The organism is Mucilaginibacter sediminis (assembly GCF_051903035.1).
Taxonomy (GTDB): domain Bacteria; phylum Bacteroidota; class Bacteroidia; order Sphingobacteriales; family Sphingobacteriaceae; genus Mucilaginibacter.
In genome coordinates, this window is the sequence record NZ_CP170602.1 from 3227437 (window position 1) to 3342779 (window position 115343).

Below are 115343 nucleotides of genomic sequence, written 5' to 3' on the forward strand. Positions count from 1 at the left end.
AGCAGCAATATACTTACCTGGTAGCCCGTGTTATCAATAATTCAACTAATCAATCCAATAATTACATCACCATAAACAAGGGCAGCAGGGATGGCATAGCCAAAGATATGGGTGTAATTTGTGGTGCCGGTGTGGTGGGTATGATAGCCGACGTAACAGACCATTACGCTATTGTAAAATCATTACTGCATTCAAAAAGCCAGTTTAGCGCAATGCTGGTAAAAGATAAATCTGTTGGCTCATTTATATGGGGAAACGATCTTAATCCGCGTAAGGGTTTACTAAGCCTGCAAAATGATGCCAAGCCCACCCTGGGCGAAATGGTAGTAACATCAGGTTATTCGCTTTTCCCAACCGGGATCCCTTTTGGCAAGGTAACCAACCTGCATGCCAAAGAAGGCGGCTTGCTGCTTAATGTAGAGGTTGGCCTTTCGGTTGATTTTAGCAAACTGCAATACATATACGTAGTAGTTAACAAATACGCACAGGAACAAGCCGGATTGGAGGCCGCAGAAGTCAAATAATGGGCCGCACTATCATCATCAATGTAATCCGCTTTTTGTTATTGGTGTTTATGCAGGCATTCCTGCTCAAAAACATCACTTTTTACAACCTGTCTACTCCTTACTTTTATATCCTGTTTATATTGCTGCTTCCGTTCGAGACACCGAATGTGTTGCTGTTTGTATTATCATTCCTGTTAGGCCTTACAGTAGATGCATTTTACGATACTCCCGGTCTGCACGCCGCCGCTTGTGTGGTGCTTGCCCTGGTGCGCATCCTTTTCATCAATATAACCGTGCAAAAAGAAGGGTTTGACAACGAGCCTGAACCAACCCTGAGCATTATGGGCTTCAGGTGGTTTTTCACTTATACGGTGATACTTACGTTTGCCCATCATTTTTTCCTGCTAACCCTGGAAGTATTCCGGTTTTCTGAAATACAATACACACTAAGCCGTGTTGTTTTAAGTTCAATATTTACGGTATTTTTGATACTTGTTTCGGGCCTGCTATTTTTCAAAAGGAAAGAACGTAAATGAATAATTTTTTCGAGCGTCGCTACGTTATAACCGGCATTTTTGTTACTATAATTTTTACGCTGCTGGCCAGGCTTTACTATATCCAGATAGTTGACGACCGCTACGCTATTTACGCTACCAAAAACGTTATCCGTAGTTTTATCCAATACCCGGCCCGCGGGCCCATTTTAGATAGAAATGGTAAAATACTGGTACAAAACGTGCCTATTTACGATATCATGGTAACGCCCAAAGATGTAAAGCCCTTTGATACCGTTGCATTTTGTAACCTGTTGGGTATTGATAAAGCCGGCTTTGACAAGCGCTGGATAAAAGCCATCAAATATTCGCCAAATAAAGACTCCCCTTTTGAAAAACAAATATCGGCCGAGCGCTTTGCTTCGATACAAGAAAAAATAAATGATTTTGTTGGCTTTTATGCCTTGCCCCGCACAGTACGTACTTATCCCGATTCGGTTGCGGCGCAGTTTTTAGGTTATATTGGTGAGGCACAGGACCGCGATATCAAGCGCTCAAATGGCTATTACCGGCTGGGCGATTATATTGGTATAACAGGTGTAGAGAAAGCTTACGAAAATGTTTTACGCGGGCAGCGCGGTGTTAAAAACATGATGGTTGATTCGCGCGGGGTACAAAAAGGCTCGTTCGCCAATGGCGCATTTGATACGGTAGCCCGTACCGGCGAGCGGCTTACGTCCTCGTTAGATATAGAATTACAAAAGCTGGGCGAACATCTGATGCAAAATAAGCTGGGTAGTATTGTAGCCATTGAACCATCAAGCGGCGAGATCCTGGCTTATGTAAGCAGCCCCAGTTACGACCCTAACCTGATGGTGGGCCGCGAACGCGGTAACAACGCTGCTAAAATGTATAACAATCCGTATAAGCCATTTTTCATCAGGCCTATACAGGCTCAGTATCCGCCAGGCTCATCATTTAAGCCATTAAGCGCTTTAATAGCTTTGCAGGAAAATATCATCTCCCCTTCAGAAACATACTATTGCACCGGGCATTACAGGGCTGGCAACCGGTTGGTGCCATGTAACAATGGCGAAGCTCACGGTAGCGTTAACATGGGCAGGGCTGTAGCCGAATCCTGTAATGGTTATTTTTCGATGGTGTTTCAGCGGATATTGGAACGCAGCGGAGCAAAATATACTGAAGCCGAATTTACAAAGTGGAGGGCCAACGTGATGAAATTTGGTTTAGGTGCCCGGCTGGACCTGGATATGCCTGCCGAAAGCCGCGGAAACGTACCAACGCCCTTACATTACGACAACGTTTATAAAAAAGGGGGATGGCGCGCCAGCACCATCATTTCTTTAGCGATAGGCCAGGGCGAGCTATTGGCGACACCCCTGCAAATGGCCAACCTGGAATGTACCATTGCCAATCATGGCTTCTTTTACAAGCCACATTTAATTAAAGCCATTGGTACCGAAAACGTTATTAAGGCCGAGTATACCAAAAGAAACTATGTGGGTATAGATTCGCAATACTTTGAACCTGTTATAAATGGGATGCAGGCTGTGGTAGAGGATGGAACCGCCCGCAGATCAAAAATTCCGGGCATTATCATGTGCGGTAAAACAGGTACAGCGCAAAATCCGCGTGGCGAGGCTAACTCGGTATTTGTGGCCTTTGCACCTCGCGAGAACCCTAAAATAGCCATTGCCGTTGTTGTAGAAAACTCGGGCGAGGGTGCGCACTGGGCGGCCCCTATTGCCAGTTTTATCGTCGAAAAATATTTAAGAGGTAAGATAACACCGCGCGAATCGGGCATTACGGTTGATTATTTTGCCAATGCTAACCGCATGCCCGATTTGACCCTTTACGCCATGGATTTGAAGAAAGAACGCATGCGCGATAGTATCCGAGCGGTGAAGGCCGACTCGATAAAAAAATTCAAGGCCGATTCCATAAAAAAGGCAGCGCGTTTAAAAACGGCAAACAATAACAAACCGAATAGCTGGGGCAATTTATTAGCAGGCAGGGGGGCTGGCAAATAGCATGAACAACAACAATAATAATCAGCGCAGCTTCTTTTTTAATGTTGATTGGGTTACGGTGTTCCTATACCTTATCCTGTGTACTATTGGCTGGTTCAACATTCATGCCGCGGTTTTTGATGAAAGGCATCCAAGTATAATAGATGGCGCCACCAATTATGGTAAGCAATTTATATACATCATTGTGGCTGTAGTAATTGGCATGATCATCCTGCTGTTGGAAAGTCGCTTTTTTAGTGCCCTGTCGCCGGCTTTTTATGTTGTAACAGTGCTTTTGTTAATAGTTGTACTGGTTGTTGGCCGCAATGTTGGCGGTAACCAGGCCTGGATAAACCTTGGCGGCGGTTTCAGGCTACAGCCGTCGGAGTTTGCCAAGTTTGCTACATGCCTGCTATTGGCCCGGTACCTGAGCGGGCCGAATATCCGCGTTACCGATCCAAAATCTTTTATGGCGGCGGGGGCTATCATTGGCTTGCCGATGATATTGATTATGCTGCAGCCGGATACTGGCTCAACACTGGTATTTTGTTCGCTTATCTTTGTACTCTACCGGGAAGGTTTATCACCGTACTTCCTCATCGTAACCGGTTTGCTGATCACACTTTTTGTGGTGGCCCTCCTGTTTAATCCCTTGCATATCATCATTGCATTGGTGGCATTTACTGCCCTGGTTATCTTTTTATTCAGGCGTAACCGCAAACTTATCAGTACCATGCTGATAGGGCTTGCTATCTCCATCACCTTTGTATTTAGTGTAAAATTCATCTACACCAATGTTTTAAAACCCCACCAAACAGACCGCATTAACATCATTTTGGGCATCACTACCGATTTAAGGGGCAAAGGGTATAATGTAAACCAATCAAAAATTGCCATAGGCTCGGGCAAAATGTGGGGTAAAGGTTATTTACATGGTACCCAAACCAAATACTCATTTGTGCCCGAGCAAAGTACCGATTTTATTTTTTGCACCATAGGCGAGGAATGGGGCTTTGCGGGCTCGCTTGTGTTATTAGGCCTCTATATTTTCCTCATTCTCCGGGTTATCTTTATCGCCGAGCGACAGCGATCCCCCTTTTCACGCATCTATGGTTATGGGGTAGCCTCTGTGCTCTTCTTCCACGTCGTAATCAATATCGGCATGACGATAGGGATAGTACCTGTTATCGGTATCCCGCTGCCGTTTATAAGTTACGGGGGGTCGTCGTTATTAAGTTTCACCATCCTGCTTTTCGTGCTCATTAAGTTCGATTCTAACAGAATGGGGATTATTTAAACTGCAAAAAATAAGCGTTTGGATAACGAAAGCGTACTAATAACACACATTTTCGGCATTCTTAATTTCCTATACAAAAAAACATCTGCACACCTGAAATTTGCATATCTGCACATCAAAAAAATTATTCTTCATAATTTTTTCCCCTGTTTTCCTTTTTTGCCGATTGTCTCTTTTTGTTGTCAAGGCGGGCGGCTTTGGCGGCCTTGCTTACTTTGATGGGTTTACGCACTTTTTGTACCTGCAGGGCGCGACCTAAAAGGGCAATCAGCCTTTCAACCGCTTTTTCTTTATTAAGGTATTGGCTGCGTTCTTCATCGCAAATTACTTGTACCAGGCCATCTTTATTTAACCTGTTTTGCAATTTGCCCGTGAGCAATAATTTCTCATCATCAGTAAATAAGCCGGAACCGGCAACATCAAACAAAAGTTCAACCTTGCTTGATACTTTATTTACGTTTTGGCCTCCCTTACCCCCGCTGCGTGACGTTTTGTAGTTTATTTCTTTTTGTAAATCGGCTTTATTCAGGTTCATTTTTCAAATGTAGCTTTTTTAGGTTGATTAGGTAAATTGATGTGCAGGTGTGCAGATTACAGATGTGCAGATGTTTTTAACTTAACCCACTAACCAAGTTGATCAACTACTCACTTAATCAACCATTCAATAACCAACAATCAACAAAAATCGTTATTTTAGCAGCTCTTATGAACAACAATATCGTAGTAGCAATTGATGGTTATTCATCATGTGGTAAAAGCACTTTAGCAAAGGCTTTAGCAAAAAAACTTCATTTTATTTATGTAGATAGTGGTGCAATGTACCGTGCCGTGGCTTTGTATTTTCTGCGTAATAACATCGACCTGACCAATCATGAACAGATTGCCGAAGCGCTGAACAACATCCATCTTAACTTTCATTCAAGGGATTACAAAACACATATCACCCTTAACGATGAAGAAGTATCTGACGAGATACGCCAGATGCATGTGGCCGAAAAGGTAAGCACCATAGCGGCAATACATGAAGTGCGCGTTGCTATGGTAAAACAACAGCAGCGCATGGGCAAATCAAAAAACATCATTATGGATGGCCGCGATATTGGCACCGTTGTGTTCCCGAATGCGCAGGTAAAGCTGTTTATGACTGCCGACCCAAAGATTCGCGCCGAGCGCCGGTATAAAGAACTGTTGCCTACCAACCCCGAAATAACCTTAGAAGAAATTTTTGATAACCTGGCCCACCGCGATTACCAGGACACCACCCGCAAAGAAAGCCCGCTGACACGTGCCGAAGATGCTATTATTTTGGATAATACAGACCTGAGCCCAGACGAACAACTACTGTTTGCCCTGAGCCATATTGAGCCTTTCCTGGCCGATTAAATATTGACATTAGCATTGTCCGGAACAAAAATTGGCCGGGCAATGCTAATCTTCTGTAAACCTCACCGTTGGTACCCCAAAACGGTTTAAAAAATCAACGCCTTCGTCGCTGCCAATGCCTTTATATTCGGCATACGATTTATCAAAATAAACTTTAGTTATACCTGCCGAATAAATAAGTCGCGCACAAGCAATACATGGCGATAGTGTGGTATACAACGTTGCCCCTTCCAGCTTTGCGCCGCTTTTAACGGCATATAAAATCGCATTTTCTTCGGCATGCAACGCTAAGGAGCAACTTCCTTTTGAATCGCGTGCGCAGCCTTGTTCCGGCCATTCCTCGTCGCAGTTATGCGTGCCCGCAGGCGGCCCATTGTAGCCTATGGATATAATACGCGTGTCTCGGGTTAAAACAGCGCCCACGTGGGCTTTAACGCAGTGTGAACGCTTAGCCAGATCGGTTGCCAGGTTCATGAATATCGAATCGAAACTTGGTTTCATAGTTAAGTCATTAGGTCATTAATGCCATTGGGTCATTAAATCATCTGAAAATGACTTAATGACCCAATGGTTTATGACGGTTTTAAAAATTAGTGGCCTGCTGCAACCTCAACATGGTCAAGGTCGATACCCTGGCTACGCAGTTCGCGGCTCACTTTCCAGGCAAAATAAGCAAGGTAAGCAAAGCCCAACACAGGAACAATATAGGAGAAGTGAATACCGCTCATGCCCGGTATAACGTTACCTGCGCCATCAGCTACTTTGCCTTGTAGCGGAGGGATAATAGAGCCACCTAAAATCATCATGATCAGGAATGCAGATCCCTGACTGGTGTATTTTCCTAAGCCGGTAATAGCTAAAGAGAATATGGAAGGCCACATGATAGAGCAGCACAACCCACCGCTGATGAAAGAGAATGTTGCAACTTTACCCGTTGTAAATAACCCAACCAGCATAAATGCAACGCCTAATAAACCTAATACAGACAGAGTACGTGTAGGTTTTTGCTGACCGATAAAGAAGGCAACAATCAAGATGGCTACACAAGCCGCATAACCATACAGGTTGCTCACATTTACACCAGTGGCGGCATTTACTAATAGTACTATACCAAATGCTATAAAAGGAATAAGAACTGTTAACACATATTTAACCGTTTTAGAAAGGTTAAACGCGCCTATCGCGCCGGCGAAACGGCCGATCATTAAGCTACCCCAGTACAATGAAATATAAGGCGCAATGTCCGATTCTTTGAACGATCCAAACTCAGGCGTTTTTAATAACGATCCCATATTGCTTTGAATAGTAACCTCGGTACCTACATAAGTAAATATAGCCAGCATACCCAAAATCAATTGCGGATACTGCATAGCGCCCCAGCCCTCTTTACTTTGTTTAGCGGCAAAAATAGTCCCCACCAACGTCAATACAATAATAGCCAATGAAGCATACACAAAATACTGGCTTTTTATATAATCTGAAGATAGCAGCTTATTAAGATAGGCACTCAACGGATCGGCGGCTAAAATTAAACAGAATGCCAAAAACATAATTAAAAGCGGTGTATTTGCCTTGGGGCTTGCCTCAATTTTTTCATCGCTGGTAACCTTTGGCAAATTTGAAAACCAAAAGAAGATAGCTACAGCAATAAATAAACCGGCAAGCATGTAGTAAAGGTTGTTCACAGAAGAAATTTGTACATTCTTTGCCTCTATTTTGGCCGCTGCCGAGCCAAATAAAATAATACCCACTACTACGGGGCCTAATAAACCACCAATGTTATTAATACTACCTGCAAAATTTAACCGGTTTGAACCTGTTTCGGGCGGCCCCAAAGCAACTACAAAAGGATTGGCAGCAGTTTGCTGTAACGAAAAACCAACCGCTATAATAAAAAACACCGTTAATATTAAACCAAATGATCCCGATGCAATAGCCGGAATCATGCCGATTGCGCCAATCGCAGAAATTACCAGGCCTAATATGATACCATTTTTATACCCCATTTTATTCATGATATCAACTTTGCTGAAAGATGAAGCAAAGTACAGGATCAACGAACCTATGAAGTAACCACCATAAAATGTAAAATCAATCAACTGCGATTCAAATTGGGTTAAATGAAAGTGTTCTTTACAAAAAGGTATGAATACACCGTTGGAGGCAGCTAAAAAGCCCCAAAAGAAAAATACAGTTATAAGCGTATAAAGAGCCGAACTGTAACTTTTAGCATTGTTTTGTTCCATTTTTAAATTAGGTTATACAGAATAGATTTTGAATCGTTAAACATAATTGATTTTTTGTAAAACTGGTCATACTATTTTAAATTAAAATAAATCACAATTTTAAGTTTCGTTGTTTATGAGATAAAATTGCATATTCGCATTGTTCAAAAATGAACAAAGCCTAACTTAATGATAAAAGCCATTATTTCGGGAATTGGGTTTGGATTGGTGTTGACGGTTATTACTGGCCCGGTCTTTTTTGCTCTTATTAAAACCAGCATCGAAAAAGGTTTTCATGCGGGTGTAGCCCTTGCCCTCGGTGTTGTTACCAGCGATGTAGTATTTGTTGGCGCCTTACTTTTCGGTTCGCAATATATAGATGTATCTGATCATACTAAACTGATTGCAGGCGTTGTTGGCGCCGTAATATTGTTTACCCTTGGTTTATACTATTTGTTTAAAAAGGCCGAAGTAAACTACGACAATAAAGTACCAACCGGCATCAACCGCGCAGGCTACTTTTTAAAGGGCTTTTTGATGTGCATCTTTAACCCCACCCTATTATTCCACTGGACAGTTGTTATCGGCGCTGCCAGTACTACTTTCCTGGTTGGCACCCCCCACCGCTCATTCCACATAGCCGTTATGTTTTTAACTATCCTTATTGTGCAGTTTGGCATGGATACCACTAAAGCCTTTTACGCCGATAAGCTGCGCGATAAAATATCGGTTAAACTCATCCACCGCCTTAACGAAGTGGCCGGCATAGCGCTTATAATAGCCTCGCTGGTATTGATTGATAAGTTGGTTACCCACTTTGTTTTCGCGGCACCGCCAGGGTCGTGAAGCCCCCCAGCCCCCTGAAGGGGGAGTTTTTGAATTGCGAAGCGTTCCGTTGGAACGCCTGGTACACCCGGAACGCCCCGGAACAATTTATCGCTGATAATCAATGACTTACGGCTTTAGCAAAAGCGGGAGCGGAACACTATAAACTCTCATTTTCAGCACTTTAGCCAATATCCAAATTTTCCGGGTTCTGAAAAAAATGTCACAGTAAAACCCCAGACTTGCCAAGTTTTAAAAACTTCGCAAGTCTTTCGCCGGTTTCTCATTCCCCCTACCATAATTCCGCGAAATTCTACAATTCAGGATAACCGCGTTTCACTTTTGATACAAAAAAGCACAAAAACCTTCAAAAAAACACAAAAAAAGGCGACAAGTATAAACTTATCGCCTCTATTATATTTTTCCTCCCCCTTCAGGGGGTCGGGGGGCTGCTCTTACATATAAGCCCTTTGGTTTTTACCTTCCATCCAGTTAACAAAGGCGCGGTTAACAACTTTATTGCCGCCTGGGGTTGGATAATCGCCGCTGAAGTACCAGTCGCCGGTATGGTCGGGGCAGGCAATATGCAGGTTATCTAAAGTTTGATAGATAACTTTCACTTCGCATTTTATTTCTTTAGGAGTAATGATCTGCGCTATACGGTCAGATACCTGCTGATCGGTAAATAGCTCGTATATCGCCTTTACGTGGTTCTGTACTTTTTCTTTCGGCAACTTAATGCTGTCTTTACATTTCTGGTAAACGTCAAGGATAACATCTTCCCTGTCCATTTCCTTTAACAAGCTGATGGCTGCTTCAAAAGCAACAAACTCACCCATGCGCGACATATCTATACCATAACAATCCGGGTAACGGATTTGCGGCGCCGATGATACCACTACAACCTTGGTTGGGCCAAGCCTGTCCAATATCTTCAGGATACTTTGTTTAAGTGTAGTACCGCGAACAATCGAGTCGTCCAGAACAACAAGGGTATCGGTGTTACGTTTTATTAAACCATAAGTGGTGTCATAAACGTGGGCAACCATTTCGCTGCGGTCGGCATCTTGGGTAATAAAGGTGCGCAGCTTAACATCTTTAATAGCAATTTTTTCAACCCTTGGGGCCATTGCCAGTATTTCGGTAAGCTCTTCGTCGCTAATTTTATCCTCGCGGCTCAGTAGCTTGTCGCGCTGGTATTTTTTTACGTATTTGTGCACGCCCTCAACCATGCCATAAAAGGCAACTTCGGCAGTATTGGGGATGTAGGAGAACACGGTATTTTTGATATCATTGTTAACAGCGTCCAATATTTGCGGGCAAAGCAGCCTGCCTAATTGTTTACGCTCACGGTAGATAGATGCATCGCTGCCACGCGAAAAGTAAATACGCTCAAACGAGCAGGATTTCTTCTCTTTAGGCTCACTAAACATAGTCTCGGTTATCTTCCCGTTCTTTTTAACAATAAGCGCGTGGCCAGGTTTAATCTCCCTGATCTCCTCCATAGGCACGTTAAATGCGGTTTGGATAGCAGGGCGTTCTGATGCTGCTACAACAATTTCATCGTTGTAGTAATAAAATGCCGGGCGAATGCCAACCGGGTCGCGCATTACAAAGGCATCGCCATGGCCCAGTATACCGGCTATGGTATAACCACCATCCCAGTTTTTGGCCGATTTTGTTAAAATTTTGGCAACGTCCATGTCATTAGCAATCAGTTTGCTAATCTCCACGTTATCGTCTAATCCTTCGCGTTTGTACTGGTCAAACAAGCCCTGGTTTTCGGTATCAATAAAGTGGCCCATTTTTTCGAGCACTGTAATGGTATCGGCTTGCTCTTTCGGGTGCTGGCCCAGGTCGTAAAGTTGCTGCAAAAGCTCATCAACATTGGTCATGTTAAAGTTGCCTGCAATAACCAGGTTCCTGGTTTGCCAGTTGTTTTGGCGCAGGAACGGATGGCAGCTTTCGATAGAGTTTTTACCATGGGTACCATAACGCAGGTGCCCTAATAAAACCTCGCCGGTAAAGCTTACATGTTCTTTGAGCCATTCGGCATCCAACATTTTTTCGGGGGTTTCTTTCTGAATCTCCGCGAATTTCTTCTGGATGTATTCAAAAATATCAGCAACGGCGTTTGAAGCCATTGACCGGTGACGACTGATGTACCGCTTGCCCGGGGCAATATCTAATTTAATGGTAGCAACACCTGCGCCATCCTGGCCGCGGTTATGTTGTTTCTCCATTAAAAGGTAAAGCTTGTTCAGTCCGTACAGCGCAGTTCCGTACTTTTTCTGATAAAAAGATAGTGGCTTTAATAAGCGGATAAATGCCACACCGCATTCATGTTTAATCTGATCGCTCATGATTCGGAATGAGGCTGCAAAGGTATCATTTATAATGGACTCTTTATAAAATCATTTGTCATTAAATAGTAGTTTAAACATCTTTTTAGATGTGCAGATTTTAGATTACAGATGTGCAGGTGTTTTTGGCTGATTATTCGTCAGAATCACTCTTTTTCAGCAGGGTAAAATGATTGCGTAACCTCAATCAACCCTACAATATGATCGTTAAATTCTTCCAGCTCTTCGGCCGGCACCCATAATTCGTTATGGATTGGGCCTCCAACATTTTCAACATTATATTTTGCCAGGAATACGGCAGGTAAACTAAACTTAGTTACAAAACCCGAACCGGATGCGGGTACATTCCAATCCCTTGCTATCTGAATAGCATAAGCTTCATTCATCACCGGGTAAAAAATAGGCTGCTGGGCCAATCGCTTCGGAAACCTCTTAAATCCTGATTCTTCTATCAGCTTTAATTCCCTTGGCCCCACCGGACGCCATAATGTTGCGAGTTCTTCTTTTTGCACAAGGTAAATTTAGGGAATTTTGTCTGAATCAGAATTTACAGAATTTTAGAATTTTCAAAATAACGCGGCATTCTGTTAATTTTTTAATTCTGTAAACGGCGTAGCCCTCTTGAACTCCTTAAAAAAAAATTAAATGTGAAAAATTCTGATTCAGACAACATCCGCACATCTAAAATCTGTAATCTGCACATCTATCATCTACCTCGAAAAACCTACCATCCTATGTAAAGCCACCGGGTCATAAACCCTGCCAGCTTTAATCACAACCGATACTTTGCGGATATCGCTGATATTTTTTAAAGGATCGCCATCTACCAGTATAATATCCGCCTGCTTACCCGCTTCAATTGAGCCGGCTTGTTTATCAATGCCCATGGCCTGGGCAGGTGTAATGGTAGCTGTTTTAATGGCCTGGGCGGGCGTTAAACCCGCCAATACGTATAGTTCCAGTTCCCTGTCCAGGCTAAAACCAGGGAAACCCATATCGGTACCAGCTACGATAATAATGCCTGCATCATACAGTTTTTTTACAGATGTAACCATGCCTTGCATCACAGGCCGAAATTTTGTCGCATTGGCCGGCTCCATCCCCATGTTTTTAAACAGCGTTTGCAATGGCGGCGGTAATGTGTTGTATGCCGGCTCCAGGTTTGTGATGCTATCTTTTACATTTCGAAAGGCAAGTTCAAAGACACCCAAAGTGGGGTCTATCACCACATGATGGTCTTTAATAAATTTGATTGCCGCCACGCTTACCGAATCATCAAAATCTACAGATCTGTCTTTATTTCTCTTTAAAATGGCGTAAACATATTGCTCGTGGTTTACCATGTTCATGCCCGAGTCTACCCCCTGCTGCAAGGTCATTCCGTTAGGGATGTGGCCGGTTACTGTTAAGCCCACTTTATGGGCTTCATCGCAAATAGCCTTTACTATTGAAGGTTTTACCGAGCTGTAAATTTTTATCTGCGCAAATCCATTTTCTTTATAACGGTCAACCGCTTTTATGGCTTCTTCCTTTGTATCTGCCTGTATAATACCCAGCGACATTGGCCCTTTGCCGTCAATAATACCTGCTTTCAGGATATTTGGCCCAACACCTTTGCCGCCATCTATGGCACTTTTTATAGCATTAATATATTCAAATTCGTTGCCGCAGTCCCTAACTGTTGTTACCCCGGCTGCCAGGTAGGCCGGTCCCCACTCTGCCTGTTCAAAATGCGAGTGCATATCCCATAAGCCGGGTAAAATACTTTTACCGTTGGCGTTTATTACTTTGGCACCGGCAGGTATTTTAACACTGCCCGCTTTACCTGTCATTTTTATCAGGCCATCTTCTATCAATACTACTGCGTTGGGCATACTGGTGCCGGTATTTACATCAACCAGGTTCCCCCCGGTAATGGCAATCACCTTATTAACCACCCCCGTAGGCGCTGCTGCCTTAGCGAAGATCTGCATACCGTAAACCGCCGCTTTGCTAATCAGTTCGGGCAACAGGCTCTCATATTCTTTACGCACCGACTCCAGTTTGTCGCCTTCGGCATCATTGGTGATGAGGCAAATGAGTTTACCGCCGGCATCCGCCCAAATCAGTTCGTTGCCCCAAACCAGGCCGCTTACGGTATATCTCTCAAGCAGCAATTGTTTACCGTTAAAAGTCAATTGATCTGTACCGTCTTTCTTTATTTGTACCGAGCCAAAGGGCAGGGTTTTCATAGTTTCTGGCTGCTTATTCTTTTTCCAGTATTGCAGCATTGCTTGTTGTACCAATGTAGGTGAGTAACCTGCCACAGGAAAGCTAAGGCGCTGATGCGTTTTATAGCTGGTAAGTTTTTCATCAACCTTAAATACAACACCGTCATTTAAAACCCTTACCGAATCGTTAATTGTCGAAAACCTGGATGTTTTTCCTTTTACAACCAGTTCGAGCGGGTTACCTTTAGCAGTTAACTTTAAACTGGCTTTCAACGGCACAGGGGAACCCCGGTCGACAAACTTAAAATCGACGGCATACTTAATGGAGTCCTTATATTTAGTTACCCAATAAGTTTCTTTACCAATATGCTGCGCAAATTTATGCAGGAAGAAAGTCCCGCTATCAGTTGGTAAAACAGTTTGAGCCTTTACATTAAAAGCCAGCGCTAAAAGCGGGACAAACACAATATTTTTTTTCATATGGCAGGTGGATTCAGATAAACTAAGTTATTACTTAATCCCTGATGTTGCAATGATTGAAAAGCAATACAGATGTGCAGATGCCCCGTCTGTCATTTATTTCTGAATCAGAATTTACCGAATTTTAGAATTTTCAAAATAACGCTGCATCGTGCTAATTTTAAAATTCTGTAAATTCTGATTCAGACAACATCAGTAATCTGCACATCTAATACTTAATATCCCTGAAAGTTATGTTAATCCTTGGCCCTGGCTGTTTGGCAGTTTTGGGTACCTGGTGCAGCCAGTTATGCTGCGTAGCTCCCTGCATTATAAGCAAGCAGCCATTATTAAGGGCGATAGAAACTTTAGCGTTCTTTTCTTGCTTGTGTTTAAATTGAAAAGTACGGGTAGCACCAAACGATGCCGAAGCTATAACAGGGTTGCCGCTCAATTCTTTCTCGTCATCGCTATGCCAGCCCATGCTGTCGTCGCCATGGCGGTAGTAGTTAAGCAGGGCCGAGTTAAATTGTTTACCGCATTGTTGCTCAGCAGCCTCCTTTATCTGCCTTAACAATGGCGTAAATGGAATGGGTGTATTTACTACGCCGGAGTAGGTGTATTCCTGGTCGCCATCGGCATACCAGGAAGTAAGCCGCGGGAAGTTGACCATTTTACCATAGATCTTCATCCTGTCCTGCTTCCAAAGGATGCTGTGTTTTAGCTGTTCAAAGATATCGAGACTACCCTCCTCTTCATAAAAATTGGGATACAGATAAACCTCACCATCAAAAGGTAGCATATTTTGATGAGCCGCTGTAAACATTCCTAATTGATTATCTGAAAACATATTTTTAAAATTGAGTCAAGTGCTAAGAATCAAGAGTTAAGACAAAAACACGTATTAACACCACTTTATAGACAAGTGTATTGTCAATACGTTTAATAACATAATATTTTTATGACTACGCGGCAATCATCGCCCCCTGTGTCTTGACTCTTGACTCCCTCGCCGCCACTAAATAAAAAAAATCCGGCTTCTCAGCCGGACTTTCGGGTTTATAGATTTGGTTTGAAAGTCGTAATTAAAGTTTTTCGCCGTGCTGGCTGATATCCAGCCCCACCACTTCATCTTCGGCAGATACCCGGAGAGGCGAGATCATATCTGTTATTTTAAGTAATAACAACGATCCGAAAAACGCGAAGACAGATACGCCCACCAGTGCTAAAAGCTGCACCAAAAACAAGTGCGTTTCGCCAAAGAAAAGGCCGTTGCCGGTAGTATTTGCAGCATTTACGTGCTGATTGGCAAAAACACCGGTTAGCAGCATACCCACCATACCACCTACCCCATGGCAAGGGAATACATCAAGTGTATCATCAATGGTAGTGCGTGTACGCCACTCCACAACCAGGTTGCTTACCACTGCCGATATAATACCGATAGCCAGCGAATGCGGAACTGTTACATAACCTGCAGCCGGTGTAATGGCAACAAGGCCTACTACCGCGCCGATACAGGTGCCCATAGCCGATGGCTTGCGGCCAAGCAGCATATCAAAAAATATCCAGGTAATACCACCGGCAGCCGAAGCTGTTGTGCTGGTAGCCAAAGCCGTAACTGCCAAAGCATTTGCCCCAAAGGCCGAACCGGCATTAAAACCAAACCAGCCAAACCATAAAAGCCCGGTGCCTATCATTACATAAGTAATACGGGCAGGCGAATGGTTAGCCTCGTTACGGCGTTTTAAATATAACGCAGAGGCCAGCGCAGCCCACCCGGCCGACATGTGGACTACCGTACCGCCAGCAAAGTCAAGCACGCCCAGTTTGGCCAGTATTCCATCGGGATGCCAGGTGCAATGCGCCAGCGGCGAGAATATTAAGATGGAGAACAATACCAAAAAAATAATGTACGAGTTAAAACGGATCCGCTCGGCAAAGGCACCGGTAATTAGCGCCGGGGTAATAATGGCGAATTTTAACTGGTACATAGCAAACAATAACAAAGGTATGGTTGGCGCGGCTTTCCAGGTGGCGTTGCCCAGCATCCCCTTCATCATAAAATAAGTAGCAGGGTTGCCAATCAGCCCATGAAAACTCTCGCCAAAGGCCAGGCTAAAACCAAAAATGCCCCAAAGTACCGTGATGATAACCATACAAACAATGCTTTGCAGCATGGTCGAGATCACGTTTTTTTTGTTGACCATACCGCCGTAAAAGAAAGCAAGCCCCGGTGTCATGATCAAAACAAGCGCTGTCGACATCAACATCCAGGCTATATCCCCGGTATTAAAATTGGGGTTTCCGGAGTTTTTAAACTCGACTGATGGAAATAGAAAAGTAAGCGTAAGAATTATAAGTATAATTAGAAAAGGAATATACCGCTTCATTTAATTTAAGACTTGTTAAAAAACAGCCTAAATTAATATTTTTCCGCCTATAAAAAGAAGATTATGTTAATTTTATATTAAATAGATAATAAAAAATTAAGTTTACAGGTATTTTAAAACGAAATCCGGAAAAACTCCCAGCAAAATCAATATAAAGCCTATAATTACAACCAAAATGAGCAGGTTATAGGATTTTTTATATTCAATATCCTGATTTTCTGACCTTTTCAGGAATAAATTAAGCGGAATTTTAATATAGTAAAACAAGCTTACCACGGTTGTTAAAGCCCCGGTAGCCATCAGCAGCATCAGCCAGATGCTGTGATTTTGCTGGTAAAGCCCATACACTGCCGAAAACACAAACACCTTACCCGTAAAGCCCGCGCTCACCGGCAAGCCCGTAAGCGATATCAGTATTATGGTAAAACATACCGCTGCAACAGGGTACTTTAAACCAAGGCCTTTATAGTCGTCAAGGTTTTCGGCACCAATTACATTAGTAAAATAAGTTGCCAGCACCAAGGCGCCAATATTGGCCAATGCATAAACTAACAGGTAATAAGTTAAAGCCGATATTCCTTGCTGGTTAAGCACCACCACTGCCATCAGCGCGAAACCGGTATGGCCAATGCTGGAGTAAGCCAGCATCCGTTTAATATTACTTTGCAATACCGCGGCAAAGTTGCCCGCTATCATGCTGATAATACCGGCTACCGATAGTACGATAACCAAATCGAAACCAGTATTTGCGCCCAATAGCACAAAAGGCGGTAAAAGGTTAACCAATAAAGCAAACGCGGCAATTTTGGGTAAAGTTGACAGGTATGCCGTAACCGGCGTTGGCGCGCCCTGGTATACATCGGGCACCCAAAAATGAACAGGAACAAATGACAGTTTAAACCCTATGCCAACCAGCACCAGCACTATGGCGAAGGCCGAGCTGAGGTGATTAACCTTTAAAAGCTCCATAACGGTATTATGCTGCAAAATATCCAGCGAACCACTAAACGCATATAACAACGACATACCATAAAGCATAATGGCCGATGATGCTGCCCCAAACAGTACATACTTTAAGCCCGCCTCGGTACTAAAGGCGTTCTCGCTCCGGTAGGCGACCATCAGGTATGATGCAATGGAAACCATCTCGATAGCCAGGTAAATAGACAGCAGGTTTACAGCCATCACCATTAAATGCAGGCCGAATATGGAAGCTATGGTGATGGTATATAAATCTGATAAGCCTTTTTGGTGGCTTTTCAGTTTCTCGTCCCACGTAAAATACAACAGCAGGATAAAGGCAAGCAAATCGATGATTACTTTAAACCACAGGCCGCTCCGGCTTAGGAGCAGCATTTGGCTAAACAGCAGGTGCGGGCCATCCAATATCAGCCCAAATTGCTTTAAATCGGCAAATACAACCAACAGTACGCCTGTGACGGCTACCATGCGGCAATAACCGGCAGATGTTTTACCAAACAGCAAATCGGTTATCATCACAAACACAAATAGCAAGCCCAGGTATGCTTCGGGCATAAAATAGTACAGGCTGGCAATTACCTGGGTTAGCTGTTCGGATATGTTGGTGAGCAATTGATGCATTTATATTATTGAACTATTACTGATTGATCCTTGGGATATTTAACCTGATACTTTAACAGCACCTTTTTATCATCCTGCGAATTTAACACGAAATTCCATGAAAGTTTGCCCGTGTGGGCATCCAATTTTGCACCCGATGTTTCCTGCACATCTACCTGTATATCGGTATTCTGCGAAACGGGCACCTGGTCTTCTACCAATAAACTAACCGGCTGGATTTTGCGGTTTTTAGCTTCAATGAGCCAGTTGCGGGTCTCTTTTTTGTTAGATCCAAATACCTGCCTGCCGGCCAGTTCCTTTTGCAGGGTGCGGGTAACTACAATATTCTTATCGTTCCCTAAGGAAAGGTTTAATGCATCTGTAGTGGCCTGGGTATTGATTAGTGATTTACCGATGAAAGTTCCTTCAAAAAACAAACTGGCTTCGCCGGATAGGAAATTGTATTTGTTCCAGTTGGTAAGCTGGGCGGTTAAAAACACATCTGTGCTTATTTTGGGCGCAACGTAGTACTGGTAACTGGCGTCCAGGTCAAACTGACCAATCTCTACCATATACTGCTTGCCATCAGTTGGCACGGTGTAGGGGTTGGCAATGGCAAACTCTACGTTAGTTTGGTTTTCGATTTTTTTAACTTCTATCGGTGTGGTGGAGTAGCCTAAACTTGAGATTCCCCTAATCTTTATTTTATCACTTGATCCGGGTGTAACACTCGCTCCGGAAACCCGACCCTCAAGAGCGTCTGATGTACTGCTGTAACCCACCACAACAACCTCATTTAAAGCCCGAGCTGATGGCTTAAGCGCTACACTTATTACTACAGCATTAGCCTGCCGCTCCATCGTTTCATAACCAATGTAGCTATAAGTTATGGTTGGGTTACCTCCGGGCACCTGGATATCGTAATTACCATCCTTATCGCTTACAGTGCCTATGGAAGAACCTTTTATCCTGATAGATACGCCGGGCAAGGGCTGCCCGTCCTCCTGTGCAACAACCTTACCCGTAACTTTGGTGATGCTGCTGGCAGCTCCTGAATAATACATGCCAAAATTTAAATAATCCGGGGTAAGCTCGGGCTTACTGCCGCTTACGGTTGGGTTGCCTGTTGACAGGGTGATTTTTATGTTCTTCCATTCCTCGCCGCTTTGCTGCGATACATTGGCTTTATAAGTTATGCTGATAGGGCTGTTTACATTTTTGGCCCTGATATCATAAACCGGGTACCAGCTGGCGGTATGCACCACATAGTTGATGGTAAATGCAGACTGCAGATCGGTTTTAGACGATACCGTAACCAACACATTACTGGTAGTGCTGCGGCGGCCTTTAACAATATCGACAATTTGCTTATCATATTTTTGAAGCTCGAGGTTTAGCAGTGCAACCTGGTCGGCCACAGCTTGTTGTTTTTGTTTGATCTCGGTTAGGCGGGCTGTTTGAAAATCAAGCGCCTGTTTGAGTTTTATAATGTCGAGCCCATTTTTTTTTCCGCTGCCAACCTGGTTTTTTGATAGCATATCGGCCTCTTCCTGGTAAATAGGGAGCAGGCTGTTTTGTAGGGATATTTTATCCCTGATGAGTTTTTGCTGGGCTTGCAGGTCGGTAATTTGTTTTTGCTTTAGTTCTTCGTTTAAAAAATCAAGTTCGTGCTTAACCGATAGGATAGTAAAATTGCCCCCTGCGCTTACCTGCAGGCTTTGCACATCCATATCTGCCGATAGGTTGTTGAACACAAGGGTAGATGTGCCCGCGCTTATGTTTACCTGCGCGGTGCGGCTTACTTGTGCCCCGCTTAAAAACACGGTAACTTTTTGAACTTTCGAGGCAATTTTTTGCCCTTCGTCGGCTTTGGAGGCAATAGCTATAAATAAAAAAATAGCGGTTGATAGTTTTTTGAACATAACGTCTTCGGTTAAATGGATACTTGCTGTTAGTTTTCCCCCCTTAGCCTCAAAGGGCGTTGGGTAAACTAAAGATGCAGCGGTATGCATTTTTCCATAAAAGAATTTATGCTGGTACACTATCAATTATTTGGTGTGTAAAAATTGTATAAAAGCTAATACCGAATCGTTGATCTTATCAAAAACCAATGATGGCATTATACCTAATGCCAGGGCGATGATGGCCAATGGGGCAAGCGTAAGTTTCTCGCGCAGGTTTAAATCTGTCAGCGCTATTTTCCAAACGGCGCCACCTTTTAACGATTCCTTACCGAAGAACATGCGCTGCAGTGTCCATAAAAAGTAGGCCGCGCCAAACAGTATGCCCAGGGTACCGCAAACAGCCATCCAATAGGGCAACAAACCATTTTCCGTATGCGATTTAAATACACCGGCTAACGTAAACGCCTCGGCCACAAATGCCGAAAAGCCCGGCAAGCCCAACGAAGCGAAAAAGGCGATCATGACAAAGGCCGTATATTTTGGCATCAGGGTAGCGAGGCCACGGAAATGGTAAATATCCCTGTCATGCACCCTATTATAGATAACCCCTACCAGGAAGAATAACATAGTTGATAAAAAGCCGTGGCTCACCATTTGCATTACGGCTCCGCTTACGCCCTCGGCAGTCTGCGATGCAATGCCCAGCAGTACAAAACCCATATGCGATACTGAGGAATAAGCGATCATCCGTTTCAGATCGCGTTGTGCAAGCGCGTTGAACGCGCCGTATAAAATGGAGATAACACCCAGCAGGCCCAGCCAAAAGGCATGCGCGGTAGCTACTTCGGGGAAGATGCCTATACAGATGCGGATAATACCGTAGCCGCCAATTTTTAACAGGATACCGGCAAGGATAATAGATACCGGCGTAGGTGCCTCTACGTGGGCATCGGGCAGCCACGTGTGCAAGGGCACTACAGGCACTTTAATAGCAAAGGCGATAAATAATACCACAAAACCCACGGTACGTGCAGGCATGCCTAATATGGTTTGGTGGCTTGCCAGGGAAAACACCGACCCGGCATTGAAGTTGGCCGGGTTCATCATTTGCACCATGTTAAAAGTATGGTTCCCGGTGGCCGGATCAGTAACCGACAGGTATAAACCCACCATCACCAATAACATAAATACCGAACCAAAAAGGGTGTACAAAAAGAACTTGATGGAAGCATACTCGCGCCTTGCACCGCCCCACATGCCTATCAGGAAGTATAGCGGCAGCAACATCAGCTCATAAAACATGTAAAACAGGAAGAAATCCAACGCGCAAAACACACCGATAACTGCCATATCCAGCAGTAAAAACAATAGAAAAAAACCCTTAAGGTTGCTCTTGATTTCCCAGCAGGCCAGGGTAGCTATCACCAATACCAGCGATGTCATCACCAGTAAGGTGATGGAAATGCCGTCTATCCCCACAAAATAATCAATCTGCATTTTGCCCAGGCTTCCCAGGTTAAGGCTTATCCATGGCAGTTTTTGCACAAACTGAAATTGCTCTTCGTGGTTAATACCGCCAAAGCCGGCACCTGTTTTAAAGTTCAGGTACATCCAGATGCTGATACCCAGTTGGATTAACGTAGCACCAAGGGTAATATATTTAAAGCTGTTGCGCATGCTTGACGGCAGCAGCATAATAATAATGCCGAACAGTACAGGTATAAATATGAGTAGCGTTATTATATTCATCAGGTTTATATCAGTATTTTTAAAATAAACAGCAGCAGTACAATGGCCAGCATACTAAACAAATAATATTGCACTTTACCCCCCTGGAATTTACGTGCAAAATTGCCAATACCTTGGACAATGGCCGCCATCAGGTGCAAAAATCCGTCGACAATATATTTATCCGCCCAGGCGGCAAAGCTTGCAACACATCTGCTCATAGTGGCAAGCAGGTGGATAAATCCATCAATAATATTTTTATCAAACCAGTACAGGAATTTACCCAAACCCAACACCGGTTTTACGAATACACGCTTATATATTTTATCGAAATACCATTGGTTGTAGGATAAGCGGTACAAGAGCCCGGTTTGCGGGAATGCAAAACTGCTTTGCTTTATATAGATGGCATAAGCAGCGTAAATGACCAGTAGGCTGAAAATATTTACCAGCGCCGGGATGGTAAGGTGATAAATGCTCTCGAACTTGCTGATCGGCGAAATATTGGTTCCTTGAAATAACCAGCTTTTTTGGTAAGAAAACGGGGTAAACGAGAACAGCGGAAAAAAGCAACAAACTGCCAAAAGTACCAAAGGCAGTTTGTATTGCCAGCCACCATCTGCCATATGAAACTTTAAGTTCGGGTAGGTTTTGCTCAGCCTGAATTCGCCAAAGAAAACTTTGAAGATCAGCCGGGCCACATAGAAAGCCGTAAGCCAGCTGGTTAATAGCGCCATGATCGGGATTATCTTAAACCAGGCAGCTTTGCCGTCGCTCCATTCAAAAGCCTGGATCAGGATACCATCTTTAGATAGATAGCCCGATGTAAGCGGCAAGCCTATCAACGCCAAACCGCCAATAAGGGCGACGACGAAAGTTAGCGGCAATTTTTTTCGCAGGCCACCCATTAACGAAATATCCTGCGGATCGATATCAAGGTTGTTTTCTTCTTTAACATGCTGCATTTCGTGGATCACGATACCGGCCACCAGGAAAAGCAAACATTTAAAAAAAGCATGCGTAGCCAAATGGAACAGCGACGATGAGTAAGCACCTACCCCCATACCCAAAACCATAAAGCCTAATTGTGATATGGTAGAATATGCCAGCACCCGTTTTAAATCATTTTGCGTAAGCGCGATGGTAGCCGCCATAAAAGCAGTAAAGCAACCAATGCAGGCGAGTATGGTAAGCTCTGTTTGAGTAAACATTGGATATACCCTGCCTAACAGGAACACACCTGCCGCAACCATAGTAGCAGCGTGTATTAACGCCGATACCGATGTTGGCCCTTCCATAGCATCGGGCAGCCAGGTGTGCAATGGAAACTGTGCCGATTTAGCAGCGACTGCTAAAACGATACCTGCGACGGCGATGTATTGCCAGATGGCTGGCAGTGACCCCGAGGCCCCACCGGATAGCCATATCGACCCGTAAGACGTTGGCAGCAAATCGGGCTGTATAGCCCATTGCCCATCCCTTATGGCAGAAATACTGAGCATGCCCTGATGCCCAAACAACGCATTAATATCAAAAGTGCCATAAACGGTAAACAGGATAATAATAGCGCTTAGCAAGCCAATATCACCTATCCTATTCATGATAAAGGCTTTTTTATTGGCCTGTACCGCTTTATCTTTTGTAAACCAAAAACCGATTAAAAGGTACGATGAAAAGCCCACCAGTTCCCAGAAAGCGTAAAACAGCACCAGGTTATCCACCACTACCAAAGCCAGCATGCTGAAACAGAAGAAGCTGAGGTAGGTAAAGTAGCGGCTATACCTGTCATCATGCTTCATATACGCCGTAGAGTAAATATGCACCGGCAACGCGATAACCGACACCAGCAACAGCATCAATGCCGATAGGTTATTGAGTAGAAGGCCCGCATAAACTTTGGTATCGCCAATAGTAAACCAAACCTGGTTTACGTGAATCTGCGGATTATTCCATACCCCGGCAAATACTTTGGCTGCCAAAACACAACTTAACAAAATAGCCACGGCAGATACCCAACCCGCAACCTTGCTTTTTACCGGCAGGCAAAAGTTTACCAAAGCAGCAAGCAGCGGCGATGCTACAGCTGCGAGGGTGCAGGCGATGAGGGTGAGATCGGTATGGGATATGGTGTTGTTCAAACTGTCGTTGCCTTAGGCTTATATTGTAATAGTTTTTTAAGCGTCATTGCGAGGTACGAAGCAATCCCCAACTTGCAGTTCCGCCTGCAAAGTGGCGACTTGTCCTAAAGAGATTGCTTCGTACCTCGCAATGACGATCTCTTTATTGTTTATGTTAAAATCCAGACTTACGAAGTTTTAAAAACTTCGTAAGTCTCTACGTTGACAGCCGCTAAATACTTTCTCATCATTAATCCCTCAAATTATTAATCTTACCCGGATCAATGGTTTTATATTTCCTATACACGTTCAAAATAATAGCCAGCGCTACCGCGGTGGTTGCCGCCGCCAATATAATAGCAAATAGGGCGAATATTTGTCCGCTATTGTTCGCGCTGTCGTGTTTACCAAAGGCTACCAGGTTTAGTATGGCGGCATTCAGGATCAGTTCGATACCAATCAAAATCTGTATGGCGTTGCGTTTAGATACGATCATGTACAGGCCGATGCAAAACAGCATTACACTCACAATCAAAAAATCGGTTAAGGTAATCATGCTTCGGCCTCCTTACGTGAAAGGTGTGCTGCGCCAACCAGTGCCATCAATAGTAAAATGGAAATAGCCTCAAAAGGCAGCAGGTAGCGGGTCATTAAGTTAACACCAATATTATCAATCATCACCGCGTTTGGGGTAATGGTATTATTATTTGCGATGGAATCCTTTACCCAACCCAGGTTATTTACATCAGCCTTTAAGGCTACGTTAATCATCACGATAAAAAACAAGGCAGCAAGTAGTATTGCGGGCAATTTGCCTATGCTGAAGAATTTACCTTTTTGTTGCTGCAAAACATCCAACGTTTCTTTACCGGATAGCATAAAGGCAAATAGTATAAGTACCAATATTCCGCCTACATAGATCACCACCTGCGTAACAGCCACAAAATCGGCCAGGGCCAAAACATACAGGCCCGCCAGGGCAAACAGGGTGACAAAAAATACAAATATGCTGCGCACCAAATTGGTGGTTGATGCCGCATAAAGCGCCGAACCCACCGCTATAAAACTCATCAAATAAAACAGCACACGGACTAAGCTCATGCCCCGCCCTCCTTTTTTTGCATGGCGGCGAGTTTGGCAGCTTGCTTTTCGGCCTGTTGCTTATCAAACAAGGCACGTTTTTCGGCAGCAACTTCGGGTGGCATATCCGAGAATTCGTAAACCAGGTCGCTTAATTCAAAAACGGTTTTATCATATTGGTTGGTCATCACAATGCACTCGGTTGGGCACACGATGGTGCACAGGCCGCAGTACATGCATTTGGCCATATCAATATCAAACTTAGCTGCGTAAAGCCGTTTGGTGGTGCCATCAGATGTTTGGCCAATGGCTTCCGTAGCTTTTATGGCTTCAATATCAATACAATCTACGGGGCATACTTTGGCGCATAAATCGCACACAATGCAATCGTCCATCTCCACATCCAGCTGGTACCGGCCAATTTCGGGCACCGGCAATTGCTGCGTGGGGTACTGGATGGTGTTGGTGCCTTTTTCCAGTTGTTTAAAGTAGTTACTATCACTTACGGTTGTTATCTTCCGCGCAGAATTATTGGCAAACAAGTGCTTCACGGTAAGGCTTAAACCTTTCCATGCCGTTGTAAAACCGTTGATTAACTTAGTTAACAAATCTAATACTGTTGAAATTCTAAACTCTAAATTCTAAACTCTAAATTCTAAAAAAATCGTCTGAACCGGGATTTATCAGATTAAGGGATTTACCCGATTTTGACTTTTCGATGTCCGAAATTGCTTTGTTCCTTTTACCTTTCGCCTTTAACCTTTCATCCCAAATTACATCAGCCACACTCTCCATACACCCGATATCAGCACACATAAAAATGCCAGCGGGGTGAGTACTTTCCAGCAAAGGTTCATCAGTTGATCTACCCGGAAACGGGGCAGTGTCCACCTGATCCACATTTGGATGGCTACCAACCCTAACGTTTTTAGGCTTACCCATAAAATGCCCCACCACATGCCGGTTGTCCATGTTGCCAAATGCACCGGGCCCATATTTGGTAACGGTGTATTCCAGGCGCCTAAAAAAAGGATCACCCCTATCATGCTCACCAAAAACATCATCGAATATTCGGCCAAAAAAACCAGCGCGAACCGGATGCCTGTAAACTCGGTATGGAAACCTGCCACCAGCTCTGATTCCGCTTCGGGAATATCAAAGGGCGCGCGGTTACTTTCGGCCAATGAGGCTATAAAATAAATTACAAAAGCGATGATGAGATGTGGAGCACGGAATATATTCCAGCTCAACAAACCGCCTGTCGTAGTTACATCCCAAAAGCCGGCAAATTTTATTTTCTCTGGCGATAACACACCTTGCTGCATGGCCACAGCCTGCAGATCCAATGTTTGAGCGATCATCACTACGGATATAATGGCAAATCCGGCAGGAATTTCGTAAGATATGATTTGCGCGGCGGAGCGCATGGCGCCTAATATTGAATACTTGTTATTTGATCCCCAACCAGCCATCAGGATCCCCAATGTTTCGATAGAGATAATGGCGAAGACATAGTAAATGCCTAAATTTATTTTCGAGGGGATAAGCCCGGGGCCCCAGGGCAGGGCGGCAAAGCCCATGTATACCGCAATAAATATTACAGCGGGCGCCAGCATAAACAGCCATTTATCTGCGGCTGCCGGGATGATGAGTTCTTTTTGGATCATCTTCATAATATCGGCCAGGGTTTGCAACGAGCCGTATTTACCCGTTTCGGTAGGGCCAAGCCTGTCTTGTATAAATGCAGAGATCTTCCGCTCGGCATAAACGCCAAACAACGCAAAAAAGGCCGAAAAACTGAACAACCCTATAGCAACAATAAAATATGTGATATAATAATTCAAGCGCTTTTTTGATGAAGCTGCAAACTTACTAAATGTTGAGTTATTTTAGACGACAAGTTTGGTATATTAAATTGGTTAGCGGTTGATTGGGTGGGATTAGGTTGAATAAGTTGGATTGGGTTGATTAGGTGAGGGGTTGGTTATACACTTAACCGTCATTGCGAGTATCCATCAGGATGATCCTGAAAAAAATGGGGATGACATGCAACGAAATATAGTTAAACCAATGTCCAAAACTACCGTCATTGCGAGTGAACACCAGCTTACGCTGAAAAAAATAGCAATGACATGGCAGCGAATGGGGCTATTGTAGAGACGCATAATTGCGTCTCCCGCAGGACATTCAGAATTTGCAAGCTCAATTGCAAGGTCGATTTGCATGTGTGATTTGCATGCGGGAGACGCAATTATGCGTCTCTACGTCAAAAAAACAGCCTTGGTAATCAATATCTTACAAACACGTCATTATAAGGCACGAAGCAATCTTTGACATGCTAAGTCCCACATAGTTCGGGATTGCTTCGTACATCGCAATGACGATCGTATTTTACGATTTTGGCTCACCAACCACTCACCTAATCAACCCAATCCAACCACTCACTTACACGTAACCAAATCATTGGCCGAAATAAAAGTCGACTTTACCGGCTGCGAGAAAAACAGCGAGGCGTGATGATCAAAATCGGCGGTATCATCTGTGGTAGTAAAAAACTGGTTGGTGCCGTTTTTACTGAGCCTGGCCTCCATTTCGGGGTGGCGTTGCAGGTAATCGACCAGGCTTCTGGCTACAATATCGCCCTGGGCTATCACTTTAACATGGGCAGGCAACAAGGCCTCAATTTTATCCTGAATAATGGGATAGTGCGTACAGGCTAATAAAATGGTATCAATTGCCGGCGACTGTCCCATCACTTCATCAAGATATAGCTTTACAAAATAATCGGCACCAGGCTGATCATACTCGCCATTCTCTATCAGCGGTACCCAAAGCGGGCAGGCCTGCTGGTAAACTTTTACATCCGGAAAAAAATTTTGGATCTCGATAAGGTATGAGCCCGACTGTACCGTCCCTTTGGTGCCCAGTACCCCTATTTGTTTGCTTTTGGTATAATTACCAATAATTTCGGCAGTAGGCCTTATAACGCCTAATACGCGTTTTGTAGGGTCGGCGTTTTTTAAATCCTGCTGCTGAATTGTACGCAGCGCTTTAGCTGATGCTGTATTGCAGGCCAGCACTACCAGCGGGCAACCCTGTGCAAACATCCATTGCACACACTCCCAGGTATACTCATGAATGGTTTTAAAAGAGCGGTTGCCATAAGGCGCGCGCGCGTTATCGCCCAGGTAAAGATAATCGTAACCCGGCAGCTGGCCGATGATTGATTTAAAAACCGTAAGGCCCCCAAAGCCCGAATCAAAAATACCTATAGGTTGATTGTGCATATACAAACATAAAAAAAGCGCCCCGTAGTACGGAGCGCTTTTTTATAAATGACTAAAGGTTGATATTATTTTAAACCTAATTTTAATTTTACGGCTGCCATCAAATCGTCAGCATCTGGCGATACCAACAGGCTAACTTGTGATGAATCCAATACATAAGCGTAACCTTTTTCTTTGGCAACAGCTTGTACTGCGGCAGTAGCTTTGTCAAAAAGCGGTTTGCCCAATTCATTCTTTTTAGCTTCAACTTTTTGCTGAGCGTCTGTTTGATAATCAGACATACGTTTTTGCATATCCTGTAACTCTGCACCTTTTTGGCTACGTATAGCATCGGTCATAGTGGCCTGGTTTTTTTGAAAATCAGTGCCTTTTGTAGTGTACTCATTGTTCATGTTGGTAAGTACATCAATAAAGGTTTTCTGGTAAGCCTGGATTTGGGCCGAAACGGTTTTGGTTTCGGGCATAGCATCAATAACCGCATTAAAATTAATATGGCCAATTTTGGTCTGCGCATTGGCAAAGCTGCCGGCAAATATCATTCCTACTGCAACTAAAGCAACTTTAAATAGTTTTTTCATTTTTCTTGTCCTGTGTTTAATAATAGTTTTGTTCTGTTCTTATTTTTATTCAAAAAATTTATTTGGCTAATACACCGGGTTTAAGCCCTAATTTGGTTATCACCTCTGCACTTTTATCAAACCTTGGGTTTGCGTACAGCATAATTACCTCACTGTTTTTATCAAAAATGATATCTAAATCATTGCTTTCGGCTACAGCCTGTACAGCTTTAGATACTCTATCCTGAATTGGTTTAACCAACGAGGTACTTTTTTGTGAAAGCTCGCCATCAGGTCCGAATTTTTGACGCTGAAAATCCTTGGCTGCTTTTTCCTTATCTACAATTTCGGCCTCGCGGCGTTTCTTCATATCAGCTGTCATCAGCACCTGGTCGGCCTGGTAGGCTTTATATAAACGGTCAATTTCCTGGAAACGGCCATCAACCTCTTTTTGCCATTGATCAGACAAAGCGGCCAGTTGTTTTTGCGATGACGCGTATTCGGGCATATGTTTCAATATATAATCCGAATCTACATATGCAACACGTTGCGCATATGCCCCTGCAAATGCAGTTAACGTTAAAAAGGCTACTAAAATTATCTTTTTCATATATCGCGGTGCAAATTAATTAAATCCGCCGGATAAACTCTGAGAAATTGTAAAATGGAACTGCCCCCTGTTTGCATCAGGCGCACCCGGTATTTTATCAAATCCATAGCCATAATCTAATCCAAGCAAGCCAAATATAGGTAAAAATATCCTTGCACCCACACCTACAGAGCGACGTACGTTAAACGGATTGAACTGGCTAAAATTGTTCCAAACGTTTCCACCCTCGGCAAATGCTAACAAAAATATGGTTGCCGACTGGCTGGCGATAACCGGATGGCGCAGCTCCATGGTGTACTTATTATAGATGGTACTACCTGTATTAGTGTTTTGATTTTCATTTGATCCTTCTGGCACAATTGAGAAGTTTTGATAACCCCTTAAGCCGATGATCTCGCTACCCTGTAAAAACTGGTAGCTCTGCATACCATCGCCGCCTAATTTAAAGCGCTCAAACGGTGAAGGGCCCACTTCTTTATTATACATACCCAGGAAACCAAACCTTACCTGGCTCATCAGCACAAATTTACCCACAATTTTGTTGAACCATTGCGCGTCGTATTTGAATTTATAGTACTCTACAAAGTGGTAACGCTCCTGCGGGGTAGCTACTTTATAGTTCACGTTGTTAAACATGGAATACGGAGGCGTAGCCTGTACCGTAAATTTAATGTTTGAACCCTGTGTAGGGAATATAGGCGCGTCAATAGAGTTACGTGTTAATTCCTGTGTTAATTTGATGTTGAACGATGTACCATTGCTAAACAGGTAACCGGTATAGTTATCCAGGTTATAGTGGTCAAAGTTTAATGAGTAGTTAAGCTGGAAATAGTTATCAGGCCATTTTAAACGTTTACCCAAAGTAATACCAACACCGTTAATACGCAGGTTATTGTAGTAAGGGCTTGTTTTTGCATAATACTGGCCTGTTGAACTACCTTGCGTATAGGCCGATAAAGCAAAGTAAATTGGTTTTTTACCGCCCAACCATGGCTCACTGAATGTGAACGAGAAGTTTTGATAGGTACGGCCGCTTGACTGGCCTCTTAAGCTTAGCTTTTGTCCATCGCCTTTTGGTAGCGGCTTGTAGGCTTTAAGATTAAAGATATTACGTAACGAGAAGTTGTTGAAAGTAAGCCCCAGTGTACCCACCAGTTGCCCGCCGCCAAAACCGCCCGAAAGTTCGATTTGGTCTGAAGGTTTTTCAACTACGTTGTAAACAATATCTACAGTACCATCCTGCGGATTGATGTTGGTTGGCTTAGGCTCTGTCTTCTGCTCGTCAAAATTACCCAGCTGGCCAATTTCACGCGCACTACGGATCAATAACTCTTTGTTGAATTTTTGGCCTGGCTTGGTTTGGATTTCGCGCAACACAACCTTATCGTTGGTTACATCATTACCTTTAAGGCTTACACGGTTAATGGTGTACTGCGGGCCTTCGTAGATACGAATATCCAGGTCGACAGTATCATTATAAACCCTTGTTTGTACCGGGTCGGCGTTGAAAGTTAAATAACCATCATTCAGGTAAAGCGATGAAACGTCGTCATTACTTGGTGTTGGGCCGCTTAAGCGTTTGTTTAACTCATCTTCGCTAAACACATCGCCTTTTTTAATGTGCAGGATCCTTTCCAGTATATCAGCCGGATACTTGGCATTACCGCTCCACTGTACTTTACCAAAATAGTATTTAGGGCCTTCGTAAACTTTTATCTTTACATTAACTGTTTGGTCGTCGTGTTTCCAAACAGAATCGCTTACCAATTCAGCGTCCCGATAACCCTTGGCCTGCATTTTTTCGATAAGATTTAACTTATCCTCTTCGTATTTATCCTGTTTAAATTTCTTCGATCCAAAAACATTATACCAACGCCGTTTGCGGGTTTTGCTTAAATAACCGCGCAAATCACCTTGCGAAAAGGCTTTGTTCCCCTCAAAAGTAACGTCGTTTATTTTAACTTTCGTTTTCTTATCAATTTTAACATCCAATATCACACTATTAGCATCTCCCGGATCTTTACGCTGGGTCATGGTTACGGTGGTATTTAAAAATCCTTTTTCGTTAAAATGTTTTTTGATAATGGCCGATGTTGTGCTCAGTAAATTTTCGTTTACTATTTTACCGGTTTTATCGGTCAGCTTTTTCTGAACGTCTTCTATTTCGCCTTTACGGATACCAGTAATATGCAGGCGCGACAAACGTGGCCGCTCTACAACAACAATCTCCAGGTAAACGGTATCCATGTTAATTTTGGTGATATTTAACTGTACATCGTCAAATAAACCCTGCTCGTATAATTTCTTTATTACCTCGGCATTACGCTCGCCCGGCAGGTTAATACGATCACCTTTGGTTAGTTTAGATAACAATATCAGGTTGTCTTTATCAAGGTATTTTACGCCACTTACACTAATACCACCAATAATATAATCGCGCGGATTGAGGTAACTTAAACTATCGGCCGGTATCTGTTTGGTGAGCTGTGGCCTTGGCGCATTTGAAACCTGGGCCAGTGCAGCAGTACCAAAAACAGTGAAAAGAATAGCAAAAAGAAATTTATACATTCGAATATTTTAGTGGGCTAAAATTAATTTATACAGTTGTTAAAATTTGTTAAAAGAAAAAATTTAGTTAACCTGCTCACTGGTCTTACCAAAACGGCGTTCGCGTTTTTGATAATCAAGTATAGCTTCGTACAAATCTTCCTTCCTGAAATCGGGCCACAGCTTGGTTGTAAAATACAATTCGGCATAGGCAATTTGCCATAATAAATAGTTGCTTATCCTATACTCGCCGCCGGTACGTATCAATAGTTCGGGGTCGGGCATATCATTGGTAAATAAGTTGCGTTCAAAAACAGCTTCGTCAATATCTTCAATCTCCAGTTCGCCGCTTTTTACCTGCGCTGCTATATTTTTGGCAGCATGTAAAATTTCGCGCCTCGAGCCGTAGCTTAAAGCCAGTGTAAGAATCACTCCGGTGTTATCCTTTGTGGTTTCCATGGCGTTGTTAAGTTCTTTTAAACATTTGGAGGGCAGCAGATCCAGATCGCCAATGGCATTAAGCTTAATGTTGTTTTTCATAAAGCCGGCTATCTCTTTATGGATGGTGCTTACCATCAACTCCATAATGGCCATTACCTCAAACTTAGGGCGGTTCCAGTTTTCAGATGAGAAGGTATATAGTGTGATATATTTTACACCCAGTTTATCGCATCCTTCAACAACATCCCTTACAGATATTACACCATTGTGATGACCAAATACGCGTAATTTGCCTTTTTCTTTGGCCCAGCGCCCATTGCCATCCATAATGATAGCTACGTGCTTAGGTAGTTTCAACAAATCAATCTGATCCAAATATTCCATATTGCTCATTATCAAAAGCCGGTGTTATGGCTATAAAAAAGACATGCTTGTTTTAAATGTCGTCAATGCTATGTCTAATAAATATTTGTTTTTTAGACTAATCCGCTTTTACTAAATCAGCCGTCAACAGCCATAGTTAAATGCCACGTTGCCGGTTTTTTCAGGGTACAAAGGTAAAACTTACTTTGTATTTTTTTAGTATGCCGCAATAAAAGAAAATGTTATTGTAAATAATGTTAATAAATGTCATAAAAAACACATAAATGGCATTTTATGCCGCTGTTTATTTTCATTTATAAATCAACAAAACGCAAAAAAGGGCATCAACGATCAGTTAAATGGTCGTGATGCCCGTCAAAAGTATATGTGTAAGGTTAGGTGGAATTACTTGAATATCATTTTAATAAATACCTTTTTGCTTTAAGGCATCTATATCGGGTGTGGCAATATCAACAATAGAATATCTGTCTGTTTTGGTGATGGTAAGTTCGTCCAACGTACTCACCAAACTGCTGTAAACAGAATGGTTACTGGGTTTAACTAAAACAATCATGTCTTTACCATATTTATCATGGATCATTTTATTGGTTTCGATAAGCGCTCTTCGCAAGCCGTTGTGTCCAAAGCCTGCCACCGTGGGCGCTATTACAGGATTCTTAAGTTCGCCCAGGTAATACACAACCTTATCATTTTTTCCAAGGCAAATGGTAAGGCTTCGGCTGGCGGGTACAGGCACGTCTATCTCGCCTACCGGCATGGCTAAATCCATTGCCTTTGGCTTGGCCAGTGTTGTGGTCATAATAAAAAAGGTAATGAGCAGGAAAGCCAGGTCGACCATTGCGGTAAGATCAACCCTGAGGTTTTGTTTTTTGCGCCCGCGGGCTGCGCCTGATTTTTGGGGAGAAGCAGTTAATTCGGCCATGACATTATAGATTAAGGTTAAAAATAAAAGCAGTATTAAATACTGATTTTAATATCAAAACGAACTATAAGATCATTTATTGCAACAATAACAGAATTTAATTTGTTAAATTCTGTTAAATTAAAATTTAATTCTGAAAATAACAGCGCCTGGTAACAAAGGTATACGAGATGGTAAGCCCAACTATAAAATAACTGTCGCGTGGCTTAAGGTCGCCGCGCTGGGTACCGGCCGAGCCAATGTAGATGCCGGCTTTCTCGCCCGACCGATCAGATAATGCCCGGGCGACACCTGTTAATTTACTTTTATCGGCATACATACCGCTTACATCATCAAGGTAGTCGGTAAAGGTGTAGCGGTAGCCCATATCTGCCGCCAGGCTAAACTTGCCGCCGATATTGTATTTTATGCCTATCCCGTACGGAATTACTATCGTATTATCGCCATACTGGGTTTTCTGGCCTTCGGTTTTCAATTGCCTGAGCGATCCGGCACTGCCGTTATAAACCGTACGCGGGTCATAAGCAGTGATGCCTACACCTGCGTATATAAAAGGCGTAAATTTATTAGGCCCGGCATCTGGTATATATTTCAGGAAATTAAACTCGCCGATAACGGCAAGCTCCATCACCCCATCGGTAAAACTCAGGTTACGATCTCGAAATTGCTGACTGGAGGATGTACTGTCGGCCGCGCCAAATTTTGCATAGCTAAAGTTTAGTTTTGCCGAAAAGTAACCATCAAAATTGCGTTTAACATATAAGCCTGCAGATGCCCCGCTTACTTTAACCGGATTATCGGGGTTTAAATCGCCAATATAACCTGCCCCGCCAACAGAGCCGCCTACCTCCCAGGTTTGGGCCTGTACATGATAAGAAAATATGAAGAGGAATGCAAAAAGTACAAATTTGGGCATCAAGCAAAATTAATAATTACGGGCATCCAATCCCCATAATAGTTTGTTTCTTAACGTGGTTAAGTAACTTTCATTATTTAACCTGATTAAATTTAGCTGGAAGTTTGCTTTTTGCACCAGGAATTTCATGGTTTCGTCCATAACAGCCATCCGCGAATCGCACGATACCAGGTATTTGGAGCTGCGGGTTTCCACCTCGAAACACAGCTTACTGTTATCGGGCAATATAATTGGCCGCACATTCAGGTTATGCGGCGATACCGGGGTAACCACAATACTGTTTGATTGCGGGAATATGATAGGCCCGCCGCAGCTTAACGAATAAGCGGTTGAACCGGTCGATGTTGATATAATCAATCCATCGCCCCAATAGGAGTTTAAAAACTCGTCGTTTAAAAACACATGGGTGATAATCATTGCCGCATCATCGCGTTTATGGATGGTTACATCATTAAGCGCGAAGTTATCATTGCCAAACACATTGGTTTTTGAATCGATGCTGAGCAGTTCGCGGCAATCCAGCGTAAACTCCCTGTTTACCACGGCGTGTATAGCCGCGTTAATGTCGCTTTTATTTACACTTGCCAAAAAGCCCAGCCTGCCAAAATTGATACCGATGACTGGGATGCCGGAGTCGCGGATAACGGTTACCATATCCAGCAAGGTGCCGTCGCCCCCAAGGGTTATAAAAATATCTATGAAACCCTTTAATGAGTCGGTGGCTTGCAGTATGTTATATTTTACCCCGTTTATTTTATCCTGCAAATACTCATGAAGCTGGTAGTGCACATAAATATCTACATTGTGCAGCGCCAGGTTATCAAATACCTGCTGTATATAAGGTATAACCGAAGGTTCATTAAATGGCCTGCCGTAAACTGCTATCTTCATGCTTTACATTTTGGGTGGTGAATTTGTTCATGGTTCATAGATCATGGTTCATGGTCGGTTTTCAAATGATATCATGTTATACCAATAACTTTCTGCTATGAACCATGAACTATGAACTTTTTACTATGATCCATGAACCAGTTAACCAATGAACGATCAAAGATTGAGATAATTCATGAGCGAATCATACCGGTCGCGGGCGTTATCGTTGTTGTCGGTATGGTTAAAGGTTGCTTTAATATCATACTCATAACGGAGGAATGTGGCTACAATGGTTGATATATCCTGCTTGTTTATTTTTAACGTTACCTCCATCCGGGTTGAATCGGGGAAGGTTTGTACATATGAACTTAGCACCTGGGCATTATCCGATTCGACAATTTGCGACATGTGTGCCAGGGAATTATTTTTATTATTGATTTCGAGTACGATAATACCACCTGGCTGCGATACCGCTGTGATTTTAGCAAAATATTCGGTAATGGCATTTATAGATATCATGCCCAGGTAATTATGCTTGGCATCAAGCACGGGCACTATGGTAAGCTGGCGTTCATAAAACAGGCGGATAACATCATAAATATGCTGATCTTCCAGCACATAAGGATTAACCAACGATAATGCCAATGCGCCAACAGGCACCTGGTTATCACTTTCGTTAACCATATCGTCCTCGGATATAAGGCCCAGAAACTGCTCTTCGTTTACAATTGGCAAATGGCGCACACGAAACTCCACCATACGGTCATAAACCTTCTGTATCGGGTCAGAAGTGTGTACCGGTGGTATCGCGTTAGCTATCAACTCAATTGCAACCATGTTTACTTATCCTTTATTTTCTCTAAAAAAGCGCCCAGCAACACGTTAAACTCTTCCGGCCGCTCCATCATAGGGGCATGGCCACATTTATCAAGCCAGTGCAACTCGGCATTGGGTAATAATTCGTTAAATTCCACCGCTACCTCGGGCGGGGTTATTTTATCGTCCTTGCCCCATATTAAACAAACCGGCATTTGCATTTTATGAAGGTCTTTTTTCATATTATGCCTGATAGCCGATTTTGCCATAGCCAGTAACCTTATAACGCTATGCCTGTCGTTTACTAACTTGTATACGTCATTAACCAGCTCATCTGTTGCAATAGCAGGGTCATAAAATGTATATTGTACCTTTTCTCTTACAAAATCAATACTCTCGCGTCTCGGGAACGACCCCCCAAAGGCGTTTTCATATAAACCCGAGCTGCCGGTTAGCACCATGGCCTTTATATTTTCGGGATGAGCCAAAACATATACCAAAGCCACGTGCCCGCCAAGCGAGTTACCAAGCACCGTAATATTACTTAGTTTTTTAAACTTGATAAACTTATGCACAAATTTCGACAGGCTTTTAACACCTGTAGTAATAAGCGGCATATCATAAATAGGCAATATAGGTATTAATACGCGGTATTTTGATTTAAATTGATTAACCACGCCATCCCAATTGCTCAACGAACCCATTAAACCGTGCAGTAGTAACAGCACCTCGCCTTCGCCCTCATCGATGTAACTAAAACCGTGTTCCTCTTTAAGCACGAAATCCATATAAATAATTAGTATTAATTTTCAATTAACTATACCAAAACCCGTTTTAGTATATAAAATGTGTTAATCCGCTGTAAAATTAGTTTACTGCGAACGAGTTGCAACAATTATAGCAATAATTTATTAATGTAGATGTTAACGTTATATTGATTAACCGTTACTATCCTAATAATTGGCGTACAACTTCTGATATAGTTTTGCCATCGGCCTGGCCCGCAAGCTCCTTATTGGCCATACCCATAACGCGGCCTAAATCTTTTGTTGATGTGGCACCTATACGGCCTATCAATTCTTCTAAGTAGCCTTCAATTTCAAAACGGGTCATTTGCTGCGGTAAATAAGGTTCAATTACGCGCATTTCTTCCATCTCAATCTCGTACAAATCTTCGCGGTTTTGCGTACGGTAAATATCTGCCGACTCTTTACGCTGTTTAATCAGTTTTTGCAGCACTTTAATTTCAGCCTCTTCGGTAAGTTCCTCGGCGGCGCCTTTTTCAGTTTTGGCTAATAACAAGGCCGATTTTATAGCCCGCAGCCCCCTTAAACGATCTGGCTGTTTGGCCAGCATAGCCAGCTTTATATCCTGGTCTATTTGTGTGATTAGTGACATTATTTAATTAATGAATTATTGAGTTAGTGAATTATTGAATTTTGATGTGCAGCCTGGTTAGATGTGCAGATTTCAGCTTTCAAATGTGTTTCCAGATGTGCAGATTTCAGATGTGCAAATGTGCAGATTAATATTTATATGATTGGATGATTAAGTCGCTGAGCGTAATCTGAACATTTTCAAATCTTCAAATCCTCAAATTTTCAAATCAATTAATCATCTGCACATCTGAAATCTGCATATCTGCACATTATTTCCGGAATATATTCCCGGCCGTGGCTTGTGCTGTTGGCATAATTACCAGGTCGTTGATGTTTACATGGGGCGGGCGCGATGCTACAAACCAAATGGTTTCGGCAATATCCTGTGCTACCAGGGGTTCAAAGCCATCATACACTTTTTTGGCCCTTTCCTTATCCCCTTTAAAGCGCACTTCCGAAAACTCGGTTTCTACGGCGCCGGGATGCACTGCTGTAACCCTGATGCCGTGAGGCAGCAAATCAATACGCATCCCTTTGTTTAAAGCATCAACGGCATGTTTGGTAGCGCAATATACGTTTCCGTTAAGATAAACCTCTTTGCCCGCTATCGAGCCTAAATTAATGATATGGCCTTTACCGTTTTCAATCATCCAGTTTGATACGATGCGGCTTACATATAATAAACCTTTAACATTGGTATCAATCATGGTTTCCCAGTCATCAATATTACCGTTTTGTATCGGATCGAGTCCCTGGCTTAGCCCGGCATTATTAATCAATACATCAACATTTTTCCATTGGGCGGGTATGCCATCAAGGTTTTCCTGCACCTGGGCACGGTCGCTCACATCAAATGACGATATGGCTATCTCCGTATCATATTTTTTATTTAAATGACCGGCCAGTTTCTCCAGTCTTTCCAGTCTGCGGCCGGTAAGTACCAGACTATATCCTTCGCGGGCAAATACGTGTGCGCATGCCTCGCCTATGCCCGATGTTGCGCCTGTGATTAATGCAATTTTACTCATAATAGAAGTATAACTATGAGTGCGAAATTATGTTTTTTACTTTGGATTATTGTCGTGTGTGGGTAAGGATAGTTTTGGGAGGGAAAGCTGCAAAACGCACCCGACGAGGCTACGGACTCTTCGCTTCGCAGAAAAATAAAACAATAAAAGGCGTGGTCAATTCCCGCTGATCAGCAATGATTATAAAACAGAAATCCGCTTGATAACCGATTCGGTACCGGCTACTACACGTACAAAGTAAAAGCCGCGGGTAAGCTTGTTGTTAATCTGATAGTTAATATTATGGTCGCCGCCCTCAACACGCTGGTTAAATACGGTGGTAATATCGTTGCCCAAAACATCCATTATTTTAACGGTAACATTGGTGTTACGGCTAATTGTGTATTTGAGGTTAAGCTGATCAGTTACCGGGTTGGGATATAATTGCACATCATTTAACAATTTATCATCGGGCCGGGATACATTTACTTTTATGGTTGATGTTACCGCAGGCTTTAACGGCGGCAGCGCCAGGTGAAGCCCGTTTTTTAAATAGGAAGGTTTACCGCCCTTAGTTTTGGTTACGTGGTATACGGTGTCACTTTTAAATTTGTTAGCATCGGCTTTTTGAGGAGACCTGATCCCTTTGGCAAATGCAAAATTCATAAAAATTGCTATCGCAATTAATACGGACCACGCATAAGTGTAAGTAAAAGGGTAAGTAATTTTTCGCCTCATTTTTAAGTTTCCGTACAAAAGTATAAATAATGCCCTCACGGCCTAAGTAATTGACGTTTTTGTTAATATTTTTAACAAAATTTAACAATGAGGACTGTTTTTATAGTATAGACTGATTAATTGGTTATACGTTTAATGCTAATTTATGTTTGTATGGATTATTGTTTTTTTTACATTTATTAAAACTAACCAAAAGACGGCTCTTTTACAGCTTGTTTAACTTTATTTTTTATTATTTATATCAATACATGTCATTGGTTTTCAATTAATTCATTTATATTAACTAATTGCTTGTAAAATTTACGTTATTTATAAAAAACCTTCTAATTCTTCATGAACTCTTAATAATTTGACTTTGAAATGTAAAAAATTAATATTTTTGCCGTCTCAAACTAACACATAGTGTCAAATCATAAAGATCTGCAAAAACTGTCGGCAGCCGGCCTGCTCATCAGTTTAGGAATAATTTACGGTGATATTGGTACCTCGCCATTATACGTATTTAAGGCCATTGTTGGTACCAACCACATTTCAGAAACATTAATACTGGGAGGTGTTTCCCTTATTTTTTGGACTTTAACGCTTCAAACCACCCTGAAATATGTGGTAATAACGTTACGGGCAGATAACAAGGGCGAAGGTGGCATTTTCTCGCTGTTTTCATTAGTACGCCGTAAAGCCAAATGGCTGATAGTGCCTGCGGTGATAGGCGGCTGCGCACTGCTTGCCGATGGTATTATTACCCCACCCATTACTATTTCGTCGGCTATTGAGGGTTTACAAACGTATTACCCCAATTTGCCAACCGTAAAAATTGTTATAGCCATTATTACAGCGCTGTTTATTATACAGCAGTTTGGCACATCGTTGGTTGGTAAGGCATTTGGGCCAATAATGTTTATCTGGTTTACTATGATGGGCGTACTTGGTATCTCCTATATAGTGCATTCGCCTGGTATAATCAGGGCGCTTAATCCTTATTATGCTTATGAATTATTAAGCTCAACCGGCAGCCACAACGCTTTTATCATATTAGGCGCCGTATTTTTGTGTACTACCGGGGCCGAGGCGTTATATTCAGACCTGGGGCACTGCGGAAAATCAAACATTCGCATCAGCTGGATTTATGTTAAGGCGTGTTTAATCTTAAACTACCTTGGCCAGGCGGTTTGGTTACTGCAAAGTAACGGATCGGTAATGGACCTTAACGTGAACAACCCCTTTTATAAAATAATGCCGGAGTGGTTTTTGATATTCGGTATCGGTATCGCTACCGTAGCTGCTATTATTGCCAGCCAGGCTTTAATATCCGGGTCGTTCACACTAATTGCCGAGGCGGTTAGGCTTAACCTGTGGCCAAAAGTAAAAATCAATTATCCATCTGAGCAAAAGGGGCAATTATATGTGCCCAGCGTTAACTGGCTGCTTTGGGCCGGCTGTTTAGGTGTGGTGCTAATATTCCGCCATTCGGATAAAATGGAGGCGGCTTATGGTTTAAGTATCACCGTAGCCATGTTGATGACCACAATACTGGTATCAAAATTCCTGAAACGTAAAAAAGTGCCAAACTACATCATCAATACATTTTTGGCAATTTACCTGGTTATTGAAGGCACCTTCCTTACAGGTAACCTGGTTAAGTTTTTGCATGGCGGCTGGTTTACACTTTCGATAGGCTTTTTATTGTTCACAGTGATGTGGACATGGCATACTGCCCGTAAGATCAGGAACCGGTATGTTAAATTTGTTGGAATTGATGATTATTACAACATCATTAACGAGTTAAGCGCCGATGAAAGCGTGCCCAAATATGCATCACAGCTGGTGTATTTAACCAGCGCCAACTTCAATTCTGAAATTGAGTCAAAAATTGTTTACTCAATTTTACAAAAGCAACCCAAACGGGCCGATGTATACTGGCTGGTTCACGTTGATGTAGTGGACGAACCTTACAAACGCGAATACGAAGTAGACTTTTTGATCCCTAACAAACTGATCCGTATCGATTTTAAACTGGGTTTTAGGGTTGAGCAGCAAATTAACCTGTTGTTCCGTAGAGTGGTTGAAGACCTGGTGAAAAAAGGCGAAGTTGATATCACCAGTCATTACAAATCATTGAATAAGCATAAAATTGTTGGCGATTTTAGGTTTGTGGTTATCGAGAAAATTTTCTCCCGTTCGCATAGCTTATCATTTTATGAGCGCTTTATCATGGATTTTTATGTTTACCTGAAACATTTAAGCCTTTCGGAAGAACGTGGCTTTGGTTTGGATTTAAGCTTTGTCACGGTGGAAAAAGTACCGTTGATGTTATCGATACCTGATGCCATTGAAATTCATAGGGTAAATTAGCTTTCACCCCGCCCTTTCCAAAGGAGAAGGGGCCAGATATAAGATATTTTTACGTAAGTGGAAATTAAATAAGGCCCCTCCTATTGGGGCTTTATTGTTTTACACCTTTTAAGCTGATTTGCGAAGTATTATTATCGCGAGGATACCTGGCGCACATTTTTTTAACGGCCTCCTTTAGAGCGGACATAGCGAGGCAAATAAATTCAGTATTACTACAGATTGTTTTCACATATTTACAACGCTGAAGTAATATCCTGTGAAAAAAAAATTACAATTAACCCTGTTATCCCTGCTTTTTGCCACGGGTTTATTTGCCCAGGGGGCCGATCTTAACCTGCTTAAAAGTATTAACGGGCCACCAAACGGTGCCGATAGTAAATGGAAGTTTATAAGCGATAAAGCTGTTATAGTAAACGTGGCGGCCCCTATAAGTTTAGTTGTTGCCGGCTATATTAAACACGATGACAACCTCAAAATAAGCGGTTTACAAACAGCCGCGTCATTTATTGTTGCCGGTGGTGCAACCTTCGTAGCTAAAAAGGTATTTAACCGCGAACGGCCTTTTGTTACCCATCCCGACGTAATATATGCCAAAGAATATCCAACAGACCCGTCATTCCCATCAGGACATACTGCTTTTGCGTTTTCAACGGCCACATCGTTAAGTTTGGCTATTCCTAAGTGGTACGTTATAGCGCCATCGTTTGCATTTGCCGGCGCGGTAGGCTATTCAAGAATGTACCTGGGCGTGCACTACCCCAGTGATGTTTTGGGCGGGGCAATAGTTGGCGCCGGCTCGGCATACCTTACCTGGAAGCTGCAGAAATGGATTGTGGGGAAAAAGCCTCACCCTGCCCTCTCGTGGTCGTTGCGCAACTATTGAGACTGTTATACAGACGTGAGCCTGTTCGTCCGTTCTTTGAACTATTGATTAAAACGAAGTTAGGAAGTTCACAGCATGTTGCTGTTTGTACCCTATAAATTGCATGAACAACTGATTAAACAGACCTTTCAGGCCACCTATGGCCGGGATTGGCGCTGCTATCAGTGGCCCGAACTTACATTTGAGCAGTTTTTTGATATTATAAGCGGCGGCAGCCATAAGCATACATTTATTTGCTTGTTTAAGTCCTTTAGTGTTTATTCGGTCTAAGCTCGTGTAATTAATTAAGGAGCCGAATACCGGTTCGACTGTACTGGAGCGCAGCGACATCATCTGTTTACCTCTGGGGCTCTCTACCCGCCGTTGCATATATTCATAAAGCGGTTTGTCCGCAGAGTCAACCAGCTTCTTGAAGCCTTTTTTATTGGCGCAAATGTCCTTAAATGGACAGTTTTTGCAATCACTAATGCTGGACTCATAAATCTTCTTGAAAACAGTCGGTTCATTATAAGCAGATTCGATGCGTTTGAAGGGCAGATGGACACCCATTATACAAGTATACCGGTCATAGTTATCATCGTATATGAACCCTTCGCCTTCCCTTGAAGACTTATAAGTTCCGGGAGCAGGAATATATCCTTTCATACCATTGGCAGTTAATGCCCGTATAGCTTTACCGCTACTGTAGCCTGTATCTGCCAGAATTTCTTCAACCTGAATGGCATGGTCAGCCATGTTACCGGCAATCTGCGGTAGTATTACCGGCAAAGAACTGTTGTCAGCCTCGTTTCCCTTAAATGCCTGTATATAGGTTATGCAATGACTGGCTGTATCCACACTCATTTGCGACCGGTAATACAATCTCATCGGTTTACCTGGCTTGGTGGTTAAACGGGCATCCGGGTCTGAAGGGCTGAAGTGTGTTTGATTGGTCGGCGCAACGTCTTTATTCTTCGGCCCTTCATCATTGTCGCTTTTTGGCTCCTTCGGCTTTGCAGGATCATCCTCGATATTATCATTCAATTCCCGGCTGAACACAGATGCATCTTCCATCACTATCCGCTCAACCATACTTTGTTTAGCCGCATTGGCAGGTATTAAAGCACTGTCCACAGCTTGCCGTTTGCCGCTAATCATCCCGTTATTAATGCAAAGCTTCAGTACTTGCTTAAACAATTCAAGGAATGTTTCCTCTCCAAAAAGCTTGCGGGTGCGGCTTAACGTAGAATGCCACGGTAATTCCTGGCCAAGGTCATAACCGAGAAAATAAAGAATGTCCATCCGCATTCCCGATGAAATAACAATCCGGCGGTCGCTATTAATATTTTCGAGATAACCAACGAGCATCAATTTCATAAATACAACCGGGTCGATGCTTTTTTGACCTTCCTTGCCATAATACTTCAAAGTTGTCGGATACAAGAAGTCTAAATCAAGCAAACTTTTTAACCGACGGTAAAAATTATCAGCTGGTACGTAGTCGGAAAGCTGAAACTGTATGAACAAGCTTTCTTGGTGTATTTTCTTCCCTTGCATGCGCTAATATACTAATAATCAATATTTTAATCAATATTTCAAAGAACTTAATTCTAAAGCCACTGTTGGCTTGTTTAGTTGTGCAACAGTCACCTCTCCAAAGGAGAGGGTTCTTACTAAACGAGTTAGATACCTCTAATAGCACTGTGTATTTTTCTAAAATTCAAGATTTTAAATCCAAATCCATACCAAGGGAAGAGGTCACGCTAAATTTTTCTGTTGGGTTGTTTAGCTAATATTTCTTTTATCTTCAGAAACACATTTTGAGGATGCCGTAATACTTGGTCGTTAGTAAATCGGATAACGTGAAAACCTAATTCATTTAAAACGGAAGTTCTTAAATCATCCTGTTCTTCGGTAAACAGGTGATATCCGCCGTCTATCTCAATGACCAATCCTTTTCCCAAACAAACAAAATCGGCAATATAGCCATCAATGGCGTGCTGCCTTCTTATTTTATAGCCGGTTTTATTATTCCTTAAAAGCTGCCACATCATGTTTTCTGCTTCGGTAGGGTGCCGCCTGTTTGCCTTTGAATTCTCCTTAAGAATCTCCCATAAAATAAGGTTGGCAGTTTCAAATCCTTGCCACTTGCTTTTAGTGCCGGTAATATTTACATCATTTTTACTCATGAAACTAATTGAACCGATTATATATTAATCATGAAATCAGAATATAGTATTTGAACAGGATGCGCCGAAGCCAACCTTACAAATCAAAAGCCCTCTCCTTTGGAGAGGGTTTGGGTGAGGCTTTTTCTCATATACCCCCTCACCTCTTCATTAATATCCTCCTTAAAATACATCCTGAAGTAATGATTGTGCTGGTTGGTGCCGGGTACGGTTTTTATTTTGCTGAAACAGAGGTTATCGGCATATATTTCATTAAACAAAAAAACCACATCAATAAAGTTTTTGCCTAATTGGGTTATATAGGCAAAATTTGTATGCAGACCAAGTGCTATCATACTTTTAGTAGGATAAACTTTGATTGGCGCCATGGCTAAAAGCTCTTCCACCAGGTGATCAAACAACTCAACTGTATGATCGGATTTACCATTCAAAAAATCACCCAGGTTGCGTTCGCGACAGGAGTGTACCTGGTTGGTATTTGTAAATTCGCGGCTACAAATGGGGCATATCCACATAAAGTTATTAGTTAGGCCGTTTTAACCTCCCTACCTAAAACACTGTTTTTGTAGCTGTAGGTAAAGTAAATAACCAGGCCTATTACCAGCCATATCAGAAACCGGAGCCAATTGGTATAGCCAAGCTCGGTCATGAGGTAAAAGCAGCTCATGAGCCCTAAAACGGGTATCAGCGAAAAGTTTTTGAGGAAACTATATATAGCAATTATAATAATGAGGATAAAGAACAGGTAATTAGGAAAATTGTACAGGAAGCCATCAAAACCAAGATGGTATTTTTTAAGCTCACTGATTGGTGTTATCCGTAAGGCGCTGTTAAATTTATCTTCTTCCAGATCTTTAAAATATTTTTTTTGCGAAGCAGTGTCAGCCAAGGCGGGTGTCCCGGTGTTGAGCTTAACTACAGAAGCATATATGGCCTTTATTTCGCCTGCGTTAAGGGCGTCAATTATGACCGGTTTTTCTCTCAGTTTTTTAAACTGCATCATTTCAACCTGGGGGGCAGGTTTAAAGTAAACTATTGAGCCCAGGATAATTATAGTTATCAATGGCACTATGTATTTGCCATTGGCGTATGGCAAATGAAATTTGCCTTTAACCGCCTCTTCGCGCGGAAGTAATAAAACACCGCCGCAAACCAGTACAAAGGCAAACAAGGTGCCTATGCTTGTTAAATCAGTCACCTCGGTAAGGTTCATGAATAAGGCAGGTATTGCCACCACAAAACCTGTAATTACTGTTGCAAAGGCAGGTGTATGATATTTGGCGTGAATGCGGGAAAACGCTTTTGGTAATAAGCCATCGCGGCTCATGCTCATCCAGATACGGGGCTGCCCTAACTGGAATATTAATAATACACTTGCCGTTGCAATTACCGCGCTTATGGATATTACGTAGCTTACCTTATGCAAGCCAACTTTGGCAAATACAAAAGCCAGCGGGTCGCCTACCTGTAAGTCTTTATAACTTACCATCCCGGTAAGCACCAATGCTATCAGGATATATAAAACCGTGCAAATAATAAGGGAATATATCATGCCGCGGGGTAAGTCGCGCTGCGGTTTTTCACATTCTTCGGCCGTGGTCGAAATAGCATCAAACCCGATATAAGCAAAAAACACACCCGAAACGCCCTTCATAACACCGCCAAAGCCATTAGGCATAAAAGGGTGCCAGTTGGCCGGGGTAACATAAAAAAAGCCCACTACAATAACGGCAATAACAATCAGTACCTTTAGGATAACCATGGCATTGGTAGCCTTTTTTGTTTCGCGGATACCAATATAAACCAGATACGTAATAATAAAAACAATACCCAGGGCCGGCAAATTGGCTATCAGCTTTAAATTACCTACGCCGGGCGCATTATCCCAGGCAATTGCCCCGGCTTTTAGCCTGTCGGCAATATCTGCAAGTACTGCCCCATGTTTGGTTACAGCTTCGTGCCCCCTTAGTGCCGAAACGTAATCCATGGTAAGGTATTTAGGTAAATGAATATTAAAGCCTTCAAGCAGGTTTACAAAATATTCGCTCCATGATATAGCTACAGCGATGTTGCCAATAGCATATTCCATTAATAAATCCCAGCCAATTATCCAGGCTATCAGTTCGCCAAAAGAAGCGTATGCGTAAGTATAGGCGCTGCCTGCTACCGGTATGCGCGATGCAAATTCGGCATAGCATAGTGCCGAAAATCCGCAGGTAACAGCAGTAACAATAAATAACAGGGAAACAGCCGGGCCTCCATGAAAAGAGGCTTCGCCGATGGTGCTGAAAATGCCCGCCCCAACTACGGCAGCTATCCCCATCAGGGTTAAATCTTTTACGTTTAATTCTTTTTTTAGTTGGGAGTTTACTGTGCCGGGATGTTCACTATCGCTGAAACCGCATTCAACATCATGTAATATTTTCGAGACTGATTTTTTACGAAATATGCTTTTCGACATTTAATTTAAATAATAAGTGCAACCTATTCCCAAACATAATCATTTTTTTGCATTAGATAAGTATATGCTTACTTTGCATCATGAAGATAGGGGTACAAGATGTTTTATACAGGATAAGGCCATTTTTTTTACTTTACCTTATTGTTTTGTGCGCCTGTTTGGTTATCAAACTGATATATACCCGCGAGCAGATTTTTTTTGTGGTAAACGGGTGGAACAGCCCCTGGGCCGATTATATTGAACCCTATATGACCGACCTTGGCGACGGCCTTACCGCGGTTACACTTTCATTGGTTTTTCTGTTATTTAGCTATCGTAAATTCCTGTTGCTGGCATCAAGCTATCTTTTAACCGGGTTTGTGGCCCAGGTAATTAAATATTTTGCCGATGCACCGAGGCCCAGTTTGTATTTTAAAGACCAATGGGCGCCGGTACATACAGTTAAAGGAGTAGAAATACTAACGTATAATAGTTTCCCTTCAGGACACACTACCAGCGCCTTTTCGGCAGCGGTAGTGCTGGCTTACCTGGCAACAAAAAAAGGCTGGGGTATCCCAGCCTTACTCATAGCCATATTAATTGGCTATTCAAGAATGTACCTTACCGAACACTTTTTTGAAGATGTTATAGGTGGCTCGGCCATCGGGGTTATCGTTACTGTTTTGTGGATTACCTGGCTGGAAAACAAGCAGTTTATCCATACCGAAAAATGGCGTACCGGGCTAATTAAAACAGTTTTTTAATAATTACCCTTCGGCAGCAAGTCTTTTTTTGCGGCGAATGGTTACCAGTACAATAATAATAATGAGTGGCAGCCCGCCATATAACCCAATTTTTACCGGGGTTGATAAACCTTTCGCGTTTGAAATATACTGATCGTTACGTTTCAAATCGGGCGCTACTTTAATCGAGTTCGAAAATTCGTTCAGCTCGGCTTTGGCAAGTTCGGTCCTGGCTTCGGGGTAGTAATATTCAAAAGTATAAGTTACATCCTGCGTGTAAAGCAAAATAAACTTTCTTAACTGGGCCGCTTCACCGGTCGATCCACTGTTATCAATCCTTAAGGTAAATACCCTTGCTTCAAGGTTGCCAATGGTAGTGTCGCGCGGGTTCATAATACTACCGTTGCGCGATTGCTTCCTGATACCATCGGCAAAAGTATTAAATACCTTTTTCAGGTCTTTTTCCTTATTTAGCGGTTTGTTGTTGGCTGCATTTTGAACGCGTATTACACTTATAAAGCCAAGGGAGGCTGTACCCTGGAAAATTTGTTGACCTAATGTATCTTTCTTGGTAAAGTTTGCAGGTAAAGAGACCGTAACCAAACTATCAATCTTGACTGGCTTAAGTACCTGACTAAAGCCTAAAGTTGCAAACAGGATGAAGCTTAAACTTAAAATTGTCTTTTTCATAGATTGTTTAACTCTAAAAAGAGCAAACGGTTTTAAAAAAGAATCGAAAGAGAGTCTTTTGCTGATTATAAAAGAATGATAATTGCTTGTTTTTTAACAGGTTGATAACTGGTTGATTAACTATTCAATAAAGCTATAACGATAATTGCCTGTTATTGTATAGTGTTTTTAATTGTACATGGCCAGATATATTATCGATTTTCCTGTTGCTTTGTGCTAACAGCATGGCTACTCCACCAAAAACCAGGTATAGCTTTCTGCATCTATTGTAAAGGTTAATTTGGCGGTATAATCGCGATTAAGTTTTACGTTGATTTTCGATTTTCCCTGCTCCAAAAATGTTGCTGATTGCGTAAGCCCCGTGTAATAAAGCGGTACTTTGATAGTCCGCGTTATTTTTTGTTTCAACGGATTATACAGCATAACAAACCCTTTAACGGGTAACTGCGGGTTTACATGCATGATGCCGTCCCAATCACGTCCATCGGCGCGCCTTAAATGAATGATGTCTGAGTTAAGAATATCGCGGTACTTTTTATACCAGTTAACTACCCCGGTTACTGTTTGCTTGGTTGCCGGGCTGTCGTACAAACGCGGGCCGCGGTAGCAAGCCTGTACACCGGCGCCATAATATTGCATCATTAAGGCTTTATAATCCTTTAAATGATCTTTTAGCGGTTCAAGCACGGCCTCGGGGCCGCCTCCCTGGTATTTGGTAAGCGGCACAAATCCCCACACCATTGATGGAATTTCGTTCCAAAGGCCATCAAAAATGTTTTGCCTGTTCAATATCACCTGCTGCTCGCGCGAAAGCGAAAAATTCACTTCGCGGTAGCCAATGGCAATTTTGTTGCTACCGTCTAAAAAATACCAATCAGGCGCGTTAATGTAAACACCCCGGTTGTTTAGCCAGTGGTACAGTTCTTTCTGAATAGCCATTTGCTGCCATTGGCTATCTTCTAAACCTTTATGCCCCGGATGAGTGGTTGATGCACAAACATCGCCGGGGTATGGACCATCGTTTTCCCAAATATCAAAGCCGGTTGTGGCATAAAACTTTTTAATTTTATCGCGGTAGCCCAATCCCCATTTGCTGCCATAGCAAGGCGCGTTCCCAAAAAGCGCACCGCCCGGTTTGCCGGTTTTAGGGTCAATAACATCATCCGAATCGCTGATGCGCCGGGAGCTGAATAACGAATAGCCGCCAATTTTAACATTTTTACCATGCGCATAATCAGCCAGCGCTTTCCACCGGTTTAAATTTTGCATGGTAGTATCTTCCTGGTTTACCTGGCTGCCAAAACTCATTATCAAAGCTTCGTACCCGGTGGCAGCGCATTGATCAATAGCACCGCGTACCTCATCGTCGCTTTTGCTTACCAGGTGCATAAAAATGGGATTGGCGGTTACCCAGGGTGCAATGGTACGGTACATTTTGCGTATGGCCAGACCGCGGCGCTCGCGGTCATAACTATCCATCAGCAATTCATAGGTTTGTATCGATGTGAAATCTTCGCCGGGCCTTAGCTGTACTCCCAATACCCTTTCGGGATATACCTCCAGCAGGCATGGTGTTTGATAATCATAGTTAACCTGCGATGTGTAGGCTGGGTCGGCCTTCCAGTGCGTGGTTTGGTCGCTAAGGATGTAGCGCATGGCATTGTTAAACGCGTAATTGCTTTCAAAATAGATACCGCGCGGCGGCTGCATTTGGGTTGTGCTGCCAACTACGGCGGTTTCTTCTTCTACCATGCCCAGTATTTCGTTAGCCACCTGGCCAATTATAATGCTACCTGTTGACTGATTTTGAACGCTAACCCATTTACTGACAAGCGGCAGGCCATCATAAATATTGTAATGTACGCTTACAACAATACCTTTTAAATCATGAAGTGCCGATTGGTAAACAAAAGTAATTGTTTTTCCGGCAGCCTGTTTTTTATTAGTGGCCCACCAGCCGTCACTTTTCCAGTTGATAATAGTTTTTATAGGGCCTACCTGGTAATGGCTGAATTTGAAATCGCTATCATTGGCTTTAAGCTCGTCTAACTGTCCGGGAACCAGGTAGGCATTTTCCTTTTGACCATACAGGCCGCCAACGTTATAGCATTTGCCATTTAGCTGGATGCGTGCTTCGGGTTTTACCGAACGTAATAACTGCTGATGGTTTTGCAGGTTAATAAAATCGTAACAGGCAACATTGGGCGTAATGCGGAAACATCGTTTTAGCAAGCCATTGTATAAAATAATGTTTTTGCCATCGGCACTTTGGTATATGGCAGCTTTTTCAAGTGCAGGCTTAACCAGCCAGTCTGCCGGTTCCTCCTGTCTGGTTGCGGTATTCCAAACGGGTAATGATTGTGCATACAACGGGGCGGTACTTTGGAAGGTGCCGATAAACAGGAATAGCGTGATTAACCTACCCCAAAATGAGTTAGCTGATTTCAAGTGTTTAGTAATTGGTTGCCATAAAAATAAGACATGTTTAGCGCATTAAGCAAGCTGCTTGCTTTACAAAGAGGTATTTAGATGCTGTTGCGCTTCGGGCGCGTTAATCTTGCCCGGTTGTATTGCTGCAATAGTATAGCGCAAACGTTGTATGATTTGTACGAAGGAGACGCAATTATGCGATTTCTACCTTGGGAGAGATAAATTTGACCATCAATACCTCGCAATGATACATTTGTAAGTTATTGACTGTCAGTATAAAATATCCGTCATTGCGAGGTACGAAGCAATCCCCGACATGCTAAGTCCCATATAGTTCGGGATTGCTTCGTACCTCGCAATGACGGTAGTTTAGAACATTGTTTAACTATATCCGTTGCGCGTCATAACGATTTTTTTCAGGGATATCCTGATGGGTACTCGCAATGACGGTAGTTTAGAACATTCGTTTAACTATATTCGTTGCACGTCATAACGCTTTTTTCAGCTTTGCCTAATGGATACTCGCAACGACGGTTTTAATAAGAACTCTTTTACCCAATCTTATCCATTTCGCCCTTTACAAACTCCGCCAGTTCCTTTACATATCCGGCGCTGAAATCAAACTTAATTCCGGCGGTTTCGTAAATTTCTTTGATGGTTTTGGTGTAGCCAAGCTTCAGGGCATCCATGTATTGTTGTAGGCCTTTCTCGGGGTTTTCTTTATAGTTTTTCCATACGGCAATTGCGCCTAACTGGGCCATGCCATACTCAATATAGTAAAATGGCACTTCAAAAATGTGCAATTGCTTTTGCCATAGGTTTGCTTCAGCATCGGGATGTTCGCTCCAGTCAACAAAACCGGCACCAAATGGTTCGTAAATTTCCATCCAGGCGGCACGTCGGTCGGCATCGGTATGGTCGGGATTGGTATAAATCCAGTGCTGAAACTGATCTACAACAGCCACCCACGGCAGGGTTTTCAATACATCGAACAATTGATCGCGTTTGGCACGTTTCAGGTCTTCCTCATTATCAAAAAACACATTCCAGTTGTCCATCGAGATCAGCTCCATCGACATAGAAGCCAGTTCGGCAACTTCGGATGGGCAATGTTTAAAATCATTTAGCTCCAGGTCGGCCGTGAGGAAGGTATGTACCGCGTGCCCGCCCTCGTGTACCATGGTGGTTAAATCGCGGAAGGTGTTGGCCGAATTCATGAAAATGAAAGGTGCACCGGTTTCAGATAGGGGATAGTTGTAACCGCCCGGTGCTTTGCCTTTGCGGCTTTCTACATCAAACAGGTTATTATCTTTCATGATCTCTAAACGCTCGCCCAGGTAACGGTTGATGTTACTGAAACACTGGATTGATTTTTCGATCAGGTCATTACCATTCTGAAACGGTTTTAACGCCGGTTTTCCCGATACATCAACATCCATGTCCCAGGGTTTCAAAGCAGGTAAATTAAGGGCTTTCTGCCGTTTTTCGGCCTGCTCGCTCAGGATAGGAACAATCTCCTTTTCAATGGCCTCGTGGAATGCATAGCAATCCTGCGGCGTATAATCAAAACGGCCCAATGCCTGGAACATGTAATCCCTGAAGTTTTCGAAGCCCGTGTTTAGCGCTACTGTATGACGCAGCTTGCGCAAGTGGTCAAAAAGCGTATCCAGTGTGTCTTTTTCCTGCAAACGGCGATTGGTTATCTTTTCCCAAACCTCCTGGCGCTTAGCGCGGTCTGTTCCTTTTAAAAACACCGATGCCTGCTCCAGGGTGTATTCCTTATCGTCAATATGAACCGACATAGCGCCCGTTATCGACTGGTATTTTTGCTGCTCCACCTGGATTTCGGTTTGTACCGGGATATTCTCTTCGCGGAAAAGCTCTAAGCTTTTTTTGATCGCCCGTAAAAACACGAAATATTTTTCGCTATCCAACTGATCGATATAAGGACTTGCAACCAGCTTTTTGTTCAACCCGTTATCATAAGGCGCGATTTTTGGTGAAATTTCGGTTGCAAAATACTGGAAGCTTTGTAGCAATTCTTCGCTGGTGGTATCGCAGGTCATGCGAATATAGCGCCAGGCCGAATCTTCTTCTAAAGCGGCCTCCAGTTCACTCCTGTCATGCAGCCATTTTTCCAGCTCCTGAACCGAGTTGATAGGGCGGTCCAATAATTCTTTGTAAAACGGTTCAAGCGTTTCCCATTTAATGTCAAGCGTAGCCGGGATATATTTTCTTGTTTTTTTGTGGATCATAATTTTCAGATGTACAGATATGCAAATATGCGGATTTAGTTGGAAAGACCGGAAGTCGGAAAGTCCGAAAGTCTTGGAGTTGGAAAGCTGGAAAGACAGGGAGTCCGAAAAGGCCAGAGAAGCTACTTTCGGACTTTACTGACTTTCCGGCTTCCGGACTTTCTCTACTTCGCCTTATACAACGTTTCAGACAATTCTTTTAACCCCTGTTCATAGCTTGTAGGTTTAAAATTGAAAGCCTTTTCAAATTTGCTGCTGTCAAAAATATAGTCGTGATCGTACTGGTAGTACATCTCTACAGTGCCCATTACCACTTTTTGAAACAGGCCTATCAGCCACAACATATACTTTCGTAAAACAAAGAATTTAGGTTTTACACCATAAACCCGGGCGGCAATAGTCATAAACTCTTTGCCGGTTATAGCCGGTGGGGTGGGCATGTGCCATACCTGGTTATCACTATCGGGGTTTTGGCCAAGCAGGAACATCGCTTTGCCGGCATCGGGAATGTAAATAAAGTTGTGTTTTTTGTTTGGATTGCCAATCCACTGGGCGGTTTGTTTAGCAGCATACTTGGTTATCACCATCATATCCACAAAGCTGTTTAACGAGTCGGTGCCATAAAAATCGGGGGCACGGGCAATGGAAGCGCGGATAGTGCCAGCCTTAACTTCATCCATCAGCATATTGGCAATGCCTGCGCGTACCTGCCCTTTTTTGCTGCAGGGGTTGTAAGGGGTATCCTCTGTCATGGGGCCATCAACCAGGCCATACATGTATACGTTATCAAAAAATATTAATCGTGCTCCGGTGGCTTTGGTAACATTGATCACATTTTGCATGATAACAGGCCATTGCGCCTGCCAAATAACTGCATCATAAACAATGCCCGCCACCAGGTAAATAACTGTTGATCCCTGGGCAGCCGCCAAAACTTCGTCATAATTTAACAGATCGGCCTTTTGCCAGGTTACATTTTTACCTGTAATGTTTACCGGTTTGCGGCTCACCAAACGAATGGTTTGGTTGGCGTTAATCAATTCGCGGGTGAGTGCGTTTGCTACTGTACCGCCGGCTCCTAATATGGTGTGCATCATCTTTTCGTTTTTGTTTATCCAAAGATATGGTGGCTATGAATATCAAAACGTTAACAAAAGATAATAAAAACACGATTTAAGGATTATACAGGATTTGATGTGCAGATTTCAGATGTGCAGATGACTTAGACATTTTAGTTGAATTGCGGAACTTAGCTTTTGGCCTTAAGCCTTCCGCTTTAAAGCTCATCAGGCGCTTATCTTCATAATCCTTCTCCTGATCCGCGAAAGCGAAACCGGGGTGATGCCTAAAAAATTGGCTATATAATGTTGAGGGATGCGCTGCATTACTTCGCCGCCGGTTTCAAGTAATTTATGGTAGCGTTCTTCGGGTGTTTGGGTGATGAAAGAGGCTACACGGTCTTCATAGCAAATAAGATAGTGTTCTGCCATTAGCCGGCCAAAGCGCTCCATTTTGAAACTCATTATTTGGTTGGCGCAAACCTCCTGTAGGGCATTATGGCTCAAGGTAACAATTTGCGAATCTTCCAAAGCCTGGATATAGAATAAACCTGGTTGGCGGGTAAGGAAGCTTTTGTAGGAGCTGAGCATCTCATCCTCGAAACTAAAATACCCGGTTATTTCTTCGCCATCTTTAACATGAAAGTACCTTACCGCACCCTTTACAACCAAACCAATGTGGTTGCATACGTTTCCCGGCTCGGCAAAGTTTTTTTTCTTTTTTAGGGCGGTTACTTCCAGGTACCCGGAAAGTATACTCCATTCGTCATCAGTAAGCACTACATATAAATGAAAATGCTCCCTGAATTTGTTGAGGGCCGTTAGCGCGTCCATATTCTATCTAACAGGAATAATACGGCAAATACAACACTGGCAATACCGTTGGTGGTCATAAATGCAAAGTTTACCCGGCTCAAATCGTTCGGTTTTACCAACAGGTGCTGGTAAATTAACATGGCGCAGAAAAACGCTATGCCTACGTAATATAAGATACCAACATGGGTAAATAACACCGGCATCATTATAAATAAAGCCGACAACACATGCAAAAACGTTGACAGCCGTAATGCATTTACTTTACCCAGATAAGCGGGGATAGAATGCAGGTTTTGGCTGCGGTCGAAATCTTCATCCTGCAGGGCATAAATAATATCAAATCCGCTAACCCAACATAAAACCGAAAGTGAGAAAAATATGGGTGTTAACGCAAATTCGCCCGTCACTACCAGGTAAGCGCCGATGGGAGCTAAGGATAAGCCCAGGCCCAAAACTAAATGACAAAGTGCGGTAAAGCGTTTGGTAGCACTATAGCCCATTACCACAAATAAAGCAACTGGCGACAGGTAAAAGCACAAAGGATTGATAAAAAATGTGGCTGCTATAAACAAGCCGCAGTTGATCAATGTAAAGGTTAAAGCCGAGGCCGCGCTGATACGCCCCGCCGGGATATCCCGTTGTTTAGTGCGTGGGTTTTGGGCATCGATGTCCCTATCCAGATAGCGGTTAAAAGCCATGGCCGAGTTGCGGGCGAAGATCATGCACAGCACCATTAACACCAGCTTGCGCCAATCGAAAGTGTGTTGCGTAGTGGTTACCGCCAAAAAAAAGCCGATAAATGCAAACGGCATGGCAAAGATGGTGTGGGTAAATGTTACTAATGAAAGGTATTTTTTCATGTTATACTAAAAATCACTTTTAACGTGTATAAAATTTGCTTTTCAAAAATTGATATATTGAACACTACCACGAAGCATAAAACATGCTTTCGCCCTCAATAAAATTATCAACAAAATTCTTTTTAAAATCAGCACTAAAAGGACTATTTAAATCCAAATAAATCATAACCTTTTCTACTGATCGTTTTTCGAAATAAGGAACACAGTTCTCGAAATCTGCATAAAATTCTTTTATTACACCTTTTCTTTGGTAACCTTTTTCCACAAAGTAAAGTACGTCATTACCATCATCATCTTTGTGAAACCAGTCATTATAACGAGCGATGTATTCTGGATTAGCACTAAGTTCATCTTTAGTGAAACCTTCTAAACCTTCATCTTTTGTAGGTCTAACGTGCGATAAATCTAAACCCATGTTTACGTCTAATCTCTCGGCTCATAATGTGGTACCACAAAACTCTTATTAATATTATCTATAAAATCCAAAATCTCGTCCCGGCCCAATTGCAGCTCGGCCGAGGTGATGAAGTATTGTGGGGCTTCTTCAAAAGTTTCCAGCAGGGCTTTTTTAAATTTGGCTATGTTTTGGTCGGTTTTTACGCTCGATTGCTTGTCTGCCTTGGTGAAAACCAGTACAAACGACAAGCCTTTTTCGCCCAGCCAGTTACAAAATTCGATATCTATTTTTTGTGGTTCCAGGCGGCTATCTATCAATACCATAACGCATTGCAGGCTTTCGCGCTTATCAAGGTAGTTATGGATAAATTTATTCCAGTTGGCTTTGTTTGTTTTGGATGCCCGGGCATATCCGTAGCCGGGTAAATCAACAATATACCAGCTGTCGTTAATAAAAAAGTGGTTTATCAACTGGGTTTTACCTGGTGTTTGCGATGTTTTGGCTAATCCCTTTTTTTGCGTGAGCATATTGATCAGCGAAGATTTGCCTACGTTTGAGCGCCCTATAAAAGCGTACTCGGCCTTAATGGGCGGCGGTAGCTTCGAAATTTGGGTATTGCTGCAAATAAATTCGGCCGTTTTAACAATCATGCTGCAAAGGTAATTATTTTTAACTGCCAGCACGTGGCAGCCTTAGACTTGATGAACCAATGTGCCTTAGCTTGTTTACAATAGGTAAACAAATGTAAATGCAATAATACCTAAATTTGATGTTTAAACATGTAAAAAATGAACAATTATAAAATACCAGCCCAAACCCGCATTGGTCATGTGCATTTAAAGGTAAGCGACCTGCAAAAATCCCTTGATTTTTATTGCGGTTTGCTTGGTTTTGATAAAATGGCTATGTATGGCGACCAGGCCGCGTTTATATCTGCCGGGGGGTATCATCACCATATTGGCTTAAATACCTGGCACAGTAAAGGCGCTTCGCCCGCGCCGGAATATGCACCCGGTTTATACCATACTGCTATACTTTACCCCGAACGTAAGGATCTTGCTGCAATTTTGCAGCGGCTGATTGATGCCAAATACCCCATCACCGGCGCATCAGATCATGGCGTATCCGAGGCCATCTACCTAAATGATCCCGACCAGAATGGTGTTGAACTTTACTGGGACAGGCCAAAAGAAAACTGGCCACTTGATGAAAATGGCGATCTGACCATGTTTACCAGGAGGCTGGATATTGAAGGGCTTTTGAACACGATTTAAGGATTGTACAGGATTGACAGGATTTTTTTGATTGTCCGAGTAAGTCTGAACTCGGATTAAGCGGATTTATCAGATTTTTTGGATTTTGATTTGCAAGCTTCTAATTTTGAGATAGATTTTTTCGTAATGGCAGCCGACCATTCCATGAAATCCTGCACAATCTGATAAATCCGCTTAATCCGAGTTCAGAAAAAAAGAAAAAATCCTGTCAATCCTGCAAAATCCCTAAATCGTGTTATAACTCTTTTATCCTGATGTTACGGAAATACGCCTTATGCCCATGGTCCTGCAGGGCAATTAAACCGGTTTTAGCGGCGCCATAGTCGGGGTAATCTTTCCATTTACCTTCGGCTTTTTTCTTGTTCCATTCGCCGGTCCAGGCTTCAAAAGCTATTATTTTCGATCCGTTTAGCCAATGCTCTACATGGCCATTGTTGAATACTATTTTACTGATGTTCCATTTACCAACAGGTTCCAGTTTTTTAAGGGTGTTGGGCAGGTACATGGCATAATCGCAGCCCGTTTTTTGCCATTCTTCCAATTTGTCGGGCCAGCCTTCATCGTCGATGATCTGGTATTCGGGACCGGTGTTATAGGTGGCATGGTATTTCGGGTCTTCAATTACGTGGTATAGTACGCCGCTGTTGCTGCCCTTGTCAATTTTCCATTCCCACTCCAGCTCAAAGTTGGTATAAGCTTTATCAGTTACAATATCGCCGCCGGTATCGCCTTCGGCCGCGCCCAGGCAAACCAGCGCGCCATCAACAATGGTCCAGTTTTTAACCTCGCCTTTTTTGTTGAAGCTATGCCAGCCATTTAAAGTTTTACCATCAAAAAGGTTTACCCATGGGCCCCTTTTAACAGCCGCTTTTTTTACGTGCGGCGGTACTTTTACACTAACCGCCGATGTTTGCACACAAACCAAAGCCGCCGCAGCCATTACCAACCCCAGTTTTTTCAATTGTTGTTTCATTAGATTTGATTGAATTTTCTTCCGTCTTGACTCTTAATTCTTAACTCTTCTTCGAAACCTGCATTTTCTCCGGATCCCAAAACATGGGACTATTATTATAATAGCTATCGTTGCATAACAGGGCAGGCGCGGCAGCGCGATAACCAAACACGGCATCTTCGGTTACCTTGCCATTATTACGGATGGCAGTAAAAAAGTTGACCATGTGATCATAAGGACCGCCCATATAACCCTTATCGGCATCATACGTAATTTCTTCAGGCGGCAACATCTTTTTACGTTCGGCATACCCAACACCGGCTTTCTTCAATTTATCTAAATAAAAGGGATCGTCGGATGCAAAAGTTTTGTTGCGTTTAAGGGTTACTTTATCCCACGTAATATCCATAGATCCTTCGCTGCCTACAAGTTTTAAATAGGTAGTGCCGCTGGTGCCATCCACAAAATTACACCTCAGCGAAAGGTTGAATGCCGGGTGCGCCTGGGTTTTGCCGTAATCAAAAGTACCCAACAATACATCGGGCACTTCGCGGCCATCATTCCAGAAACGCAGCCCGCCCGATGCATAAATTTTATTCGGCCCCATCGAGTCGGTTATAAAGTGCAGGCTCGAAAACAGGTGCACAAATAAATCGCCTGCCATGCCGGTGCCGTAATCGGTATAGTTTCTCCAGCGGAAAAACCTTTTTTCATCAAAGGGGCGTTTTTTGGTATTGCTGATGTAGGTTTCCCAATCCAGCGTTTGGGGCGATGCATCTGCCGGGATGGGGTATTGCCAAACCTCCAGCGGTTCGCGGCGCGCCCAAAATCCTTCTGCATAATTCAGCTGACCGATAGCACCGCTTTTTAACAGTTCATGCGCTTTCTCGTTACCTAACGATGATACGCCCTGGCTGCCCACCTGGAAAATTTTCCCGGTTTCCTGTTGGGCTTTTATCACTGCCGGGCCCTCGGTAATGGCATGTACCATGGGTTTTTCGCAATATACATGTTTGCCGGCATGCATGGCATCAACAGATATTTGCTGATGCCAATGATCGGGCGTGGCAATTATTACGGCATCAATGTCTTTACGGTTCAGGATTTCTTTATAAACCCTGGTGGTAAAAATATCGGCCCCGTATTTGGCTTTGGCATCTTTAAGGCGGCCATCATACAAATCGCAAACAGCTACCAGCTTTACGCCGGGAACTTTTAGCGCTGTATCAGTATCGCTGTTGCCCATACCACCAGCACCTATCAAGGCAATGTTAATCTGATCGTTAAGCTCATAACCCAATTGCCTTTTTAATATGGCGAAGGGTTTAACGGTACTTTGCGATGCAAACAGGCTGTTGCCAACCGCAACGGCGGCAGTGGTTGTGGTTAATTTTTTAATAAAACTCCGGCGCGAGGATTCTTGTTTTTCTTTCATAGATAAGGGACAATCAATTGATGTATAATTTTAATTTAAAGAAAGCCTGAAAAATTGTTCTCCTTTTTAAAGGATAGCCTTGCTGCATTTGCTTAGCCTTAAATTGGTTTTTAAAATTAGCGAATTGACTTAACATTTACACAAGCCTGTCAACTTAATCCAACCAGATAAAATCAATCAACATACAATCATTATCTTTGCGCACATTATAAAATGAGCAAAACCATAACTCCGTACAATAATGAGCAGGCCACCAAGAAAGAACAGGTGGCCGATATGTTCAATAATATATCAAAAACATATGATTTTTTGAACCATTTCATGTCTTTAGGCATCGATATCATCTGGCGCAAAAAAGCTATCAACGAATTAAAAAAAGATCGGCCCAAACTGATCCTCGACGTAGCTACCGGCACCGGCGATTTTGCCTTTGAGGCCTTAAAGATCCTGAAGCCCGAAAAAATTGTTGGTGTAGATATCTCACGCGGGATGCTTGACATTGCTGAGCAAAAAATTGCTAAACGTGGTCTGGGCGATAAATTTGGAGTAAAACTGGGCGATTCGGAGAAGCTGCCTTTTGCCAATAATGAATTTGACGCCGTTACAGTGGCATACGGTGTACGCAATTTCGAGAACCTGGAAGTTGGCCTGGCCGATATTCAACGGGTTTTAAAACCTGGTGGCAAAGCTGTGGTATTGGAGTTTTCAAAACCGAAAGCATTCCCTATAAAACAGTTGTACAATTTTTACTTTAACTATATAACGCCGGGTATCGGCAAGTTATTCAGTAAAGACTCCCGCGCGTATAGCTACCTGCCCGAGTCGGTTGCCGCTTTCCCCGATGGCAAAAATTTTGTGGCTTTAATGGATAAAGTAGGTTTTAAAAATACCAAACACAGGCCGTTGGCGTTTGGAATTTGTTCGATATACACAGGTGTTAAATGATCAAAAACCGGTACCTCTTACTTTTATGCCTTTTATTTTGCAGCAAAATGTCGCTTGCACAATACGTACCGGCATGGGGCGGAGGGGCCGATCAGCAAGACCTGAGCTTTGGTTTTAGCTTTAGTTATGTAAGCAGCGACCTGCGGATAGTTAAAAAGCCCGACTGGCGCAAACCCTTTTTTGACGCCGCCACCAACAAAAACATTACCGACTCGGTAAACAGCATAGGCTCAAAAAGCCAGCCCGGCTTTGCCATCGGCTTTTTAACCCGCTACACCTTAACCGAACATTTTGAAGTACGTGTAACCCCATCACTGGTTTTTGCCGACCGGAACCTGAGTTATACTTACGCCAATCCCGACCAGAACCAGGTAAAGCAAATTCAAACGACTTCGGTGGAAGTGCCTCTATCTTTTAAAATAAAATCCGACAGGCTGGGCGATTTTCGCGCTTATATTTTAGGTGGAGTAAAATACACCAAGGCCATCGGCACCAAAAAGGATGAAACCAATCTTGATCCTTTAGATAAGATGGTTAAAAACGTTGGCGGTTTTAGCTCCTACGAAGCGGGCCTGGGCTGCGATATCTATTTCGAATTTTTTAAGCTGTCGCCACAAATCAAAGTATCCAACTCCTTTGGCAATATCCTGGTGCCCGAGAATCACCCGTTTTCGGCACCTATCAGTAAGTTGTCGTTGCATACGGTAATGTTTAGTTTGTTTTTTGAGTAAAACCGTTTATTGCCCGGGTGGCTAAAACCCGCGTACCGGCGCTACGCGCGGCACCCTCATCTACACGCGAAGCAACCGAACTCAACCTTTTTTTTTAGCTTTGGCATTTAAGCATATCGTATATATGAAGATTATTGCCATAGGCCGCAACTATGCCGAACATGCCAAAGAGTTAAATAACCCGGTGCCAACTACCCCGGTTATTTTCATGAAACCCGACACTGCGCTTTTAAAAGATAACAAGCCATTTTATCATCCCGATTTTTCGGAGGATATTCACCACGAGATTGAATTGGTGCTTAAAGTGAGCAAGGAAGGCAAGCACATAGGCGAAAAATTTGCCGCCGGTTATTATGACGAGATAGGCCTGGGAGTTGATTTTACCGCCCGCGATATCCAGGCCCGCCATAAAGAAAAAGGGTTACCCTGGGAACTGGCCAAGGCTTTTGATGGCTCGGCGCCTATCAGCAGCTTTGTACCCAAATCAAAATTTGCCGATATTTATAATATTAATTTCAAGCTGGATATCAACGGTGAAACCCGCCAGCAGGGTAATACCAACATGCTGCTTTTCAGCTTCGAGAGCATCATCGCCTTTGTATCCCGCTATATCACCCTAAAAAAAGGCGACCTGATATTTACCGGCACACCTGCAGGTGTAGGCCGGGTAAAGGTTGGCGACAGGCTGGAAGGATATATCGGGGATGAAAAAATGCTGGATTTTTGGGTGAAGTAAGCAAGTTGCTATTGTAGAGACGCATAATTGCGTCTCCCGCATGCAAATCACACACGCAAATTAACAATGCCGTGCAAACCCGCTCGTCTGCCGGGAGACGCAATTATGCGTCTCTACGTTAGGAAATAATAACATTATCAAATTAAAATTATTCCGCTATCAAGCATGGTAAAAAAAACAATTGTCCTCCTCTCGATATTATTTTTAGGCATATACACACAGCTACCGGCGCAAACAGCCACCATTCAAAGCAGAACTTATCCTCAAAATTATTTCCGCTACCCGCTCGATTTATTGCCGCACACTACCGCTGGCTCTTTTGGCGAACTAAGGCCCGCACATTTTCACTCCGGGCTCGATTTTAAAACCAACCAGCGTACAGGCTACCCGGTATACGCTGTAAACGATGGGTATATCTCGCGGGTGCGGGTTCAATTTGGCGGCTTCGGGCGGGCTATTTACATTACGCACCCTAATGGGTATACAACAGTATACGGTCACTTACAAGCTTTTACGCCTGCCGTAGCGGCGCTGGTTAAAGCTTATCAATACGAGCATCAAACTTACGAGGCCGATTTTAAATTGCCCCCTGCCCAGGTTACAGTTTGCAAAAATGATGTAGTGGCTCTCTCCGGCAACGCGGGCGCATCTGCCGGCCCGCATGTGCATTTCGAAATCAGGGATACCCAAACGGAAGAAACTATCAACCCACAATTGTTTGGATTGACAATTCCAGACCAGGTACCGCCTACCATTAGCTCCATCGGCATTTATCACTTAAATGGCAATCCGTTCAGCGAAAAAACACCGCGCGAGTTTATGGCGGTAAGTGGCGCTGCCGGTAATTACCACCTGACTAAACCACAAGTGCTCCATTTAAGCGGCAACATCGGTTTTGGCATCAACACAACCGACATGAACAGTACATCGGCCAACCACAACGGCATCTATTCACTGGAATTAAAGCTGGATGGCCAAACGGTGTACACCTTCGCGGTCGAGCGTTTCGCGTTCGATCAAACACATGCCATTAACGCATATATCGATTATCCATCATATACGCTGGAGCGACGATGGATGCAAAAATGCTTCATAATGCCGGGCAGCCATATTTCGCTTTATCCGCAAGCTGTTAACAGGGGCATCATCACCTTTAATGATAATTCACTACACGAGGTTGAATACATTGTTAAAGATGTTGCCGGCAACACATCAACCTTAAAGTTAAAAGTACAGGCAAGCCCTTTTAATCCAGTGGCCAATAAAATAGCAGGCACCCTTTTTCATTATGATACAAAAAGCGAGTTTGGTACCGATAAGGTAAAGATTATTGTGATGCCTGGCAATTTGTATGACGACCTTGATTTTATCTACTCCATTTCGGCAAAGCCAATGGGCGCCTACTCGTCATTACACCATATCCATAATCGCCTTACCCCTATTCATGAAAATTATGAGCTGTGGATAAAACCAGAAGTCGACCTGGGCAAGTATGCTGATAAGGCCGTTATTGTAAGCACTACCATGGGCTGCGTAGGCGGTTACTACCAGGACGGCTGGGTAAAAAGCCAGACCAGCACCTTTGGCGATTATTTTATTAAACTGGATACCGTGCCACCGGTTATCCACCCGCTTAACATCCGCGATGGCAGCAATATGAAAGCTGCCCGTACCATCAGCTTCAGGATGAGTGATAACCTTTCGGGCATCAAAACTTACACCGGAACCATTGATAATAAGTGGGTTTTAATGGAATTGGATTATAAAACTAAAATTCTAAATTATACCTTTGGCGGCGATATCGCACCGGGTAAGCATACATTTAAATTGGTGCTGGTAGATAACAAAAATAATTTTACAGATTTTACTGCGAATTTTTACCGATAACACTTCAAAAACTTATGTCAACATTAAAAGAAGGCGATAAAGCCCCGGATTTTACAGCAAAAGATCAAAACGGAAATACCGTATCGTTATCTGATTATAAGGGCAAAAATGTGATCCTATATTTCTACCCTAAAGATGATACCCCTGGCTGCACGGCAGAATCGTGCGATTTCAGGGATAACTACCAATCATTACTTAGCAAGGGTTACGAAGTGATTGGCGTAAGCACCGACGACGAAAAATCGCATAAAAAATTCGAAACCAAGTATAGCCTTCCCTTTACCCTTATTGCCGATGAAGAAAAATCTATTGTAGAAGCCTACGGGGTTTGGGTAGAGAAGAACATGTACGGCAAGCAATATATGGGCACCGCCCGCACTACCTTCATTATTGACGGCGATGGCAATATTAGCCACGTTATCAGCAAGGTAGACACCAAGAACTCATCACAACAAGTACTCGACTTAGTAAAATAAGTGTTAAAAGAACAATAATTATTTTTACTTTAGCCGTTCAGTTTCCTAAATTTATAATGAAATCAACAATTCAAGACTTAGAAAAAACCGCGTCGCAAATCAGGCGCGACATTGTACGTATGGTACATGGTTGTCAATCGGGCCACCCTGGTGGATCATTAGGTTGCACAGATTTTTTTACCGCCCTATACTTTGAGGCGATGAACCACGATCCTAAATTCAACATGGATGGTATTGGCGAAGACCTTTTCTTTTTATCAAACGGCCATATTTCGCCGGTGTTTTACAGCACCCTGGCACATGCCGGTTATTATGATAAGGCAGAACTGGCAACTTTCCGCAAACTAAATACACGCTTACAAGGTCACCCTACCACCCACGAGCACTTACCGGGAGTACGCATTGCATCGGGTTCATTAGGCCAGGGTTTATCTGTTGCCATCGGCGCGGCTTTGGCCAAGAAACTCAATGGAGATAAATCGCTTGTATATACCTTACATGGTGATGGCGAATTACAGGAAGGACAAATTTGGGAAGCAGCCATGTTTGCGCCACACAACAAGGTTGATAATTTAATTTCGACCATTGACGTTAACGGACAGCAAATTGATGGGCCAACCAACTTAGTGTTGTCGTTAGGCGATCTGCATGCCAAATGGGTAGCTTTTGGATGGGACGTTTTGGAAATGAAAGGTAACGATATGGCCGATGTTGTTAAAACATTGGAATTGGCTAAAAGCCGCACAGGCCAGGGTAAACCTATTATGATATTGATGCACACCGAAATGGGTTACGGCGTAGATTTTATGGCAGGCAGCCACAAATGGCACGGTATCGCACCAAATGATGAACAGCTTAAATTAGCTTTAGCACAATTGGAAGAAACTTTGGGCGACTATTAGGCCGTGCATGCTTTTTTAGGTTGTACGTTGGACGTTTTACGTTCTACGTTTTCCAGGAAATAAGCACATCAGAAGCACACCATTCAAAATAACACGCAGAACGTAAAACGTACCACGTAAAACCCTATCTCAACTAAAATGAAAAAGTATACTTATACAGATAAAAAAGATACCCGCTCGGGCTTTGGCGCCGGGCTGCTGGAAGCCGGCAGAAAAAACGACCAGGTGGTTGCACTTTGTGCCGACCTTATCGGATCGTTAAAAATGAATGATTTTATAAAGGAATTCCCTGAGCGTTTTGTTCAGGTTGGTATTGCCGAAGCAAACATGATGTGTATTGCCGCAGGTATGACCATTGGCGGTAAAATACCTTTTACCGGTACTTTTGCCAATTTTTCAACAGGCAGGGTTTATGATCAAATTCGCCAGTCGATAGCTTACTCAAACAAAAACGTTAAAATTTGCGCATCACACGCCGGCTTGACTTTAGGTGAAGACGGTGCCACCCACCAAATACTGGAAGACATAGGCATGATGAAAATGCTGCCTGGAATGACCGTAATTAACCCTTGCGATTATAACCAAACTAAAGCGGCCACCATGGCTATTGCCGAATATGAAGGTCCGGTTTACCTGCGTTTTGGCCGTCCGGTTGTTCCTATTTTTACCGATCCAGATCAAAAATTCGAGATTGGCAAAGCGTGGATGGTGAACGAAGGCGCAGATGTTACTATATTTGCTACCGGTCACCTGGTTTGGGAAGCTATTTTAGCCGGCGAAAAACTGGCAGAAGAGGGTATTGATGCCGAGATTATTAACATTCACACCATCAAGCCTTTGGATGCCGAAGCTGTATTAAAATCGGTAGCTAAAACAGGCTGCGTGGTTACTGCCGAAGAACATAACCGCCTTGGTGGTTTGGGCGATAGCATAGCGCAATTGCTGGCGGTTAACAACCCTACCCCACAAGAATTTGTAGCGGTGAACGATAGCTTTGGCGAAAGCGGCACACCTGCGCAATTGATGACTAAATATGGTTTAGATGCAGAACATATTGTGCTGGCGGCCAAAAAGGTGATCGAAAGAAAAAACAAAAATGCTTAAATAGCATTTAACTATAAAAATTATAAAATGTTGGTGCAGGTAGAAGATTCAGAGATTTTAAGCAAATTCCAGGACGAAAAAACGCGTAACGAAGCGTTTAACCTGTTGCTTAAAAAATACCAGCAAAAAATTTACTGGCACGTAAGGCGTATGGTTATTGACCACGACGATGCAGACGACCTTACCCAGGATGTTTTTGTAAAAGTTTGGAAAAACCTGCTGGGCTTCAGAAATGACGCTCAGCTGTATACCTGGATGTACCGCATAGCATCCAACGAATGCATTACTTTTTTGAATAAGAAAAAACTTAAAAATAATGTTTCGTTGGATGATGTTGCTTATGAACTTGCCGATACGCTGGCCGATTCAACCTATTTTAACGGAGATGCGGCACAGCGTAAATTGCAGGAGGCATTGCTTACCCTGCCCGAAAAGCAGAAGCTTGTATTCAATATGAAATATTATGAGGATATGAAGTATGAAGAAATTTCGGCAGTATTGGGTACAAGCGTAGGTGCTTTAAAAGCCTCTTTTCACCTGGCAGTCAAGAAGATAGAAGCATATTTAATCTCGAAAGATTAAATTCAGAATTAATTCAGAATTACGTTAAACCTTTTAGCACTTTGTTCATCTATAGTTATGTATGAAAAGCGATATGGACAATAGGGAATGGCTGGATGACTATAAGTCACTAAAGCAGGTTGACGCAAGCAACCCGTTTTTAGTGCCTGCTGGCTATTTCGATGAATTAGCGCAGCACATAACATCACGCATCAGGCTGGAAGAGCTTAAAAGCTCATCCGAAGGGTTTACTATTCCTGAAAATTACTTTGAACAATTAAACAGCAACATACAAAGCCGCATTAATATCCAGGCAGCTTTAGATACTGAAGAGACCGGTTTTACTACGCCCGAAAATTTTTTTGACGAACAAGCCGGCCAAATCCAAAGCAGAATTGCCATTGAGCAGTACGTGAATAATGAAGCTGAAAGCTTTAGCGTTCCCGAAAATTATTTCGAGGAATTGAATAATAACATCCAAAGCAGGGTGGCCATCGAAGAATACATGGATGGCCAGGATGAAGGTTTTGCTGTACCTGAAAATTATTTCGACGAGTTAAGCAGCAACATCCAAAGCCGCATAGCGGTAGAGGAGCTGATGAATAATGATGCCGAAACCTTTACCGTGCCGGCAAATTATTTTGAGCAGCTAAGCCAAAACATTTTAGATAAAACAGTTAACGAGGTTATAACGGTTGAGATTGAAGAAACCGACAATGTTATCAGCTTTAAACAAACTGTTGACAAACGCAGTATTGTGCGCAAGATGCTGGCATCGGGCACTTTCAGGTATGCTACCGCTGCTTGTTTCGCGGTTTTAATAAGCATTACTGTTTTGCTTAAAGGCAATTCTGTGCCAGATCATAACCACTCGTTTTTACATGAGCAGGTTTCTTCTGTGCCTGTAGATGAAATAAAAAGCTACCTGGAATTGCACAGCGACGCAAGTGACACCCGCACATTGATAGATGCCAACCAAAAAAGTAACAGTTCAAACGTGGACGAAAATCTGTCGGATTATATAGATGCTAATTAATAAGGAGTTTTAATGGTTAAATTGATCAGGCATATTTTTATAGTACTCTTTTTTATAGCGGTGGGCTATCAGTCGCGTGCGCAGGCACAACTGGTGCCGGGCGGACGGATTACCCCTAATACAAAGCTTAAAAAAGGAACAGGTGCCAAGCTTGAGGCAGCCCGTAACAACTACATTAGCAGGCAGCTTGATTTAAGCGACGAGGAAGGCCGAAAATTTTGGCCACTATACCGCTCGTATCAGCAGGAACTGACAGCTGTACGCATCTTAAAACGCCTAAACAACTCCAAAGCAGCATCAAACGGTACCGAACAGATAGACAAGGAAATTTATTACGAAAGTCAACTGGTAGCTATCCGCAAACGTTACAGAGATGCCTTTGCCAAAATTCTGCCCCCCGAAAAGGTGAGCATGCTTTACAAAAGCGAGCAGGAGTTTAATGACGAGCTGATTAAACGCCTAAGCGAAAGCAGCGAAAGGGCGGGGAATTAGTCATTAGTCATTAGTCATTAGTCATTAGTCATTAGTCATTAGTGGGAAATACTTTTGGGAATCTTTGGTTTGATTATTTTTCAAAAGTCTTTTCTAAAATCTTGATACCTGATACTGATTACTTGATACTATCCCCCCTACCTACGTATAAACTCAAAACTCCCGTCGGGTGCCAGCTTCATGATGGTTGATGGATTGCGGATCTCTTTGCTGTGTTGTTCCAGGTCAACTACGTAGTCTACCCCATCAATGATTTCCTGGTCAATCTGCGAAAAATATTGAGGCGATGGCTTACCGCTGATGTTGGCCGATGTAGATACCAGGGGCTTGCGCAGCCGCTGTATGAGTTGCTTGCAAAATTCATGATTGCTTACCCGGATAGCTACGCTCCCATCGGCAGCTATTACCGCTGGCGATAAGTTTTTTGCACCGGGCATCACCAGCGTTAGTGGATTTTCGGCATATTCAATCAGGTCATAAGCCAAGGGGTTAACTTCCTGTACATAGCTTTCCAGCTTATTTTCGGTATCAACCAATATCACCATACTTTTGGCCTCATCGCGTTGTTTCAGGCGAAAAATTTTTTTGATGGCTTCGGTATTGGTGGCATCGCAACCTATGCCCCAAATAGTATCTGTTGGGTATAGGATAATGCCTCCCTCCTGCAGTACTTTAAATGCGTTGGCAACTTCGTCTCTAAGCATTGTTCAATATATTAGTGTACAGCTGCTGCAATTGCAGCGCCAGTTTATCATCGTTAAAGTTGGCGGCATGCTCGATGCCCCGGTTAATCATTGTATGCCTTAAAATATCATCGCCAAGTATCTGGTTCACCTCTTTAGCCAGGCCAACCGCATCATCAGGATCGACATATCGGCTGCCCGGCCCGCCGGCCTCTTCCAGGCATGAGCCGGTTGCGGCTATAACCGGGGTACCGGAGTTTAAAGCTTCCAATACCGGGATACCAAAACCTTCATACCTCGACGGATAAATAAATACCGATGCTAACTGATAAATGACCGGCAGTTCATCAAACGGAATATCCCTTAAAAAAATCACACGGCTGGCTAAATTACCGGCAGCAATGTAGGCGTTTACTTCGTCTGCGTATTTTGTTGGCTTACCAATTACCACTAAAGGGATCTCGCCATCAATGTTTTTTAAAGCTACTACCGTTAATAACAGGTTTTTGCGTTCTTCTATAGTGCCTACGCTCAACAAAAACTTATCGGGCAGGTTGTATTTTAGCTTTACTGCGGCTTTTTGATCGGGCGTTTTTGTAACGTCAAATATAACGTCGCAACCTTGGTAAACTATTTCTATTTTCCGGGGATCGATATCAAGCAACTCTACCAAATCGGCCTTGGTTTTCGCACTTATGGCGATGATTTTATCAGCTACCTTGCAGGCGTATTTTACTTTGGCCAGGTAAATACGGTAATTAAACCAGCCAAATTGCTTAGGGTAGCGCATAAAAATCAAATCATGTATGGTAACAACCGACCGTATACCGCTATCGGCAATGCCCGAAGGCAACTCATGGCTAAGGCCATGATACAATTGGATACCATCGCGCAATAAATCCTTAACAATACCTTTGCTACGCCACCAGGAAGTAAAAAATTTGCTGGCAGGCGTTAAAGTAAAAACATTGCCATGATCACCCAAAAACTTAAGCCTTACATTTGGTTTAGCTTTTGGCGTATATAAAAAATAGGTGTTTTCGGGATGGAAGTATGCCAGCGTTTTAATAAGCCAGCGGCTGTAGTTGCCCAGGCCCGTGTTATTAAAAAAAGCCCGCTTGGCATCGTATCCTATTTTCATGTTGTAGATGTAAGATGTGAGATATGAGATATGAGATGAAAACAGCCGCGTTTGAAGCTATCTCAAATCTCATATCTAACAGCTCATATCTAATCTTTAAACCGCTACATTATTTTCTCTTAACGCATCGTTTAGAGAAGTTTTTTTATCTGTCGACTCCTTACGGGTACCGATGATAAGTGCGCAAGGCACCTGGTAATCGCCGGCAGGAAATTTCTTGGTATATGAACCTGGTATAACTACCGAACGGGCAGGCACACGGCCTTTATATTCAACCGGGGTCGATTGGGTTACATCAATAATTTTGGTTGAGGCGGTTAACACAACGTTGGCGCCCAACACGGCTTCATGCTCCACGTGTACACCCTCAACAACAATAGCCCTTGAGCCAAGGAAGCAGTTGTCTTCAATGATAACAGGAGCAGCTTGTAAAGGCTCCAAAACGCCGCCAATACCTACGCCGCCACTTAAGTGTACATGCTTACCAATTTGCGCGCACGAGCCCACTGTAGCCCAGGTATCAACCATGGTCCCTTCATCAACGTATGCGCCAATGTTTACGTACGATGGCATCATGATAACACCTTTTGCAAGGTATGCGCCATAACGGGCAATACCGTGCGGAACTACGCGAACACCGTTTGCCTTATAATCGGTTTTCAAATCCATTTTGTCATGAAAAACAAAAGGACCAACCTTAATTTCTTTCATGCTGCGGGTAGGGAAATAAAGGATAACAGCCTTTTTTATCCACTCGTTCACATGCCAGCGGGTACCAATCATTTCGGCCACGCGGATCTCGCCTTTATCTAACCGTTCAACTACGGTTTCAATAGCGGTGATATATTCGTTATAATTCAGCAGATTCCTGTCTTCCCAGGCATCTTCAATCATTTTTTTAAGATCTTGCATCGGTAAAATTAACTTTTGGCAAATTAAAGGATTTTTAGGGGAAAAATACAGGATTAGCTTCAATAACTTGTTAGCCCATTGCTTTTGCACCAGGCCAGTAAACCTATCTTCAATTATTAAAAAATAAACCTTAAGGAAAAAATATATTAACTATTACAACCTAAGTTAAATGCACTGATTTTTAATAACATAAGTTATATAATTATGATAAATTAAATTTATCATTGCCATTATAAAACACAAATACACCAACCTAATCTCCCCCCTGATTATGAACATTATGGCTTTCTTTTGCATCGCTTTGCTGACAATCTCTTTCCTTATGATTGCCGGAATCGCATTTTTTAGCTTCTTAAAGTGGATCAAAAAGACTTATTATCCAAACTGGAAATTCCCGGATTATATTAGCGTTGGTTATGCCGAATATCTGTATCACAAATTCATTAAAAAGGACCTGGAGGCCTGGCAAAACAACCAGTAGCATTATTAGTTGGATTGCTTAATTTTGCGCAAGTGCCGGCCAAAACTATAATAACCGGACCAGTGTAAATTAATGTCCCATCATCTCAATTTGTGTAAAGATATACTGTTTGGCGTTGCTGTCGGCGATGCCATAGGCGTTCCTGTTGAGTTTAAATCACGAGAAGAAATTGCAAAAAAACCGGTTATCGACATGGTCGGGTTTGGTACTTATGACCAATTGCCGGGCACATGGTCTGACGATAGCTCACTTACTTTTTGCCTTGCCGAATCGTTAGCCAATGGTTACGATATACATGATATTGCCAACAATTTTGTAAGATGGCGTTGCGACAATTATTGGACAGCCCGGGGCAAAGTTTTTGATGTTGGTATTACTACCCATGAAGCTATTGAAAGAATAGTAAGGGGTGTGCAACCAAACCTTGCCGGCGGATTTGATTCATGGTCGAACGGAAATGGTTCACTGATGCGGATTTTGCCACTATTGATTTACATTAAGGGTTTACCGATAGCAGAGCGTTTTGCTATAACCAAAGATGTATCCTCCATTACCCACGGCCATATCCGGTCGGCAATTGCCTGTTTTTATTACCTGGAATTTGCTGCCAAACTGCTAAAAGGTAACGATTTGCAAACTATCTATCACGAAGTAAAACAAGAAGTAACAGCGTTTCTGGATACAACAAGCATCAATAAAGACGAGATAAAAATGTTTGACCGCCTTTTAGCCGGCAATATTTATGAATTGGCAGAAAGTGAAATAAATAGCAGTGGCTATGTATTGCATACGCTGGAGGCAAGTATCTGGTGCCTTTTAACTACAACAAACTATAAAGAAGCTGTACTTAAAGCTGTAAATTTGGGCCTTGATACCGATACAACCGGTGCTGTAACCGGCGGGCTGGCGGCCCTATACTATGGTTTTGAAACAATACCCCAAGATTGGGTGCTTAAACTTGCCCGGGAAAAAGATATAGACGATTTAGCAGCCAGGCTGGCTAAACTATTTTAGTATTAAGTCAACAGTACTAAGTCGTAAGTTAAAAGTTAAATTTTTTCTTTTTTGGCTTAGAACTTAAGACTTTTGGCTAAAGACTATCCGTCAATTTATCGATTACACGATAGTTGCATAATTGAATAAACAATGGCCGAAAAAGAAAAACTAAGAATTGATAAATACCTGTGGGCTATCCGCGTTTTTAAAACCCGTACACTGGCATCTGATGCCTGTAAAGCCGGACGCGTAAAGCTTGACGGCAAAAACATAAAACCTTCGTACGAGGTAAAAATTGGTGATACCTACCAGGTAGCAAAAGGTCCCGACCGGAAAGTGATTCGGGTAACCGGCTTGCTGGAGAACAGGGTTGATGCAAAAAAAGCGGTTGATTATTACCTGGATATAACCCCGGTTGAACAAACCCCGGCTTTTAAATCCATGTTCCACGCTCCAATACTTAAGCGTGACAGAGGCACCGGCCGGCCCACTAAACTTGATCGCCGCGAGATAGACGATTTAAAAGATAATTTTTTTGAAACGGAGGAGGAGGAATGATTTGAAGATTTGAGAATTTGAAGATTTGAAAATGAAAAAGACGATTTGAGAATTTGAAAAAAACCAATCTAAAAATAAGTCAAATGAGCCTGGCCAGACAAGCATTTTCAAATTCTCAAATCTTTAAATTCTCAAATTAATATTTCGTCTTATTCTCCTCTATTTCCCACAGCTTAAAAACAGCCATCGCTTCATCGCGGAGTAATTGGACGAAGGGCAATTTCCTGCCGGCCATGGGGCTTTCCAGTTCATCATATATATCATGGTCGTCAAAACCAATAGCTGCGGCATCGGCTTTGGTATTGGCATAGTAAACTTTATCAATGCGGGCCCAGTATATGGCGCCAAGACACATAGGGCAGGGTTCGCAACTGGTATAAATTTCGCACCCGGATAAGTCATATGTCCCCAACTCCTGGCAGGCCAGGCGGATAACCGATACTTCGGCATGTGCGGTTGGATCATTGGTAGGCACAACCCGGTTGGCGCTACGGGCCAGGATCATGCCATCCTTTGTTATAACGGCTCCAAAGGGGCCACCCATCCCCTGCTTTACATTATACTCGGATAGTTCAATTGCTATCCGCATGAATTTTTCGTGTGCCGTATTTTCCATAGTCCTCTAAATTAAAAAACCTCAGCCGGAGTTGAGGTTTTATTTGAAATTTGAGAATTCTGCAATTTGAAAAATTTGAAGATGCCTTTCATTTTCAAATCTTCAAATTCTCAAATTTTCAAATCGATTTTATTTTTTCTCTTTCGCGTAAGCGTCGTTAAGTCTTTTAACTACGTCGGTGGTTACATCTAACGATGGATCGCCATATAATACAGTTGGATTTGCTTTTGAGTATAGCAACACCAGTTTGTACCCTTTTTCTTTGGCGTAAGCTTTAGCAAAGTCTGCAATTTTATCGTATTGCTTAGTGGCTTCAGTAGACTGCAGGTTTTGGAACTCGGCAGTCGCATTTTGCTGGTAACCTTGTAACTCTTGTTGTTTACGTTGTAAGCGTTGCTCGGTAGCCTGGCGCTGGTCGGCTGATAGTGTAGCCTGGCTTTTTTGATATTCGGCAACTTCACGCTGAAATGCCTGGCCTTTGTTTTGTAAATCGCCTTGCGAGGCTTTGCCTTTTTCTTCCAGGCGTTTGTTCATATCTTTTGTATACTCATATTTACTTAATAAGGTATCAGAATTGATATAAACAATTGCTTCTTTGCTATCACCTACAGTAGTAGCGGCTGTGACTGGTTTATCACCAGTTTTATTTTGGTTACAAGCAGCAATGCTGCCCGCAATTAATATCCCGAAGGTGAATTTTGTTAAAGTTGAAACAGTAGTTTTCATTATCTCACGTAAAAATTTAAAAAAGTTTGACAAAGATAAACTTTCATTGCAAGTATCCTAATGGATGTGTATATTAACTTCGATGAGGGCTTCGCTGTTTTTGATTCCGTATATGCTGATGCTTTTCGCGGAGGTTCCGTATTGACCGTAAAAATTTGGACGCCCATTAACGGCCCAAGATAAACTAAGCCGCATTGTGGTACTGAAACAAACCAGTATTCAATAAACAGCACGGCCTTTTGAATGCCTTTGCGAATTAAAAGTGGTGCAAATGCATTTATGTACAAATCGTGGAAACCTTTTTATCCCTGTTTCGTAAAAATCAATTATTATCTATTAATTTAATTATTTTCCTGTGAATAAATAACATTCATCAATAATTTCCGTTACCGAGCTTTTAGCTATTGATATATGCCGTTGACATTCAAAACACAAATTCTACCCGAAGTAATAATCCCTCTGATTAATTTAAAATTTGCTGCATGAAAAAAGTACTGCTTCTTTCCACATTACTATTGTTTGTATTTATTGCAAGCACCCTGGCACAAATCCCCCCGTTGCAGGAGCCCATTCTAAACCAAAAATCGATACATATTAACGCAGGCACGCAAGGCGCTGGTGCCGAATTTGCTTACGGCATTTCTCAAAAAACAGCCTTACGGCTGGGCATAAACGTTATCCCGGTATCGGCCAACAATGTGTTCAGTATCTCGGGGTTTAACTCCACTTCAAAATTTTCGGCCTCGTTTTCAAACATTCATTTACTAACCGACTATTCGCCATTTAAAAAAGCAACCGGTTTCAGGCTGGTTGGTGGCGCGGCTTATTTTATGAATGCCAACGGCAACATGCAGGTACAATCTGCCGACGGTTATAAATACGGCGATATTGTGCTGAATAAAGACGAGGCCGGCAATCTGAACATGAATGTAACCTGGAAAGGGTTTGCGCCTTATTTAGGTATTGGTTTGCTAAAAGCTTTCCCCCAACGCGCCTTTAATATCAACCTTGACCTTGGCAGCTATTATTTAAGGCGGCCAGATGCCAAAATTACCGGCACAGGTTTATTAGAAGGTAACTCATCACAATCTGCCCAGTTAAAAGAAAACTTAAAAAACTACAGATTTTTACCGGTAGTACAGCTAAACTTCAATTTCAAACTTTAATTTGATTGATTATGAACAACATAAAAATAACATTGCTGGTATTGATAATGACAATTGCGGCCTGTAAAAAACCAACCGAAAATTTAAAAATAGTAGTTGATACCAATATTATTAAATACACCGCCCTGATACAGGTTACCGATGCAGTTAACGGCTCAACAACACCCGCCAACGCAACTTTAACCATTGGTGGCACCAACGCCGCCGATATATATGAAATATCGGGCAAAAAGCAGTTTAAGCTTATCAACGGTATTATAACAATAGGCCCCGGCCCTGCCGCTATGCCAACTGCCGATAAACCTGCAAGCTGTACAATACAAGTTACCGCCCCCGGCTATAATGCCGCCGCGCAAACCATCACCTTTACAGCAGATAAAAAACAGCAGGTAATAAATGTATACCTGGTTAAAACCGGCAGTACAGCTACCGGCACACCAACAATAAAACCGCTGCCTGTTTATGATGCTGTCAGCCTGACCTTTACAGGCACCTGCGCAAACAAGCAAGACCTGGAGATCAGGCCGAGCATGTATGTATTTTATCGTGAAAACGCGTCGGGAGACGACTATCGATACCTGGGGTATATGGATAAAGGCGATATTACGACAACAGCGCTTGCCAAGGGCAAAACTTACGATTTTCAACTCACCTATGGCGGCAAAAACTATACTACAACCCAGCAAATCAATCAATCCGGTTATAATTTAAAGGTTGATATGGGCACGGCTTGCAATAGTTTTTAAACACAGATGGGGAATATTACAGATTAACCGCACATCTATCCACACCTCCTTTTTTATCCACAATCATTCGTCATTACCATCAAAATTTCGTACTTTTGAAGGTTGTTGTACTAAATAAATATGAGCGAAGAAAATCAGGACAAATCCAATTATTCAGCAGATAATATACAGGTATTAGAAGGTTTAGAGGCGGTACGTAAGCGTCCGTCCATGTACATTGGTGATACAGGCGTTAAAGGTTTGCACCATTTGGTATATGAGGTTGTTGATAACTCTATCGACGAAGCCCTTGCCGGCCACTGCGACACAATTAAGGTTTTTATACTAAAAGATAACTCGATAAGGGTTGAAGATAATGGTCGCGGTATCCCAACCGCTATGCACACTAAAGAGAAAAAATCGGCTTTAGAGGTGGTAATGACCGTGTTACACGCCGGTGGTAAATTTGATAAGGATACTTACAAGGTATCCGGCGGTTTGCATGGTGTGGGTGTAAGTTGCGTTAACGCGTTATCTATTCACCTTACCGCTTTAGTTTACCGCGAAGGTAAGGTGTGGACACAGGAATACTCTGAAGGCAAACCTTTGTTTGAGGTTAAAACTATTGGCGACACGGATAAAAGAGGTACTACCATTATATTTAAACCGGATGCTACCATTTTTACCCTTACAACCGAGTATAAATACGATACCCTTGCCGGCCGCCTGCGCGAACTTTCATTCTTAAATAAAGGCATCCGCCTTAGTTTAACCGATGAGCGCATCCCTAACGAGGATGGATCATTCCCTACCGAAGAGTTTTACTCCGAAGGTGGTTTACGCGAATTTGTTAAGTTTTTAGATGGCACACGCCAGTCTATCATTCCAGAGCCCATCTATTTGGATGGTGTAAAGAATGGTATCCCGGTTGAGCTTGCCTTTCAGTATAATGATACCTACTCCGAGAACGTATTCTCGTACGTTAATAACATCAATACCATTGAAGGAGGCACGCACGTAGCAGGTTTTCGCCGCGGACTGACCCGTACGCTAAAGGCATATGCCGATAAATCGGGATTGCTGAAAAATATGAAGATGGAAATTACCGGCGATGACTTCCGCGAGGGATTAACCGCTGTAATTTCTGTTAAAGTACAGGAGCCGCAGTTTGAAGGCCAAACCAAAACCAAATTGGGAAACAACGAGGTGATGGGTGCCGTTGATATGGCAGTAGGCGAAATATTGGGCAACTTCCTTGAAGAAAACCCGAAAGAGGCCAAACTAATTGTAAATAAAGTAATACTTGCTGCTACAGCCCGTGCCGCTGCCCGTAAAGCCCGCGAACTGGTACAGCGTAAGAGTGTAATGACCGGCTCTGGCCTGCCAGGTAAATTATCTGATTGTGCCAATAACGATCCATCGTTGTGCGAACTGTACCTGGTAGAGGGTGACTCGGCGGGTGGTACCGCCAAACAGGGCCGCGACCGCGAATACCAGGCTATTTTACCTTTACGTGGTAAAATCCTGAACGTGGAGAAAGCCATGGAGCACAAAATTTACGAAAACGAAGAGATAAAGAACATGTTTACCGGCCTGGGCGTAAGCCGCGGTACGCCTGATGATGACAAGGCGCTTAACTTAACCAAACTACGTTACCACAAAATCATCATCATGACGGATGCCGACGTGGATGGATCGCACATTACTACGCTGATCCTTACGTTCTTCTTCCGTTATATGAAGGAATTGGTTGAAGCGGGTTATGTTTACATTGCATCGCCGCCATTATACCAGGTTAAAAAAGGTAAAGAGTCTGAATACTGCTGGAATGATGTACAGCGAGATGCTGCCATACAACGCCTTAAAGGTGCCGGTAAAGAAGATAGCGTACACGTACAACGTTACAAAGGTTTGGGCGAGATGAACGATATCCAGCTTTGGGATACCACCATGAACCCGGCCACCCGTACCCTAAAACGCGCCACCATTGAAAACGCCGCCGAGTGTGATCATACCTTCAGCATGCTCATGGGCGATGAAGTAGCACCGCGCCGCGAGTTTATTGAGCGCAATGCTAAATACGCCAAGATAGATACATAGGAAGATGTGCAAATTTGCAGATTACAAATGTGCAGATGCCATTTGAAGATAAGAATCAGCCTCGCTTAACGCGGGGCTTTTTCAGTTTAACAACCTGTTTACCATAGTCAATCACCGCTCTGTATTTCATCAATATATCGCCGCCTAAAACACCCAATACCTGCGGATGCCCCAGCTGGCCGTAAGCTATATTGATAGTAGATAAATCCAATACGGCAACTTCAAAATCAGCAACCAATACACTGCCGATTTGCATACCGCTGATTAAAGCTGTGAACGACTGCATGGTATTGGTACCCAAACCTGTTGATAGCCTGTCGCTCTCGGATATAAAAGTTGCCTCACTTGCTTCGGCCAGCATGGTTTGGTCAAAAGCGGTTTTTGATGCACCGGTATCTAACACCATAATAAATGCTTTGCCAAACAGGATCACCTCAATTAACGGATGGTAACCATCGTCATGCAGGTCGATGATCTGGAGTGGAATGGATGTCATTTTAGATGTGCAGATTACAGATGTGCAAATATGCAGATTATAAATTATTGATAACTGAATTAGTAGGTTTTCAACTACACTTAACTCAATAATTCAGTAAATCAATAATTCAATAATTAAAAAGGATATCCTATTGCCAGGTTAAATACGCTCCTGTGCCAGTCAAGGTTCCATTGAGGCTCGCCGGGGCGAACGTATGGGGTGCGGAGCGGCACGCCCAGGTCTGTACGCAATACCAGTACCGTAATATCAAAGCGCAAACCAAAGCCAACATCAACCGCTATATCATTAATAAATTTCTTACCAAAAGCCCCACCAGGCTGGCCTCTGTTTGAATTGAGCAGCCAGATATTACCGGCATCGGCAAACAATGCGCCGCGAACAATACTGAATAGTTTTGGCCGGTACTCAATGTTGGCTTCAAGCTTAATATCGCCAGATTCATCGGGGAAGAAATTATTCTGCGCCACGGTTGCTGTGGGGTTAAAGTGACCCGGACCAATTGACCTGGCCTGGAAACCCCGCAAACTATTAGGCCCCCCTATAAAAAACTGCTGACTATAAGGTAGCTGTGTAGAATTTCCGTAAGGTAATCCTACACCAACGATAACCCTGGATGCTATGGTACTACTGGGCGCCGTTTTATGAAAATATCGAATTTCGTTTTCAAATTTTACATACTGATTAAAAGTGGCACCGAATAACTTACGCACTTTACCTGCAGTTGTATCGGCACCGGTAATTAATCCGTACAAATTATTGGATAAACTTACCTTTCCGTTATAGTACATGGTGTTGGTTCGATAGTCGTCAGTGGTGTTGGTATAGGTATAACTATAGCTTGGCCCCAATATCAATTGCTTATCAATAACATGCTTTAAAGCCGGGTTTGGCAATACTCCGGGATGCTTCACACCGCTTATGCTATCAAGGTATAGCTGGGATACACTCAAGGGGTTTACAAATGTAAAATTCAATACATTCAATTCATGGGTCCGATGCGCGTTTTCTTTCCAGTTGTAGCCAAATGTGGCATTGTATGAATTTAGGTTATAAAGCTTTTGCCTGTTAACAATGGTATAGCCCAAAGTTAAATTGGTATGCGGTATATAGGCATTATCGGCCCGGGGTTCAATAGGGCTAATAAATCGCGGCCACGACAAAGTGGTTTGAATACCAAACTGGTATACATTAAAACCATTGTTGCCCCCTCCTACCTGTACATCAGAGCTACCAAAAAGCGTAACGCCCAACGCCTCGGCCCCCATAAAGGCGTTCCGGTGTTTCCAGCTCAGGTTTACCTGTGTACCAGTATAATTGGCAGATGTAGTACGGCCCAGAATTTCAAATTGCAATGATTTACGCTTGTACGGCGTTAAAAAATAATACACATCCAGCTTCGGCGAATCGGGGGTTACATCTTCAAACCTGTTTTTTACAAATTTATAAGGGCCCAGGTTTACAAACCTGTTTAAGGAATTATTATGAACCGTCCGGCTGTAAACATCATTAGGATGCAGCAATACCGTATTGGCAAATGCAAAGCTGCTGATGGTTTTTCGTCTTTCTACTATGTTATACCAGCGGTAATGTTTTGCTTTGTCGAGCATCAGCGAAGTATCTGTTAACGAATAATTGGGATACACATAAATATTCCGGATGGTGTAAACCTCCTTAGCCCGTTCAACGGTGCTGTTTTTTATTTTAACAAACAAGTCAACCTGGTGATTAGCAACTGTACTATCATACCTTACAATAATATCATCGGGCGAAAAAAAGAAAAAACCCTCCTCTTTTAATTTTGCGTCAATCCGCAGTCGCTCGTTTTTTATAACGTCAAGGTTAAACTTATCGCCCGGTTTCAACAATGTTTTGGCGGCCGTTCCGGCAATGGCCGTATCGGCATCCTCGCCTTCTTTAGGAAATCCCACTTTCCTGATCTTATAAGAAGGGCCTGCATACACGGTATACACTGCCTTAGCTGTTTTGCCTTTGCTAACCGTATCCCCATTAACCTGCGCCTGAAAATAGCTTATATTTTGCATACGGTTTTGGAGTATGCTGCCATTTTTATCGACATCTACCGCGCTTATCAAAACCGGCGGCTCGCCAAATTTGGTATTAAGCCAATGTGCAAGGCCTTTTGTTTTTTTTGTTTTGGTGATGTTGTAGATATATAGTTTTACCCTCAGTCCTAAAACAGATCCATTAGGATAAGGCCTCAGCAACGATGTTAAATCGTCGGTAATTAAGTCCCGGTCACTTTTGCTGATCGAATCTTTATCGGCAATTTTAACCTCGCTACCCGTATACAATTTTTGACCAGGCGCAAGGTATTTTGTATTACTACAGGCGTTTAGTAAAACAGTTAATATTAATATCAATATATATCTTAAATGTTTGCTCATGGGCTTAGCTTGTAGGTGTATTTTGTGCTTTTTCGGCGGCTGCTTTATCGGCGGCCTCTTTGGCTTTATCTTTTTCCTTTTGTTCCTGCCTGTACTTGCGGCGTAATGCTTTTTCTTCTTCAGTACGCTTACGGAAGATTTCCCTGAAACGGTTATAATCTACGGTTAGCGTAAAGCCCAAACCTGTTTCAATAACCTGGCCCTGTATCACAATAAATTCGTCCTTTCGGTAGGCGCGTAACGCATAACGGCCATCCTTGCTCAGTTTATAACCCACCGAAACATCGCCGGCAATGTTGGTGGCTTTTTGCCCCTGCTGTGCGCCTTCAAGGTTAAAATTATTACCTACGGATACCGTGAGCCTGTCGTTCAGGAAACGTTTGGATAGACCAACATTTAAATCGGTACGGTTTGTTGCCGTACCTGATGAATAATCCTCGCCCGATGTTAATCCAAAATTCAGGTCAACGCCCGAGATCAGGCTCCCGGCGAGTTTATTCAACTGGTCTGATAACAAGCTGCTCACGCTATTGCGGATGGCGCCTTCAACGCCACCACCGCCACCCTGGCTTTGCAGCGGGTTGTCGCCAATAAAGTGGCCCAGCACCAGTACACCCAATACTTGCTTATTAAGCTCGTTAGGGTCCTGCCTTACCTGGGCAAGCCGCGTATTAACGTTGTTTACTACATCTGATGATACAGTGTAATTACCCTCGGGCAACACAATATCAAAGCTGATATCTGGCGTTAACAGCTGGTTTTTAAGGCTCAGGTTAACATTAAATGGCAGCTTCTGCTTATACATCACCGAATTATCATTTGCTGATAGTTGGTTTTCTACCAGGTCTATCGGGGGCACGTTTGCTACATATACCGCGGTCAAATCGATGTTGGCGCTGGTGGGGTCACCTGTCCACACAATAGTGCTGCCCTTTTTAAACTGGAAGGTGCGCTTTACAGTAGCATAAGCCAGGTTGTATGAACCCGAATTAACCACATAAGTACCCGTTAAATTTATTTTCCCACTCGGGTCAATACCGCCGTTTAAATTGGCTTCGCCCTTCAAATGCACTATATCGCCATTGCGTTCGTCAACCACAACAGTGAAAGCCGCATCTTTATCTATTTTTATATTGGCCGATACATCCAACCCTTTTACATCCGCTTTTTTGAGCGAATCCAGCTGCCTGGCCAACAGTATCGAATCCAGCTTCGGCGCATTTTGATCAATAGCTTCAACTACGCCCGCCCTGTCCTCGATACCCGGATCGGTAGTTGGCAGCACAAAGGTCATATCCGTTTTGGGATTTACGGTAAGGGTGGCATCAACCACGGGCTTTATCATATTACCGCGAATTGTGATGCGGCTATCAACGTAAAGCTTTCCGTAAAACAGCTTATTATCTGCCTGCGTAGAGTTTACAGCCCTGAAGTTGATTGAGTTGATATCCAGGCCGAACGCAAAGTCGGTATAGGTTTTGGTGTACACGCTGCCGGTAACAATGGCTTTGTTACCGGTTGAATCAACCAGAGTAAAATCATTAAAGCGGATACCCTGGTCATTAAAAGTAATGCTCTCCTTAGGCATAGTAAAATAGGAGTTGAGCATGGCTACATTAAAGCCCACTTTGTTAAAATTAACATCGCCGCGAATTGACGGGGCTGTAGTTGTTCCTGATATTTTTAACTGGCCACTGATGATACCGGATGCGTTGCGGATACTGCCAAATGTAAAACCTTCTATGCTTTTCATGTTTAAGGTTACAATGTTCAGGTTAAGATCAAACTTATTTTCGGGGTCTGTGTAATAAATACCGTCCAGCTTAACCTGGTTACCTTTGCCCGTAATATCCACATTGGCGGCGTAAGCATTGGCGGTTTGGTTATTTACCTTTAAAGCGATGTTCCCTACGGTATCCCCCCTAAAATTAAAGTCATTAATATTAATTGCTGCTGTAAATACCGGCGAAGCCTGGAAATTACTAATCTCCGCATCGCCGTTAATAACGCCCCCTACCTGCAGGCTGTCCTGTTTGGCCATTTTGGCAAGGCCCTCTATTTTAAAGTTGCTGAACTTAACATCAACCGGCGCATTCATTTCCTGAGTTTTGCTATTAATGCTAAGTACCTGGTTATTATTGGTTACGGTAAAATTATGGGCTAATATTCCTTTCGGCCCATATTGCAAAAAGTTATCGGCATTAACCGCCCATGGCATATAATCCAGCAGCAGGCCATCGGGGTTAAAACTAAACCGGTATTCATCTGGCAAAACACTCAAGGCGCCAGCTACACGAAAACGCTCTTTTTTTGCAACATCCTTTACCTGTAAGCTTACGCCCAGCTTATTGTTTTGGGCGCTACCCGATAGGCTGGTATACAACAGATCAACCGACGAGCCAACTTTAACTTCATCTACAGATAGATTATAATTAAGCGCATTGTTGCCTGTATTTATTTTTAGGCTTCCTTTGTTAATGGTATTGGTACCGTAAACCACTTTTGGTATCGATCCGTTTACAATCAGTTCGCCGCTATCGCTATTAAAACTACCTTTTAACAGTACCGGGTCAAGTTGTTTTAAATCGGGGGCAAACTGGGTAAGCAAAGGTGTTTTAAACAGTTTAGCATCAAACACAAATTGCTGCGACGAATATTTGGCGGCTACGGCAGGTTTAACTTTGCCTGTTTTAACCAATTTGCCTTTTGCATCCTTTTTGGTAATGGCCACTTGCTGCCCACCGGCAATGGCGGTATTAAAGTAATTATTAATTACATCTTGCACAGCATCACCAACCTGCGTAAGTTTGTATTTGCCGGCCATATGGGCGCTCAATACAGGCGTTGTTAAGCGCAGGGTGCTGCTATCGGCGTTCGCAGTCGAGATGAGGCTTATGGTATCTAATTTTATGCGTTGGGTTCCGTTAACCACCAATAAATCGGTAGCCTCAACATCGGCGTTCAGGTAATCAGGATCGGCGGTTGGCACATCAGCTACTATCTTACCATGAAAACGCATTTCGCCCGTTGTAAAATTAAGTTTTTTAAGGTTGATGCTGTCAACGGTCAAAGTCCCCGCAGCCGATGGATATTTTTTATTCAGGTTGGCTTTGGCATCCAGGCTAAAATCAATATTAGGGTCCTTCATCCGGGCTATGGCCGTGTAAGCGCCATTGTGCGAACTGCCTTTCAAGGCCAGGCTTTTATAGGTATAACCTTTTACGTACGCGTTGGCCAGGTTACCATCAAATTTAATGTTGGCCGTTTTAGGGTCAAGGCCATAACCATCTATATTAGCGGTTAACGTAATTTTACCTACGGTTTGCGGTTGTTTGGTAAGCGCACCTACATTTAGCTCGTTAACTTTAATATTGGCCTTATAACTCGCTTTTTGCTTGTTTTGTAAGTTTTTCACGGATGCAATAACATCTGCAGCGCCAAAGCTCGATCTCAAACCCAGTTTGGTGTTAAAAGTATACATCCCACCCTTAAAGTTTCCCTTCAGGTTCATGTTCTCGGGGATGGTTACGTTTGCCGGGATGCTGCCTGCCGGCGCCAGTTTGGCAATATCGGCACTGCTGGTGTTAAAATCGTTTATAGTAACATCAAAATAAGCCTTGTTGATATCGGGCAGGCCTTTAAGCTTTGCCGATGCCTTAATGCGGGTGTCACTTAGGCCGGCAATATCCAGGCTGGGGATATCCAGGTTATTTACCTGCCCCCTTACTTTGCCGTTTATTTTAAATACTGCCCCCGGCGATGATTTAAATGGTTCCATGGAAGCCATTGTGGGCATCAATAGTAACACATCTTTTAACCCCAGGCGGCTGCCGTTCAAATCGGCATTAATGCCTAACGAGCCAATGTTTTTACTGATAGCAGCGATAGAAGGGTACCGCACCTGCACCGACTTTTGCAGTGTGGTTTGTGGTGTTTGCAATAACAAATCATTCATGTAGGCGTTGGTTGGCCCATAAAAGAACGCGGTATGGAATTTATTGATCTTCAATCCGCTTTTTTCGGCGAAAGAAAAGTCGTTTATTTTACCAGAGATAGTATCCGATGTATAGGCAATATTCTCTGCTTCAACATTCAGATCGCTAATGTCCATGTGGGCATAATCCAGGCCTTTGGCAATAGCCTTTTGCGCGTTATTATCAAACTTAACATTATTGTTATTTAAGCTGATTTTACCCAGCGTAACGGCCCACCGCGACGATTGCGGAGCGGCCACAAGGGTATCCAGCTTTTTGGCAGTTTTAACAATAGCTTTTGCAACCGTTTGAGGTTTGGCAAAGCTTAGGGCAGCTTTGGTATCATTCAATTCGATATCCTTAATACCCACCTTTTGATGTTTCAGGTCTATCTTATCCATATTAACCAACAGCTTGTTGAGGTTAATATTGGCTGTCATTTCGCTGCTTTGGTAATCAACTTTTATTTTAGACAGATCTATCTGGCCTAAATTTAAATCCAGGTTCAGGGGCTGCACCGCGGTATCTACTTTGGCTGCCTGTGCTATTGATGATCCTGCCGGTGTTTGAATGATACGTGCATTTACGCCCGACAAAGTAATTTTAGGTATGGTAAACTTCATTTTATCCATATCAAAATCCTTTATCCGGGTATCAAAATGGCCAAGGAGGAACCTCACATCGTTACCTGTAGTTAAATCCTTGTATTTTACATTGATCCTGTCCAGGTTCACCTTATCAACAGAAAATTTCATGGTAGAGGTTGTATCCTCGGGCTTAACTTCTTTTTTTTGTTCGCCTGCGAAAGCCTTGATAATGTAATCGAAATTAAAAACGCTGTCGGCGCCACGGTTTATGTTGGCTGTGATACCCTGCAGGTTAATTTCGTTAACCTCTACCTGGTTGTGCAGCAGCTTAAGCATGCTGATATCAACCTTTAATTTTTCGCCTGCTATAAGGGTGTCTTTCTTCTGGTCTTCAAAGTATACATCTTCCAACACCAGCAGCTTGGGAAGGCCGAGGCTGATGTGGCCAATTTTAACTTTAGTATGGATTTTGTTTTGTAAAAAAGTTACCGCTTTATTTTTTGCAAAATTTTGTACGGCAGGCACCTGTATCAAAATAACTACAAGGACAACCAGTAAAACTACACTCACCAGTATCCAAAGTATCGTTTTGAGGGTTATTCGTAGTATTTTTTTCAATTGTATTAATTTTTCAAAGGTGAAGATCGATGCGCTTAATATAGTCAAATAATGTGCTAAAGTCAGCCCGGCCCCCTCTAAACGGCGAAGCCTTCATTAGTTCCTTTTAAAAAAAACAACACTAATAATCTCCCCCGGTAGGGGAGACTTTAATAAAATGCGTTAGAAGCCCTCCCTTCCGGGGAGGGTTGGGAGGGGCTTTTGTTTTTTCAACACTCAACCCTGCGAACTTGTTTTTTAATAACTTTGTATTTCTACAGATTTTGTTGAAACGGATTTACTATGCCAGATTTTTCTCACTTACACGTTCATACCCAGTTCTCGTTGCTTGATGGTGCCGCCGACATCTCTAAACTATACAAAAAGGCCGCAGCTGATGGAATGAAAGCCCTGGCCATTACCGATCATGGAAACATGTTTGGTGTATTTAAATTTGTGGCCGAGGCAGGTAAACACAATGTAAAACCCATTGTGGGCTGCGAGTTTTACGTGGTTGATGACAGGCATAAGAAAACTTTTACCAAGGAAAAAAAAGACATCCGCCGCCACCAGCTGATGCTGGCCAAAAATCCTGAAGGCTATAAAAACCTGGTCAAACTGTGTTCATACGGCTACATGGAAGGCCTGTACAGCAAGTGGCCCCGTATTGATAAAGAACTGATTTTAAAACATCATAAAGGCATTATCGCCACCACCTGCTGTATTGGCGCATCGGTGCCCCAGGCTATATTAAGGGATACCCCCGAAGCCGCAGAAACCGAGTTTAAATGGTGGCTTGATTTGTTTGGCGAAGATTATTACATCGAACTGCAGCGCCATGATATCCCCGACCAAAACACCGTAAACAAAGTGTTGCTGGAGTACGCGAAAAAGTATAACGTAAAGATAATTTGCTCCAACGATTCGCACTACGTAGATCAGCAGGACTCCAACGCTCATGATATTTTGCTTTGCGTAAATACCGGTGATATGCAAAGCACGCCAATTGCTACCGATGAGGAAGGCGGCCGTGGCTATCGGTTTGGTTTCCCTAACGACCAGTTTTATTTTAAAACCCAGCAGGAAATGAGCCACCTGTTTAGCGATCTGCCCGAGTCATTGGATAACACCAACGAGATTGTAGACAAAGTAGAGGTGCTTAAGCTAAAACGGGATATCCTGTTACCCAATTACGTAATACCCGAAGAGTTTAAAATTCACAATACCGGTGATGCCGATACACTGAACCAATGGGAATACCTGAAGCACCTTACCTTTATGGGTGCCAAGGAACGCTACATCGATATATCGCCCGAAACTGAAGAGCGCATTAACTTTGAGTTGTTCACCATCAGAACAATGGGCTTTGCAGGCTACTTTTTAATTGTGGCCGACTTTATAAAGGCGGGCCGGGATATGGGCGTATTTATAGGCCCGGGCCGTGGTTCGGCAGCAGGATCGGTGGTGGCCTATTGTACCGGGATTACCAACATCGACCCGATGAAGTACAACCTCCTGTTTGAAAGGTTCCTGAACCCCGACCGTAAATCGATGCCCGATATTGACACGGATTTTGACGATGCCGGCCGCCAAAAGGTTATTGATTACGTGGTAGATAAGTATGGTAAAAACCAGGTGGCACAGATCATCACTTATGGTTCGATGGCGGCCCGTACCAGTATCCAGGATGTGGGCCGCGTATTGGATATGCCGCTATCCGAAATGAACTTAATTAAAAAGCTGGTACCCGATACACTGGGCATTACCCTAAAAGATGCTATTGAACAGGTACCCGAGCTTAAAGAGATATTAAATGGCAACGATTTGCGCAGCCAGGTACTGCGCGAAGCTGCCAAGCTGGAAGGTTCGGTGCGTAATACCGGCGTACACGCGGCGGGCATCATCATTGCCCCTTATGATTTAACTGATATTGTACCCGTTGCCGTTGCCAAAGACTCCGACCTGTTGGTTACCCAATATGATGGCCGTGTAATTGAAGATGCAGGTGTAATTAAGATGGACTTTTTGGGCCTGAAAACCCTGACCATTATTAAAGATGCGCTACGGATGATCAGGCAAAATCATGGGGTACACATCGACATTGATTATATACCGCTTGATGATTTGCAAACTTATGAGCTTTACCAGCGTGGCGATACCAATGGTACTTTCCAGTTTGAAAGTGATGGTATGCAAATGTACCTGCGCGAGCTTAAGCCCGATAAGTTTGAGGATTTAATTGCCATGAACGCCCTGTACCGGCCAGGCCCGATTGAGTACATCCCCAACTTTATTTCCCGTAAACACGGCCGCGAACCTATCGTGTTCGATTTACCCGACATGGAGGAATACCTGGGCGAAACCTATGGTATTACCGTATACCAGGAGCAGGTGATGCTTTTATCGCAAAAACTGGCCGGCTTTAGTAAAGGCGATGCCGATGTTTTGCGTAAAGCGATGGGTAAAAAGCAAATTGAGGTACTTAATAAGATGGAAGCCCAGTTTATGGATGGTGCCATGGCCAAAGGCCACCCCAAAGATAAACTGACCAAAATATGGACCGACTGGAAGGCTTTTGCGCAGTACGCCTTCAATAAATCGCACTCTACCTGTTATGCTTTCGTAGCCTATCAAACAGCTTATTTAAAAGCGCATTATCCTTCTGAGTACATGGCAGCGGTTTTAAACAACCAGAACAACATGGAAAAGATCACCTTTTTTATGGAGGAGTGCCGCCGGATGGGTGTAGAGGTTTTAGGCCCGGATATCAACGAGTCGGACATGGCATTTGCTGTGAACAAAAAAGGCCAGGTACGCTTTGGATTAACCGGCGTTAAAGGTGTGGGAGATAAAGCGGTTGAAAGTATTATTGAGGAACGAGTTGCCAACGGACCTTACGTATCTGTTTATGACTTTGCCCGCCGGTCGAACACCCGTAGCGTAAACCGCAAATCATACGAGAACCTGGTTTACGGCGGCGCCTTTGACGAGTTTGGCTATAACCGCGCCCAGTTTTTTGCAAAAACAGATGTTGGTGTATTAACTGGTATTGAACGCCTTACCAAATACGCCAATGATTACCAGAATGTGCAAAGCAGCTCACAATCATCGCTATTTGGTGGCTCGGTAGCATCATATGTACCTGAACCGGCCATGCCCGAGGCTGAAGAATGGCCATTGATAGAGAAGCTGAAATACGAAAAAACGGTGATCGGAATTTACCTCACCGGCCACCCGCTGGATAACTATAAGGTAGAACTGGACCGCTTTTGCAACAGCACCATCAGCGATTTGAAACTGATGCAAAAAGCACGCTCGGGTGAAGGTGGCGAAGAGATAATGGGTGCTTTTAACGAGTTACGTAAACGCGGCGAAATCCGGATAGGCGGGCTGGTAAGCAGTGTTCAGCATAAAATAACCAAAACCGGTAAACCCTTTGGCACCTTCGTGTTGGAGGACTACAATGAATCGTACGAGTTTGCCTTGTTTGGCGATGATTATGTGAAATTCCGCAACATGATGATGGACGGTTATTTTTTACACATTAAAGGCACCATCGAAGAAAAATTCCGCCAGAAAGACAACTGGGACCTGCGCATCCTGGTGATGGATTTACTATCCGAAATGCGCGATAAGCTCACCAAATCATTAACAGTTTGTATAGATGTGAGCATGCTCAGCAGTAAATTACTTGACGATATACAACACATCATCGACGAGAATAACCAAAAATACCCGGTAAAAAACTGCAAACTACGCTTCAAGATCAATAACCGCGAAGAGGCCATGCATGTGGAGCTATCATCCAAAAATTTTAAAGTAAACCCAAGCGATGATTTGATTGAAGGGATATTTAACATTACGAATACGCAGCCTTTGTTGGGGTAAGGGCTCTTGTAATATTTGAATTAATAAGTTAAATTTGATTGACAACATAATCGTTATTATGGAAACGGAAGTAATCAGAGAAAGACTACAGGAGTACATTCGCTTCGCTGAAGATAAAAAAGTGAGGGCAATATATACTATGGTGGAAAGTGAGATTAAGATGGATATTGATCTGTGGGAAGACGAAGACTTTTTGAACGAGATAAATGCTCGTGTAGATGATTATGAAAGCGGAAAGGTACAGGGTATATCTTGGGAAGAAGTTAAGAAGCGGGCGAGAAATCATCGATCATAGTGGAATACGATATTGAATATTTGCCTAAAGCGCAAGTTGAATATCTTGAAGCCTATTTGTGGTACGAAGAGCAATTGGCCGGATTGGGAAGTCGTTTTGAGACGGCTGTAGAAAGAAAATTAAACCGCATTAGTAAATATCCACTGTTATATCCCAATAAAAACAAAAACTTACGTGAGGCTACAATAGATGATTTTCCTTTTTTAATTATTTACAAGGTTTACCCTCAAAACAATGTGATATTTATTTATGCTATTTTTCACACAAGCAGGCGGCCGGGAAAAAAACACGGAGCATAATCAGTTGCCAATAACTATTTTGATTTGATCTCTTGTTAAAAACTTACAGTCACGCCAGCGTTAAGTGGATAACTTATATCAATATAATTGTCACATTGTCAGGTGTGGTTTGTGGCAAGCTATTTGAATAGTATATATTTGTACAACAAAATTTAAAAAATAGAAATCATGGCTTTAGAAATAACTGATGCAAACTTTGACGAACTTGTCCTGAAATCAGACAAACCCGTACTTATTGACTTTTGGGCTGAATGGTGCGGTCCGTGTAGGATGGTTGGTCCGGTAGTTGAAGATATTGCAAAAGAATACGAAGGCAGAGCTGTTGTTGGTAAAGTTGATGTCGACAACAACCCAGGTATATCTGTAAAATTCGGTATCCGTAATATCCCTGCTTTATTGTTCTTTAAAAATGGCGAAATAGTGGATAAACAAATTGGTGCAGTTCCAAAATCAGTATTAACTGATAAATTAGCTAAGCAATTAGCTTAATCCTTACAGGCATAAATTAAGTTTATCAATAACTTAATCAACCATATTTTACTTTAAAAAGCGTTGCTAATGTTGGCAACGCTTTTTTTATGCCCTATATTAGCCCTATGCCCAAATTAAACGACGATCAGCAAATACGACAGTTAGCCAACCTTGAACTGTTGGCCCGGCAGGTAGTTGAAGGTTTTATAACCGGCCTGCATCAAAGCCCTTTCCATGGCTTTTCGGTCGAGTTTGCCGAGCATCGCTTATACAACAACGGCGAATCGGTAAAAAACATCGATTGGAAGTTGCTGGCCCGTACCGATAAACTGTTTGTAAAACAATTTGAGGAAGAAACCAACCTGCGCTGCTACCTGCTGCTGGATACGTCGTCGTCCATGAACTTCCCCGAAAAAGGGACCAGCAAGCTGCAGTTTTCTATCTATGCCATTGCATCATTAATGCATTTATTTAAAAAACAAAGAGATGCGTTTGGGCTCTGCCTTTTTTCGGACAAGGTAGATTGGCTGAGTTCGGCAAAATCAACTACAACGCACCTGTTTCATTTATACGCCGAACTGGAGAAGGCTTATAATAATCCCAAAGCCAATACAGTTACCAACATAACACAGGTATTGCACCATGTTGCCAACGAGATTCATCAGCGTTCGATGGTGATCATTTTTAGCGATATGCTGGAAAATAGCCTTAACCCCGATAAGGTGCAAGCCTTGTTCGCGGCAGTTCAGCACCTGAAGTTCAGCAAACACGAAGTAATTATTTTTAACGTTAGCGATAAGCAAAAAGAAGTAGACTTTAACTTTGATAACCGCCCACATCATTTTATCGATATAGAAAGCGGTGCCGAAGTAAAGGTGCACCCCGGCAAAGTACGGGATGCCTACAAAGCAGCCTTAACCGAATATCGCCACCAACTTGAGCTTAAATGCGCCCAATACCACATTGATCTGGTTGACGTTGACATTAATGAAAGCTATCATAACGTGCTAAAAACTTACCTTGCTAAGCGAAATAAAATGATATAAGTTATTGAACCTGTATAGGTGTATTAAATATCAACATTACCGATGTGCCCTCGCCCTTTACAGAGTTTATTTTTATTTTAATACCATGAAAGGTGGTAATACTTTTAACTATAGCCAGGCCTAAGCCATAACTCTCTTTTTCATCGGTATCCAGCTTTTCAAAACGGTTAAAGGCGCTTTCTATTTGCTTTTTTTCCATCCCGGCGCCAGTATCGGCAATGATAATTGTATAAATACCATCTTTAAGTTCATCAGAAATGGTAATGCTACCTCCCGGATTGTTATATTTTATTGAATTATTAATAATGTTAAACAATAACGTATGCATAAGCGGCCGGTTGCCCTGTATGGTATAAATGTATTTGAGATTATTGGTAAACTTCAACTGCTTTTCTTCAATACGATCTTCCAGTTCCTCCCGTATTTCCATAACTATGGCCGCAATCATTACCATATCCGCTTTATCATACTGGTTGTTTTCAACTTTCGATATTAGTAACAAACTATTGATGATAGACTTAAGCCTGTTAAGCGTTTTTAACGAGGCATGCATTTTATTTTCGCTGCCCTCGCTTAATTCCTCATGCAATAAAATATTCTCCAGCCTTGAACTGATAATGGATATCGGCGTAAGCAATTCATGCGATACATTGGCAATAAATTGTTTTTCGAGGATGAAAAGGTTCGAGATCTTTTTCATAAGCGAACTGATACTGTCATCCAGCAATTCAAAATCCTGCGTAGTGGTCTTTATTTTTCCATAATCAAAATTCATCGGATCGTTCACCTTAATCAATTTCCGGTCGATGATCTGGTAAAAAGGCGCCAGCAGGAATTTGGTGAACACAAGGTCGCTTAACAGGGTTAAAACCAATGCTATAATCAACACCACAATGGTGAATTTTTTAATGATGGATTTTAATTCCTCAACCGATTCAATGGCCACCCCAACCTCCAGCATGTAAGTATGGTTTTTAAGATTAAAACGGTGCGATAACACCCGGTAATCCTGCATATTGCGGTCAATTTCGCGTCGCTCGGTGGTAAATCCGCCGTTGGGGGCCAATACGGGTTCATATTTCACAGGCTTAATAGAGATAAACTCCTCCTTAAGAATGTTATAATCGGTATAAATTTTTTGAGTGCTCAGATATCCGCTGATTTCTTTGGATGACAGGCTTCTTAATATTTCCCGCTTATCATTCTGCAGCCGCAATTCAATATGGTTATAAGAGATCTTCTCGATAGATAACAGGATGAACAACCCTGTAAACAGGATGATAGCTACCTTGGTTAAAGTATTATACAGGGCCAGTTTTACCTGCAGTTTCATTGGCGGTTTGTTTAAATATTCACGCGGTAACCTATACTCCGTACCGTCTCAAACCAATCGATAGAGATGTATTGCGACAGCTTTTTGCGCAGGTTTTTTACGTGTACATCAACAAAATTCGAGTCGCTGTTTATTTCAAGTACATCGCCCCAAACATGTTCGGTAAGATTGGTACGGGATATCACCCTGTTTTTATTGAGCACTAAATAATTCAAAATCTCAAATTCCTTTTTGGTGAGGTTTATACGTTCATCGTTAAACATTACCGTGCGGTTTTGAATATTTATTTTAAGGCCTTTTATATTAATGTCGTTACTCTCCAGCCTATGTTTTCGTCGGGTAATGGCGTGCATCCGGGCCAGCAACTCGTTTAATGAGAACGGTTTGGCCAGGTAATCGTCTGCGCCTTGCTCCAGGCCCGATACCCTGTCGTCAACCGCTCCACGGGCGGTTAGGATAATAACAGCATCATCGCGCTTGTCAAGCCCTTTCAGCATTTTTAACAGGTCGAAACCGTCGCCATCGGGCAGTCCGAGATCAAGCAGGATAAAATCGTAATTATTAACAAAGATCTTTTCTTCGGCCGATTTTTTAGTGCGGGCGTGCTCAACAGTGAACCCTTCGTGACTTAAAAATTCGTCAACCTCAAGGGCTAAGCCCTTTTCGTCTTCAACAATCAAAACATTCATAAGTGTGCAAGTTACGAGATTTTAGAGTCAAGAGCCAAGAATCAGGAATCAAGACAAAAAATTTACATTCAGGCCTATCAATGAAAATTTGTTTTAATTCTTAACCCTTGATTCTCTTTTTGAAAAATAGCTAAATCAATTTCTGCTTAATGGTGTTACCAAATAAATACTACTATTGTATATATGAGACTTTCCATCGAACGAAAACCAATAAGAGTTAACCCCGATCCTAAACGCGTTATTGCCAGATTTTTTTTCAATGGGAACGATCGTGCAAAAGAAGTAATTGAACGCGTTATGCAAATAAGCGAAGAGGTAGCCTTCGGCATTGTGTCGCCGCTATTGCAGGAATACTCCAAACGGCACCGTAATATAACCAGGGTTTTAAACCGGCACTGCAGCAAATTAAAGCCGCTTTTTTTAGAGTTAAATATCGATTACGATACATTAACTATTAACCGCAAGCTGCTTATAGGCTCCTATTTTACCCATGAGTATTCTATTGAATCGGCTGCTTTTTTCAATCCGTCTATCGTGGAAGATCCCGACCAAACCGAGTTGGAAGATGGGCAGCGCAGGGTAATTATTAGTTTCAGGGCCGTGGGCGAAGGGCATATCTCGTCCATTACCTTTCGCAGAGGGATGATAGATAAATATAACAACATCACCATTTTACCTGCCGGCAGTTATATTGACGAAGCCGAAATTGTAAGGAACGCGGTATACAATAAAAAGCTGTTTTTTGATAAAGCCGCCGTCACGCAGATCAATATTGATATTTTACACGAACTGGAATCCAAGCTGGATCACCATTTTGAATACGCCAACCTGCGCCGCATCATTATCGATTCGCAAAAACTGCAGGAAAGCGATATGAAGAAACTGGAGTACGACAAAGTATTGTGGCTGGCCGACTCGTACTACGAAATAGTTTTTTCGCTGGATACAGATATCTCCGACAGGGTGATATTCCCTATATCAGAGTATGAGCGCAAAGGTATTGAGGATGCCCGTTTTGTACAGTTCAGAAACGACGACGATACTTCGGTTTATTATGCAACTTATACGGCATATGACGGGGCGCTTATTATGCCGAAACTGTTACAAACCACCGATTTTTATAATTTTAAAATAATGCCATTATATGGTGCGGGGGCCCAAAATAAAAACCTGGCGTTGTTTCCGCGTAAGGTGAATGGCAAGTTTGTAATGATTTCGCGTATTGATGGTTGTAATAACTATATCATGTACGCCGATAAGATTAATATTTGGGAAAAACCAATTATGCTGCAGCAACCCCGCTTTAGCTGGGAGTTTGTACAGATAGGCAACTGCGGATCGCCGATTGAAACCAAAGATGGCTGGCTGATGATAACCCACGGTGTAGGCCCTATGCGCCGCTATGTACTGGGTGCAAGCTTATTAAAACTGGATGACCCTGCCATCGAAATTGGCCGCCTGCGCGAGCCCTTGCTTATCCCCAACAGCGATGAACGCGAAGGCTATGTACCCAATGTACTATATTCATGCGGGGCGATAATTCATAATGAAAAACTGATAATACCTTATGGTGTGTCCGATTCATCAACCGCCTTTGCAGAGGTTGGCCTGCAGGAGTTACTGGATAAATTGAAGAACGATCAAAGCGAATAACGCCGCTTTTGTTATCAGCTTAAATAATATTAATTTAACCACTTAAATAAAGCGTCATCAGGTGGTTATTATTAAACGGATAAATGGCCAGCTGGCCAACAGGCTGCACTTTCTGTCATACTTTATAGCCAACAGTAAGGCTTATAGTTATCCATTGCTTGTAACATGTTTCCCGGAGTATTACAGTTGGTTTAGCCCTGCCGGCGATGACGTGCTTGGGGTTACGTTTACAAGGCCCGGAATAAAGCAAAAAGCAATAAACAAAATTTTAAATAAGCTTCATACGCTCGCTTCAAAATTCAGGATTAAACTGCCGGGCATCATCTTTCACTCAATTGCCGAAAACGATCTGAAGCTTTCGCAATACGATATCAACAGTCCCGAATTTGTTAAATTGGCACAGCACCAGGTTGTGATACCCGAAGGCTGGGTTTACCGCGATTACGTTAATTTAAAAAAATACCTGCCGCAAATTAAAAATCTATTTTCGCCCAAACAGGAATTCAGGGATGCAATACAACAGGAAGTTAACCGTGCACGAAACATGGGCGATATCCTGATTGGTGTACACATCAGGCGTGGCGATTATATTGATTTTAATGGTGGCAAATGGTTTTACAGCAACGAGGTATATATTAACAAAATGGGCCAGGCAGAGCAGCTTTTTGCAGGCAAACAATGCGTGTTTATCATATGCTCGCAGGAAAAGCTGGACGCTAATGAGTTTAGCGGTTTCAAAACCGTAATTGCCGAACGACCGGCAATCGTCGACTTATATTTACTTGCCGAATGTGACTATATTTTTGGCCCCCCAAGTACTTTCACCGGCTGGGCATCATTATACAATACTGTACCTGCTTACTACATGGAATCGGCCGACGAAAAGATAACCATCAATTCCTTTAAGGCATTTTTTGATTAGCAATAACCCCTATCGCCAGCTGGCGCTGATTTTTTTAAGCGCAAGCTTTTCAAAAATACCAATAGCAAGTTCCTTGTGGTCGCCTTTTTCTGATTTACGGACGTAATTATTAAGGCTCAGGAGTTTTAGCTGCGATGTGTTATTGTTACCGCTGATGTTCAGGTTGGCATACATCGTTTTTAATACTATGGTATCAGCGTCTTTTACCCGCTCATAATCAATAAGCATGGCTAACGTATCTCTTTTGTTTTTGATCAACGACGAACTGTAATAGAAAATATTGCTCCTGCTGTCAAAATCAACCCTTGCAGTATCTTTGTAAAGCGCGCCGTAACTGTGTTTATTATTGTCCTGAACGTATTTATTAAAATCATGAACGTAATTAAGTTGCAGGGCATTAATCCTGGAAACCAGTTCACGCTTAGAAAAATTGAAGGTGTATACTTTATTGATATTATTAAACCTCATATAAGTACCCGGAGGCATGGTGGTAGCTATGAAAGATACTAAAGAACATACCATCAACATATTAAGGATTACCGGTTTGAAGTGATATTCTGCCTGCTTGTTAAACTGATAAAAAGACACAGGCAAAATGAGCAGTGCTATATAATCGGTATAATCAATTGTGCGGTGAATTGGCACGCCGGCACCATTTAATGTATTGATAACAGGCTGCATTAAAGGCGATTTCCAAACTATAAAAAACAGTAATGTAAAAAAGTAAACCAGCTTTATTTTCCGCGGAAATAAAGCACTCAACAAAAATGGCAACGCAAACAAGCCTGCAAAATCAGAAAGTTTGCCTGTTAAATCGTTATGAAACGTTTGTTTAAAGTACCAATCGTTTACAATTAGCAACAAAACCGCGGCTATAAATACCGGGTTACCTAATTTATGCTTTGCCATTGCTGCAGGTTAATTAACAGCAAGTTATGGAAATAATTAATTCAGGTGTCCGCCAAACTTATTAAGTTTTTGAAACTTCCTAAGTTTCTCTGCACTACCGCCAGGTCATTTTTATAAAATGTTTATTGAAGCTGTATAAACTGCCCCATAAATCTGCTTGTTCGTCATTTTATTGGCCTCCAATAAACGACAAACCGTCCTAAATAATAAGCGAATTATTTGGCGCTCCATTCCTGTTTCTCTGTGGTTCATATGCAAAAAGAGCCGTTGCGAATTAATACAACAGGTTATTAAAAAGATTTGAAAAAAAAGGAGTCTGGCATGTCCATTGAATATAAATAATTTAGTATATTTAATTGGTATAATGAACGTTACAAATTATTATATGATAAAAAACTTATAAAGCCATGGATCATTTCAGAGAAATAAAAAACAGCTTAACCTGGCACAATGAGGGCAAATTTGAAGTTGAGCTGATTAATGGTATTATTACCAAACTTAATTTTTGTGAGCCGGGCAAAGGCCCCGAAGATGTAGGCAAAAGCCTTACATCAACCAACTATAAATATTTGCAGTCGGTTTATTCGTGCCTTGGCGATTTGTTTAATTTTATTGAGGAAGAAAACAAAAGGTTAGGCTATAGCTATGCCCGCGCAAACGAGGTTTTACCACAACAGCAGGAAGAAATTACTGAAAACGCTTACCCGCTGCTTGGCGAAACCAAAATAAGGCCGCTAAGTGATTATGCCAATCAGCCGGAACCAGGCAATTCGTCCCAGGAAAACGAATTGATAAGGGATGCCGGCTGATAGCTTCGGGCAAGAAGCTGATGCCTTTTCGGTGTTGTGTGGTGCTTAAAGAACCGCATAGGCTTCTTTATGTGATTACTCTCAGTTATCTATCCAGTATCTTCTTATATAGTTTTAAATAGTCTTCAACCATTTTATCCCTCGAAAATTGCGAAACCGCCCAGTTACAGCAATTAATTCTGTTAATTTCGGCTAACCTGCACACAGCCTCAACAGCCTCATCAACACTATCTACCAAAAATCCGGTTTGGGCATCTTTAATCAATTCCGGCATCGATCCTTTGTTAAAGGCTATTACCGGCGTTCCGCAAAGCATGGCTTCGGCTACGCTCATACCAAAGGGCTCATTAAACCTGATGGGGTGCAGCAAGGCTATAGCGTTGCCTAACAATTTTTTCCGCTCATCAGGTCCGGCATGGCCAATATATTTTATTTGATCTGATAAAAAAGGTTCAACTCGTTCACGGTAGTAATTCCCATCCTGTATAATACCTGCAATTAACAGCTTCCGTTTACTTTTTTGGGCTATATCAATGGCTTCGGCAGTGCCTTTATCGGGATGGATGCGACCAAAGTACAAAAGGTAATCTTCCGGCTGTTTATAAAACTCAAAATCGCGGGTATCCAAACCGTTGTAAACAGTAGCCAGGTAATCCAGCTGGGGGCTTCGATCTGAATTACTGATGGATACATAATACCCCCTATCATTATATTTTTTATAAACCGGGATAATCTTCTGCGACGAAAAGCCATGTATAGTGGTGATAACAGGCGTTTTAATGAGCCCGGAATAAGTGAGCGGCAAAAAATCGAAATTATTATGAATAATATCAAACTCAGCTGCTTTCTCCATCAGGTTGCTAATGTGCAAACATTCCAACACTTTGGCATCCTGGCTTCGGTCTTCTTCGTATCCTGTATCACAAATTGCATCCAGTTTACCGGTAGTTGTCGAATCGCCGGTAGCAAAGAGCGTTACCTCAATACCCAGTTGTACCAGGCCTTCGGCAATGTTAGATGCAATTTGTTCCCACGGACCGTAATGCCGGGGTGGTGTACGCCAAGCTACGGGGGCTAAAACAGCTACCTTCATTTAGCAAATTTCCAGTTTCTGACCGTATTTATTGTACTCGTATTCCAGCTCAAAAGCCTTCAATACCGTCAAATGCGAAATCAGGTAAGCCAGCGTACTTTCGGCGCCCTGGTTGCGGTTAATGCCGCCAGGCAACAAGCCATCGCAACAACCTTTGGTTTCGTGGTCGTAAAGCGGGGCACGCAGGGTATTTTCGCCCAGGAACCATTTGTAGCACAGAAACATTTTCTCCACATACTGTGGCACCCTGAAAATGTGGTAAGCCTGAAAGTGCATCAGTACCATGGCCATGGTTTCGATAGCCTGCTGATCAAATATCGGGTTGGCACCCCCGCGGTGGTACCAGCCATCGTTGCCAACAGGGCTTAAATAACCATTTGATAAAGTCAGCTTATCTAAAAACGCCATCGAAGCCAGGGCAATCCGTTTGGCATCCTCGTTCCCGGTTATTTCGCAGGAATGTAATAAGGCCAGCGGAAGTATCGCGTTGTCATAAGTCATCTTATCTTCAAACCATTGCCAATCATCCGATTGTGTTTTTTCAAATGCATCGATCAGTGGTTGGGTCAAATCGTTTAGTATTTTAATCATACCATCATCTGTAGGTATCGCCTGCAGGTAAAGGCTTATCCCAATAATGGTGTTGCCTATTCCTCTCAAATGTTTCAAACTTGCAAAATGGGGTACCGATTTATGAAAAATCTCTAAGGCAAACTCCCTGTATGAATTACTGGCAGCGCACCCAATCAAATGCCCTAACGACCAGATGGTGCGACCAAATGAATCTTCCGATCCAACTTCATCCAGGTAACGCCTGTCAAAACTCAAAAAGTTGCGGAAGTTACCATCGTCTGTTTGCATATAGTGAATATAGCTCAGGTAAATAGGCAGCAATTCAAAGGCCTCCTTGCTGCCGCTGCGCTGGTAAGCCATCAGGGCCATGATAAGCGCGCGGGCGTTATCATCCAGGCAGTAACCCTCTTTTAAATTAGGAATGCCATATTTGGCGTGTTGAACAATCCCCGTATCGTCAGTTAGCCGCAAAACATGTGTCAGGCTGAATTTTGGTAATACCTCGGGGTCAACAATGCTGTTTTTTAATATCTTATCACTAAAATCAAACCGTAAAATAGCCTCCTTGGCAGCTTTTATAAATTCGCCCCCAACTACCGGCCATCGCAGGTGCAGGCCGTATTGGTAGGCATTTTCTTTCAATTCCTTTAAAACCCTGTCCTGATCAAGCAGTTCAATTACCGTATCGGCAAGGGCATCAGAATTTTTAAAGTCGAACAGTCTGCCGCGGCCATCGGCCAACAATTCGGTAGCATGCCAGTAAGGTGTTGAAACAACTGCGGCACCCGCGCCAACGGCATAAGATAAGGTACCACTGGTAATTTGAGCCTCGTTAAGGTAGGGGGTTACGTAAATATCGCAGGCCGTAAGGTAATCCACCAGCTCCTGTTCAGATACAAATTTATTAATGAACGATAGGTTTTTAGATACCCCCAGTTGCGCAGCCAACGATTTCAGGTGATCGCGGTACTCCTCTCCCGAATTTTTTATAACGCCCGGGTGAGTGTTACCTAATACAACATACATTACGTCGGGATGCTTTTCAACAATTTTGGGCAAAGCTCTTACTACGGTTTCCAATCCCTTATTACGGCTGATCAGTCCGAAAGTAAGCATCACCTGGTGATTTTTAAACGAGCTTAACGTTTTTACGGAATTTTCTTCAGAAGCTTCAACATCAGGTACACCGTGCTCTATAATCTGGATCTTATCAGCAGGAATTTCATAAATAGTGGTTAAAAATTCCACCGCACGCTGGCTCATCACGATAATCTTTGATGATTGTTCTGCAATTTCGCGGATGATAATGCGCTGCACGTAGCTGGGGTCTTTTAATATAGTGTGTAATATTGATATCAGTGGTTTTTCCAGCCTGTTTATCAATGGCAATATGTAAATACCGCTCTCGCCACCATAAATACCAAATTCATGTTCCATAATACAAACATCAGCGGCACTGGTGTTAATGTAATTGGCCGCGCGGATATAGTCCTTTTGATGGTTTTGGCGAATAACATATTTTACTTCATCCGGGTATTCGTACTCATGCAGGTCTTCAGAGTCATTAAGCGCTACTACAAAACCACCTTGCAATAATGATTTGCGTTCAGGATAATTAGCACTGATAGCGCACATTAAATTGTAATTGAATGTGGCTAAGCCGCACTCGCGGGGCGGGTAAGTTGATATATAAGCGATTTTCATAATTCGATAGAAATATTAAAACCCGTAGTTGTATAAGTAAACAGCAATATGGAGGCACTTGTTTAGTCAAACGACCACAAAAAAGTGCATTTGTATGCAAATTCTTCTGATTAAAGGCCACTAAGACACTTTCTACTACGGTTATGTGATAGTTGCATAAACCATACCAGTTTAACTAAAAATAAATATTATGAGATATTATTTAATACAGATACCGTAAAAGTTACATAACAGCACCTGCAAACCCGGTTATTAAGATAATTTCGGACGCTATCTCTGCAAAATTTTGTCAAATTATAGGGTGTAGTATCCTATTGCTTCGATGATCACCGCGCAGGCCTGCTCTATCTCCTGGGGTTGGATAATGAGCGGCGGCGCAAGCCGCATGGAGTTGCTGCAATGTAAAAACCAATCGGTTATTACACCGTTTTCAATACAGCGGTCTATTATTCTCTTGTTCAGGTCGAAATTTTCCAGTTCAACGGCCAGCATCAAGCCTTTACCGCGCACCGCTTTAATAGCAGGGTGTACCAGTAGTTGCCGGAACAAAGCCTCTTTTTGGGCTACACCAGGTATAAGGTTGTCATTAATCAATACCTCCAATGCTGCTAAGCCCGCCGCGCAGCATACCGGGTGGCCCCCAAACGTGGTTATGTGGCCAAGTATGGGATTATCCTTTAACGCACCCATAATTTGGGTTGATGCTATAAATGCCCCTATCGGCATACCACCGCCCAGCGCCTTGGCCAGCAACAAAATATCGGGTGCTATACCAAAGTGCTCAAAAGCAAACAACTTCCCGGTACGGCCAAATGCCGCCTGAATTTCATCCAAAATTAATAACGCACCCGTTTCATCACACCGCTTACGCAAAGCTTGCATATAGGCGATGTCAGGTACCCGCACTCCGGCCTCGCCCTGCACGGTTTCTATGATAACGCATGCGGTTTGGTCGGTTATCAATTGCAGGTCATCGGTGTTGTTAAAGTTGATGAACCCTACCCCGGGTAGTAACGGGCGATAGGCTTGCTTAAACTCCTCGTTACCCATTACGCTTAAAGCGCCATGGGTACTGCCATGGTACGAGTTGTGGCAGGCGATGATCTGTTGCCTGCCGCTAAATCGTTTAGCTAACTTCAACGCGCCCTCCACCGCCTCGGTACCCGAATTGGTAAAATAAACCGATTGCAAATTATCCGGCAACAACGATGCAAGTTTCTGTGCAAACATTACCTGCGGTGTTTGCACAAATTCGCCGTAAACCATCAGGTGCATGTATTTATCAACCTGCTGCTTAATGGCCTCTTTTACATAAGGGTTACCATGCCCAAGGCTGCTTACGCCAATGCCCGATATCAGGTCAATAAACGCCCTGCCCGATGCATCGTACATATAAATACCCTCGGCGCGCTCAAACTCCAGCATTAAAGGAAAGTTGGTAGTTTGCGCGTTATTAGCCAAAAAAAGCTGACGGAGAGTAGGCATGGGAAAGTTGTATGTTATGAGTTATAAGTTGTATGTATGGCAACAGCGCAAAGATAATGTTAATGCCGCAAAATGATCATTTTTCAAAAATCAGGAATTATGTGTTTTCAAATTGCGATGAGGCTAAACAGGCACAAATATTTTGATGCGCCTGAATTACACTATACATCAGTTTTCATGTTAACCATGCAAAAATACAAAACACTGATTACAAGATAGATATAAAATAAACATCTGAAATATGTTAAGTTATGTTAACCCACTTTAGGTGCGTTTGCCCTGCAGCTTTTAACGTTTAAAATTTAGAGTTTAGATTTTAGCATTACCTTTGTGTTTACTTACCGGCCATCTAAACAAAACACTGTCATTGCGATGGCCGATAAGAATTTTATTACACTATGAAAGATCACCTGCGGCATCCTGTATTTTCTGTTATTTCAAAACTTGCTGCGCAGCATAATGTTCAGGTGTATGCTATTGGCGGCTTTGTGCGCGATATTTTTTTAGATCGCCCGTCAAAAGATATTGATATTGTAATTATAGGCAACGGGATTGAATTTGCCGAGGCCGTAGGCGCTAAGCTGAAGGTAAAAGTTGCTGTTTATAAAAATTTTGGCACTGCATCGCTCAAATACCAAGACCTGGAGATTGAGTTTGTGGGCGCCCGTAAAGAATCGTACCGCCGCGACTCGCGCAAGCCTATTGTTGAAAACGGTACGCTGGAAGACGATCAAAAACGCCGCGACCTTACCATTAACGCATTGGCCATATCCCTTAACCCGGAAACTTTTGGCCAACTGCTTGACCCATTTGGCGGCATTACCGATTTGCAAAACAAACTGATCCGCACACCGCTGAACCCGGTTGAAACTTTCTCTGACGATCCCCTGCGCATGATGCGTGCCATCAGGTTTGCATCGCAGCTTAATTTCAGGATAGACGACGAGGCCGTTACCGCCATAAAAAACAATGTAGATAGGATCAGCATTATATCGCAGGAGCGTATAACCGATGAGCTGAATAAGATCATACTGTCGAAAGTTCCTTCCATTGGTTTCAATTATTTGTTTGATACCGGCTTGCTGCATAAAATATTCCCGCTGATGGCCGGCCTTTACGGCGTTGATTATATTGACGGTAAAGGCCACAAGGATAATTTTTACCATACCCTGCAGGTACTGGATAACATTTGCGAAACCACCAACGATCTTTGGCTGCGCTGGGCGGCTATTTTGCACGATATTGCCAAGCCCGCCACCAAGCGCTTTGAACCCGGCCACGGCTGGACATTTCACGGTCATGAAGACCGCGGCGCGCGTATGGTGCCTAAAATATTTGCCCAGTTAAAGCTGCCGCTTAACGAAAAAATGAAGCAGGTGCAAAAACTGGTACAGCTGCATTTAAGGCCCATAGTTTTGTCACAATCTATTGTGACAGATTCGGCAGTGCGGCGCTTGCTTTTTGAGGCGGGAGATGACATTGAGGGCCTGATGTTGTTGTGTAAAGCAGACATTACTACAAAAAACGAATACAAGGTTAAAAAATACCGTAACAATTTTGAGCTTGTTCAACAAAAATTAAAAGATGTTGAAGAGCGCGACAGTATCAGAAACTGGCAACCGCCGGTTACCGGGCTGGATATTATGGAGCTTTTTGGTATAAAAGAAGGCCGCGAGGTAGGAATAATCAAAAACCAGATCCGCGAAGCTATACTGGAAGGCGAAATTCCGAACGAACGGGAAGCTGCCATCAACTACACAATTGCCAAAGGTTTAGAAATTGGCTTAAAAGTTGTGGCAAGCTGAAATTGAATTAAAACACTATTTTTGTCCCCATTAAAAATTTACTAACAAAATGGCACTATACAGGTTCAGGGTTACTTTCGAAGATTATGATGATGTGATGCGTGAAATTGATGTAAAATCGAATCAAACATTCGAAGATTTACACCGCGCAATACACCAGTCAACCGGTTATAATCCCGAATTCCCATCGTCTTTTTATATCAGTAACGATCAATGGATGAAAGGCGAAGAAATTACCTATTTGCCAAATCAAAAAAGAAAAGATCGTGGCATCTCGCTCATGACCAATGTAAAGCTCCTGAGCTTTATTGACGATCCGCATCAAAAATTTTATTATACATTTAACTTCGATCGCCCTTTTGATTTTCATGTCGAACTAATGAAAATCATTCTCGACGAAACACCGGGCACTACATACCCCGCAGTTATAAAATCAGTAGGCGAAGCGCCAAAGCAATTTGGCAATGTATTTACGCCGGCTGCAACAGCTGCTGCTCCTGATGAAGATTTTGACTTTTTAAATGAAATGGCCTATAACCCGGAAGATGCCGAAGATTTTTCGGAAGTAACCGACATTGACGCCGACCTTCCTGAAGAAAAAGCAGCAGAGGACGAAGAAGACGATGAATTTGGCAACGAATTTGCCGATGACGAAGGCTTCGACGAAGATGACAAACCACATCGCGGTGGTGATGATTATTAATTGCTTCGCAGATCATGGTTTATTGATCATGGTTAATCGTCATAACAAACAATAGGGTTTATGGTTGATGGTTCATAGTTCATGGCCAGATCTATAAAACGGAAATGTTTTTTAACCATGATCAATGAACCATGAACTATGATCAATGAACTATGAACTTCCCAAAAACCAAAACCCTAATTGTAATTGCCGGCCCTACAGCGGTTGGTAAAACGGCGGCGGCTATTGAGGTGGCAAAACGTTTCAATACTGTGGTGGTATCGGCCGATTCAAGGCAGTTTTTCAGGGAAATGAGTATTGGTACCGCCAAACCCGACGCCAATGAACTGGCCCAGGTAAAACACTATTTTATCGATTCCCATTCTATAACCGAGCCATTTTCGGTGGGTGATTTTGAGAGTGAATGCTTGGAGTTACTTGACGACCTTTTTAAAAAGCACGACTATGTCGTTTTGGCAGGTGGCTCTGGCCTGTACATCAAAGCTATTTGTGAAGGCTTTGATGATTTGCCAACGGCCGATCCGGCTATCCGCGAAAAATTAAATCTTGAGCTGGAAGAAAAAGGACTAAATTATTTGCACGAAAAGTTAAAACTGGCCGATCCTGTTTACTATAACCAGGTTGACCTACGCAACCCGCAACGCATCATCAGGGCGCTGGAAGTTTTTGAAAGCACCGGCAATCCCATTTCGTCTTATCGCCAGGCAACGGTTAACAAGCGCCCGTTCCACATCATCAAGCTGGCCCTTAACATGCCGCGAGAAGTGTTATATCGCCGCATTAACCACCGGGTTGATATAATGATGCAGCACGGTTTGTTAGCAGAGGCGACTTCATTACTCCCCTACCGCCATTTAAACGCCTTGAATACGGTAGGCTACGCTGAGATTTTTGATTATATGGACGGTGCCACAACACTTGATAAAGCAGTTGAAATGATTAAGCAAAATACCAGGCGATTTGCCAAAAGACAACTTACCTGGTTTCGTAAGGATCAACAGTTTATTTGGTTTGATGCCGGAGCACCAAACCTGACCAAAAAAATGGTTGAGGCGGTGGAAAATGTCTCTTAAAATCCAATCGCCTGCCCCTCCATTATATAGCTTGGTCAAAATCCATTTAATACCCTCAACATTAGTATAAATTTGCTAATATTGCAGTTTAAATGCTAAGTACTACTATTTAGGTGGATTTAGCGGGTTTTTTAAATTAGCATGCACAAATATTATCTTACCCATCTGCAGGAATTGGAATCTGAAGCCATTTACGTGATACGCGAAGTGGTTGCCCAGTTTGATCGTCCTGCAATACTGTTTTCGGGCGGTAAAGACTCCATTGTTGTTACTCACCTGGCCCAAAAGGCTTTTTGGCCGGCCAAAATACCAATGCCGCTTATCCACATTGATACCGGGCATAATTTCCCCGAGACTATGGAGTTCAGGGACCAACTGGTTGAAAAACTTGGTGTACAACTGATTGTAGGATCGGTACAGGAAGCCATAAACAAAGGCCGCGCAGTTGAAGAAAGCGGTATTAACGCCAGCCGGAACGAATTGCAAATCGTATCGTTATTAGATACCATTGAGCATCATAAAATTGATGCGGCTATTGGCGGCGCACGCCGCGATGAGGAAAAAGCCCGTTCAAAAGAACGCTTCTTTTCGCATCGCGATGAGTTTGGCCAATGGGACCCTAAAAATCAACGGCCCGAACTGTGGAATATTTTTAACGGCCGTAAACGCATGGGCGAACATTTCAGGGTATTCCCGATTAGTAACTGGACGGAAATGGATATATGGAATTACATTCTGCAGGAAAACATTGCTATCCCGTCGCTGTACTTTGCACATAACCGTAACGCCGTTTACCGCGACGGTACCTGGCTGCCTGCATCGGAGTTTTTATCATTACGCGATGGCGAATTTGTAGAAAACAAGCTAATGCGTTTCCGTACCCTGGGCGATATCACCATTACCGGCGGTATTGAATCGGACGCAGATACGCTGGAGAAGATTGTTGCCGAGGTATCGGCCACGCGCAGCACCGAACGCGGTAACCGCAGCGACGACAAGCGCTCGGATACATCAATGGAAGACAGGAAAAAACAAGGTTATTTTTAAATTGAATTAACAGGCTTTTTGGCCAACAATATACTACGCCAACCTGGCAACAGGCCACACGTACCTCATTATTATGGAACTATTACGTTTTACAACAGCCGGCAGTGTAGATGATGGGAAAAGTACCCTCATAGGGCGGTTACTATACGACTCCAAATCTATTTTTGAAGATCAGATGGAGGCCGTAAAACAATCGAGCGAAAGGAAAGGCTTACAGCATGTGGATCTTTCGCTTCTTACTGATGGTCTGCGATCTGAAAGGGAACAAGGCATCACTATTGACGTAGCTTACCGCTATTTTGCCACACCAAAACGTAAATTTATTATCGCCGATACCCCCGGGCACATCCAATACACCCGTAACATGGTTACCGGGGCCTCAACCGCTAACTTAGCCTTGGTACTTATTGATGCCCGCAAAGGAGTTGTTGAACAAACCTGCCGTCACTCGTTTATCGCGTCGTTGTTAAAAATACCTCATATCATCGTTTGCATCAACAAAATGGATTTGGTTGATTACTCTGAAGAGGTATTTAATAATGTAGTTGAGCAATACAAAGCTTTTGCTGCCAAAATAGATGTTAATGATATCCGTTTTGTGCCTATCAGCGCACTTGAAGGCGACAACGTAGTTAACGATTCTGTTAACATGCCGTGGTACAAAGGTGAAAGTTTGTTGCACACTTTAGAAACCATTCATATTGCAAGCGATGAAAACCATGCCGATGCCCGTTTCCCGGTACAAACCGTGATTCGCCCGCATGCTGCCGAATATCATGACTACCGCGGCTATGCAGGCCGTATTGCCGGTGGTATATTTAAACCAGGCGATAAAATAACGGTATTGCCTTCGGGACTAACATCGACTATTAAATCAATCGATACATTTTCGGGGCCGGTTGAAGAAGCTTTTGCGCCAATGTCGGTGTCTATTACTTTAGAGGATGACATTGATGTAAGCCGTGGCGATATGATTGTTAAAGACGAAAGCGAACCATTTGTAAGCCAGGATTTGGAGGTGATGCTTTGCTGGATGGGGACCCGGGGCCCGCGTCCGGGAGCTAAATATCACCTTAAAAATACAACCCGCGAGGTGATGGCCATTATAAAGGAAGTTTATTACAAGCTGGACATTAACACCATGGAAAAGCTTGAAAATGCCGGGGATATTAAAATGAACGAGATGGCCCGTGTACGCCTGCGTACCACTCAGCCACTTGTTTTTGATGAATATCGCAAAAACCGTATTACCGGCTCATTAATTTTGGTTGACGAAGCCACCAATGAAACCGTAGCAGCAGGAACGCTGGCCCCTCCCGCCCTGTAATTGCAGATTTCAGATGTGCAAATTTTTTTAAATTTCAGATGATAAAAACAGGGTCCGGCTTCTTTTGAAACCGGACCCTGTTAGCTTAACAAGCTATTATCTTATCATTTGAAATCTGCACATCTGAAATCTGCACATTTGCAACCTAAATATACTTCGCCCCAAACTTGCTCTTCACATCGGAAACTATCTGTTTCACATTCTGCTCTTCGTCGCGCGGGCAAATCATCAGGGTATTATTGGATTCAACTACGATGAAATCATGCAGACCCTTTAAAATCACCAGTTTTTCGCCAGGTACATTTACCATACAGTTTGATGAATCGTACATGATCACCTTTTCTGAAGGGATAACAGCATTACCTACGTAATCCTTTTCGGCCAGGTCGTAAATAGATGCCCAGGTGCCAAGGTCGCTCCAGCCAAATTCTGATGGCAATACATAAACATTATTGGCTTTTTCCATAATCCCATAGTCAATGGATATATTAACACATTGCTGATAAGCTTTGTGTATATGGTTTTTTTCGGCATCTGTATTATAAACCGGCCTGGCATCAGCAAAAATTTCGTGCATTTCGGGCAAAAAGGAATCAAAAGCTTTCACAATTTCTTTGGCCGACCATACGAAAATACCGGCATTCCATAAAAAATCGCCGCTTTGGATAAAAGTTTTTGCTATATCAAGCGTTGGCTTTTCAGTAAAGGTTTTCACCTTGTGGAAGTCTGAATTTATGGTATTATCGGTGTATTGAATATAACCATAGCCGGTATCTGGCCTCGATGGCTTGATGCCCAAAGTTACAAGGCAATTATTGGAGGTGGCAGTCTCTAACGATTTAATGATGGCCGTTACAAAAGCGTCTTCATCTAATATCTGCTGATCCGAAGGGGCTACAACAATTGCGGCATCAGGGTTGAGGCTTTCTATTTTAAAACATCCATAAGCTACGCAAGGGGCGGTATTACGCATAACCGGCTCGGTAAGTATTTGCTGGTCTTCCATATCCGGAAGCTGCGTTTTCACAAGTTTGGTATAATTTTCGTTCGTTACAACGTAAATATTTTCTTTAGGACAAACTTTCAAAAAGCGTTCGTAAGTATTTTGAATTAGGGTTTTTCCGGTTCCAAGAATATCAATGAATTGTTTAGGATGCGATGTGCGGCTTATAGGCCAAAAACGGCTACCTATTCCGCCTGCCATGATGATGGCATAGTAGTTTTTGTTCATGTGTAATTTTAAGAATTAAGCTGAATATATCATAATCGAAAATTAGCAACTTTGAGTACTAAAATACACTAACAATTCAACAAAGCAGTAGTTTCATTATAAATTATTTAACAATTAAACCACTCATTATTAAGCACAAAAATCCCCGCCAATTTAATAACCGGAACTACTTTAAAAATAAAATGCAATTATCAGGCCTTAAATACACCTATTGGGTTAGCAGTAAAATCAGGAAAGAGGACTTTATCATTACTGATCCTGAGGTGCTTATCGGCCACTTCGCTAAACACATTTCTAAAATCGGTTGTAACGGCAAGGTCGCGGCCATCTTCCAGGTTTTCTATTGCGAGTGGCTGCATATTGCCGTGCACCAGGCCACCATTTACACTGTTGCCTAAAATAAAGTTACAGGATGCGCGGCCATGATCGGTACCGCCAGTTCCATTTTGATGAACGGTGCGGCCAAATTCGGTCATTGTCATTACGGTTACGTCATCCTGGTAGGTACTGCCAATGTCCGTCCAGAAAGCCATCATGCTATTGCTCAGATCTGCTACGTTTCGGGCAAATATGCCATTCGCCGTTCCCTGGTTAAAATGCGTATCCCAACCATTTGATTCGGCAAAAGCTACTTCCATACCCACATTCATTTTTATCAACTGCGCAATTTGCTTTAAAGAATTACCTAAAGCCGAGTTTGGATAAACGGCGCCGTTGGCGGGTAAATAATTTTTAATATTGGCTTTTTGCAGCATTTTTAAGGCATCAAAACTCTCCTTGCCAGTATCTTTTAATAAACCGGGAGCGGTTCTGTCATAAAGTTCTTCAAAGCTTTTTGCGGCCAGGTTGGTACCTGCAGGGTTACCACGCATTTGCAATGCAAAATCCTGCAGGTTGCTGATTGCAACGGCCGGGTTATCGCCATAAAAAGAACGGGGCATAGCCGATGTTAAGCTTACTGCTGTAAAAGGTGTAAGCGCATCATGGCCTAACAAGCCAACAGCACGGTTAAGCCAACCACTTGCAGTACCTTTATTAAAGGGTGTGCCGCTTTCCATGTAATCCTGCGCATCAAAATGCGAGCGGGTGTTATTTGGCGAGCCGATACCATGAACTATGCCCAGCCTTTTTTCGCGAAACATAGGTTCAAAAGCCTTCATTGACGGGTGTAATCCAAACCTGCCATCGAGGTCTATCAATGGGTTATCGTTACCTGTTTTGGCAGCATCCATAAATAAGCCGGGGCGGGCCTCCTTAAGGTATTGATCGGTAAACGGGGTTACTGCCATCAATCCATCCATTGCACCACGCTGAAAAATGCACACCAGCGTTTTTCCTTTTTTATAAGGGGTTATTATCTTATCCTGCGCGGCAGCTTCGGCTATAAATGCCGGTATGCCTCCCATAAGCCCAACGCCAAAAAAGGCAAGGCCACCTGTTTTTAAAAATCCTCGTCTTGATAACATAATCTTTTGCAATTTATCAAATTAACGTCGTTGGTATTCCGGCGATCCAATGATAATACCAACTACCTGGGCCATCATTGATTTTGCCTCATCGGGTTTAGGCATTACCTGTGTCCTGGCTTTTTTGCCCGTGGTGTCGCCCACCATTGATAAGGCATCTTTAACCGGCGGCGTAGTAATATTACTTGCCTTATCTACCTTTACCACCAGTTGCGGATCATTGAGCATTGGGGTGAGTTGTTTTATAGTGTTATCCAACGGCCGTTCGGGCATAATAAGTTTGCTATAGGTAATAAGTGCTGCCTGGCTGCTTTCGGGCTCGTGGCCTTTGTTTAATTTTAACAAGTCGAATTTAATCCCAGGTATGCGACCAGTGGCAAAAGCCAGCCCAAAGTTCATCCGGCTAAGTAAAGCACCTGTGTTGATCCAGTACTGGCCCTTATCCGGGAAGCCGGTTGGCGCCTGGTAATAATATACCTTTTCGCCCATGCGGTTTATCCAGGTATATAACTGGTATGGCTGTGTCACCTGGGCGTTTAAGCTACGCACTGTATTTATGGCCAGCTCAAACGGCGATTTTGTTTTTTCGCGCAAGGCAGATGCCGACCAAAACTCCGGCGCCGATACCATCGTGATTAACACCTGTTTGATATCACCATCACTGTTTAAAAACGTTTTGGCCATTTTATCAATTAAACTCTGTGGTGGAGCATCGCTCACAAACCTTACCGCCAGCTTGCGCGATATGAATTTTGCGGTTGAGGGGTGATGTGCCAGCATACTCAATAATTGTACACCTTCATCGTAACCGCCGTTGGGGCCAAAGTGCCGGCCTAATACAATCTTCTCGCTATTATCATGGCGGCCCGGGGTGAATAAAAAATCGCCGTCATGCACCATTCCCTCAGCAATAATGCCCTTATCTATAACTTTTGATATAATATCGTTTCCCTTGCTAAAATCACCCATAGGGTATACCGACCAGCCTGTAAGCACTTTAGCCGCCTGGGTAACATCCTGCTGGCTGTACCCGCCATCAACACCCAGCGTATGCAGTTCCATTACTTCTCGGGCGTAGTTTTCGTTAAGGCCACGTTGCTGCCTTGCTTTTTTTAATTGGTTAAGTGCCATGGCTTGCTTAGTGGTATCGGCAAACACCAATTTGAGTGTTATTTTAGGCTTCTCTGGCAGGGCAGATGCGCTGCTAAAATTATCCAGGTAATACAACATAGCCGGCGATTTGGCTGTGGCTAACAACAAATCATTAAACTTACCCAATGCATCAGGCCTGATAACATCGCGCTCATAATCAGGTATAAACTGGGCGCATTCATTTTTAGTAATAGATACGTTGAAATGGTTAAACCAAAAACTGGTCATTACCTCCTGCAACTGGTTATTTGTATAGGCTGCCCTTAGTATTTTTTGATTGATAAACTGCCTGAACAACTCCTGTTGTGGTTTTATGCCCTTTTGAGCCATATACTCCTGTAGCATCTTTTTATATTCGGGCTTATTATTTTGAATTGAATCTTTATTGATAATCCCATCTTTTATAGCCCGCCGTGCTACAATCCCCGGCCGGGGATAGGTATCAACAATTTGGCTGTTGCTTAGTTTAAGAGCATCAAAGCTATCCAGCGTATGGTTAAGGGAATCATCCGGTAGTTTGGCATCCAATTGCTCGCTAAACCATTTTTCCAAACCCTCGCGGGCTACGGCTTCAACCTGGCCTGGCGTGGCGCCATAGGTAAAACGGCTTAGTAAATGTGCCGCAGCCTGATTTTTACTCAAACCAGCCTGTTTATAGGGGAACTTATGAATCTCGTTTGGATTATTGCGGTCATAAAACGATGAAAAAAACAGCAAACCGCCAATGAGCACAAACACCGGCAGCATCAACCCTTTTAATGATTTCATAAATGAATTATTTTTCGTTTACAATTCTATGACCAAGATGAGCAGGGATAGTTTAATCCAAATGTAACAGGACATTGTAACAAATATGTGCAGGAATTGTAAAAACTAAAAAGCCCGCAAATAGTTTGCCGGCTTTTTATGGAAGTTTTAAAAATACTAATAAAACCCAAACTGCCCGGCAGCCATATCGGCAATTGCATTGCCAATAGCTAATGATGCCGTTGCTGCCGGCGACGGGGCGTTGATAACATGCAGCATATTATCCTTGGCCTCAATTTTAAAATCATCAAGAGTTTCGCCTTCGGCAGATATGGCCATTGCCCTTACGCCGGCACGGCCCGGCTGTAAATCGTCCATAGTAAGGCTGGGGATAAGCTGTTGCAGGCCGGTTAAAAAACGTTTTTTTGAAAATGCACGCCGGTACTCATCAAGCCCAAAACGCCAATGTTTTGTAAACAGGTTCCAGGTTCCTTTAAATTTCAAAGCCTCGATAGTATCGCCTAACGAAAAATCGGTTTTGCCGTATCCTTCGCGCTTAAATACAAATACGGCGTTGGGGCCGCACTCTACGGTACCGTCAATCATCCGCGTAAAATGTACGCCAAGGAAAGGGAACTCGGGATTTGGTACCGGGTAGATAAGGTTTTTCACTTTGCTTTTCCCCTGTTCGGTCAAATCAAAATAATCGCCCCGGAAGCCAACTATATGGGCCTCGCTTGGCGCACCGGCACCGGCTGCCAA

Annotated in this window: 100 protein-coding genes (2 of these 100 only partly in view); 39 read left to right on the plus strand and 61 right to left on the minus strand. The window is 42.9% G+C overall.

Annotated elements, in window-relative coordinates; translation table 11 throughout:
• The 4 genes in view from mreC to rodA are tightly spaced (at most 1 nt apart) and all read left to right on the plus strand, a layout consistent with a single transcriptional unit that may run on beyond the window.
• A protein-coding gene (gene mreC / locus ACFGVS_RS12855; RefSeq protein ID WP_090651246.1) for a rod shape-determining protein MreC crosses the window boundary here: on the plus strand, window positions 1-524 show its 3' portion. Its footprint begins 301 nt before the window's first position; only the last 524 of its 825 coding nucleotides appear in the window; its start codon lies off the left edge, out of view; the stop codon is at window positions 522-524.
• A complete protein-coding gene (locus ACFGVS_RS12860; protein ID WP_439698933.1) occupies window positions 524-1042 on the plus strand; it encodes a rod shape-determining protein MreD in 519 nt (172 codons plus the stop codon). Before mreC ends, ACFGVS_RS12860 begins: the two co-directional genes overlap by 1 nt.
• Complete coding sequence (gene mrdA / locus ACFGVS_RS12865; protein ID WP_439698934.1) at window positions 1039-3051, plus strand: penicillin-binding protein 2; 2013 nt, start codon at window positions 1039-1041, stop codon at window positions 3049-3051. Before ACFGVS_RS12860 ends, mrdA begins: the two co-directional genes overlap by 4 nt.
• 1 nt (window position 3052) lies before the next feature.
• Complete coding sequence (gene rodA / locus ACFGVS_RS12870) at window positions 3053-4327, plus strand: rod shape-determining protein RodA (protein ID WP_439698935.1); 1275 nt, start codon at window positions 3053-3055, stop codon at window positions 4325-4327.
• 124 nt (window positions 4328-4451) lie between these two features.
• Here rodA and arfB read toward each other — a convergent pair whose 3' ends face one another.
• On the minus strand, window positions 4452-4862 hold the full coding sequence (arfB, locus tag ACFGVS_RS12875; protein ID WP_439698936.1) for an alternative ribosome rescue aminoacyl-tRNA hydrolase ArfB: 411 nt from the start codon (window positions 4860-4862) through the stop codon (window positions 4452-4454).
• Window positions 4863-5032: 170 nt separating this feature from the next.
• On the opposite strand from arfB, the gene cmk reads away from it, so the two are divergent.
• Entirely contained in the window at window positions 5033-5710 is a 678-nt protein-coding gene (gene cmk / locus ACFGVS_RS12880; RefSeq protein ID WP_439698937.1) for a (d)CMP kinase, read from the plus strand.
• 45 nt (window positions 5711-5755) lie between these two features.
• Here cmk and ACFGVS_RS12885 read toward each other — a convergent pair whose 3' ends face one another.
• Both ACFGVS_RS12885 and ACFGVS_RS12890 read right to left on the minus strand, forming a co-directional pair.
• On the minus strand, window positions 5756-6211 hold the full coding sequence (locus ACFGVS_RS12885) for a deoxycytidylate deaminase (protein ID WP_177183861.1): 456 nt from the start codon (window positions 6209-6211) through the stop codon (window positions 5756-5758).
• Between the two features lie 89 nt (window positions 6212-6300).
• Window positions 6301-7956 (minus strand): MFS transporter, encoded by a 1656-nt coding sequence (locus tag ACFGVS_RS12890; RefSeq protein ID WP_090651253.1) that lies wholly within the window; start codon window positions 7954-7956, stop codon window positions 6301-6303.
• A gap of 168 nt (window positions 7957-8124) precedes the next feature.
• On the opposite strand from ACFGVS_RS12890, the gene ACFGVS_RS12895 reads away from it, so the two are divergent.
• Complete coding sequence (locus ACFGVS_RS12895; protein WP_090651254.1) at window positions 8125-8781, plus strand: LysE family translocator; 657 nt, start codon at window positions 8125-8127, stop codon at window positions 8779-8781.
• Window positions 8782-9215: 434 nt separating this feature from the next.
• Here the strand turns inward: ACFGVS_RS12895 and ACFGVS_RS12900 are convergent, their stop codons facing one another.
• From ACFGVS_RS12900 to ACFGVS_RS13025, 26 genes are all read right to left on the minus strand, one after another.
• Window positions 9216-11123, minus strand: a complete 1908-nt coding sequence (locus tag ACFGVS_RS12900; protein WP_090651255.1) for an amidophosphoribosyltransferase — start codon at window positions 11121-11123, stop codon at window positions 9216-9218.
• Between the two features lie 146 nt (window positions 11124-11269).
• Entirely contained in the window at window positions 11270-11635 is a 366-nt protein-coding gene (locus ACFGVS_RS12905) for a hypothetical protein (protein WP_274212065.1), read from the minus strand.
• 198 nt (window positions 11636-11833) lie between these two features.
• Complete coding sequence (locus tag ACFGVS_RS12910; RefSeq protein ID WP_439698938.1) at window positions 11834-13813, minus strand: amidohydrolase family protein; 1980 nt, start codon at window positions 13811-13813, stop codon at window positions 11834-11836.
• A 208-nt stretch (window positions 13814-14021) separates the two neighbouring features.
• On the minus strand, window positions 14022-14642 hold the full coding sequence (locus tag ACFGVS_RS12915; protein ID WP_439698939.1) for an alpha-ketoglutarate-dependent dioxygenase AlkB family protein: 621 nt from the start codon (window positions 14640-14642) through the stop codon (window positions 14022-14024).
• A 235-nt stretch (window positions 14643-14877) separates the two neighbouring features.
• The gene (locus tag ACFGVS_RS12920) at window positions 14878-16185 is read right to left on the minus strand and encodes an ammonium transporter (RefSeq protein ID WP_439698940.1); all 1308 of its coding nucleotides are present in this window, start codon (window positions 16183-16185) and stop codon (window positions 14878-14880) included.
• 102 nt (window positions 16186-16287) lie between these two features.
• Window positions 16288-17787: an NADH-quinone oxidoreductase subunit N gene (locus tag ACFGVS_RS12925; RefSeq protein WP_439698941.1), complete on the minus strand. Its 1500-nt coding sequence runs from the start codon at window positions 17785-17787 to the stop codon at window positions 16288-16290.
• A 5-nt stretch (window positions 17788-17792) separates the two neighbouring features.
• On the minus strand, window positions 17793-19808 hold the full coding sequence (locus tag ACFGVS_RS12930) for a mucoidy inhibitor MuiA family protein (protein ID WP_439698942.1): 2016 nt from the start codon (window positions 19806-19808) through the stop codon (window positions 17793-17795).
• A 6-nt stretch (window positions 19809-19814) separates the two neighbouring features.
• Window positions 19815-21419: a complex I subunit 4 family protein gene (locus tag ACFGVS_RS12935; RefSeq protein WP_439698943.1), complete on the minus strand. Its 1605-nt coding sequence runs from the start codon at window positions 21417-21419 to the stop codon at window positions 19815-19817.
• 5 nt (window positions 21420-21424) lie between these two features.
• A complete protein-coding gene (nuoL, locus tag ACFGVS_RS12940; protein ID WP_439698944.1) occupies window positions 21425-23536 on the minus strand; it encodes an NADH-quinone oxidoreductase subunit L in 2112 nt (703 codons plus the stop codon).
• Between the two features lie 229 nt (window positions 23537-23765).
• Window positions 23766-24071: an NADH-quinone oxidoreductase subunit NuoK gene (gene nuoK, locus ACFGVS_RS12945; protein ID WP_439698945.1), complete on the minus strand. Its 306-nt coding sequence runs from the start codon at window positions 24069-24071 to the stop codon at window positions 23766-23768.
• Entirely contained in the window at window positions 24068-24616 is a 549-nt protein-coding gene (locus tag ACFGVS_RS12950; protein ID WP_439698946.1) for an NADH-quinone oxidoreductase subunit J family protein, read from the minus strand. Before ACFGVS_RS12950 ends, nuoK begins: the two co-directional genes overlap by 4 nt.
• Window positions 24613-25203: a 4Fe-4S binding protein gene (locus tag ACFGVS_RS12955; protein WP_274212054.1), complete on the minus strand. Its 591-nt coding sequence runs from the start codon at window positions 25201-25203 to the stop codon at window positions 24613-24615. The genes ACFGVS_RS12950 and ACFGVS_RS12955 overlap by 4 nt, the downstream gene beginning before the upstream one ends.
• Before the next feature lie 165 nt (window positions 25204-25368).
• Window positions 25369-26439 carry a complex I subunit 1/NuoH family protein gene (locus ACFGVS_RS12960; RefSeq protein WP_439698947.1) on the minus strand — a complete coding sequence of 357 codons (1071 nt, stop codon included), beginning with the start codon at window positions 26437-26439 and terminating at the stop codon, window positions 25369-25371.
• 597 nt (window positions 26440-27036) lie between these two features.
• Window positions 27037-27882 carry a glutamate racemase gene (gene murI / locus ACFGVS_RS12965; protein ID WP_439698948.1) on the minus strand — a complete coding sequence of 282 codons (846 nt, stop codon included), beginning with the start codon at window positions 27880-27882 and terminating at the stop codon, window positions 27037-27039.
• 65 nt (window positions 27883-27947) lie between these two features.
• Window positions 27948-28460, minus strand: a complete 513-nt coding sequence (locus ACFGVS_RS12970) for an OmpH family outer membrane protein (RefSeq protein WP_439698949.1) — start codon at window positions 28458-28460, stop codon at window positions 27948-27950.
• Between the two features lie 58 nt (window positions 28461-28518).
• Window positions 28519-29049 (minus strand): OmpH family outer membrane protein, encoded by a 531-nt coding sequence (locus tag ACFGVS_RS12975; RefSeq protein WP_090651269.1) that lies wholly within the window; start codon window positions 29047-29049, stop codon window positions 28519-28521.
• Window positions 29050-29064: 15 nt separating this feature from the next.
• On the minus strand, window positions 29065-31617 hold the full coding sequence (gene bamA, locus ACFGVS_RS12980) for an outer membrane protein assembly factor BamA (RefSeq protein WP_439698950.1): 2553 nt from the start codon (window positions 31615-31617) through the stop codon (window positions 29065-29067).
• A 63-nt stretch (window positions 31618-31680) separates the two neighbouring features.
• Window positions 31681-32421: an isoprenyl transferase gene (locus ACFGVS_RS12985; RefSeq protein WP_090651369.1), complete on the minus strand. Its 741-nt coding sequence runs from the start codon at window positions 32419-32421 to the stop codon at window positions 31681-31683.
• Window positions 32422-32821: 400 nt separating this feature from the next.
• Complete coding sequence (locus tag ACFGVS_RS12990; RefSeq protein WP_439698951.1) at window positions 32822-33343, minus strand: ExbD/TolR family protein; 522 nt, start codon at window positions 33341-33343, stop codon at window positions 32822-32824.
• Between the two features lie 127 nt (window positions 33344-33470).
• Window positions 33471-34259: a DUF6089 family protein gene (locus ACFGVS_RS12995; RefSeq protein WP_439698952.1), complete on the minus strand. Its 789-nt coding sequence runs from the start codon at window positions 34257-34259 to the stop codon at window positions 33471-33473.
• A 9-nt stretch (window positions 34260-34268) separates the two neighbouring features.
• Window positions 34269-35150 carry an NAD kinase gene (locus tag ACFGVS_RS13000; protein ID WP_090651273.1) on the minus strand — a complete coding sequence of 294 codons (882 nt, stop codon included), beginning with the start codon at window positions 35148-35150 and terminating at the stop codon, window positions 34269-34271.
• 156 nt (window positions 35151-35306) lie between these two features.
• Window positions 35307-35969, minus strand: coding sequence for a CBS domain-containing protein (locus ACFGVS_RS13005; RefSeq protein ID WP_274212049.1), 663 nt, complete (start codon window positions 35967-35969; stop codon window positions 35307-35309).
• Window positions 35970-35971: 2 nt separating this feature from the next.
• The gene (locus tag ACFGVS_RS13010) at window positions 35972-36736 is read right to left on the minus strand and encodes an alpha/beta fold hydrolase (RefSeq protein ID WP_090651275.1); all 765 of its coding nucleotides are present in this window, start codon (window positions 36734-36736) and stop codon (window positions 35972-35974) included.
• A 160-nt stretch (window positions 36737-36896) separates the two neighbouring features.
• Window positions 36897-37346 (minus strand): GatB/YqeY domain-containing protein, encoded by a 450-nt coding sequence (locus ACFGVS_RS13015; RefSeq protein WP_090651276.1) that lies wholly within the window; start codon window positions 37344-37346, stop codon window positions 36897-36899.
• A gap of 250 nt (window positions 37347-37596) precedes the next feature.
• Window positions 37597-38355, minus strand: coding sequence for an SDR family oxidoreductase (locus ACFGVS_RS13020; RefSeq protein WP_274212047.1), 759 nt, complete (start codon window positions 38353-38355; stop codon window positions 37597-37599).
• Window positions 38356-38535: 180 nt separating this feature from the next.
• Entirely contained in the window at window positions 38536-39000 is a 465-nt protein-coding gene (locus ACFGVS_RS13025) for a T9SS type A sorting domain-containing protein (RefSeq protein ID WP_439698953.1), read from the minus strand.
• 474 nt (window positions 39001-39474) lie between these two features.
• On the opposite strand from ACFGVS_RS13025, the gene ACFGVS_RS13030 reads away from it, so the two are divergent.
• Window positions 39475-41424, plus strand: coding sequence for a KUP/HAK/KT family potassium transporter (locus ACFGVS_RS13030; RefSeq protein WP_090651279.1), 1950 nt, complete (start codon window positions 39475-39477; stop codon window positions 41422-41424).
• Window positions 41425-41680: 256 nt separating this feature from the next.
• Window positions 41681-42307: a phosphatase PAP2 family protein gene (locus tag ACFGVS_RS13035; RefSeq protein WP_439698954.1), complete on the plus strand. Its 627-nt coding sequence runs from the start codon at window positions 41681-41683 to the stop codon at window positions 42305-42307.
• A gap of 48 nt (window positions 42308-42355) precedes the next feature.
• On the opposite strand, the gene ACFGVS_RS13040 is transcribed toward ACFGVS_RS13035, so the two are convergent.
• The 4 genes from ACFGVS_RS13040 to ACFGVS_RS13055 all read right to left on the minus strand — a co-directional run bounded on the left by ACFGVS_RS13040 (window position 42356) and on the right by ACFGVS_RS13055 (window position 46936).
• A complete protein-coding gene (locus tag ACFGVS_RS13040; protein ID WP_439698955.1) occupies window positions 42356-43843 on the minus strand; it encodes an IS1182 family transposase in 1488 nt (495 codons plus the stop codon).
• A gap of 206 nt (window positions 43844-44049) precedes the next feature.
• Window positions 44050-44475 (minus strand): endonuclease domain-containing protein, encoded by a 426-nt coding sequence (locus ACFGVS_RS13045; protein WP_439698956.1) that lies wholly within the window; start codon window positions 44473-44475, stop codon window positions 44050-44052.
• Window positions 44476-44558: 83 nt separating this feature from the next.
• Window positions 44559-44990: a DUF5655 domain-containing protein gene (locus tag ACFGVS_RS13050; RefSeq protein ID WP_439698957.1), complete on the minus strand. Its 432-nt coding sequence runs from the start codon at window positions 44988-44990 to the stop codon at window positions 44559-44561.
• Window positions 44991-45001: 11 nt separating this feature from the next.
• Window positions 45002-46936, minus strand: coding sequence for an amino acid permease (locus ACFGVS_RS13055; protein WP_439698958.1), 1935 nt, complete (start codon window positions 46934-46936; stop codon window positions 45002-45004).
• Between the two features lie 80 nt (window positions 46937-47016).
• On the opposite strand from ACFGVS_RS13055, the gene ACFGVS_RS13060 reads away from it, so the two are divergent.
• The gene (locus tag ACFGVS_RS13060) at window positions 47017-47679 is read left to right on the plus strand and encodes a phosphatase PAP2 family protein (RefSeq protein ID WP_439698959.1); all 663 of its coding nucleotides are present in this window, start codon (window positions 47017-47019) and stop codon (window positions 47677-47679) included.
• Between the two features lie 3 nt (window positions 47680-47682).
• Here ACFGVS_RS13060 and ACFGVS_RS13065 read toward each other — a convergent pair whose 3' ends face one another.
• From ACFGVS_RS13065 to yihA, 8 genes are all read right to left on the minus strand, one after another.
• A complete protein-coding gene (locus ACFGVS_RS13065) occupies window positions 47683-48348 on the minus strand; it encodes a hypothetical protein (protein WP_274212041.1) in 666 nt (221 codons plus the stop codon).
• Between the two features lie 228 nt (window positions 48349-48576).
• Window positions 48577-50796, minus strand: coding sequence for an alpha-galactosidase (locus ACFGVS_RS13070; protein WP_439698960.1), 2220 nt, complete (start codon window positions 50794-50796; stop codon window positions 48577-48579).
• 533 nt (window positions 50797-51329) lie between these two features.
• Window positions 51330-53033, minus strand: coding sequence for a M3 family oligoendopeptidase (locus ACFGVS_RS13075; protein WP_439698961.1), 1704 nt, complete (start codon window positions 53031-53033; stop codon window positions 51330-51332).
• Window positions 53034-53197: 164 nt separating this feature from the next.
• Window positions 53198-54130, minus strand: a complete 933-nt coding sequence (locus ACFGVS_RS13080; protein ID WP_439698962.1) for an NAD-dependent epimerase/dehydratase family protein — start codon at window positions 54128-54130, stop codon at window positions 53198-53200.
• A gap of 189 nt (window positions 54131-54319) precedes the next feature.
• The gene (locus ACFGVS_RS13085; RefSeq protein WP_439698963.1) at window positions 54320-54925 is read right to left on the minus strand and encodes a Crp/Fnr family transcriptional regulator; all 606 of its coding nucleotides are present in this window, start codon (window positions 54923-54925) and stop codon (window positions 54320-54322) included.
• The gene (locus tag ACFGVS_RS13090) at window positions 54913-55767 is read right to left on the minus strand and encodes a UbiA-like polyprenyltransferase (RefSeq protein ID WP_090651286.1); all 855 of its coding nucleotides are present in this window, start codon (window positions 55765-55767) and stop codon (window positions 54913-54915) included. The genes ACFGVS_RS13085 and ACFGVS_RS13090 overlap by 13 nt, the downstream gene beginning before the upstream one ends.
• A 64-nt stretch (window positions 55768-55831) precedes the next feature.
• A complete protein-coding gene (locus tag ACFGVS_RS13095) occupies window positions 55832-56182 on the minus strand; it encodes a hypothetical protein (protein WP_439698964.1) in 351 nt (116 codons plus the stop codon).
• Window positions 56183-56190: 8 nt separating this feature from the next.
• Entirely contained in the window at window positions 56191-56814 is a 624-nt protein-coding gene (gene yihA / locus ACFGVS_RS13100) for a ribosome biogenesis GTP-binding protein YihA/YsxC (protein WP_439698965.1), read from the minus strand.
• 138 nt (window positions 56815-56952) lie between these two features.
• Here yihA and ACFGVS_RS13105 point away from each other — a divergent pair, with 138 nt between their 5' ends.
• Entirely contained in the window at window positions 56953-57438 is a 486-nt protein-coding gene (locus tag ACFGVS_RS13105) for a VOC family protein (protein ID WP_439698966.1), read from the plus strand.
• Window positions 57439-57673: 235 nt separating this feature from the next.
• Here the strand turns inward: ACFGVS_RS13105 and ACFGVS_RS13110 are convergent, their stop codons facing one another.
• A complete protein-coding gene (locus ACFGVS_RS13110; protein WP_439698967.1) occupies window positions 57674-58411 on the minus strand; it encodes a 3-keto-disaccharide hydrolase in 738 nt (245 codons plus the stop codon).
• A 40-nt stretch (window positions 58412-58451) separates the two neighbouring features.
• Entirely contained in the window at window positions 58452-59825 is a 1374-nt protein-coding gene (locus ACFGVS_RS13115) for a Gfo/Idh/MocA family protein (RefSeq protein ID WP_439698968.1), read from the minus strand.
• Between the two features lie 213 nt (window positions 59826-60038).
• Between ACFGVS_RS13115 and ubiE the strand changes: the two genes are divergently transcribed.
• From ubiE to ACFGVS_RS13165, 10 genes are all read left to right on the plus strand, one after another.
• A complete protein-coding gene (ubiE, locus tag ACFGVS_RS13120) occupies window positions 60039-60770 on the plus strand; it encodes a bifunctional demethylmenaquinone methyltransferase/2-methoxy-6-polyprenyl-1,4-benzoquinol methylase UbiE (RefSeq protein WP_090651292.1) in 732 nt (243 codons plus the stop codon).
• 47 nt (window positions 60771-60817) lie between these two features.
• A complete protein-coding gene (locus tag ACFGVS_RS13125; RefSeq protein WP_439698969.1) occupies window positions 60818-61501 on the plus strand; it encodes an outer membrane beta-barrel protein in 684 nt (227 codons plus the stop codon).
• 124 nt (window positions 61502-61625) lie between these two features.
• On the plus strand, window positions 61626-62237 hold the full coding sequence (locus tag ACFGVS_RS13130; protein ID WP_439698970.1) for a fumarylacetoacetate hydrolase family protein: 612 nt from the start codon (window positions 61626-61628) through the stop codon (window positions 62235-62237).
• Between the two features lie 165 nt (window positions 62238-62402).
• Window positions 62403-64124 carry a M23 family metallopeptidase gene (locus ACFGVS_RS13135; protein ID WP_439698971.1) on the plus strand — a complete coding sequence of 574 codons (1722 nt, stop codon included), beginning with the start codon at window positions 62403-62405 and terminating at the stop codon, window positions 64122-64124.
• A 14-nt stretch (window positions 64125-64138) separates the two neighbouring features.
• Window positions 64139-64600 (plus strand): thioredoxin-dependent thiol peroxidase, encoded by a 462-nt coding sequence (bcp, locus tag ACFGVS_RS13140; RefSeq protein ID WP_274212026.1) that lies wholly within the window; start codon window positions 64139-64141, stop codon window positions 64598-64600.
• 56 nt (window positions 64601-64656) lie between these two features.
• Window positions 64657-65502, plus strand: coding sequence for a transketolase (locus ACFGVS_RS13145; RefSeq protein ID WP_274212025.1), 846 nt, complete (start codon window positions 64657-64659; stop codon window positions 65500-65502).
• A gap of 138 nt (window positions 65503-65640) precedes the next feature.
• Window positions 65641-66606 (plus strand): transketolase family protein, encoded by a 966-nt coding sequence (locus tag ACFGVS_RS13150; RefSeq protein WP_090651298.1) that lies wholly within the window; start codon window positions 65641-65643, stop codon window positions 66604-66606.
• Between the two features lie 27 nt (window positions 66607-66633).
• Window positions 66634-67188, plus strand: coding sequence for an RNA polymerase sigma factor (locus ACFGVS_RS13155; RefSeq protein WP_274212024.1), 555 nt, complete (start codon window positions 66634-66636; stop codon window positions 67186-67188).
• A gap of 61 nt (window positions 67189-67249) precedes the next feature.
• Window positions 67250-68203: a hypothetical protein gene (locus ACFGVS_RS13160; RefSeq protein WP_439698972.1), complete on the plus strand. Its 954-nt coding sequence runs from the start codon at window positions 67250-67252 to the stop codon at window positions 68201-68203.
• A gap of 12 nt (window positions 68204-68215) precedes the next feature.
• A complete protein-coding gene (locus tag ACFGVS_RS13165) occupies window positions 68216-68695 on the plus strand; it encodes a hypothetical protein (protein WP_439698973.1) in 480 nt (159 codons plus the stop codon).
• 137 nt (window positions 68696-68832) lie between these two features.
• Here the strand turns inward: ACFGVS_RS13165 and ACFGVS_RS13170 are convergent, their stop codons facing one another.
• From ACFGVS_RS13170 to ACFGVS_RS13180, 3 genes are all read right to left on the minus strand, one after another.
• The gene (locus tag ACFGVS_RS13170; RefSeq protein WP_090651302.1) at window positions 68833-69399 is read right to left on the minus strand and encodes an L-threonylcarbamoyladenylate synthase; all 567 of its coding nucleotides are present in this window, start codon (window positions 69397-69399) and stop codon (window positions 68833-68835) included.
• Window positions 69392-70519, minus strand: a complete 1128-nt coding sequence (locus ACFGVS_RS13175) for a glycosyltransferase family 4 protein (RefSeq protein WP_439698974.1) — start codon at window positions 70517-70519, stop codon at window positions 69392-69394. The genes ACFGVS_RS13170 and ACFGVS_RS13175 overlap by 8 nt, the downstream gene beginning before the upstream one ends.
• A 96-nt stretch (window positions 70520-70615) precedes the next feature.
• Complete coding sequence (locus ACFGVS_RS13180; protein ID WP_090651304.1) at window positions 70616-71431, minus strand: 2,3,4,5-tetrahydropyridine-2,6-dicarboxylate N-succinyltransferase; 816 nt, start codon at window positions 71429-71431, stop codon at window positions 70616-70618.
• Between the two features lie 322 nt (window positions 71432-71753).
• On the opposite strand from ACFGVS_RS13180, the gene ACFGVS_RS13185 reads away from it, so the two are divergent.
• From ACFGVS_RS13185 to ACFGVS_RS13195, 3 genes are all read left to right on the plus strand, one after another.
• Window positions 71754-71912 carry a hypothetical protein gene (locus tag ACFGVS_RS13185; protein WP_177183863.1) on the plus strand — a complete coding sequence of 53 codons (159 nt, stop codon included), beginning with the start codon at window positions 71754-71756 and terminating at the stop codon, window positions 71910-71912.
• A 72-nt stretch (window positions 71913-71984) separates the two neighbouring features.
• On the plus strand, window positions 71985-72926 hold the full coding sequence (locus ACFGVS_RS13190; protein ID WP_439698975.1) for an ADP-ribosylglycohydrolase family protein: 942 nt from the start codon (window positions 71985-71987) through the stop codon (window positions 72924-72926).
• A 132-nt stretch (window positions 72927-73058) separates the two neighbouring features.
• Window positions 73059-73466: an RNA-binding S4 domain-containing protein gene (locus tag ACFGVS_RS13195; protein ID WP_274212018.1), complete on the plus strand. Its 408-nt coding sequence runs from the start codon at window positions 73059-73061 to the stop codon at window positions 73464-73466.
• Window positions 73467-73602: 136 nt separating this feature from the next.
• Here ACFGVS_RS13195 and ACFGVS_RS13200 read toward each other — a convergent pair whose 3' ends face one another.
• Window positions 73603-74082 (minus strand): nucleoside deaminase, encoded by a 480-nt coding sequence (locus ACFGVS_RS13200; protein WP_090651307.1) that lies wholly within the window; start codon window positions 74080-74082, stop codon window positions 73603-73605.
• A 129-nt stretch (window positions 74083-74211) separates the two neighbouring features.
• Complete coding sequence (locus ACFGVS_RS13205) at window positions 74212-74808, minus strand: OmpH family outer membrane protein (RefSeq protein WP_090651308.1); 597 nt, start codon at window positions 74806-74808, stop codon at window positions 74212-74214.
• Between the two features lie 482 nt (window positions 74809-75290).
• Here ACFGVS_RS13205 and ACFGVS_RS13210 point away from each other — a divergent pair, with 482 nt between their 5' ends.
• The 3 genes from ACFGVS_RS13210 to gyrB all read left to right on the plus strand — a co-directional run bounded on the left by ACFGVS_RS13210 (window position 75291) and on the right by gyrB (window position 78799).
• Complete coding sequence (locus ACFGVS_RS13210; RefSeq protein WP_439698976.1) at window positions 75291-75974, plus strand: hypothetical protein; 684 nt, start codon at window positions 75291-75293, stop codon at window positions 75972-75974.
• Window positions 75975-75985: 11 nt separating this feature from the next.
• Complete coding sequence (locus tag ACFGVS_RS13215) at window positions 75986-76720, plus strand: hypothetical protein (RefSeq protein ID WP_439698977.1); 735 nt, start codon at window positions 75986-75988, stop codon at window positions 76718-76720.
• 120 nt (window positions 76721-76840) lie between these two features.
• Entirely contained in the window at window positions 76841-78799 is a 1959-nt protein-coding gene (gene gyrB, locus ACFGVS_RS13220) for a DNA topoisomerase (ATP-hydrolyzing) subunit B (RefSeq protein ID WP_090651310.1), read from the plus strand.
• Between the two features lie 55 nt (window positions 78800-78854).
• Here gyrB and ACFGVS_RS13225 read toward each other — a convergent pair whose 3' ends face one another.
• From ACFGVS_RS13225 to ACFGVS_RS13235, 3 genes are all read right to left on the minus strand, one after another.
• Window positions 78855-79295: an aspartyl protease family protein gene (locus tag ACFGVS_RS13225; protein ID WP_090651311.1), complete on the minus strand. Its 441-nt coding sequence runs from the start codon at window positions 79293-79295 to the stop codon at window positions 78855-78857.
• A gap of 116 nt (window positions 79296-79411) precedes the next feature.
• Complete coding sequence (locus tag ACFGVS_RS13230; RefSeq protein ID WP_439698978.1) at window positions 79412-81703, minus strand: BamA/TamA family outer membrane protein; 2292 nt, start codon at window positions 81701-81703, stop codon at window positions 79412-79414.
• 4 nt (window positions 81704-81707) lie between these two features.
• The gene (locus tag ACFGVS_RS13235; protein ID WP_439698979.1) at window positions 81708-86882 is read right to left on the minus strand and encodes a translocation/assembly module TamB domain-containing protein; all 5175 of its coding nucleotides are present in this window, start codon (window positions 86880-86882) and stop codon (window positions 81708-81710) included.
• A 282-nt stretch (window positions 86883-87164) separates the two neighbouring features.
• Here ACFGVS_RS13235 and dnaE point away from each other — a divergent pair, with 282 nt between their 5' ends.
• The 5 genes from dnaE to ACFGVS_RS13260 all read left to right on the plus strand — a co-directional run bounded on the left by dnaE (window position 87165) and on the right by ACFGVS_RS13260 (window position 92860).
• A complete protein-coding gene (gene dnaE / locus ACFGVS_RS13240) occupies window positions 87165-90749 on the plus strand; it encodes a DNA polymerase III subunit alpha (RefSeq protein ID WP_439698980.1) in 3585 nt (1194 codons plus the stop codon).
• A gap of 58 nt (window positions 90750-90807) precedes the next feature.
• Window positions 90808-91044, plus strand: coding sequence for an addiction module protein (locus tag ACFGVS_RS13245; RefSeq protein ID WP_090651314.1), 237 nt, complete (start codon window positions 90808-90810; stop codon window positions 91042-91044).
• Window positions 91044-91343 (plus strand): type II toxin-antitoxin system RelE/ParE family toxin, encoded by a 300-nt coding sequence (locus ACFGVS_RS13250; RefSeq protein WP_439698981.1) that lies wholly within the window; start codon window positions 91044-91046, stop codon window positions 91341-91343. Before ACFGVS_RS13245 ends, ACFGVS_RS13250 begins: the two co-directional genes overlap by 1 nt.
• 168 nt (window positions 91344-91511) lie before the next feature.
• Complete coding sequence (trxA, locus tag ACFGVS_RS13255) at window positions 91512-91832, plus strand: thioredoxin (RefSeq protein WP_090651316.1); 321 nt, start codon at window positions 91512-91514, stop codon at window positions 91830-91832.
• A gap of 107 nt (window positions 91833-91939) precedes the next feature.
• Window positions 91940-92860, plus strand: a complete 921-nt coding sequence (locus tag ACFGVS_RS13260) for a DUF58 domain-containing protein (RefSeq protein ID WP_439698982.1) — start codon at window positions 91940-91942, stop codon at window positions 92858-92860.
• Window position 92861: 1 nt separating this feature from the next.
• Here ACFGVS_RS13260 and ACFGVS_RS13265 read toward each other — a convergent pair whose 3' ends face one another.
• Both ACFGVS_RS13265 and ACFGVS_RS13270 read right to left on the minus strand, forming a co-directional pair.
• Complete coding sequence (locus ACFGVS_RS13265; protein ID WP_439698983.1) at window positions 92862-94193, minus strand: sensor histidine kinase; 1332 nt, start codon at window positions 94191-94193, stop codon at window positions 92862-92864.
• 11 nt (window positions 94194-94204) lie between these two features.
• Window positions 94205-94882: a response regulator transcription factor gene (locus ACFGVS_RS13270; protein ID WP_090651318.1), complete on the minus strand. Its 678-nt coding sequence runs from the start codon at window positions 94880-94882 to the stop codon at window positions 94205-94207.
• A gap of 183 nt (window positions 94883-95065) precedes the next feature.
• On the opposite strand from ACFGVS_RS13270, the gene ACFGVS_RS13275 reads away from it, so the two are divergent.
• Window positions 95066-96535, plus strand: coding sequence for a glycoside hydrolase family 130 protein (locus tag ACFGVS_RS13275; RefSeq protein WP_090651319.1), 1470 nt, complete (start codon window positions 95066-95068; stop codon window positions 96533-96535).
• A 61-nt stretch (window positions 96536-96596) separates the two neighbouring features.
• Window positions 96597-97457: an alpha-1,2-fucosyltransferase gene (locus ACFGVS_RS13280; protein WP_439698984.1), complete on the plus strand. Its 861-nt coding sequence runs from the start codon at window positions 96597-96599 to the stop codon at window positions 97455-97457.
• Between the two features lie 9 nt (window positions 97458-97466).
• On the opposite strand, the gene ACFGVS_RS13285 is transcribed toward ACFGVS_RS13280, so the two are convergent.
• Window positions 97467-98366 carry a hypothetical protein gene (locus tag ACFGVS_RS13285; RefSeq protein ID WP_439698985.1) on the minus strand — a complete coding sequence of 300 codons (900 nt, stop codon included), beginning with the start codon at window positions 98364-98366 and terminating at the stop codon, window positions 97467-97469.
• A gap of 407 nt (window positions 98367-98773) precedes the next feature.
• Here ACFGVS_RS13285 and ACFGVS_RS13290 point away from each other — a divergent pair, with 407 nt between their 5' ends.
• On the plus strand, window positions 98774-99175 hold the full coding sequence (locus ACFGVS_RS13290) for a hypothetical protein (RefSeq protein WP_439698986.1): 402 nt from the start codon (window positions 98774-98776) through the stop codon (window positions 99173-99175).
• An 85-nt stretch (window positions 99176-99260) separates the two neighbouring features.
• Here ACFGVS_RS13290 and ACFGVS_RS13295 read toward each other — a convergent pair whose 3' ends face one another.
• The 3 genes from ACFGVS_RS13295 to ACFGVS_RS13305 form a co-directional block, all read right to left on the minus strand.
• Window positions 99261-100268, minus strand: a complete 1008-nt coding sequence (locus ACFGVS_RS13295; RefSeq protein ID WP_439698987.1) for a glycosyltransferase family 4 protein — start codon at window positions 100266-100268, stop codon at window positions 99261-99263.
• The gene (locus ACFGVS_RS13300) at window positions 100269-102545 is read right to left on the minus strand and encodes a glycosyltransferase (protein ID WP_439698988.1); all 2277 of its coding nucleotides are present in this window, start codon (window positions 102543-102545) and stop codon (window positions 100269-100271) included. It lies immediately after the preceding gene.
• 294 nt (window positions 102546-102839) lie between these two features.
• The gene (locus tag ACFGVS_RS13305; RefSeq protein ID WP_439698989.1) at window positions 102840-104030 is read right to left on the minus strand and encodes an aspartate aminotransferase family protein; all 1191 of its coding nucleotides are present in this window, start codon (window positions 104028-104030) and stop codon (window positions 102840-102842) included.
• A 398-nt stretch (window positions 104031-104428) separates the two neighbouring features.
• On the opposite strand from ACFGVS_RS13305, the gene ACFGVS_RS13310 reads away from it, so the two are divergent.
• From ACFGVS_RS13310 to cysN, 5 genes are all read left to right on the plus strand, one after another.
• Window positions 104429-105835 (plus strand): CCA tRNA nucleotidyltransferase, encoded by a 1407-nt coding sequence (locus ACFGVS_RS13310; protein WP_439698990.1) that lies wholly within the window; start codon window positions 104429-104431, stop codon window positions 105833-105835.
• Window positions 105836-105884: 49 nt separating this feature from the next.
• Window positions 105885-106538 carry an IS1096 element passenger TnpR family protein gene (locus ACFGVS_RS13315; RefSeq protein ID WP_274211997.1) on the plus strand — a complete coding sequence of 218 codons (654 nt, stop codon included), beginning with the start codon at window positions 105885-105887 and terminating at the stop codon, window positions 106536-106538.
• 152 nt (window positions 106539-106690) lie between these two features.
• Window positions 106691-107611 carry a tRNA (adenosine(37)-N6)-dimethylallyltransferase MiaA gene (gene miaA / locus ACFGVS_RS13320; protein WP_439698991.1) on the plus strand — a complete coding sequence of 307 codons (921 nt, stop codon included), beginning with the start codon at window positions 106691-106693 and terminating at the stop codon, window positions 107609-107611.
• Window positions 107612-107752: 141 nt separating this feature from the next.
• Window positions 107753-108658, plus strand: a complete 906-nt coding sequence (gene cysD / locus ACFGVS_RS13325) for a sulfate adenylyltransferase subunit CysD (RefSeq protein ID WP_090651329.1) — start codon at window positions 107753-107755, stop codon at window positions 108656-108658.
• Between the two features lie 73 nt (window positions 108659-108731).
• On the plus strand, window positions 108732-109985 hold the full coding sequence (cysN, locus tag ACFGVS_RS13330) for a sulfate adenylyltransferase subunit CysN (RefSeq protein WP_439698992.1): 1254 nt from the start codon (window positions 108732-108734) through the stop codon (window positions 109983-109985).
• 145 nt (window positions 109986-110130) lie between these two features.
• Here the strand turns inward: cysN and ACFGVS_RS13335 are convergent, their stop codons facing one another.
• The 4 genes from ACFGVS_RS13335 to lhgO all read right to left on the minus strand — a co-directional run.
• Window positions 110131-111216, minus strand: coding sequence for a mannose-1-phosphate guanylyltransferase (locus tag ACFGVS_RS13335; protein WP_439698993.1), 1086 nt, complete (start codon window positions 111214-111216; stop codon window positions 110131-110133).
• 191 nt (window positions 111217-111407) lie between these two features.
• Window positions 111408-112682: a DUF1501 domain-containing protein gene (locus ACFGVS_RS13340; protein ID WP_439698994.1), complete on the minus strand. Its 1275-nt coding sequence runs from the start codon at window positions 112680-112682 to the stop codon at window positions 111408-111410.
• Between the two features lie 21 nt (window positions 112683-112703).
• Window positions 112704-114602: a DUF1800 domain-containing protein gene (locus tag ACFGVS_RS13345; protein ID WP_439698995.1), complete on the minus strand. Its 1899-nt coding sequence runs from the start codon at window positions 114600-114602 to the stop codon at window positions 112704-112706.
• Window positions 114603-114758: 156 nt separating this feature from the next.
• Window positions 114759-115343 carry the final stretch of an L-2-hydroxyglutarate oxidase gene (lhgO, locus tag ACFGVS_RS13350; RefSeq protein WP_090651334.1) on the minus strand. The gene runs 633 nt beyond the window's last position, so only the last 585 of its 1218 coding nucleotides appear in the window; its start codon lies beyond the right edge, outside the window; its stop codon occupies window positions 114759-114761.

Bases quoted from the DNA above. Each gene is read 5' to 3' on its own strand.
- ACFGVS_RS12860 (WP_439698933.1), top strand. From the start codon at position 524: ATGGGCCGCACTATCATCATCAATGTAATCCGCTTTTTGTTATTGGTG.
- mrdA (WP_439698934.1), top strand. From the start codon at position 1,039: ATGAATAATTTTTTCGAGCGTCGCTACGTTATAACCGGCATTTTTGTT.
- rodA (WP_439698935.1), top strand. From the start codon at position 3,053: ATGAACAACAACAATAATAATCAGCGCAGCTTCTTTTTTAATGTTGAT.
- arfB (WP_439698936.1), bottom strand. From the start codon at position 4,862: ATGAACCTGAATAAAGCCGATTTACAAAAAGAAATAAACTACAAAACG.
- cmk (WP_439698937.1), top strand. From the start codon at position 5,033: ATGAACAACAATATCGTAGTAGCAATTGATGGTTATTCATCATGTGGT.
- ACFGVS_RS12885 (WP_177183861.1), bottom strand. From the start codon at position 6,211: ATGAAACCAAGTTTCGATTCGATATTCATGAACCTGGCAACCGATCTG.
- ACFGVS_RS12890 (WP_090651253.1), bottom strand. From the start codon at position 7,956: ATGGAACAAAACAATGCTAAAAGTTACAGTTCGGCTCTTTATACGCTT.
- ACFGVS_RS12895 (WP_090651254.1), top strand. From the start codon at position 8,125: ATGATAAAAGCCATTATTTCGGGAATTGGGTTTGGATTGGTGTTGACG.
- ACFGVS_RS12900 (WP_090651255.1), bottom strand. From the start codon at position 11,123: ATGAGCGATCAGATTAAACATGAATGCGGTGTGGCATTTATCCGCTTA.
- ACFGVS_RS12910 (WP_439698938.1), bottom strand. From the start codon at position 13,813: ATGAAAAAAAATATTGTGTTTGTCCCGCTTTTAGCGCTGGCTTTTAAT.
- ACFGVS_RS12915 (WP_439698939.1), bottom strand. From the start codon at position 14,642: ATGTTTTCAGATAATCAATTAGGAATGTTTACAGCGGCTCATCAAAAT.
- ACFGVS_RS12920 (WP_439698940.1), bottom strand. From the start codon at position 16,185: ATGAAGCGGTATATTCCTTTTCTAATTATACTTATAATTCTTACGCTT.
- ACFGVS_RS12925 (WP_439698941.1), bottom strand. From the start codon at position 17,787: ATGCATCAATTGCTCACCAACATATCCGAACAGCTAACCCAGGTAATT.
- ACFGVS_RS12935 (WP_439698943.1), bottom strand. From the start codon at position 21,419: ATGAATATAATAACGCTACTCATATTTATACCTGTACTGTTCGGCATT.
- nuoK (WP_439698945.1), bottom strand. From the start codon at position 24,071: ATGATTACCTTAACCGATTTTTTGATTGTGAGTGTAATGCTGTTTTGC.
- ACFGVS_RS12950 (WP_439698946.1), bottom strand. From the start codon at position 24,616: ATGAGCTTAGTCCGTGTGCTGTTTTATTTGATGAGTTTTATAGCGGTG.
- murI (WP_439698948.1), bottom strand. From the start codon at position 27,882: ATGCACAATCAACCTATAGGTATTTTTGATTCGGGCTTTGGGGGCCTT.
- ACFGVS_RS12970 (WP_439698949.1), bottom strand. From the start codon at position 28,460: ATGAAAAAACTATTTAAAGTTGCTTTAGTTGCAGTAGGAATGATATTT.
- ACFGVS_RS12975 (WP_090651269.1), bottom strand. From the start codon at position 29,049: ATGAAAAAGATAATTTTAGTAGCCTTTTTAACGTTAACTGCATTTGCA.
- bamA (WP_439698950.1), bottom strand. From the start codon at position 31,617: ATGTATAAATTTCTTTTTGCTATTCTTTTCACTGTTTTTGGTACTGCT.
- ACFGVS_RS12985 (WP_090651369.1), bottom strand. From the start codon at position 32,421: ATGGAATATTTGGATCAGATTGATTTGTTGAAACTACCTAAGCACGTA.
- ACFGVS_RS12990 (WP_439698951.1), bottom strand. From the start codon at position 33,343: ATGGCCGAATTAACTGCTTCTCCCCAAAAATCAGGCGCAGCCCGCGGG.
- ACFGVS_RS12995 (WP_439698952.1), bottom strand. From the start codon at position 34,259: ATGCCCAAATTTGTACTTTTTGCATTCCTCTTCATATTTTCTTATCAT.
- ACFGVS_RS13000 (WP_090651273.1), bottom strand. From the start codon at position 35,150: ATGAAGATAGCAGTTTACGGCAGGCCATTTAATGAACCTTCGGTTATA.
- ACFGVS_RS13005 (WP_274212049.1), bottom strand. From the start codon at position 35,969: ATGGTTGCAATTGAGTTGATAGCTAACGCGATACCACCGGTACACACT.
- ACFGVS_RS13010 (WP_090651275.1), bottom strand. From the start codon at position 36,736: ATGGATTTCGTGCTTAAAGAGGAACACGGTTTTAGTTACATCGATGAG.
- ACFGVS_RS13015 (WP_090651276.1), bottom strand. From the start codon at position 37,346: ATGTCACTAATCACACAAATAGACCAGGATATAAAGCTGGCTATGCTG.
- ACFGVS_RS13020 (WP_274212047.1), bottom strand. From the start codon at position 38,355: ATGAGTAAAATTGCATTAATCACAGGCGCAACATCGGGCATAGGCGAG.
- ACFGVS_RS13025 (WP_439698953.1), bottom strand. From the start codon at position 39,000: ATGAATTTTGCATTTGCCAAAGGGATCAGGTCTCCTCAAAAAGCCGAT.
- ACFGVS_RS13040 (WP_439698955.1), bottom strand. From the start codon at position 43,843: ATGCAAGGGAAGAAAATACACCAAGAAAGCTTGTTCATACAGTTTCAG.
- ACFGVS_RS13045 (WP_439698956.1), bottom strand. From the start codon at position 44,475: ATGAGTAAAAATGATGTAAATATTACCGGCACTAAAAGCAAGTGGCAA.
- ACFGVS_RS13050 (WP_439698957.1), bottom strand. From the start codon at position 44,990: ATGTGGATATGCCCCATTTGTAGCCGCGAATTTACAAATACCAACCAG.
- ACFGVS_RS13055 (WP_439698958.1), bottom strand. From the start codon at position 46,936: ATGTCGAAAAGCATATTTCGTAAAAAATCAGTCTCGAAAATATTACAT.
- ACFGVS_RS13060 (WP_439698959.1), top strand. From the start codon at position 47,017: ATGAAGATAGGGGTACAAGATGTTTTATACAGGATAAGGCCATTTTTT.
- ACFGVS_RS13065 (WP_274212041.1), bottom strand. From the start codon at position 48,348: ATGAAAAAGACAATTTTAAGTTTAAGCTTCATCCTGTTTGCAACTTTA.
- ACFGVS_RS13075 (WP_439698961.1), bottom strand. From the start codon at position 53,033: ATGATCCACAAAAAAACAAGAAAATATATCCCGGCTACGCTTGACATT.
- ACFGVS_RS13080 (WP_439698962.1), bottom strand. From the start codon at position 54,130: ATGATGCACACCATATTAGGAGCCGGCGGTACAGTAGCAAACGCACTC.
- ACFGVS_RS13085 (WP_439698963.1), bottom strand. From the start codon at position 54,925: ATGGACGCGCTAACGGCCCTCAACAAATTCAGGGAGCATTTTCATTTA.
- ACFGVS_RS13090 (WP_090651286.1), bottom strand. From the start codon at position 55,767: ATGAAAAAATACCTTTCATTAGTAACATTTACCCACACCATCTTTGCC.
- ACFGVS_RS13095 (WP_439698964.1), bottom strand. From the start codon at position 56,182: ATGGGTTTAGATTTATCGCACGTTAGACCTACAAAAGATGAAGGTTTA.
- yihA (WP_439698965.1), bottom strand. From the start codon at position 56,814: ATGATTGTTAAAACGGCCGAATTTATTTGCAGCAATACCCAAATTTCG.
- ACFGVS_RS13105 (WP_439698966.1), top strand. From the start codon at position 56,953: ATGAACAATTATAAAATACCAGCCCAAACCCGCATTGGTCATGTGCAT.
- ACFGVS_RS13110 (WP_439698967.1), bottom strand. From the start codon at position 58,411: ATGAAACAACAATTGAAAAAACTGGGGTTGGTAATGGCTGCGGCGGCT.
- ACFGVS_RS13115 (WP_439698968.1), bottom strand. From the start codon at position 59,825: ATGAAAGAAAAACAAGAATCCTCGCGCCGGAGTTTTATTAAAAAATTA.
- ubiE (WP_090651292.1), top strand. From the start codon at position 60,039: ATGAGCAAAACCATAACTCCGTACAATAATGAGCAGGCCACCAAGAAA.
- ACFGVS_RS13125 (WP_439698969.1), top strand. From the start codon at position 60,818: ATGTCGCTTGCACAATACGTACCGGCATGGGGCGGAGGGGCCGATCAG.
- ACFGVS_RS13130 (WP_439698970.1), top strand. From the start codon at position 61,626: ATGAAGATTATTGCCATAGGCCGCAACTATGCCGAACATGCCAAAGAG.
- ACFGVS_RS13135 (WP_439698971.1), top strand. From the start codon at position 62,403: ATGGTAAAAAAAACAATTGTCCTCCTCTCGATATTATTTTTAGGCATA.
- bcp (WP_274212026.1), top strand. From the start codon at position 64,139: ATGTCAACATTAAAAGAAGGCGATAAAGCCCCGGATTTTACAGCAAAA.
- ACFGVS_RS13145 (WP_274212025.1), top strand. From the start codon at position 64,657: ATGAAATCAACAATTCAAGACTTAGAAAAAACCGCGTCGCAAATCAGG.
- ACFGVS_RS13150 (WP_090651298.1), top strand. From the start codon at position 65,641: ATGAAAAAGTATACTTATACAGATAAAAAAGATACCCGCTCGGGCTTT.
- ACFGVS_RS13155 (WP_274212024.1), top strand. From the start codon at position 66,634: ATGTTGGTGCAGGTAGAAGATTCAGAGATTTTAAGCAAATTCCAGGAC.
- ACFGVS_RS13160 (WP_439698972.1), top strand. From the start codon at position 67,250: ATGAAAAGCGATATGGACAATAGGGAATGGCTGGATGACTATAAGTCA.
- ACFGVS_RS13165 (WP_439698973.1), top strand. From the start codon at position 68,216: ATGGTTAAATTGATCAGGCATATTTTTATAGTACTCTTTTTTATAGCG.
- ACFGVS_RS13170 (WP_090651302.1), bottom strand. From the start codon at position 69,399: ATGCTTAGAGACGAAGTTGCCAACGCATTTAAAGTACTGCAGGAGGGA.
- ACFGVS_RS13175 (WP_439698974.1), bottom strand. From the start codon at position 70,519: ATGAAAATAGGATACGATGCCAAGCGGGCTTTTTTTAATAACACGGGC.
- ACFGVS_RS13180 (WP_090651304.1), bottom strand. From the start codon at position 71,431: ATGCAAGATCTTAAAAAAATGATTGAAGATGCCTGGGAAGACAGGAAT.
- ACFGVS_RS13185 (WP_177183863.1), top strand. From the start codon at position 71,754: ATGATTGCCGGAATCGCATTTTTTAGCTTCTTAAAGTGGATCAAAAAG.
- ACFGVS_RS13190 (WP_439698975.1), top strand. From the start codon at position 71,985: ATGTCCCATCATCTCAATTTGTGTAAAGATATACTGTTTGGCGTTGCT.
- ACFGVS_RS13195 (WP_274212018.1), top strand. From the start codon at position 73,059: ATGGCCGAAAAAGAAAAACTAAGAATTGATAAATACCTGTGGGCTATC.
- ACFGVS_RS13200 (WP_090651307.1), bottom strand. From the start codon at position 74,082: ATGGAAAATACGGCACACGAAAAATTCATGCGGATAGCAATTGAACTA.
- ACFGVS_RS13205 (WP_090651308.1), bottom strand. From the start codon at position 74,808: ATGAAAACTACTGTTTCAACTTTAACAAAATTCACCTTCGGGATATTA.
- ACFGVS_RS13210 (WP_439698976.1), top strand. From the start codon at position 75,291: ATGAAAAAAGTACTGCTTCTTTCCACATTACTATTGTTTGTATTTATT.
- ACFGVS_RS13215 (WP_439698977.1), top strand. From the start codon at position 75,986: ATGAACAACATAAAAATAACATTGCTGGTATTGATAATGACAATTGCG.
- gyrB (WP_090651310.1), top strand. From the start codon at position 76,841: ATGAGCGAAGAAAATCAGGACAAATCCAATTATTCAGCAGATAATATA.
- ACFGVS_RS13225 (WP_090651311.1), bottom strand. From the start codon at position 79,295: ATGACATCCATTCCACTCCAGATCATCGACCTGCATGACGATGGTTAC.
- ACFGVS_RS13230 (WP_439698978.1), bottom strand. From the start codon at position 81,703: ATGAGCAAACATTTAAGATATATATTGATATTAATATTAACTGTTTTA.
- dnaE (WP_439698980.1), top strand. From the start codon at position 87,165: ATGCCAGATTTTTCTCACTTACACGTTCATACCCAGTTCTCGTTGCTT.
- ACFGVS_RS13245 (WP_090651314.1), top strand. From the start codon at position 90,808: ATGGAAACGGAAGTAATCAGAGAAAGACTACAGGAGTACATTCGCTTC.
- trxA (WP_090651316.1), top strand. From the start codon at position 91,512: ATGGCTTTAGAAATAACTGATGCAAACTTTGACGAACTTGTCCTGAAA.
- ACFGVS_RS13260 (WP_439698982.1), top strand. From the start codon at position 91,940: ATGCCCAAATTAAACGACGATCAGCAAATACGACAGTTAGCCAACCTT.
- ACFGVS_RS13265 (WP_439698983.1), bottom strand. From the start codon at position 94,193: ATGAAACTGCAGGTAAAACTGGCCCTGTATAATACTTTAACCAAGGTA.
- ACFGVS_RS13270 (WP_090651318.1), bottom strand. From the start codon at position 94,882: ATGAATGTTTTGATTGTTGAAGACGAAAAGGGCTTAGCCCTTGAGGTT.
- ACFGVS_RS13275 (WP_090651319.1), top strand. From the start codon at position 95,066: ATGAGACTTTCCATCGAACGAAAACCAATAAGAGTTAACCCCGATCCT.
- ACFGVS_RS13285 (WP_439698985.1), bottom strand. From the start codon at position 98,366: ATGGCAAAGCATAAATTAGGTAACCCGGTATTTATAGCCGCGGTTTTG.
- ACFGVS_RS13290 (WP_439698986.1), top strand. From the start codon at position 98,774: ATGGATCATTTCAGAGAAATAAAAAACAGCTTAACCTGGCACAATGAG.
- ACFGVS_RS13295 (WP_439698987.1), bottom strand. From the start codon at position 100,268: ATGAAGGTAGCTGTTTTAGCCCCCGTAGCTTGGCGTACACCACCCCGG.
- ACFGVS_RS13300 (WP_439698988.1), bottom strand. From the start codon at position 102,545: ATGAAAATCGCTTATATATCAACTTACCCGCCCCGCGAGTGCGGCTTA.
- ACFGVS_RS13305 (WP_439698989.1), bottom strand. From the start codon at position 104,030: ATGCCTACTCTCCGTCAGCTTTTTTTGGCTAATAACGCGCAAACTACC.
- ACFGVS_RS13310 (WP_439698990.1), top strand. From the start codon at position 104,429: ATGAAAGATCACCTGCGGCATCCTGTATTTTCTGTTATTTCAAAACTT.
- ACFGVS_RS13315 (WP_274211997.1), top strand. From the start codon at position 105,885: ATGGCACTATACAGGTTCAGGGTTACTTTCGAAGATTATGATGATGTG.
- miaA (WP_439698991.1), top strand. From the start codon at position 106,691: ATGAACTTCCCAAAAACCAAAACCCTAATTGTAATTGCCGGCCCTACA.
- cysD (WP_090651329.1), top strand. From the start codon at position 107,753: ATGCACAAATATTATCTTACCCATCTGCAGGAATTGGAATCTGAAGCC.
- cysN (WP_439698992.1), top strand. From the start codon at position 108,732: ATGGAACTATTACGTTTTACAACAGCCGGCAGTGTAGATGATGGGAAA.
- ACFGVS_RS13335 (WP_439698993.1), bottom strand. From the start codon at position 111,216: ATGAACAAAAACTACTATGCCATCATCATGGCAGGCGGAATAGGTAGC.
- ACFGVS_RS13340 (WP_439698994.1), bottom strand. From the start codon at position 112,682: ATGTTATCAAGACGAGGATTTTTAAAAACAGGTGGCCTTGCCTTTTTT.
- ACFGVS_RS13345 (WP_439698995.1), bottom strand. From the start codon at position 114,602: ATGAAATCATTAAAAGGGTTGATGCTGCCGGTGTTTGTGCTCATTGGC.